Annotated in this window: 101 protein-coding genes, 5 tRNA genes and 2 pseudogenes (1 of these 108 only partly in view); 71 read left to right on the plus strand and 37 right to left on the minus strand. The window is 60.3% G+C overall.

The annotated features are described in order from the left end of the window. The first annotated feature begins 24 nt into the window (after positions 1-24). The 8 genes from NA647_RS06085 (at position 25) to NA647_RS06120 (ending at position 6,895) form a co-directional block, all read left to right on the plus strand. Complete coding sequence (locus NA647_RS06085; protein WP_256056876.1) at positions 25-1,317, plus strand: cobyrinate a,c-diamide synthase; 1,293 nt, start codon at positions 25-27, stop codon at positions 1,315-1,317. Beyond that, positions 1,314-1,964, plus strand: coding sequence for a 5,6-dimethylbenzimidazole synthase (gene bluB, locus NA647_RS06090; protein ID WP_256056877.1), 651 nt, complete (start codon positions 1,314-1,316; stop codon positions 1,962-1,964). The genes NA647_RS06085 and bluB overlap by 4 nt, the downstream gene beginning before the upstream one ends. Then, on the plus strand, positions 1,961-2,872 hold the full coding sequence (gene cbiB, locus NA647_RS06095) for an adenosylcobinamide-phosphate synthase CbiB (protein WP_256056878.1): 912 nt from the start codon (positions 1,961-1,963) through the stop codon (positions 2,870-2,872). The genes bluB and cbiB overlap by 4 nt, the downstream gene beginning before the upstream one ends. Further along, entirely contained in the window at positions 2,865-3,857 is a 993-nt protein-coding gene (gene cobD / locus NA647_RS06100) for a threonine-phosphate decarboxylase CobD (protein ID WP_256056879.1), read from the plus strand. The genes cbiB and cobD overlap by 8 nt, the downstream gene beginning before the upstream one ends. Further along, on the plus strand, positions 3,854-5,305 hold the full coding sequence (locus NA647_RS06105) for a cobyric acid synthase (protein ID WP_256056880.1): 1,452 nt from the start codon (positions 3,854-3,856) through the stop codon (positions 5,303-5,305). Before cobD ends, NA647_RS06105 begins: the two co-directional genes overlap by 4 nt. A 68-nt stretch (positions 5,306-5,373) precedes the next feature. Further along, the gene (cobU, locus tag NA647_RS06110) at positions 5,374-5,895 is read left to right on the plus strand and encodes a bifunctional adenosylcobinamide kinase/adenosylcobinamide-phosphate guanylyltransferase (protein ID WP_256056881.1); all 522 of its coding nucleotides are present in this window, start codon (positions 5,374-5,376) and stop codon (positions 5,893-5,895) included. Between the two features lie 100 nt (positions 5,896-5,995). Further along, complete coding sequence (gene cobC / locus NA647_RS06115; RefSeq protein WP_256056882.1) at positions 5,996-6,589, plus strand: alpha-ribazole phosphatase family protein; 594 nt, start codon at positions 5,996-5,998, stop codon at positions 6,587-6,589. 63 nt (positions 6,590-6,652) lie between these two features. After that, positions 6,653-6,895, plus strand: coding sequence for an adenosylcobinamide-GDP ribazoletransferase (locus NA647_RS06120; RefSeq protein WP_423836462.1), 243 nt, complete (start codon positions 6,653-6,655; stop codon positions 6,893-6,895). Between the two features lie 3 nt (positions 6,896-6,898). Here the strand turns inward: NA647_RS06120 and modC are convergent, their stop codons facing one another. The 4 genes from modC to NA647_RS06140 are packed head-to-tail and all read right to left on the minus strand — an operon-like array spanning position 6,899 to position 10,253. Then, complete coding sequence (modC, locus tag NA647_RS06125) at positions 6,899-7,990, minus strand: molybdenum ABC transporter ATP-binding protein (RefSeq protein ID WP_256056883.1); 1,092 nt, start codon at positions 7,988-7,990, stop codon at positions 6,899-6,901. Continuing rightward, the gene (gene modB / locus NA647_RS06130; protein ID WP_256057071.1) at positions 7,987-8,667 is read right to left on the minus strand and encodes a molybdate ABC transporter permease subunit; all 681 of its coding nucleotides are present in this window, start codon (positions 8,665-8,667) and stop codon (positions 7,987-7,989) included. The genes modC and modB overlap by 4 nt, the downstream gene beginning before the upstream one ends. 10 nt (positions 8,668-8,677) lie before the next feature. Further along, a complete protein-coding gene (gene modA / locus NA647_RS06135; protein ID WP_256056884.1) occupies positions 8,678-9,430 on the minus strand; it encodes a molybdate ABC transporter substrate-binding protein in 753 nt (250 codons plus the stop codon). Between the two features lie 10 nt (positions 9,431-9,440). After that, complete coding sequence (locus NA647_RS06140) at positions 9,441-10,253, minus strand: TOBE domain-containing protein (RefSeq protein WP_256056885.1); 813 nt, start codon at positions 10,251-10,253, stop codon at positions 9,441-9,443. Between the two features lie 163 nt (positions 10,254-10,416). Here NA647_RS06140 and NA647_RS06145 point away from each other — a divergent pair, with 163 nt between their 5' ends. Then, on the plus strand, positions 10,417-10,965 hold the full coding sequence (locus NA647_RS06145) for a glutathione peroxidase (RefSeq protein ID WP_256056886.1): 549 nt from the start codon (positions 10,417-10,419) through the stop codon (positions 10,963-10,965). A 42-nt stretch (positions 10,966-11,007) separates the two neighbouring features. On the opposite strand, the gene NA647_RS06150 is transcribed toward NA647_RS06145, so the two are convergent. Together NA647_RS06150 and NA647_RS06155 are read right to left on the minus strand one after the other, a co-directional pair. Continuing rightward, the gene (locus NA647_RS06150; protein WP_256056887.1) at positions 11,008-12,324 is read right to left on the minus strand and encodes an OmpP1/FadL family transporter; all 1,317 of its coding nucleotides are present in this window, start codon (positions 12,322-12,324) and stop codon (positions 11,008-11,010) included. Positions 12,325-12,493: 169 nt separating this feature from the next. Continuing rightward, positions 12,494-13,339, minus strand: coding sequence for a sulfurtransferase (locus tag NA647_RS06155; RefSeq protein ID WP_256056888.1), 846 nt, complete (start codon positions 13,337-13,339; stop codon positions 12,494-12,496). A 135-nt stretch (positions 13,340-13,474) separates the two neighbouring features. Here NA647_RS06155 and rnd point away from each other — a divergent pair, with 135 nt between their 5' ends. From rnd to NA647_RS06210, 11 genes are all read left to right on the plus strand, one after another. Further along, on the plus strand, positions 13,475-14,599 hold the full coding sequence (rnd, locus tag NA647_RS06160; RefSeq protein ID WP_256056889.1) for a ribonuclease D: 1,125 nt from the start codon (positions 13,475-13,477) through the stop codon (positions 14,597-14,599). Further along, a complete protein-coding gene (locus NA647_RS06165) occupies positions 14,596-14,889 on the plus strand; it encodes a YcgL domain-containing protein (RefSeq protein WP_256048125.1) in 294 nt (97 codons plus the stop codon). Before rnd ends, NA647_RS06165 begins: the two co-directional genes overlap by 4 nt. Positions 14,890-14,966: 77 nt before the next feature. Continuing rightward, a complete protein-coding gene (locus tag NA647_RS06170) occupies positions 14,967-15,416 on the plus strand; it encodes a YcgN family cysteine cluster protein (RefSeq protein ID WP_256056890.1) in 450 nt (149 codons plus the stop codon). Between the two features lie 52 nt (positions 15,417-15,468). Further along, positions 15,469-16,695 (plus strand): hypothetical protein, encoded by a 1,227-nt coding sequence (locus NA647_RS06175; RefSeq protein ID WP_256056891.1) that lies wholly within the window; start codon positions 15,469-15,471, stop codon positions 16,693-16,695. 54 nt (positions 16,696-16,749) lie between these two features. Then, positions 16,750-17,754, plus strand: coding sequence for a low-specificity L-threonine aldolase (gene ltaE / locus NA647_RS06180; protein ID WP_256056892.1), 1,005 nt, complete (start codon positions 16,750-16,752; stop codon positions 17,752-17,754). 179 nt (positions 17,755-17,933) lie between these two features. Further along, a complete protein-coding gene (alaS, locus tag NA647_RS06185; protein ID WP_256056893.1) occupies positions 17,934-20,558 on the plus strand; it encodes an alanine--tRNA ligase in 2,625 nt (874 codons plus the stop codon). A gap of 157 nt (positions 20,559-20,715) precedes the next feature. Further along, positions 20,716-21,951: an aspartate kinase gene (locus tag NA647_RS06190; protein WP_181102357.1), complete on the plus strand. Its 1,236-nt coding sequence runs from the start codon at positions 20,716-20,718 to the stop codon at positions 21,949-21,951. Positions 21,952-22,134: 183 nt separating this feature from the next. Further along, on the plus strand, positions 22,135-22,320 hold the full coding sequence (csrA, locus tag NA647_RS06195; RefSeq protein ID WP_003283978.1) for a carbon storage regulator CsrA: 186 nt from the start codon (positions 22,135-22,137) through the stop codon (positions 22,318-22,320). A 62-nt stretch (positions 22,321-22,382) separates the two neighbouring features. Then, positions 22,383-22,473, plus strand: a tRNA-Ser gene (locus NA647_RS06200). Between the two features lie 108 nt (positions 22,474-22,581). Beyond that, positions 22,582-22,658, plus strand: a tRNA-Arg gene (locus tag NA647_RS06205). Positions 22,659-22,726: 68 nt separating this feature from the next. Next, positions 22,727-22,803 (plus strand) — tRNA-Arg (locus NA647_RS06210). A gap of 44 nt (positions 22,804-22,847) precedes the next feature. On the opposite strand, the gene NA647_RS06215 is transcribed toward NA647_RS06210, so the two are convergent. Continuing rightward, on the minus strand, positions 22,848-23,336 hold the full coding sequence (locus NA647_RS06215) for a DUF4124 domain-containing protein (RefSeq protein WP_256056894.1): 489 nt from the start codon (positions 23,334-23,336) through the stop codon (positions 22,848-22,850). 297 nt (positions 23,337-23,633) lie between these two features. Here NA647_RS06215 and mgtE point away from each other — a divergent pair, with 297 nt between their 5' ends. From mgtE to NA647_RS06235, 4 genes are all read left to right on the plus strand, one after another. Next, a complete protein-coding gene (mgtE, locus tag NA647_RS06220; protein ID WP_256056895.1) occupies positions 23,634-25,076 on the plus strand; it encodes a magnesium transporter in 1,443 nt (480 codons plus the stop codon). Positions 25,077-25,215: 139 nt separating this feature from the next. After that, complete coding sequence (locus NA647_RS06225; protein WP_256056896.1) at positions 25,216-25,470, plus strand: OadG family protein; 255 nt, start codon at positions 25,216-25,218, stop codon at positions 25,468-25,470. A gap of 21 nt (positions 25,471-25,491) precedes the next feature. Continuing rightward, positions 25,492-27,273 carry a sodium-extruding oxaloacetate decarboxylase subunit alpha gene (oadA, locus tag NA647_RS06230; protein ID WP_256056897.1) on the plus strand — a complete coding sequence of 594 codons (1,782 nt, stop codon included), beginning with the start codon at positions 25,492-25,494 and terminating at the stop codon, positions 27,271-27,273. A 10-nt stretch (positions 27,274-27,283) separates the two neighbouring features. After that, positions 27,284-28,420 (plus strand): sodium ion-translocating decarboxylase subunit beta, encoded by a 1,137-nt coding sequence (locus tag NA647_RS06235; RefSeq protein ID WP_256056898.1) that lies wholly within the window; start codon positions 27,284-27,286, stop codon positions 28,418-28,420. Between the two features lie 323 nt (positions 28,421-28,743). On the opposite strand, the gene NA647_RS06240 is transcribed toward NA647_RS06235, so the two are convergent. Next, a complete protein-coding gene (locus NA647_RS06240) occupies positions 28,744-29,067 on the minus strand; it encodes an Arc family DNA-binding protein (RefSeq protein ID WP_256057072.1) in 324 nt (107 codons plus the stop codon). A 213-nt stretch (positions 29,068-29,280) separates the two neighbouring features. Next, positions 29,281-29,463: a PA3371 family protein gene (locus NA647_RS06245; protein ID WP_256056899.1), complete on the minus strand. Its 183-nt coding sequence runs from the start codon at positions 29,461-29,463 to the stop codon at positions 29,281-29,283. Between the two features lie 516 nt (positions 29,464-29,979). Here NA647_RS06245 and NA647_RS06250 point away from each other — a divergent pair. Continuing rightward, a tRNA-Arg gene (locus tag NA647_RS06250) sits at positions 29,980-30,056 on the plus strand. 153 nt (positions 30,057-30,209) lie between these two features. On the opposite strand, the gene NA647_RS06255 is transcribed toward NA647_RS06250, so the two are convergent. From NA647_RS06255 to flgA, 4 genes are all read right to left on the minus strand, one after another. Continuing rightward, entirely contained in the window at positions 30,210-30,956 is a 747-nt protein-coding gene (locus tag NA647_RS06255; RefSeq protein WP_256056900.1) for a flagellar brake protein, read from the minus strand. Positions 30,957-31,024: 68 nt separating this feature from the next. Beyond that, positions 31,025-31,495, minus strand: coding sequence for a flagella synthesis protein FlgN (locus tag NA647_RS06260; protein WP_256056901.1), 471 nt, complete (start codon positions 31,493-31,495; stop codon positions 31,025-31,027). 43 nt (positions 31,496-31,538) lie between these two features. Next, a complete protein-coding gene (gene flgM, locus NA647_RS06265; RefSeq protein ID WP_256056903.1) occupies positions 31,539-31,868 on the minus strand; it encodes a flagellar biosynthesis anti-sigma factor FlgM in 330 nt (109 codons plus the stop codon). 104 nt (positions 31,869-31,972) lie between these two features. Then, positions 31,973-32,719, minus strand: a complete 747-nt coding sequence (flgA, locus tag NA647_RS06270) for a flagellar basal body P-ring formation chaperone FlgA (protein ID WP_256056904.1) — start codon at positions 32,717-32,719, stop codon at positions 31,973-31,975. Between the two features lie 79 nt (positions 32,720-32,798). Between flgA and NA647_RS06275 the strand changes: the two genes are divergently transcribed. From NA647_RS06275 to NA647_RS06340, 14 genes are all read left to right on the plus strand, one after another. Continuing rightward, a complete protein-coding gene (locus tag NA647_RS06275) occupies positions 32,799-33,731 on the plus strand; it encodes a chemotaxis protein CheV (protein ID WP_256056905.1) in 933 nt (310 codons plus the stop codon). 36 nt (positions 33,732-33,767) lie between these two features. After that, a complete protein-coding gene (gene cheR, locus NA647_RS06280) occupies positions 33,768-34,592 on the plus strand; it encodes a protein-glutamate O-methyltransferase CheR (RefSeq protein WP_256056906.1) in 825 nt (274 codons plus the stop codon). Between the two features lie 214 nt (positions 34,593-34,806). Further along, positions 34,807-35,211: a flagellar basal body rod protein FlgB gene (gene flgB, locus NA647_RS06285; protein WP_256057073.1), complete on the plus strand. Its 405-nt coding sequence runs from the start codon at positions 34,807-34,809 to the stop codon at positions 35,209-35,211. A 14-nt stretch (positions 35,212-35,225) separates the two neighbouring features. Beyond that, positions 35,226-35,669: a flagellar basal body rod protein FlgC gene (gene flgC / locus NA647_RS06290; RefSeq protein WP_256056907.1), complete on the plus strand. Its 444-nt coding sequence runs from the start codon at positions 35,226-35,228 to the stop codon at positions 35,667-35,669. Between the two features lie 18 nt (positions 35,670-35,687). Then, positions 35,688-36,368, plus strand: a complete 681-nt coding sequence (flgD, locus tag NA647_RS06295) for a flagellar hook assembly protein FlgD (protein WP_256056908.1) — start codon at positions 35,688-35,690, stop codon at positions 36,366-36,368. Positions 36,369-36,399: 31 nt separating this feature from the next. Then, positions 36,400-37,698, plus strand: a complete 1,299-nt coding sequence (gene flgE / locus NA647_RS06300; protein WP_256056909.1) for a flagellar hook protein FlgE — start codon at positions 36,400-36,402, stop codon at positions 37,696-37,698. A gap of 192 nt (positions 37,699-37,890) precedes the next feature. Further along, positions 37,891-38,631: a flagellar basal-body rod protein FlgF gene (gene flgF, locus NA647_RS06305; RefSeq protein ID WP_168424658.1), complete on the plus strand. Its 741-nt coding sequence runs from the start codon at positions 37,891-37,893 to the stop codon at positions 38,629-38,631. Between the two features lie 45 nt (positions 38,632-38,676). Further along, positions 38,677-39,462 (plus strand): flagellar basal-body rod protein FlgG, encoded by a 786-nt coding sequence (gene flgG, locus NA647_RS06310; RefSeq protein WP_025241209.1) that lies wholly within the window; start codon positions 38,677-38,679, stop codon positions 39,460-39,462. Between the two features lie 29 nt (positions 39,463-39,491). Further along, a complete protein-coding gene (gene flgH, locus NA647_RS06315; RefSeq protein WP_256056910.1) occupies positions 39,492-40,187 on the plus strand; it encodes a flagellar basal body L-ring protein FlgH in 696 nt (231 codons plus the stop codon). 13 nt (positions 40,188-40,200) lie between these two features. Next, complete coding sequence (locus tag NA647_RS06320) at positions 40,201-41,304, plus strand: flagellar basal body P-ring protein FlgI (protein ID WP_256056911.1); 1,104 nt, start codon at positions 40,201-40,203, stop codon at positions 41,302-41,304. A gap of 10 nt (positions 41,305-41,314) precedes the next feature. Further along, positions 41,315-42,514: a flagellar assembly peptidoglycan hydrolase FlgJ gene (gene flgJ, locus NA647_RS06325; RefSeq protein ID WP_256056912.1), complete on the plus strand. Its 1,200-nt coding sequence runs from the start codon at positions 41,315-41,317 to the stop codon at positions 42,512-42,514. A 2-nt stretch (positions 42,515-42,516) separates the two neighbouring features. Next, positions 42,517-44,508, plus strand: coding sequence for a flagellar hook-associated protein FlgK (gene flgK, locus NA647_RS06330; RefSeq protein WP_256056913.1), 1,992 nt, complete (start codon positions 42,517-42,519; stop codon positions 44,506-44,508). Positions 44,509-44,519: 11 nt separating this feature from the next. Then, positions 44,520-45,749 (plus strand): flagellar hook-associated protein FlgL, encoded by a 1,230-nt coding sequence (flgL, locus tag NA647_RS06335; protein ID WP_256056914.1) that lies wholly within the window; start codon positions 44,520-44,522, stop codon positions 45,747-45,749. 131 nt (positions 45,750-45,880) lie between these two features. After that, positions 45,881-46,195, plus strand: coding sequence for a ComEA family DNA-binding protein (locus tag NA647_RS06340; protein ID WP_256048145.1), 315 nt, complete (start codon positions 45,881-45,883; stop codon positions 46,193-46,195). Between the two features lie 265 nt (positions 46,196-46,460). Here NA647_RS06340 and NA647_RS06345 read toward each other — a convergent pair whose 3' ends face one another. Both NA647_RS06345 and NA647_RS06350 read right to left on the minus strand, forming a co-directional pair. Continuing rightward, the gene (locus NA647_RS06345) at positions 46,461-49,370 is read right to left on the minus strand and encodes an EAL domain-containing protein (protein WP_256056915.1); all 2,910 of its coding nucleotides are present in this window, start codon (positions 49,368-49,370) and stop codon (positions 46,461-46,463) included. Positions 49,371-49,495: 125 nt separating this feature from the next. After that, on the minus strand, positions 49,496-50,362 hold the full coding sequence (locus tag NA647_RS06350) for a LysR family transcriptional regulator (protein WP_256048147.1): 867 nt from the start codon (positions 50,360-50,362) through the stop codon (positions 49,496-49,498). A 274-nt stretch (positions 50,363-50,636) separates the two neighbouring features. Here NA647_RS06350 and leuC point away from each other — a divergent pair, with 274 nt between their 5' ends. The 14 genes and pseudogenes from leuC (at position 50,637) to NA647_RS06420 (ending at position 66,569) form a co-directional block, all read left to right on the plus strand. Then, positions 50,637-52,064, plus strand: coding sequence for a 3-isopropylmalate dehydratase large subunit (gene leuC, locus NA647_RS06355; RefSeq protein ID WP_256056916.1), 1,428 nt, complete (start codon positions 50,637-50,639; stop codon positions 52,062-52,064). Positions 52,065-52,075: 11 nt separating this feature from the next. Next, the gene (gene leuD / locus NA647_RS06360) at positions 52,076-52,723 is read left to right on the plus strand and encodes a 3-isopropylmalate dehydratase small subunit (RefSeq protein ID WP_256048149.1); all 648 of its coding nucleotides are present in this window, start codon (positions 52,076-52,078) and stop codon (positions 52,721-52,723) included. A 120-nt stretch (positions 52,724-52,843) separates the two neighbouring features. Next, positions 52,844-53,926, plus strand: a complete 1,083-nt coding sequence (gene leuB, locus NA647_RS06365) for a 3-isopropylmalate dehydrogenase (RefSeq protein ID WP_256056917.1) — start codon at positions 52,844-52,846, stop codon at positions 53,924-53,926. Positions 53,927-53,979: 53 nt separating this feature from the next. Beyond that, positions 53,980-55,092 carry an aspartate-semialdehyde dehydrogenase gene (asd, locus tag NA647_RS06370; protein WP_256056918.1) on the plus strand — a complete coding sequence of 371 codons (1,113 nt, stop codon included), beginning with the start codon at positions 53,980-53,982 and terminating at the stop codon, positions 55,090-55,092. Positions 55,093-55,468: 376 nt separating this feature from the next. Next, a pseudogene (locus tag NA647_RS06375) lies at positions 55,469-55,555 on the plus strand (aspartate-semialdehyde dehydrogenase); the annotation flags it as partial. Positions 55,556-55,707: 152 nt separating this feature from the next. Next, on the plus strand, positions 55,708-58,443 hold the full coding sequence (locus tag NA647_RS06380) for a FimV/HubP family polar landmark protein (protein WP_256056919.1): 2,736 nt from the start codon (positions 55,708-55,710) through the stop codon (positions 58,441-58,443). A 2-nt stretch (positions 58,444-58,445) separates the two neighbouring features. Beyond that, a complete protein-coding gene (gene truA / locus NA647_RS06385) occupies positions 58,446-59,315 on the plus strand; it encodes a tRNA pseudouridine(38-40) synthase TruA (RefSeq protein ID WP_256056920.1) in 870 nt (289 codons plus the stop codon). Positions 59,316-59,432: 117 nt separating this feature from the next. Further along, complete coding sequence (locus NA647_RS06390) at positions 59,433-60,056, plus strand: phosphoribosylanthranilate isomerase (RefSeq protein ID WP_256056921.1); 624 nt, start codon at positions 59,433-59,435, stop codon at positions 60,054-60,056. Positions 60,057-60,280: 224 nt separating this feature from the next. After that, positions 60,281-61,174: an acetyl-CoA carboxylase, carboxyltransferase subunit beta gene (gene accD, locus NA647_RS06395; protein WP_256056922.1), complete on the plus strand. Its 894-nt coding sequence runs from the start codon at positions 60,281-60,283 to the stop codon at positions 61,172-61,174. Beyond that, positions 61,171-62,475, plus strand: coding sequence for a bifunctional tetrahydrofolate synthase/dihydrofolate synthase (gene folC, locus NA647_RS06400; RefSeq protein ID WP_256056923.1), 1,305 nt, complete (start codon positions 61,171-61,173; stop codon positions 62,473-62,475). Before accD ends, folC begins: the two co-directional genes overlap by 4 nt. Next, complete coding sequence (locus tag NA647_RS06405) at positions 62,459-63,085, plus strand: SPOR domain-containing protein (RefSeq protein ID WP_256056924.1); 627 nt, start codon at positions 62,459-62,461, stop codon at positions 63,083-63,085. The genes folC and NA647_RS06405 overlap by 17 nt, the downstream gene beginning before the upstream one ends. Positions 63,086-63,207: 122 nt before the next feature. Next, on the plus strand, positions 63,208-63,720 hold the full coding sequence (locus NA647_RS06410) for a CvpA family protein (protein ID WP_181102296.1): 513 nt from the start codon (positions 63,208-63,210) through the stop codon (positions 63,718-63,720). An 86-nt stretch (positions 63,721-63,806) separates the two neighbouring features. After that, positions 63,807-65,312, plus strand: a complete 1,506-nt coding sequence (gene purF, locus NA647_RS06415; protein ID WP_131648440.1) for an amidophosphoribosyltransferase — start codon at positions 63,807-63,809, stop codon at positions 65,310-65,312. A 45-nt stretch (positions 65,313-65,357) separates the two neighbouring features. Next, positions 65,358-66,569, plus strand: a complete 1,212-nt coding sequence (locus NA647_RS06420) for an O-succinylhomoserine sulfhydrylase (protein WP_256056925.1) — start codon at positions 65,358-65,360, stop codon at positions 66,567-66,569. 50 nt (positions 66,570-66,619) lie between these two features. On the opposite strand, the gene gspD is transcribed toward NA647_RS06420, so the two are convergent. Both gspD and NA647_RS06430 read right to left on the minus strand, forming a co-directional pair. Further along, positions 66,620-68,887: a type II secretion system secretin GspD gene (gspD, locus tag NA647_RS06425; protein ID WP_256056926.1), complete on the minus strand. Its 2,268-nt coding sequence runs from the start codon at positions 68,885-68,887 to the stop codon at positions 66,620-66,622. Positions 68,888-68,890: 3 nt separating this feature from the next. Continuing rightward, a complete protein-coding gene (locus NA647_RS06430) occupies positions 68,891-69,526 on the minus strand; it encodes a type II secretion system protein N (RefSeq protein WP_256056927.1) in 636 nt (211 codons plus the stop codon). A 348-nt stretch (positions 69,527-69,874) separates the two neighbouring features. Here NA647_RS06430 and NA647_RS06435 point away from each other — a divergent pair. From NA647_RS06435 to NA647_RS06450, 4 genes are all read left to right on the plus strand, one after another. Then, positions 69,875-69,951, plus strand: a tRNA-Asp gene (locus tag NA647_RS06435). Positions 69,952-70,361: 410 nt separating this feature from the next. Beyond that, entirely contained in the window at positions 70,362-71,801 is a 1,440-nt protein-coding gene (locus NA647_RS06440; RefSeq protein ID WP_256056928.1) for a cytochrome ubiquinol oxidase subunit I, read from the plus strand. Between the two features lie 2 nt (positions 71,802-71,803). Further along, a complete protein-coding gene (cydB, locus tag NA647_RS06445; protein WP_256056929.1) occupies positions 71,804-72,811 on the plus strand; it encodes a cytochrome d ubiquinol oxidase subunit II in 1,008 nt (335 codons plus the stop codon). A 24-nt stretch (positions 72,812-72,835) separates the two neighbouring features. Beyond that, a complete protein-coding gene (locus tag NA647_RS06450; RefSeq protein WP_256057074.1) occupies positions 72,836-72,994 on the plus strand; it encodes a DUF2474 domain-containing protein in 159 nt (52 codons plus the stop codon). Positions 72,995-73,258: 264 nt separating this feature from the next. Here the strand turns inward: NA647_RS06450 and NA647_RS06455 are convergent, their stop codons facing one another. Together NA647_RS06455 and NA647_RS06460 are read right to left on the minus strand one after the other, a co-directional pair. Then, positions 73,259-74,296: an AraC family transcriptional regulator gene (locus NA647_RS06455; RefSeq protein WP_256056930.1), complete on the minus strand. Its 1,038-nt coding sequence runs from the start codon at positions 74,294-74,296 to the stop codon at positions 73,259-73,261. Beyond that, positions 74,293-75,300, minus strand: coding sequence for a carbon-nitrogen hydrolase (locus tag NA647_RS06460; RefSeq protein WP_256056931.1), 1,008 nt, complete (start codon positions 75,298-75,300; stop codon positions 74,293-74,295). The genes NA647_RS06455 and NA647_RS06460 overlap by 4 nt, the downstream gene beginning before the upstream one ends. Positions 75,301-75,520: 220 nt before the next feature. Between NA647_RS06460 and NA647_RS06465 the strand changes: the two genes are divergently transcribed. From NA647_RS06465 to NA647_RS06485, 5 genes are all read left to right on the plus strand, one after another. Beyond that, positions 75,521-77,551 (plus strand): NADPH-dependent 2,4-dienoyl-CoA reductase, encoded by a 2,031-nt coding sequence (locus tag NA647_RS06465; RefSeq protein ID WP_256056932.1) that lies wholly within the window; start codon positions 75,521-75,523, stop codon positions 77,549-77,551. Positions 77,552-77,600: 49 nt separating this feature from the next. Continuing rightward, positions 77,601-78,032 (plus strand): nuclear transport factor 2 family protein, encoded by a 432-nt coding sequence (locus NA647_RS06470; RefSeq protein WP_256056933.1) that lies wholly within the window; start codon positions 77,601-77,603, stop codon positions 78,030-78,032. Positions 78,033-78,224: 192 nt separating this feature from the next. Then, positions 78,225-79,586: a chromosome partitioning protein ParA gene (locus NA647_RS06475; RefSeq protein ID WP_256056934.1), complete on the plus strand. Its 1,362-nt coding sequence runs from the start codon at positions 78,225-78,227 to the stop codon at positions 79,584-79,586. Between the two features lie 4 nt (positions 79,587-79,590). Beyond that, positions 79,591-80,544 carry a 1-aminocyclopropane-1-carboxylate deaminase/D-cysteine desulfhydrase gene (locus NA647_RS06480; RefSeq protein ID WP_423836460.1) on the plus strand — a complete coding sequence of 318 codons (954 nt, stop codon included), beginning with the start codon at positions 79,591-79,593 and terminating at the stop codon, positions 80,542-80,544. 24 nt (positions 80,545-80,568) lie between these two features. After that, entirely contained in the window at positions 80,569-81,675 is a 1,107-nt protein-coding gene (locus NA647_RS06485) for a cyclic nucleotide-binding domain-containing protein (RefSeq protein WP_256056936.1), read from the plus strand. Between the two features lie 21 nt (positions 81,676-81,696). Here NA647_RS06485 and chrA read toward each other — a convergent pair whose 3' ends face one another. Both chrA and NA647_RS06495 read right to left on the minus strand, forming a co-directional pair. Beyond that, positions 81,697-82,917 (minus strand): chromate efflux transporter, encoded by a 1,221-nt coding sequence (gene chrA / locus NA647_RS06490; protein ID WP_256056937.1) that lies wholly within the window; start codon positions 82,915-82,917, stop codon positions 81,697-81,699. A 90-nt stretch (positions 82,918-83,007) separates the two neighbouring features. Then, complete coding sequence (locus NA647_RS06495) at positions 83,008-83,937, minus strand: DUF1853 family protein (protein ID WP_256056938.1); 930 nt, start codon at positions 83,935-83,937, stop codon at positions 83,008-83,010. Positions 83,938-84,141: 204 nt separating this feature from the next. On the opposite strand from NA647_RS06495, the gene NA647_RS06500 reads away from it, so the two are divergent. From NA647_RS06500 to NA647_RS06535, 8 genes are all read left to right on the plus strand, one after another. Next, complete coding sequence (locus tag NA647_RS06500; RefSeq protein WP_122164119.1) at positions 84,142-85,029, plus strand: NAD(+) kinase; 888 nt, start codon at positions 84,142-84,144, stop codon at positions 85,027-85,029. Beyond that, positions 85,029-85,988, plus strand: coding sequence for a metallophosphoesterase (locus NA647_RS06505; RefSeq protein WP_256056939.1), 960 nt, complete (start codon positions 85,029-85,031; stop codon positions 85,986-85,988). Before NA647_RS06500 ends, NA647_RS06505 begins: the two co-directional genes overlap by 1 nt. Further along, a complete protein-coding gene (locus NA647_RS06510; protein ID WP_256056940.1) occupies positions 85,989-86,864 on the plus strand; it encodes a rhomboid family intramembrane serine protease in 876 nt (291 codons plus the stop codon). A gap of 69 nt (positions 86,865-86,933) precedes the next feature. Beyond that, positions 86,934-87,209: a YeaC family protein gene (locus NA647_RS06515; RefSeq protein ID WP_256048176.1), complete on the plus strand. Its 276-nt coding sequence runs from the start codon at positions 86,934-86,936 to the stop codon at positions 87,207-87,209. Next, positions 87,209-88,042 carry a DUF2797 domain-containing protein gene (locus NA647_RS06520; protein WP_256056941.1) on the plus strand — a complete coding sequence of 278 codons (834 nt, stop codon included), beginning with the start codon at positions 87,209-87,211 and terminating at the stop codon, positions 88,040-88,042. Before NA647_RS06515 ends, NA647_RS06520 begins: the two co-directional genes overlap by 1 nt. Before the next feature lie 112 nt (positions 88,043-88,154). Continuing rightward, positions 88,155-90,812, plus strand: a complete 2,658-nt coding sequence (pepN, locus tag NA647_RS06525; protein ID WP_256056942.1) for an aminopeptidase N — start codon at positions 88,155-88,157, stop codon at positions 90,810-90,812. Positions 90,813-91,103: 291 nt separating this feature from the next. Continuing rightward, positions 91,104-92,192, plus strand: coding sequence for a WD40/YVTN/BNR-like repeat-containing protein (locus tag NA647_RS06530; protein WP_256056943.1), 1,089 nt, complete (start codon positions 91,104-91,106; stop codon positions 92,190-92,192). Positions 92,193-92,204: 12 nt separating this feature from the next. Beyond that, a complete protein-coding gene (locus NA647_RS06535; protein ID WP_256056944.1) occupies positions 92,205-94,559 on the plus strand; it encodes an efflux RND transporter permease subunit in 2,355 nt (784 codons plus the stop codon). A gap of 254 nt (positions 94,560-94,813) precedes the next feature. Here NA647_RS06535 and nuoN read toward each other — a convergent pair whose 3' ends face one another. The 16 genes and pseudogenes from nuoN to NA647_RS06615 form a co-directional block, all read right to left on the minus strand. Further along, complete coding sequence (nuoN, locus tag NA647_RS06540) at positions 94,814-96,283, minus strand: NADH-quinone oxidoreductase subunit NuoN (RefSeq protein WP_256056945.1); 1,470 nt, start codon at positions 96,281-96,283, stop codon at positions 94,814-94,816. Positions 96,284-96,290: 7 nt separating this feature from the next. Then, complete coding sequence (gene nuoM / locus NA647_RS06545; RefSeq protein ID WP_256056946.1) at positions 96,291-97,820, minus strand: NADH-quinone oxidoreductase subunit M; 1,530 nt, start codon at positions 97,818-97,820, stop codon at positions 96,291-96,293. Positions 97,821-97,842: 22 nt separating this feature from the next. Next, positions 97,843-99,687 carry an NADH-quinone oxidoreductase subunit L gene (nuoL, locus tag NA647_RS06550; RefSeq protein WP_256056947.1) on the minus strand — a complete coding sequence of 615 codons (1,845 nt, stop codon included), beginning with the start codon at positions 99,685-99,687 and terminating at the stop codon, positions 97,843-97,845. Continuing rightward, entirely contained in the window at positions 99,684-99,992 is a 309-nt protein-coding gene (gene nuoK, locus NA647_RS06555) for an NADH-quinone oxidoreductase subunit NuoK (RefSeq protein ID WP_058076041.1), read from the minus strand. The genes nuoL and nuoK overlap by 4 nt, the downstream gene beginning before the upstream one ends. Before the next feature lie 3 nt (positions 99,993-99,995). Beyond that, on the minus strand, positions 99,996-100,496 hold the full coding sequence (nuoJ, locus tag NA647_RS06560) for an NADH-quinone oxidoreductase subunit J (RefSeq protein ID WP_058078281.1): 501 nt from the start codon (positions 100,494-100,496) through the stop codon (positions 99,996-99,998). Between the two features lie 70 nt (positions 100,497-100,566). Next, entirely contained in the window at positions 100,567-101,115 is a 549-nt protein-coding gene (nuoI, locus tag NA647_RS06565; protein ID WP_131648466.1) for an NADH-quinone oxidoreductase subunit NuoI, read from the minus strand. Between the two features lie 12 nt (positions 101,116-101,127). Next, positions 101,128-102,123 carry an NADH-quinone oxidoreductase subunit NuoH gene (gene nuoH / locus NA647_RS06570; RefSeq protein WP_256056948.1) on the minus strand — a complete coding sequence of 332 codons (996 nt, stop codon included), beginning with the start codon at positions 102,121-102,123 and terminating at the stop codon, positions 101,128-101,130. Continuing rightward, a complete protein-coding gene (nuoG, locus tag NA647_RS06575) occupies positions 102,120-104,825 on the minus strand; it encodes an NADH-quinone oxidoreductase subunit NuoG (protein ID WP_256056949.1) in 2,706 nt (901 codons plus the stop codon). Before nuoG ends, nuoH begins: the two co-directional genes overlap by 4 nt. 133 nt (positions 104,826-104,958) lie before the next feature. Further along, positions 104,959-106,296, minus strand: a complete 1,338-nt coding sequence (gene nuoF / locus NA647_RS06580; protein WP_256057075.1) for an NADH-quinone oxidoreductase subunit NuoF — start codon at positions 106,294-106,296, stop codon at positions 104,959-104,961. 5 nt (positions 106,297-106,301) lie between these two features. Beyond that, on the minus strand, positions 106,302-106,796 hold the full coding sequence (gene nuoE, locus NA647_RS06585; protein WP_256056950.1) for an NADH-quinone oxidoreductase subunit NuoE: 495 nt from the start codon (positions 106,794-106,796) through the stop codon (positions 106,302-106,304). A 1-nt stretch (position 106,797) separates the two neighbouring features. Further along, complete coding sequence (gene nuoC, locus NA647_RS06590; RefSeq protein ID WP_256056951.1) at positions 106,798-108,579, minus strand: NADH-quinone oxidoreductase subunit C/D; 1,782 nt, start codon at positions 108,577-108,579, stop codon at positions 106,798-106,800. Between the two features lie 62 nt (positions 108,580-108,641). Then, positions 108,642-109,316, minus strand: coding sequence for a NuoB/complex I 20 kDa subunit family protein (locus NA647_RS06595; RefSeq protein WP_014852512.1), 675 nt, complete (start codon positions 109,314-109,316; stop codon positions 108,642-108,644). Between the two features lie 10 nt (positions 109,317-109,326). Further along, positions 109,327-109,734, minus strand: coding sequence for an NADH-quinone oxidoreductase subunit A (locus NA647_RS06600; RefSeq protein WP_131648471.1), 408 nt, complete (start codon positions 109,732-109,734; stop codon positions 109,327-109,329). A gap of 260 nt (positions 109,735-109,994) precedes the next feature. Beyond that, positions 109,995-110,732: a uroporphyrinogen-III C-methyltransferase gene (gene cobA / locus NA647_RS06605; RefSeq protein ID WP_256056952.1), complete on the minus strand. Its 738-nt coding sequence runs from the start codon at positions 110,730-110,732 to the stop codon at positions 109,995-109,997. 73 nt (positions 110,733-110,805) lie between these two features. Then, entirely contained in the window at positions 110,806-113,502 is a 2,697-nt protein-coding gene (locus NA647_RS06610; protein ID WP_256056953.1) for a nitrate reductase, read from the minus strand. 128 nt (positions 113,503-113,630) lie between these two features. After that, positions 113,631-114,842 (minus strand): annotated as a pseudogene (locus tag NA647_RS06615) (NAD(P)/FAD-dependent oxidoreductase); the annotation flags it as partial. Between the two features lie 449 nt (positions 114,843-115,291). Here NA647_RS06615 and NA647_RS06620 point away from each other — a divergent pair. After that, on the plus strand, positions 115,292-115,343 hold the 5' portion of the coding sequence (locus NA647_RS06620) for a class I SAM-dependent methyltransferase (protein ID WP_256056954.1). The gene runs 260 nt beyond the window's last position; the window shows 52 of its 312 coding nt (coding positions 1-52); the start codon lies at positions 115,292-115,294; its stop codon lies beyond the right edge, outside the window.

Below are 115,343 nucleotides of genomic sequence, written 5' to 3' on the forward strand. Positions count from 1 at the left end.
ACCCTACGATGACGAGAGGTCGCGATGAATATCAGAAGCTGTCCCGCACTGCTGATCGCCGCGCCAGCGTCCGGACAAGGCAAAACAACCGTCACCGCTGGCCTGGCACGCTTGCATACGCGACTGGGCAAACGCGTCCGGGTGTTCAAATGCGGTCCGGACTTTCTCGATCCGATGGTGCTGGCGCGTGCTAGTGGTCATCCGGTCTACCAGCTCGATCTGTGGATGGTGGGCGAAGCCGAAAGCCGCCGGCTGTTGTGGGAAGCGGCCGGCGAGGCCGATCTGATATTGATCGAAGGCGTCATGGGGCTGTTCGACGGCACACCATCGGCGGCTGACCTGGCGCGGCATTTCGATATTCCGGTGCTGGCGGTAATCGACGGTTCGGCCATGGCGCAAACCTTCGGCGCGCTGGCACACGGCTTGGCCAGCTATCAGCCGGACCTGCCATTTGCGGGTGTGCTGGCCAATCGAGTAGGCAGCAGCCGGCATGGCGAGATTTTGCGGGACTGTTTGCCGGAGCATATCGACTGGTTCGGCGCCTTGCCGCGCAGCGAGTCGGTGAGTTTGCCGAGCCGGCATCTGGGGCTGGTGCAAGCGCAGGAACTGGCGGATCTGGATGCTCGGCTCGATGCGGCTGCCGATGCGCTGGCGGCGAGTGCCGACAACGCACTGCCGGCGAAGGTGAGCTTTCCACCACCGGAGCCCTTGACCATCCCTCCGTTGCTGCAAGGCGTGCGCATCGGTGTCGCTCGGGATCCCGCCTTCGCTTTTGCCTACCAAGCCAATCTCGATCTGCTGCAGGCGCTTGGCGCCGAGTTGCTGTTTTTCTCCCCTCTGCACTTTTCCAAGCTGCCCGCGGTGGACAGCCTATATCTGCCGGGTGGCTATCCCGAGTTGCACCTGGGGACCTTGGCTCGCAATCGCCCCATGGGCGAGGCGATCCGGGCGCATCACGCGGCGGGCAAACCGATCCTCGCCGAATGTGGCGGGATGCTTTACCTGCTCGACGGGCTGACCGATCAGGCCGGTGCGCGCGAGGACATGCTCGGCCTATTGCCTGGCGAAGCGAGGATGCAGAAGCGCTTGACCGCGCTGGCGCTGCAAGAGGTCGAACTGCCGGAAGGGCACCTGCGCGGCCACACCTTTCATCATTCTTCACTCGACTCGACTATGCAGCCGCTGGCTCGCGGTGAATGTCCGAATTACAAGCGCACTGCCGAGGCAGTGTTCCGGCAGGGCCGGCTGACGGCCTCCTACATTCATTTCTACCTGCCATCCGATCCGCACGCCGCTGCGGCGTTGTTCAAGCCATGAGTGAGCACGCCTTCACCGAGGCAGAGCGCGCCGGTGTCTATCGCGCCATTGCCGAGCGGCGCGACATGCGGCATTTCTGCGGCGGCGAGATAGCGCCCGAGTTGCTTGCCCGACTGCTTGAAGCCGCGCATCAGGCGCCCAGCGTTGGATTGATGCAACCCTGGCGGTTCATCCGCGTTCGGCGCGCGGAGTTGCGTTCGGCCATCGCCGAACTGGTCGAGCGGGAACGTGTACTGACCGCCGAGGCGCTGGGCGAGCGTGGCCGTGAATTCATGCAGTTGAAAGTCGAGGGCATCAAGGATTGCGCCGAGGTGCTGGTCGTCGCGTTGATGGATGAGCGCGAACCGCATGTGTTTGGCCGGCGCACCATGCCGCAGATGGACCTGGCCTCGGCGGCCTGCGCCATTCAGAATCTCTGGCTCGCCGCGCGAGCAGAGGGGTTGGGTATGGGCTGGGTGTCATTGTTCGATCCGCAGGCGCTGGCCGAACTGCTGCAGATGCCGACCGGAGCCGAGCCGGTGGCGGTGATCTGTCTCGGACCGGTCGATGAATTTTATCCGGCGCCGATGCTTGCACTGCAGGGCTGGACGCAACCTCGGCCGCTGCAGGAACTGCTATTCGAGGACGGCTGGGAGAAACAGTCTTGAGCGTGGTGCTGAGCTGCCTCGTCGGGGTCGGCTTGGACGCGCTGCTGGGCGAACCTCGGCGCAGTCATCCGTTGGTGATCTTCGGACGGCTGGCTGACCGACTTGAGCAGCATTTCAACGGTCCGGGCGGTCGCGGCTGGCGTAGCCATGGCGTTACGGCCTGGTGCCTCGCGGTGTTGCCGCTAACCGCCATCGCCTGCTTGTTGAGCCTGCTGCCGGCGATTGGTTGGCTGATCGATATCCTACTGTTGTACCTCGCGCTCGGCCTGCGCAGCCTGGGCGAACATCTGATGCCGGTCGCGCTCGCGCTGCGTAATGGCGACCTGACCGAGGCGCGGCGGCGTGTCGGCTTCATCGTCAGTCGCGATACCGGTGAACTGGATGAGCAGGGCGTGGCCCGTGCGGCGACCGAATCGGCGCTGGAGAACGGCAGCGATGCAGTGTTTGCAGCGCTGTTCTGGTTCGCGATTGCCGGTGCGCCTGGTGTGGTGTTGTACCGCTTGAGCAATACGCTGGATGCCATGTGGGGCTATCGCACCGAGCGCTTCGAGCGTTTCGGCTGGGCCGCCGCTCGCATCGATGATGCACTCAACTTCATTCCCGCCAGATTGGTTGCGCTGACCTACGCCGTGCTGGGCCAAACGCGCCAAGCTTGGCGCTGCTGGCGGCGGCAGGCGCCCTTGTGGGACAGCCCCAACGCCGGGCCGGTGATGGCCGCGGGTGCCGGTGCGCTGGGCGTCTCGCTGGGCGGGCCGGCGATCTATCAGGATGTACTGCATCAACGTCCGGTCCTGGGTGAGGGTGAGGCGCCCGGTGCGCGCGATATCGAGCGCGCCTTGGACATTGTCTGGGCTGGTGTCGGTCTCTGGTTGTTGGCATTGCTGCTGGGAGGCTGGCTGCATGCTTGAACATGGCGGGCGGCTGCGGGCAGCGGCGCGCGATTTCGATATCCCGCTGACGGATTGGCTCGACCTGTCCACTGGCATCGCACCTTATGGATTCAATCTGCCGGTTGTGCCCGCTGACGCCTGGATGCGACTACCGGAAACCGAGGACGAGCTGGCCGCTACGGCCCGCGATTATTACGGCGCCGAGTCGCTGCTGCCGGTTTCAGGTTCGCAAGCCGCAATCCAGGTGCTGCCGCGCCTGCGTCGGCATTCGCAGGTCGGCATCGTTTCGCCTTGTTATGGCGAGCACGCCGAGGCGTGGCGCCGCGAAGGGCATCGCATCAGTGAGTTCAGCGAAGGGGCCATACCGCGGACGCTCGATCAGCTCGACGTTCTGGTGGTGGTTAATCCGAACAATCCCACCGGGCGCCTGTTACCGCCTGAACAACTACTTGACTGGCATGCGCGGTTGGCGGCGCGCGGCGGCTGGCTGGTGGTCGACGAGGCCTTCATGGACCCGACGCCCGAGCACAGCCTGGCGTCCTACGGCCATCTTCCGGGGCTGATTGTGTTGCGCTCGTTCGGCAAATTCTTCTCCATGGCCGGCGCGCGGCTCGGCTTCGTGCTGGCTGAAGCGGAGCTGTTGCGCGCATTGGGCGATGCATTGGGCCCCTGGCCGATCGCCGGCCCGTCGCGGTTCATCGGCACGGCATTGCTCGTCGATCACCAAGGACAACGCCGTCAACGTGAGCGGCTCCTGGCGGACAGCGAACGGCTGGCGCAACTGCTGACAATCAGCGGCCTGCCGCCTACAGGCGGTTGCGGCCTGTTTCAGTGGGTCGTAACCGAAGAGGCGGACCTGCTGTACGAATTCCTTGCCTGTCAGGGCATTCTCGTTCGCCGCTTTCACTATCCGCCGAGCCTGCGTTTCGGTTTGCCGTCAGACGAGGTGGGTTGGTCTCGCCTGGGCTGCACACTGGCTTGCTATCAGGAGATTCGCGCATGAGCACGCTGATGGTTCAGGGCACCACGTCCGATGCCGGCAAGAGCACATTGGTGACCGCGCTGTGCCGTTGGCTCCGCCGACAAGGCGTGTCGGTCGCACCGTTCAAGCCGCAGAACATGGCGCTCAATAGCGCTGTCACTGCCGAAGGCGGGGAAATCGGACGCGCCCAAGCGGTGCAGGCGCAGGCTGCTGGATTGGCGCCGCACACCGATATGAACCCAGTGTTGCTCAAGCCCAACAGCGACATTGGCGCGCAGGTGATCGTTCACGGCCGCGCCATCACCAACATGGACGCCGTGGCGTACCACGACTACAAGCGTGTCGCGATGGATGCGGTGCTTGCATCGCATCGTCGCCTCGGTGCTGCGTATCAGGTGGTGATGGTCGAAGGTGCCGGCTCGCCTGCGGAGATCAATCTGCGCGCCAACGATGTCGCCAACATGGGCTTCGCCGAGGCGGTGGATTGCCCGGTCATTCTGATCGCCGATGTCGACAAGGGCGGGGTCTTTGCGCATCTGGTCGGCACGCTGGAGTTGCTCAGCCCGAGTGAGCAGGCGCGGATAAAGGGATTTGTGATCAACCGCTTTCGCGGCGATATCGCGCTGCTGCAGCCGGGGTTGGACTGGCTCGAACAGCGCACCGGCAAGCCGGTTCTTGGGGTGTTGCCCTATTTGATGGATTTCCATCTGGAAGCCGAAGACGCGATCGACGTGCGCCAGTCCGCCAAAGCGGAGCAGACCCTGAGGGTGGTGGTGCCGGTACTGCCGCGCATCAGCAATCACACCGACTTCGACCCGCTGCGCCTACATCCTCAAGTTGATCTGCGTTTCGTCGGCCCCGGCCAGACAATCCCGGGCGCGGATCTGATCATCCTGCCGGGCTCCAAGAGCGTCCGCGCCGATCTTGCCTGGTTGCGCGAGAACGGCTGGGAAGCGGCGATCGGGCGCCATCTGCGCTACGGCGGCAAGATGCTCGGTATTTGCGGTGGGCTGCAGATGCTCGGTGAATGCATCGCCGATCCCCTTGGGATCGAGGGCGCGGCGGGGCAGAGCAATGGGTTCGGTCTGCTGGCTTTGTCGACTGAGTTGGCCGCTGAGAAACAATTGCGCAACGTACGTGGACGATTCTGTCTGGACGACGCCGACGTCTGTGGCTACGAGATTCACGCCGGGGTCAGCACCGGTCCGGCGCTCGAACGAGCCGCTGTGCACCTCGACGACGGCCGAATGGATGGTGCCATCAGTCACGACGGTCAGATACTCGGTACCTACCTTCATGGCCTGTTCGAATCGTCCGCTGCCTGCGAAGCGCTATTGCGCTGGGCCGGGTTGGCGAACGTACAGCGGGTGGATTATCACGCGCTGCGCGAACGGGACATCGAGCGCTTGGCCGACTTGGTCGAGCTGCATCTGGATGGCCAGTTTTTGCGTGAGCTTTGCGGTGTTTGATGGCCACCGGCGCGTCGGCTGGGTCGCACCTGCCTTACGCTCGATCCGAACTTTGAAAGGAAACCGGAATGCCTGAACTGATTCTCGGCGGTGCCCGCTCCGGCAAGAGCAGGTTGGCCGAGCGCCTGGCTACCGAGTCTGGCTTGGCAGTCACTTACATCGCCACCAGCCAGCCGCTTGATGCCGAGATGAGCGAGCGTATCGCCCGCCACCGCGCGCGACGGCCAACGGACTGGGCACTGGTGGAGGAGCCGCTGGAGCTGGCCTCGGTGCTGCGTGAGCACGCCAGCGCTGATCAATGCCTGTTAGTGGATTGCCTGACGCTATGGCTGACCAACCTGCTGATGCTGGACGATCCAGCGCGGCTGGCCGAAGAGCGCGATGCGCTGCTCGAATGTCTTGCGGCGTTGCCAGGACGCGTACTGCTGGTCAGTAACGAAACCGGATTGGGGGTGGTGCCGCTGGGTGAGCTGAGTCGGCGTTACGTCGATGAAGCAGGCTGGCTGCATCAGGCGCTGGCCGCGCGCTGCGAGCGTGTGGTGTTCACCGTCGCAGGCTTGCCAATGATTTTGAAAGGAGAACCGTTGTGACCGAGCACTGGTGGCAGGCGCCTTGTCGTGTCCTGGATGAGCTCGCACGCCAGGCGGCGCTGGCGACCTTCGCCGAAGCAGCCGTTGCCGGGCAGGACGCATGAACCTGCATCTGGACATGTTGCGTCACGGCGAGACGGTATCCGGTGGTGGCTTTCGCGGGCGATTGGACGACGCGCTTACCGAAGCTGGCTGGCAACAGATGCGCCACGCGGTCACCAAGGCTGGGCCTTGGGACCGGATCATCACATCTCCCTTGCGCCGCTGCGCAGCTTTCGCCGTGGAATGGTCCGAGCAGTGCAATCTGCCGCTGGAATTCGAGCCTGACCTGCGCGAACTCGACTTCGGCGATTGGGAAGGTCGTACGGCGGCTGGGCTGATGGTCGATCAAAGCGATGCCTTGGGTCGCTTCTGGAACGATCCCTACGGCTACACGCCGCCCGGCGGTGAGCGGTTGATCGAATTCGAGACGCGTGTCCTGACGGTGATCGAGCGACTCACCGACCGCTTCGCCGGCGAGCGCATCCTCCTGATCACCCATGCCGGCGTGATGCGCCTGCTGTTGGCTGAGGCGCGTGGTCTGCCGCGTGGGCAGCTGCTGCAGATCGAGGTGAGCCATGGCGGAATGTGCGGGCTGAAAACCGGTTTCGCCGACGCCACGCTCTGGCTGGAAGAAGCATGCAGCCCTTTCTGATCGCGCTGCAGTTTCTCACTAGCCTGCCGGTGCGGCTTAGCGGCATGCCCGCGCCGCAGGCGGCTGGCCGATCAATGTTTCATTACCCTTGGTGGGATTGCTGTGGGGGCGATTCTCTGGCTTGGCAGTCTCACAATCGAAAGCGCCGCGGTGCCGCTGCAGGCATTGGCGGTGAGCGTCGGTATCGGTTGGCTGGCACGCCGGGCCATATGCCGGCGCATCGGCGGCACCACGGGTGACACGGCCGGTGCGCTGCTGGAGTTGGTGGAGTGCGGCGTGTTGGTCGCGTTGGCGCTACGGGTCTGAACCTCAGCCGAGCAGGGCGACGGCTTTGATCTGCGCCCATAACGCTTTGCCTTCCACGACACCAAGCTGATCCGCCGAGCGGCGGGTGATGCGCGCCAGCAGCGGCGTGCCTTGGGCATCCAGACGAACCAGAACGTGCGCGGGCGTATCGGCGGTAGCGATCTGCTCGACGCGGGTCGGCAGCAGGTTGCTGATGCTGGTGCCTTCGGCGCGTTCCAGCGTCAGGCTGATGTCCCGCGCATGGACACGAAAGCGCAGGCGCTGGCCGATCGCTTCATCACGCTGCCCCACCAGCACTTCGCCGCCGGTAAATACCAGGCGTGTGAGGTGATAGGTCGGGTCATGTTCTGCAACCTGCGCCTCGATGACCACGCCCGCGTCTTCGCTGAAGGCGGTCGGCAAGTCGAGGCGGGCAAGGGTTTCCTGCAGTCCGCCCTGAGCCATTGCCCGACCATTCTCTAGCAGCACCACATGATCGGCGAGTCGCGCCACTTCGTCCGGCGAGTGGCTGACATAAAGGACGGGAATTTCCAACTCGTCATGCAGCCGTTCCAGATACGGCAGGATTTCCTGCTTGCGTTTGAAGTCCAGCGCCGCCAGCGGCTCGTCCATCAGCAGAAGACGCGGGCTGGTCAGCAGAGCGCGGGCGATGCCGACACGCTGTCGCTCGCCGCCCGACAGGCGTTCGGGCATGCGGTCGAGTAGGTGACCAATGCCGAGCAGTTCGACCGCCTGTTCCCAGATCACGCGGCGCTCGTTCCGCGCGACACGCTTCATGCCGAACTCCAGATTGCGCTGCACCGAAAGATGGGTGAACAGGTTGGCTTCTTGAAACACATAGCCGATTGCGCGACGGTGCGGCGGCACGAGACAACCGCTGGCCGAGTCTTGCCAGCGCTCGCCGTTGATGTCGATCCGCCCGGTTGCGTTGCGTTCGAGGCCGGCGATGCAACGCAGGCAACTGGTCTTGCCGGAGCCCGAAGGGCCGAACAGGGCGGTCACGCCGCGTCCGGGCAGGTTCAGATCCACGTCCAGCCGAAAGCCGGGATGGTCCATCCGCAGTTGTGCCTGAATGCCGCTTGATCCTCCGTTCATCCACGCCATCCCTGTTTGAGGCGGCTGCTGTAAAGCACTAGCAGAACCAGAAAGGAAAACACCAGCATGCCGCCTGCAAGCCAGTGCGCTTGCGCATATTCCATTGCCTCGACGTGATCGTAGATCTGCACGGACAGCACGCGGGTTTTCTCGGGGATGTTGCCGCCAATCATCAACACCACGCCAAATTCCCCGACGGTATGGGCGAAGCCAAGAATACTGGCGGTGATGAATCCAGGGCGAGCGAGCGGAAGAACAACGGTGAAGAAGGTATCCAGCGGCCCGGCACGCAAGGTTGCAGCGGCCTCCAGGGGGCGCTCGCCGATGGCCTCGAAGGCGTTCTGCAGCGGCTGCACGACGAAGGGCATCGAATAGAACACCGAGCCCACCACCAGACCCGCGAAGGTAAACGGCAGGGTGCCGAGCCCGAGGCTTTGTGTCAGCTGTCCGACCGGGCCATTAGGGCCCATGGCGACCAGCAGGTAGAAGCCCAGCACGCTAGGCGGCAGTACCAACGGTAGCGCCACCACGGCGCCAATCGGCCCCTTGAGGCGCGAGTGGGTACGCGCCAGCCACCAAGCGATCGGCGTGCCGATCACCAGCAGTAGCAGCGTGGTGATGCCGGCAAGCTTGAGTGTCAGCAGGACGGCTGCCAAGCCTGCATCGTCCAGCGGCATCATGGCGCCGTCATTCCAGGCCGTAGCCGTATGCCTCGATTACCTCGGCGGCTTTTGCGCTTTTGAGGTAATCGAGCAGTGCTTGTGCCGCGGGGTTGACGCGGCCCTTGTTCAGCAAGAGGGCATCCTGGCGAATGGGTGGATGAAAAGACGCCGGTACGATCCAGCCGGAGCCTTCACCGATCGCACCCTCGTTCACGACCTGAGAAAGGGCGACGAAGCCGAGTTCGGCATTGCCGCTGGCCACGAACTGATGCGCCTGGGCGATGTTCTCGCCTTGCACCAGCCGGCCACGCGCTGATTCGGTCAGGCCGAGTTTTTCTAGCGTGGCCATGGCCGCGGCTCCGTAAGGGGCGGTTTTCGGATTGGCGATGGAGAGATGGCGATAGGGTTGCCGGGTCAGCGTGGTCTGGTCATCGACGTAATCGCTGCGTGCCGACCACAGCACCAGCGTGCCGATCGCATAAGGGAAGCGGCTTCCGGCAACGCCCAGGCCCTCGCTTTCAAGCTTGGCTGGGACTGCTTCGTCAGCGGCCAACAGCACGTCGAACGGCGCGCCGTTGTGAATCTGCGCATAGAACTTTCCGGTCGCGCCAAAGGCGAGCACGGCTTTGTGCCCTGTGTCCTGTTCGAATTGTTCGGCGATGACCTGCATCGGTTTGGTGAAGTTCGACGCCACCGCGACTTGCACTTCGGCGGCTTGGCCGGCCAAGGGCAGCAGCGCAATCGTAAACAGGGCGGCAATTGTGCAAAGACGCTTCATCCGTTTCTCCTTAGTCCACGGCGATGATGACGTGCGACGCCTTGATCAGCGCCGTGCAGGCTTGTCCGAGTGCCAGGCCTAACTCTTCGGCGCTCTCGTTGGTAACGACCGCGCCCAATGTGCGATTGCCGGGCAGCAGCAGCTTGACTTCGCAGTTCACCGCTCCGGGCGTCAGTCCGCTGATGGTGCCGGTCAGGCGATTGCGGGCGCTGATCTTTACCGTCGGATCGGGTGAAAGCAGCACGAAGCTGGCCTTGATCAGCGCCATCGCGGTCTTGCCGGGCTCCAGGTGAAGTTCGTCGATGCTGTCGTTGGTCAGGGTTGCGGTAATCGTCTGACCTTCCCCGATATCGAGGCTCAGGCTGCCGTTCACTGCGCCTTTTTCGACACGGGTGATGCGTCCGCGAAACTGGTTGCGCGCACTGGTTTTCATGGCGATTGCCCGGAGTAGTTTGTCGATGTCTTCGAAGCCTTCGATGCCGTGCGCCACCTGGGCGAGAAAGCGTTCATATTCCTGCTGCATGCGCTGCCAGACGTGCAGCATCTCGCGACCGAAGTCGGTCAGCTGGGTACCGCCGCCCTTTGCGCCGCCCGCTGCCCGAACCACCAGGGGGCGTTCCGACAGGTTGTTCATCGCATCCACCGCATCCCAGGCGGCCTTGTAGCTGAGGTTGATGGCTTTAGCCGCACGAGTGATCGAGCCTGTCGCCTCGATCTGTTCCAGCAGTTCGATGCGTTTGCCGCCGAGGTAGTCCTTCTCGCCGCGGTTGAACCAGAGTTGCCCATCGATGCGCAGTGGTCCGAGATGCTGTGGATCGTTCATGTTTGGCCCTCGTGAGTGCGCGCATTCTGCCAAGCGCTATATAGATCTGTATATAGCGTAATCGGAGCTGCTCGTAATATTTACTGCGCCGATGAAAAGAGCAGACGTTGCCGGTTGGGTAGCTCAGGCGTAGCGTGTGGCGCATCCCGCTCGGAGATTTGCCATGAGAACCCAACTGATCGTTGCCTCACTCGCTCTGACGCTGCTGGCCGGCAATTCAGTGGCGGATCAATGCCCGGCCCTGCTGCAGCATGAACTGCCGAAACTGCGTTCGAAGGAAACCATCGACCTGTGCCAAGAGTTCCAGGGCAAGGCGCTGGTAGTCGTCAACACCGCCAGCTTCTGTGGCTTCGCGCCGCAATTCGAAGGCCTCGAAGCGCTCTACCAGCGATACAAGGACGACGGATTGGCGGTACTTGGCGTGCCGTCCGATGACTTTTTTCAAGAGTCGGACGATGCCGCCGAGACGGCGGAGGTCTGCTACGTCAATTACGGCGTGACCTTCGCCATGGCGCAGACGCAACCCGTGCGGGGTAGCGATGCGATACCGCTGTTCAAGGAATTGGCCGAGCAGGCCGGAGGTGCGCCACGCTGGAATTTCTACAAGTACGTGGTGGATCGCAACGGCAAGGTGGTCGACTATTTTTCCAGCAAGGTCGAGCCGGACGATCCGAAGCTGATCGCTGCGGTGGAGAAGGCGTTGGGCGAGTAGCGAGGGGAAAGAAGCCCCGGCCGAGCGGCCGGGGCAGGTGCGTCAGAAGCGGTAGCTTAGAGCAGCGCCGAAGCCGTGGGCGCTGTTTTTGTAGTCAGCGTTGTAGATGCCCTTGGACGGAACGTCGCGGCGGACTTTCGTTTCCTCTTCCCACAAGTAGGAGTAGGCGAGATCGACGGTAATGTCATCGGTTGGATTCCAGCCCAGACCGAAACTTACTGCCGTACGATCACCAGTTGGAATGCGAGGCGAGCGATGAGTATTGTTGGTCGGGCTCTGGTCAAGTGCCAGACCCGTACGCAGCGTCCACTCTTTATTTAGCTTGTAAGCAGCACCAAGAGCATAGGACCAAGTGTCATGCCAATCCTGCTCTTCGACGATCGGAGCTAGGTTGCCTTGCAAAGCTACTGGAATTCCGTCGTTTTCAATGATGATGGATTCGAAGCGGCTCCAGCGCGTCCACATGGCGCCTGCGTAAAGAGTCCACTGGTCATCGATATCGTGAGTAATCGACATGTCGACGGACTCGGGCGTGTCGAGATCCAGCGAAGCATCATATTTTCCCGACGCCTGTATACCTACCGCTTGAAGCTGATCAAACCCGGCGCCGGACAGGCGAGTATCGCCTTCGAGTTTGTACTTAACTTTGGAGTGGTAGGTGATGCCGGCGCGAGTCTGCGGTGTAAATTCATAGAGCAAACCGGCATTGAAGCCCAATGCAGTGTCGTCACCCTTGACCTTTACGCGACCGTCGCTGGTCCCAGGAGTGACGCGGCTAAACGAAGCGCTTTCGAGCTGACCATCAATGCGGTTGATAGTCGGGCCGAAACCGACCGACAGCTTTTCATTAAAGCGATAGCTGACGGTTGGCTGAATGGTGATGACGCGCACTTCGCTGTAGTCACCGTGGTAGCGTCCCTGGAAGCCGCTTTCATAGTCGGCGACCACCCCGAACGGCACGTAAATGCCGACGCCCACTGCCCACTTGTCGTCGATTGGCTTGACGTAATAACCCATCGGTACAGCGGTAAACGGCACCATATCGCCATCGTTGCTGCCGCTAACCGGAGCACGGGCTCCGCCTTGGCCCTGTGGGGTGAACGCTGAAGTGTCATCGATATCCGTCTTGGCATGAATCGCCGCCAAACCAAAGCTCACTTCCTCGCGCTTGAGGCGCGACATGCCGGCAGGGTTGCCGAAAAGGGTCGTGGCGTCATCGGCAGAAGAGGAGCGACCGGCAAACGAGGTGCCCATGCCGCTGACGCTCTGCTCGTTAAGGGCGAAACCGGCAGCCATGGCCTGAGTGGAAAGGGCGCCCACGGCTACTGCGATCGCGGTCTTCAACCAAGTTGTTTTCATTGTTGTACTCCAGAGAAAAAAGCGGCTCGGACCCTATCAAGCTTCTCTGATTCGTCGCAAACGAAAGAGTGCAATTTTTCGTAAAGGGCGACGATCGGCGGCGATAAAGAGTGAATATTCAATAAAAACCCGCCGGGCAGGTTCTGACTGGTCGGCCGCTCAAGTTGCGTCAGGCGATTGGCCGCTGCGGATCGGTGATCCACTCGCTCCAAGAGCCTGGATAAAGTTTGGCCAGCGGATAGCCGGCGAGGCACAGGGCGAACAGGTTATGGCAGGCTGTCACGCCAGAGCCGCAATAGGCCACCAGGGCATCTGCTGATTGATTGGCGAGCTGCTGGCTGAAACGCGCGCGCAGCTGGTCGGGAGAAAGAAAGTGCCCGTCAGCGTCGAGATTCTCGGTGAATGGCACACAGGTGGCGCCCGGGATGTGTCCGGCAACCGGGTCGATCGGTTCGACTTCACCGAGGAAACGGGGCAGAGCGCGGGCATCAATCAGCGTCAGGTTTTGCGTTCCAAGTTCGCCGGAAAGCGCCGCTGCGTCGATGGTCAGGTTGTCATCGGGTCGTCCGTGGAATTTGCCTGTCGTCGGCGACGGCGCATTTTGCTCCACTGGCAGACCGGCGTCGCACCAGGCTCGGTAGCCGCCGTCGAGCAGGTATACGCCCTCACGCTTGCCCAGCCATGCCAGCAGCCACCAGGCCCGAGCGGCGAAGGCGCCGGGGCCGTCGTCATAGAGCACGATTTCGCTGTCGTTGTTCAAACCCAGCGCCTGGAACGTTGCGATCATATCCTCAGGGTGCGGTAGCGGGTGCCGGCCGGTTACGCCCGGTACGATTTTTCCGGACAGATCGCGTTCGAGATCGGCATGGCGGGCGCCGGGAATATGCGCATCGGCGTAGCTGCGTCCGCCGTAATCTGGATCATCCAATGCGTAGCGGCAATCGAGGATACACAGTGCAGGTGTATGCAGGCGCGCGGCCAGTTGGTCGGCACTGATCAGTTGGGCAAGCGGCATGGCGGGGCTCCGTTCTGAGATTCGCGAAACGTTAGCACGCGATGGATGAGCCGGGCGCGGCGTGACCTCAGCGATATATACTGCGCGCCTTTCGACCAGGCGTCCGGTCGCGAGCCGAATAACAAGGAGGGCCTAGTGGCCATCGAAACTCAATGGGTGCTGGATGACGCGCATCTGGCCCGTCTGTGTGGCGAGTGGCGCCAGCTGCCTTACGTAGCGGTAGATACCGAGTTCATGCGGGTCGACACGTTCTATCCTATTGCTGCCCTGTTGCAGGTTGGCGACGGGCGTTGCGCCTATCTGATCGATCCACTGCGGATCAGCGATTGGAGTGCATTTGCCGGTCTGCTGGAAGACCCAGTCGTAGTGAAGGTCCTGCATGCCTGCAGCGAAGATCTGGAAGTGCTCTGGCGCCTGACCGGCAGCTTGCCGACGCCGTTGTTCGATACGCAATTGGCCGCCGGCTACTTGAATATCGGCTTCTCCATGGGCTATTCGCGCCTGGTGCAGAGCGTGCTGAACATCGAGCTGCCCAAGGGCGAAACGCGCTCCGATTGGCTCCAGCGGCCGCTGAGCGAGATGCAGATTCGCTATGCCGCCGAAGATGCGCAGCATCTGGCCGAGCTGTACGAGGCGCTGCAGCCGAGACTGGCAGATGACAAGCGTGCCTGGGTGATTGAAGACGGTGCCGAGCTGGTCGCGAGTCTGCAGCGCGAAACGGATCCTGATGAAGCCTATCGCGACGTCAAGCAGGCCTGGCGTCTCAAGCCGCGACAGCTCGCGGTGTTGCGTGTACTGACTGCTTGGCGAGAGCGTGAGGCGCGAGCGCGCAATCAGCCGCGCAATCGGGTGTTGCGTGAGCACAGCCTGTGGCCGCTGGCGCGTACCCAGCCGACCGATCTGGTAAGCCTCGCGCGTATCGACGATATGCATCCGCGTACCGTGCGTCAGGATGGCGAAACCCTGCTGGAGCTGATCCGCGCCGGCGCCGCCACGCCTGAGCAGGATTGGCCTGAGCCACTGCCGGAGCCGCTGCCGCTGGAAGTGTCGGGGCTGTTGAAAAAACTGCGTGCGGTCGGTCAGCGCGAAGCCGAGACGCTCGATATCGCGCCTGAATTGATGCTACGCAAGAAGGTGCTCGAAGCCTTGCTGAAGACCGGCTATCCGGATGGGCCTTATGAGTTGCCTGATTCGCTACGCGGTTGGCGTCGCGAGCGTATGGGCCAAGCCCTTCTCGATGTAGTGGAAGTGAAGTCATGAAACGCATCTGCTCTATATATAGAAGCCCCCGCAAGAACGGAATGTACCTGTACGTCGAGCGTAGCGAGGCGTTGGCACGGGTGCCTGAAGCCTTGCTTGCCGCCTTCGGCCCGCCGCAGCTCGCCTTCGATATTGTCCTGACGCCAGAGCGCAAACTGGCCCAGGAGGACATCGCGACGGTGCTCGATAATCTGGAAAAACAGGGTTATCACCTGCAGATGCCGCCGCCTGAGGAAGAGTACATCGAGCATCTGCCCGAAGAGTTGCTGCGCCGCAACGATCCCGTTTAAGCCGGCGCGCGTGCCCGAGCTTGGCCAGTTGCATCGCAATGGCTAGACTCGCGCCTTTATTCGAGATGGCAAATTCCATGGCGGCAAAAGTCGAACCCTTCTGGAAGCGCAAAACCCTCGCCGAGCTGGATTCGGTCGAGTGGGAGTCGCTGTGCGACGGCTGCGGCTTGTGCTGCCTGCAGAAGCTCGAAGATGAAGAGGACGGCAGCGTCTACTACACCCGCATCGCCTGCAAATTGCTCGATCTGAACAGCTGCCGTTGCACGGACTATCCCAACCGACGGGCCAGTGTGCCCGATTGCATACAGCTGACCGCAGCGGATGCCGCGCAATTCAAGTGGCTGCCACCGACCTGCGGTTATCGACTGGTAGCCGAGGGTAAGGATCTCCCGCTCTGGCATCATCTGATTTGCGGCGACCCGGATGCAGTGCATGCCGAGCGGATTTCTCAGTCCGGGCGGATGATCGCCGAGGGCTCCGTCGCCGAGGACGACTGGGAAGATCATTTGATTTTCCGAGCTGGTTGAATCTCCGTCTGGACGCGTCGTCATAGCACTGAACTCAACCTGGAGTCGCTCGATGTCCCTTCGTCTGTTACCGCTGCTTGCCGTTCTGTTGTTGTCTTTCATCACGACGGCGCACGCCGCCAAGAGCGTGGATGTCGACTTCAACGTCAAGTTCGTCCCAGAGCAGGATATTGCTGAAGTCGAACTGCTCGTAGAAGACGGCAGTGTTATCCAATACATCGATTTCAATCTGGGTGACGAAGGGCTGTACAGCGGCTTCGTGACCGATCCGGAGGGCAGCTGGCAGGAAGAAAACGGCCGCGGCGTCTGGCGGCCGGTCGATGGCAAGGCGCGGCTGAGCTATCGGGTCAAGGTCAGTCACCAGCGCAAGAATGGTCGCTTCGATGCGCGAATGACGGACGACTGGGCGTTGCTGCGCGGTGACGATCTGGTTCCCGCTGGCCGTATGGATCATCAGGACGGCGTCAAATTGATCTCCCGACTGCGGGTCGAGCTTCCGAAAGAGTGGAAAAGCGTCGAGACGGGTTGGCCCCGTATCGGTAAGAACCGCTTTCGCATCGACAATCGGGAACGCATGTTTGATCGCCCGACCGGCTGGATTCTTGCTGGCAAGCTGGGCAGTCGTCGGGCCAGGCTCGGTGAAACCGACGTAACGGTAGCCGGCCCGGTGGGCGAGGGGCTGCGGCGGATGGATATTCTCACGCTGCTCACGTTCGTCTGGCCTGAAGTACAGAACGTATTCCCGCGTGATCCGAAGAAACTGCTGATCGTGGGCGCCGGGGATCCTATGTGGCGGGGCGGTCTCTCGGGCCCGAACTCGCTGTTCATGCATTCTGACCGGCCGCTGGTCAGCGAAAACGGCACCAGCTCACTGGTCCACGAACTGGTCCATGTGTTCAGCCGTATCACCGATGCCGACCGCAGTGACTGGATTAGCGAAGGGCTGGCCGAGTACTACGCCATCGAGCTGATGCGCAGGGCCGGTGGCATAAGCGAGGATCGCTACCAACGGGTGCGTGAACACCTGACTAAGTGGAGCCGCAAAGTCACTAGTCTGCGGACCGAGCATTCCAGCGGTCCCGTCACGGCCAGGGCGGTGCTGCTACTGCAGGAGCTCGACCGCGAGATCCGGCAGCGCACCAAGAACCGGCACTCGCTGGACGATGTCGCGCGCGGCTTGATGCGCCTCGACAAGGCCACCACCAAAGACTTCATCGACATCACCGAAACCATGCTGGGCGGCGCCTCGGCCGTGTTGGACACCCGTCTGTTGCGTTGAGATGCGTGCGGTTGGGGCGAGTCTAGGCAGATGACCCAAATCCAAGGAATTGCCATGAGCCTGATCGATTTACGAAGCGATACGGTCACACAACCTACGATCGGTATGCGCGAGTCCATGCTGAGTGCGCCCACCGGCGATGACGTTTACGGTGAAGATCCTACCGTTCGACTGCTGGAGCGAACGCTGGCGACGCAACTGGGCATGCAAGCGGGTTTGTACGTACCCAGCGGCACCATGAGCAATCTGCTGGCGCTGATGTCGCACTGCGAGCGCGGTGATGAATACGTTGCCGGCCAGTTGGCGCACACCTATAAATACGAGGCCGGTGGCGCCGCGGTGCTCGGTTCCATCCAGCCCCAACCGATCGAAATAGAACTTGACGGCTCGCTGGATCTGGAGCGAGTCGCTGCGGTGATCAAGCCGGACGATTTCCATTTCGCCCGGACTCGCCTGCTGGTGCTGGAAAACACCATGCAAGGCAAGGTGCTGCCGCTCGAATACCTGGCTAAGGCCAGAGCATTCACCCACGAGCGAGGACTGGCATTGCACCTCGACGGTGCCCGGCTATTCAACGCTGTGGTGAAGTTGGGGTGCACGGCGCACGACATCAGCCGTCACTTCGACTCGGTATCGGTGTGCCTGTCGAAAGGGTTGGGTGCTCCGGTCGGCTCGGTGCTTTGCGGTGACGAGGCATTCATTGCCAAGGCGCGGCGGCTGCGGAAGATGGTTGGCGGCGGTATGCGTCAGGCTGGGGTGCTGGCGGCCGCCGGACTCTATGCCCTGGAGCATCAGGTGCAGCGTCTGGAGCAGGACCACCGGCACGCGCTTGCTATTGCCGAAGGGCTGCAAGCGTTGGGTTACGCGGTCGAGCCGGTACAGACGAACATGGTTTATGTACAGATGGGAGGTCGCGCGGCGGCGCTGAAGGCGTTTTGTGCGGAGCGTGGCGTCATCCTCACCGCTGCGCCACGGCTGCGGATGGTGACGCATCTGGATGTGCGGACCGAGCATATCGATCTGATCGTCGAGAGCTTTGCCGCTTTCGTCAGAGCATAGGCCCGAATTGCTGTCGAATAGCTTGATTCAATCTCACTTATCCTCTATGCGCGCGGCGTTGGCCCGATATAATGCGGCCCTTTGCCGGCTATCCGTTTGGATAGTTGCGAACCGGCCCCCGGTGCCGACTCGCCGTGTCGTTTTGCAGCCGTTCGGCCGCTGTCTTCTGGAAGAAATCTATGAAAAGCGCAGAAATCCGTGAAGCCTTCCTCCGCTTCTTCGAAGAGAAGGGTCACACTCGTGTGGCCTCCAGTTCGCTGATCCCGGCGAATGATCCGACCCTGTTGTTCACCAACGCCGGCATGAACCAGTTCAAGGACTGCTTCCTCGGTCTGGAGAAGCGCGCCTACACCCGCGCCACAACCAGTCAGAAATGCGTCCGTGCCGGCGGCAAGCACAACGACCTGGAAAACGTCGGCTATACCGCGCGGCACCACACCTTCTTCGAGATGCTCGGCAACTTCAGCTTCGGCGACTATTTCAAGCGCGATGCCATCAACTACGCCTGGGAATTCCTGACCTCTGAAAAGTGGCTGAATCTGCCCAAGGAAAAACTGTGGGTCACCGTCTACGCCACTGACGACGAGGCCTACGATATCTGGACCAAGGACGTCGGCGTACCGGCAGAGCGCATGGTGCGCATCGGCGACAACAAGGGCGCGCCCTACGCCTCGGACAATTTCTGGGCCATGGGCGACACCGGCCCCTGCGGACCTTGCACCGAAATATTCTTCGACCACGGCGAACACATCTGGGGTGGCCCGCCTGGTTCACCGGAAGAAGACGGTGATCGCTACATCGAGATCTGGAACAACGTCTTCATGCAGTTTAACCGCTCTGCCGACGGCGTCATGCATCCGCTGCCGGCACCGAGCGTGGATACCGGCATGGGGCTGGAGCGCATCAGCGCGGTACTGCAACACGTCAACTCCAATTACGAAATTGACCTGTTCCAGAGCTTACTGAACGCGGCTGCCGAGGCCATTGGTTGCAGCAATGACGGCCAGGCCTCGCTGAAGGTCGTCGCTGACCACATCCGTTCCTGCGGTTTCCTGATCGCCGATGGCGTGACGCCGTCCAATGAAGGTCGTGGCTACGTGCTGCGCCGTATCGTTCGCCGCGCCTGCCGCCATGGTAACAAGCTCGGTGCGAAGGGGAGCTTCTTCTACAAGATCGTCGCGGCGCTGGTTGCCGAGATGGGCGAGGCCTTCCCTGAGCTGAAACTGCAGCAGGCGCACATCGAGCGCGTGCTAAAAACCGAGGAAGAGCAGTTCGCCAAGACCCTGGAGCAGGGCCTGAAGATTCTCGAACAGGACCTGGCCGAACTGAAGGGCAGCGTTATTCCCGGCGAGGTGATTTTCAAGCTTTACGACACTTATGGCTTCCCAGTGGACCTCACTGGCGACATCGCCCGCGAACGCGAGCTAACGCTGGACGAGGAAGGCTTCGAACGCGAGATGGAAGCTCAGCGCGAGCGCGCGCGATCGGCTAGCGCCTTTGGCATGGACTACAACAGCCTGGTCAAGGTCGAGGGCGAAACACGTTTTACCGGCTATCTCGGTACCTCTGGCAGCGGCAAGGTGTTGGCGTTGTTCAAGGAGGGAATGGCAGTTCAGAGCTTGTCGGCAGGTGAAGAGGGCGTGGTCGTCCTCGATGAGACCCCGTTCTATGCCGAATCCGGTGGTCAGATAGGTGACTGCGGTTATCTGGCTGCTGACGGGTTGCGCTTCGATGTACGCGATACCAGCAAGGCTGGGGGAGCGTTTCTGCATCACGGTATTCTCGATAGCGGCAATCTGCACGTAGGCGCGACTGTCGATGCTACTGTCGACGCGTCGATTCGTCAGGCCACAGCGCTGAACCATTCCGCGACGCACCTGTTACATGCAGCGCTGCGGCAGATTCTGGGCGAGCACGTCAGTCAGAAAGGCTCGTTGGTCGACAGTCAGCGCCTACGCTTCGACTTCAGCCATTTCGAGGCGATCAAGCCAGAGCAGCTCAAGGCGCTGGAAGACAAGGTGAACGCTGAAATTCGCGGCAACTCGGTCGTTGAAATCGAGGAAACCGACATCGAGACGGCCAAGAGCAAAGGGGCCATGGCCCTGTTCGGCGAGAAGTATGGCGATCAGGTGCGGGTACTAACCATGGGTGGGGACTTCTCCGTAGAGCTTTGTGGTGGTACTCACGTCAACCGCACCGGCGACATAGGCTTGTTCAAAATTACCAGCGAAGGTGGTGTGGCTGCGGGTGTGCGGCGTATCGAGGCGGTCACTGGCGCGCAGGCACTGGCTTATCTGAACGGCGCCGAAGAGCAGCTGAAAGAGGCTGCCGCGCTGGTTAAAGGCAGTCGCGAAAATCTGCTGGATAAGCTGGGTGCAATGCTGGAGCGCAACCGTCAACTTGAGAAAGAGCTTGAACAGCTCAAAGCCAAGGCGGCCAGCGCCACCGGCAACGATCTTGCCGGATCCGCTGTCGATGTGAAGGGCGTGAAGACTTTGGCAGCCCGTGTCGATGGCCTGGATGGCAAGGCGTTGCTGGCATTGGTCGATCAGTTGAAGAACAAGCTCGGCAGCGGCGTGATTTTGCTCGGCGGCGTGCAGGACGAAAAGGTCGTGCTGGTGGCTGGCGTGACCCCGGATCTCACCGGCCGTTTGAGGGCAGGTGATCTGATGAAGCAGGCGGCTGCGGCTGTCGGTGGCAAGGGTGGCGGACGCCCGGACATGGCGCAAGGTGGCGGCAGCGATGCGGGGCGACTCGACGAGGCGCTGGCACTTGCGCTCTCGTTTGTAGAGCAAGGCTTGTAAACAGAGCGGCCACTGCGCCGCTCTGTTCGTTATCAGGGCACAGAGATTATTGGACAACGCATCGCAGCCGGGCAGGCCGCTGCCCGCTTGCAATGAGCGATGCTTGGGTAGGCAGGTTATTTATTGAGCGCCCGTGATGGGCTTAGGCGGCTATGAGATGGCTTTGATCGTACAGAAGTTTGGAGGTACCTCGGTGGGCTCCGTCGAGCGCATCGAACAGGTGGCGGCGAAGGTCAAGAAATTCCGCGACAACGGCGACGACATCGTCGTGGTGGTTTCGGCCATGAGCGGTGAAACTAATCGCCTGATCGATCTGGCCAAACAGATCAGCGAGCAGCCCGTGGCCCGCGAGCTGGATGTAATGGTATCGACCGGCGAACAGGTCACCATTGCCCTGCTGGCGATGGCATTGATCAAGATTGGCGTACCGGCTGTGTCCTACACCGGCAGCCAGGTTCGTATTCTCACCGACAGCGCGCATAGCAAGGCGCGTATTCTCCAGATCGACTCGCAAAACATCCAAAAGGAACTCAAGGCTGGCCGCGTGGTGGTCGTTGCGGGCTTCCAGGGTGTAGATGAGAGCGGCAACATCACTACGCTCGGCCGCGGCGGTTCGGATACCACAGGTGTCGCGCTCGCAGCTGCGCTGAAGGCGGATGAGTGTCAGATCTACACCGACGTCGATGGTGTTTACACGACCGACCCGCGCGTAGTCGCCAAGGCTCAGCGCCTGAACAAGATCACCTTTGAAGAAATGCTCGAGATGGCGAGTCTCGGCTCCAAGGTGCTGCAGATTCGTGCCGTGGAGTTTGCCGGAAAATACAGTGTGCCGTTGCGCGTGCTGCACAGCTTTCAGGAGGGTCCGGGAACCCTCATTACACTTGATGAAGAGGAATCCATGGAACAGCCCATCATCTCCGGCATCGCTTTCAATCGTGACGAGGCCAAGCTGACTATTCGTGGTGTGCCGGATACTCCCGGGATAGCCTTCAAAATTCTCGGCCCGATCAGCTCGGCAAATGTCGAGGTCGATATGATCGTGCAGAACGTCGCGCACGATAACACCACGGACTTTACCTTCACTGTTCACCGGAACGACTACCATAACGCGCAGCAGGTGCTCGAGGGCATTGCACGGGATATGGGTGCACGGGAAGTTATCGGCGATGTTGATATCGCTAAGGTGTCCATAGTCGGCGTCGGTATGCGCTCGCATGCGGGCGTCGCCAGCCGGATGTTCGAGGCGCTGGCGAAGGAAAACATCAACATCCAGATGATCTCTACATCGGAAATCAAGGTTTCGGTTGTGATTGAGGAGAAGTACCTGGAGCTGGCGGTGCGGGCGTTGCATACCGCATTCGAGCTGGACGCTCCGACCGCAAAAGGTGATTGATTCGACGGAGTTGCGTTTAATTCGCACCTTCTGTCGATTTGAATAGGCCGAAAGGAACTTTAGAGTCGTTTTTGCTGGTCAATAGCTGGTGAAAGGCTCTAGGGTCGATGTCTCACGGAACATTATCCGTTTTTATCTTTGCAGACTGTTTACTGAATTGAATCCGTTTTTAAGGAGAAAGGAATGCTGATTCTGACTCGCCGGGTCGGAGAGACCCTGATGGTGGGTGACGATGTGACTGTCACTGTGCTGGGTGTCAAGGGAAATCAAGTGCGCATTGGAGTGAATGCACCCAAAGAGGTAGCGGTGCATCGCGAGGAGATTTACCAACGGATCCAGAAAGAGAAAGATCAAGAACCAAGCCATTAATATTTATGTGATTTTTGGCTTTGCAAGCGGGGTAAAGATGGGTATCATGCGCCCCGTGTTGCGGAGAGGTGGCCGAGTGGCCGAAGGCGCTCCCCTGCTAAGGGAGTACATCTCAAAAGGGTGTCGGGGGTTCGAATCCCCCCCTCTCCGCCATTTTGCATAGTTAGATAGTGAGTCGATTTGGCTGTTTGGTTTGATGGAAATCATTGAATTAAAGAGCTTGACCAACAAATTCACGAATCTATAATGCGCACCCTTAGTGCACTCATAGCTCAGCTGGATAGAGTACTCGGCTACGAACCGAGCGGTCGGAGGTTCGAATCCTCCTGAGTGCACCATATTAAACGAACACAGAAATGTGATTCGTTGTTGTAGCCAGCGGTGATCTGGTTTATCAAGCGCTTATGCACTCATAGCTCAGCTGGATAGAGTACTCGGCTACGAACCGAGCGGTCGGAGGTTCGAATCCTCCTGAGTGCACCAACCCAAAAAGGGCCTGCAGCGATGCAGGCCCTTTTTTATTGGCTTCAGGGTTTGCTTCGAACGCAGCCGTATTCGTCAAAGCTAACGGTCCGCGTCCGGCCCTTGTCATTGCTGTAGCGATACTGCATCTGCCCGTTGCGGCTGGTTACGGTGTCAGGCTTGCCGAAGGTGCTTTCGATGTCGGCGCGGGTCATTCCTGAAAGGATGTGTCGGCCGATCAATGCATTGCGTCTCGTGCTGCCTGTTACGCGGTTTCCGCATCCGTCGTCCTGTTTGCCCACCACGGTGAGCTGTCTGGTTTCTTCCCGGGCGGCCTTTTGTGATTTCCTGGGTTTGGCCAGGGGAACGGCCTTGCCGGAGCTTGGTGTGGGATTTCGCGCTTCTTGAATTTCAGCGGTCTGATTCGTAGGGCAGCCCTGTCGGGTAAAAGTGAAGTTGCCTGCCTCATCGATGCAGCGATAGATGCGTGCTCCGAGCGCAGGGGGCGTGATGAGAAGTAGGGCGCAGCAGCTCGCAGTGAGAATTTTGTTCATGTTCGTCCTCCTTGACGATCGGTTGGGCAGCCTAACCAATAATTTGTTGTGCCGCAGTCGTGTCTTCTCGCAACGTGAATGCGTCGACACTGGAAAGCCGGCGCAACCGGTTGTATTACCTGCACTTATGAGGCTGATGCTGTGGTTGCGGTGGTATCATTGCGCGGTCCGCCCCTCTTGGGGTTTCTGGATCCTTCTCATGGATTTGCCCAGTAGTCGTATAAAACCTTTTCTTGCCAATCACGTTCCGAATGATTGATCCCCTGGTGCGCTCCGACCGCTGGGGTGGAGTGCGCCATGATTGAAGTAGAAGCAAAAAAGCCGCAGGAAAGTCTCCAGGATCGTCTGGCGCAAGTCGTCGAGTTGCTTCATCGACACAAGATTGTCGAAGACCTGGCGCACCGCCAGGAAGGGCAGCACCAGGACATCATCGAGAGCCTGGTGCATCGTCAGAATCTCGTCGAGCTGCAGCGCAAACTAGAGGCGCTACACCCAGCAGACATTGCGTACATTCTTGAAGCATTGCCGCTCGATGAGCGCTTGACGGTCTGGCAGCTGGTCAAGTCGGACCGCGATGGCGACATTCTTCTCGAAGTTTCCGACGCCGTTCGCGAGACGCTGATCGCTGACATGGATGATCACGAACTGCTGGCGGCCGCCAAGGAAATGGACGCCGACGAGCTGGCAGATCTGGCTGCCGAGCTGCCCCGTGACGTCGTCCATGAGCTGATGGAAACACTGGACGCGCAGCAGCGTGAGCGTGTCCGGTCGGCCTTGTCTTATGAAGAAGATCAAGTTGGCGCGCTGATGGACTTCGAGATGGTCACGATTCGTGAGGATGTGAGTCTCGAAGTCGTTCTTCGCTATCTGCGGCGCCTGAAGGAGCTGCCAGGGCATACCGATAAACTGTTCGTAGTCGATTACGACGGGGTGCTCAAAGGGGTCCTGCCCATCAAGCGCTTGCTGGTCAACGATCCGGAGCGGGACGTTTCCGAGGTGATGGCCAGCGATCCGGTGACCTTTCACCCAGACGAGGATGCCTACGAGGCAGCTCAGGCATTCGAGCGTTACGACTTGGTTTCCACGCCTGTGGTGGATAAGAGTGGCAAGCTGATCGGGCGTCTGACTATTGATGAGATGGTTGACCTGATTCGTGAAGAGAGCGAAAGCGAAGTTCTGAACATGGCGGGTCTGCGCGAAGAGGAGGATATTTTCGCGTCGGTGTGGAAGTCGTTGCGCAACCGTTGGGCTTGGTTGGCGGTAAATTTGATCACGGCCTTTATCGCCTCACGCGTGATCGGTCTGTTTGATGGCTCGATCGAAAAGTTGGTCGCATTGGCTGCGTTGATGCCCATTGTCGCCGGTATCGGTGGTAACTCCGGCAATCAAACCATCACCATGATCGTTCGAGCGATGGCACTGGATCAGATGGGTACGGGCAATAGTGCTCGCTTGCTGCGTAAGGAAGCAGGTGTCGGCATGCTGAATGGTCTGATATGGGGTGGAGTCATAGGCATGGTGGTCTATTGGCTCTATGGCAGCTGGTCGCTGGGGGTAGTGATGACCGCAGCGATGACCCTCAACCTCCTGTTGGCAGCCTTGATGGGGGTGCTGATTCCAGTAACGCTAGCCCGCATGGGGCGGGATCCTGCGCTTGGCGCCAGCGTGATGATCACTGCCGTGACCGATAGCGGTGGGTTTTTTATCTTTCTCGGCCTGGCGACTGTTTTCCTGCTCTGATTCCTCCTAGCTACAGCGGCTTGGCGTTTGCTTTGCTGTCGTTTTTCGGGCTACTGTTCGTAGGTTTCGCCTTGGCGAAGTCTCTCGACACGATGCGAATAACAGGCGGCTCGAGCCGCTGATTGGACAGGAAATACTAATGACTCCTAGCGAACTCCTGCTTGAAGGCGTCGAACTTATGCTATTCGGCCTAGGTTCTGTCTTCATCTTCCTTGTCTTATTGATTGCATGCATCCGACTGATGGCGTTTGTAATCGCTCGCTTCGATAGCATGCCGCCAGCACAGGCAGTTTCCGTCAAGCCTGCCACTTCGGGCGCAGCAGCTGAGCCGGACGCGGACGTTCTTGCTGCCATCCAGGCCGCTATTCATCAGCACCGCGCCCGTCGCGGTTGATCAGAACAGGGAGTTCCCTTCATGAATTCTGCAAAACGACCGCTCGGTATTACCGATGTGGTACTACGTGATGCCCATCAATCGATTCTCGCCACTCGTGTGCGTCTCGAGGACATGCTGCCGATTGCTGCCAAGCTCGATCAGGTCGGGTTCTGGTCGGTCGAATCCTGGGGCGGTGCGACCTTCGATGCCTGCATTCGCTATCTCGGTGAAGACCCTTGGGAACGCATCCGTGAACTGAAAAGCGCGATGCCCAAGACCCGTCAGCAAATGCTGCTGCGCGGTCAGAACCTGCTGGGCTATCGGCACTACGCCGATGACGTGGTGGAGAAATTCGTCGAGCGGGCTGCGGTCAACGGTGTTGATGTATTCCGCGTATTCGACGCAATGAACGATCCACGCAATCTGGAAACCGCGCTGCGGGCCGTCAAGCAGCAGGGCAAACATGCCCAGGGCACCATCTCCTACACCACCAGCCCGGTGCATACCCTGGAGATGTGGGTCGATCTGGCCAAGCAGATCGAAGATATGGGAGCCGATTCGGTAGCGATCAAGGATATGGCCGGCATCCTTGCGCCTTACACCGCCTATGAGCTTGTGTCGCGGTTGAAGGCGAGCCTGTCTATCCCGATTCATATGCAGTGCCACGCCACGGCCGGTCTTTCTACTGCAGCGATCCTCAAAGCCGTCGAGGCTGGCATCGACAACGTCGATACTGCTATTTCTTCACTGTCGATGACCTACGGCCATTCACCGACCGAGTCGGTGGTAGCGATTTTCCAGGGCACCGAGCGAGACACGGGCCTTGATCTGGAGCTGCTGGAGGAAGTCGCTGCGTATTTTCGCGAGGTGCGTAAGAAGTACGCGAAATTCGAAGGCACGCTCAAGGGCGTCGATTCGCGCATCCTCGTGGCGCAGGTGCCGGGCGGCATGCTGACCAACATGGAGGGCCAGCTGAAGGAGCAAGGTGCTCTCGACAAGTTCGATCAAGTGCTGGCCGAGATCCCTCGGGTTCGTGAGGACCTCGGTTTCATTCCGTTGGTGACGCCGACTTCGCAGATCGTCGGTACGCAAGCGGTGATCAACGTACTCACCGGCGAGCGCTACAAGTCCATCACCAAGGAAACTGCCGGGATCCTCAAGGGAGAATACGGCTCCGCGCCAGCCCCGTTCAATACCGAACTGCAACAGCGTGTGCTCGACGGTGTGGACGTCATTACCTGCCGTCCCGCCGATTTGCTGCAACCGGAAATGGACAAGTTGACTGCCGAGCTGAAAGCGCTGGCGCAAGAGAAAAGCATCAGGCTGGCCAAGGACCAAATCGATGACGTCCTGACTTACGCACTGTTTCCACAAATCGGCCTCAAGTTTCTCGAGAATCGCGGCAACGCCGCCGCCTTCGAGCCGGTGCCGACCGGTAACGACAAGGCTCCGCGTGAGCCGGGCGTAGCCGAGGTCTACACCGTCGAGGTCAACGGCAAGTCGTTCGTGGTGCAGGTCAACGAAGGTGGCGACATAGAAGGTCTCAAGCCGATCGGTGAGGCGACGGGTGCAGCGCCTGGAGTTGCGCCCGCTCCGGCTGCTGGTGCGGGTGAGCCGCAGCCGGCTCCGCTGGCGGGCAATATCTTCAAAGTGCTTGTACAGCCCGGTCAGTCAGTTCAGGAGGGTGATCTGGTCATCATTCTCGAAGCCATGAAGATGGAAACTGAAATCCGTGCATTCAAGGCCGGCACCGTTTCAGGTGTGAACGTCAAGGTCGGCGATGCGGTGTCGGTGGGCGACAGTCTGCTGACCATCGCTTAAGGAGTGCTGCATGGATAAGTTGCTCAAGCTGTGGCAGAGCACCGGCTTGTATCATCTGGAGCCCGGTCAGTTGCTGATGATCGTGGTGTGCTTGGCATTGATCTATCTGGCGATTCGCAAGGGCTTTGAGCCTTTGTTGCTGATCCCGATCGGATTTGGTGGTCTGCTTGCCAATATTCCGGTCGCCAACATGGCTGAGGGAACCGGTATTCTTCACCTGTTTTACGAAGTCGGTTTGCCGACCAGCGTATTCCCACTACTGATTTTCATGGGTGTGGGGGCGATGACGGACTTTGGTCCAATGCTGGCAAACCCCAAAACCTTGTTGCTCGGTGCGGCAGCGCAGTTCGGTATCTTTGCCACCTTGCTTGGCGCGTTGGCGGTGACGGCGTTGGGTATTCCAGGCATGGAGTTTACCTTGCGCGAGGCGGCTTCGATCGCAATCATCGGGGGGGCTGATGGCCCCACGTCGATATTCGTCACAGCGAAGCTTGCGCCGGATCTGTTAGGGCCAATTGCTGTGGCGGCCTACTCGTACATGGCACTGGTCCCTTTGATTCAGCCGCCCATCATGCGAGCCCTGACTACCAAGGAGGAGCGCGCCATTGTCATGACGCAGCTGCGCCATGTTGGGCAGGGGGAAAAGATAGTCTTCCCGCTCATGCTGGCCTTGCTGGTCGGTTTGCTATTGCCTGATGCGGCGCCGCTCGTTGGCATGTTCGCTTTCGGCAACCTGTTGCGTGAATGCGGCGTGGTTGATCGCCTGGCTGACACCTCGCGAAATGCGTTGATCAACATCGTCACGATTGCGTTAGGGCTGACGGTCGGCTCAAAGCTTTCCGCCGAAGCCTTCTTGCAGATGAAAACGCTTGGAATTCTCTCCCTGGGGATGGTCGCTTTCTGCGGTGGTACAGCAGCAGGTGTGCTGATGGCCAAGGTGATGAACATGTTCAGTACGAACAAGATCAATCCGTTGATTGGATCTGCAGGCGTGTCGGCGGTACCAATGGCTGCCCGGGTGTCTAACAAGGTTGGGCTCGAGGCGAATCCGCAAAACTTCCTGCTCATGCACGCCATGGGCCCGAATGTGGCAGGGGTAATCGGCTCCGCTGTTGCTGCCGGTGTGCTGCTTAGTTTTGTGGGTTAGCTAGTTATTTTTCAAGCTTCTCGCAGGACGTCTGCCGCCGGTAACAATGGATGCCTGTACCAAGAAGGTGCAGGCATTTTTGTTTCCAAGTTAACGCGTTGCCATTCACGTACTTAGCGAACCGATGCATGAGGCGGTGCTTGGTCGTTAACCAGCCAAGCTTGTCCCTGTTTTGCTCAGGCGTTGTATTAGTGCGTGTGCTCTGCGGCCGTCTCTTTAATTCAGGCCTTGGATCAAGCGGATAACGCTCAGATGGCGCGCCGCAAACGACAACGCCCCGACTGTGTCGAGGCGTTTGTAAATCCGCAGGCTATCGGCGATGGTTAGTCTTCTTTTGCAGCTTCGGCGTCTTGTGCGATCAGGGCAATCAGGGCGTTCTGCTGGCGGTGGGCGAGCTGACGAAAACGCTGAAGCAATTCACGCTCATGAAGCGTCAGTTCGGGGCTGTCCAGCCGCATACTCAAATCGTCGTCGAGTGCGCCTTCCTGAAGAAGGCTCTGCTCCAAGCGAGCAATGATCTCCGAGTTCATGCTGCGATGATGGTTGCGCGCAACCTCAGCGATACGCTCCCGCATGCCATCTGGTAGCCGAACCACGAATTTGTCAGCCGTGCGGCTGGAGTAAACTGCCTGCTTCATAGGGCGCATATTAAACCGGTTAGTCAGGTGGAGATGGTGGCTTATTGCCGTTCTAGTCCCGGTCTGACAACCAAACAGCACTGGCTGTTCCGCGACCTGAAAAAAAGATACTAGGCGGCTTTATGGCGCCAATTATACGACGACACGGATCAGAGTAAAGGCATGATGATGGCGAAAAGCCGTTACTGTGATCAGCTACTGATCTTTACCGTTAATCACGTCCTAGCGTAGTACTGGATCGAATTTAATCCGCCGACCGATCAGAAGAGAGATCACGAAAAGAACGCAGAAAAACACCGTGCCTCCTTTTGCGACCGGCTCCCACATGTCGGGAAGGGCAGTACCAATGCTCAGTGCGCCGCAGATGATGCTGAGCAGAAGGAAAAGGCAGCCATAAATAGACATCCGTTATCTCCTTGGTGAAACAAAACGCAGGGTCTTAGAAGACCCACCGTTGCGGTTGCGTGGGTGTGCTCATTGCTTGGCTGCTAATGGTTTGCGCTGGCGCTGTCAGCCTATGAACCGACGGGGTAGCGGCTTGCTCCAATATGGCAGTTGGAGCGTGATCTGGCTCCTGCGCTGTTGCCTGCAGTTGCATCGCAGCTACTACGGCTAGGATGGCTGAACTGAATAAATAAGCTGGGCGTAGCATTGGCGGCTCCTTCGCAAATGGTTCGCATGGCTTAAGCATTCGGTGTGCCATCTTTGCTAAGAAGAAAAATCCTTTATTTTCATGGGCTTACGTTAGGCTGCTTTTGGCTCACGATGCGTTTTGCATGATGCTAATAAAAGCACAATGCAAAATGCAATATAAGGTTAGGTCGTGGTCCAGCGTGTCGATATACGCTTATTGACGGGCGGGCTCTGTTGCCAATCGCATGACAAACGAGCCCAGGCCCGCTAACATGCTGCGCCTATCGCGTCCCAGTAGCTCAATTGGATAGAGCATCCCCCTCCTAAGGGGAAGGTTGTGAGTTCGAACCTCGCCTGGGACGCCAGCTTTGCCTCCAGTAAAATCACGGCATCCTGCCGCCGTCTGGCCTATCGATAAGCCGCGCCGGGATAGTTCATGAGCAATCAGAGTGACGTTGGTTGAACGGCTTGTCGGGCCGCTCTGGCCATTTGACCGCTTTCGCAACGGATCATCTATTTCAGCTAAAGCGGCCGCTTGCCTGGTCGCGTCGTGCTTCACGTTGTAGCTGATAGACGAATCGTTCGATATGACGTTGCGTCAGACCGCTGATGCGATAGAAGCGCATTCCACAAAAGGTCACATCTAGCTTTTCATCGAAAACGACATGCCGTAGTTCGGCCGCTGTTGTAACAGTGCCGAAGGGAAGCTTTGCGGAGAGTTGTTCGTACACTCGTCCCGTCTGTAGGCCATTCTGAAGGTTGCCTTGGAAGCTCAGCTTGCAGCCAGTCGCCGACATGTCCAGCACTTTACCTTCAACAGGCTTGATAGTTTTGTCGCTGAGTTCGGCAGCGATAGGTTGGCCAGTCAAAGAGGCCCGGTAAGCGTTGCGTCTTTGATGGTACAGAACTTGACCCGGTAGGGGTGCCCAGTAGCACCGGGCATCTTCCAGTTCGCCTGGATGCACCGGATGATCATTGCTCCAGGCGATGCGCACGCCTTCGTAATAGCCTTCAACCTGAAAGGCTTCTCCGGACGCCATCAAGCGTTCGCCGTCGTTAGGTATCAACTCGTCGAACGCAATCCAGCCCTTCTCGCGGTTTATTTCCACCACATAGGTTTGATAGCGCTGGCTACGGTCAACGAATCGGACCAGTAGCGGGATGTGGTTATCCAGCAGTTGCTTCAGGGCCGCGTGGATCTCGGTTGTTGTCTTGAGGATCTGAGGAGGCTGCGGGCCTCCGTCCTCCGCAAACGGATTGGACACTTAGCATTGCTCTCCGGCATGTAACGACGTCCGCCGCATAATAGCATTTTGACTCTATTTGGCGGCGGTCAGGCCTGGCTGAGCGGACGATGATTTGCCGTTCTGGATGTGGCGCCTCGGCGATCGTAGAGGTCGGGTGTTTGGTTGCTGCCTTTCAGTACATGCAGCATGGCACCTACTGCACTCTGATTGGCGCGGATAAGTTTGCCGTTGCGTTCGTTGGCGTTTCGGCAGGCTTCTAAAATGCTCTCGAGCTGTTCCGCATGGGCAAGGACTTTATCGCCTATCGGCGAGCTCGCGACAAAAGCCACCAAGCCATTCCTGTCGGCGCTAAGCTGCGCCTTGGCAAGTGTCTGGCTGCGGAGGGCGCCGTGCTGACCCAGCAGCGCCAGGAGTGTCTGCTTATGCGTAAGCAACTGCTCCAAGCCCGCTAGGTTGCGCTCGGCAAGTGCCTGATACTCGGCATCGATGAGCTCAAGAAGTTTTCGGGCGGTGCCGATATCGTCAACCAGCTGCTGAAGCAATTCGGTATCTTGCATAGTGGTCTCTAATACGCTGACGCTTGGCTACCTTTTACTGGGTTCAACGTTGGCTTTCGAAGGCTAGCAGCTTCGATGCCACGCGCTGGGGATCTACCTGATAGCTGCCATCGGCTATTGCCTGCTTGATCTGGGCGACACGCTCCTGATCGACAGAGGGCTGCTGGCTCAACTTTTCAGCAGTCTGCTGCAGGCGTTGTGCTTCCGGGCTCAGTTGGACGCTCTCGCCGGATACCGCCGCGTTATTGGTGTTCTTCACCACATCAGCAGCGGATTGTTGAACCGATGGCCGCTCAGTGTTCTGCACATTGCTGCTTCGCCCACTGCTCGGTGGGGTCACGGCCCCGTTGGGCCGGTTGAAATCGATAGCCATGATCGAAACCTCGAATAAGTCAGGACGCTTGCCTGCTTTTCGGCAAAGCCATGGGAAACTTTAGCTTTATTTTCCCGGAGTGGCTGCGGCAGCGTCAGTCCTTCTCACATCGCGACTTCCACCTGACCGGGACCGACGACGCGGGCCTTGATAACGCGACCAGATCGCTGATTTTTGACCCTGATCTGACTGCCAAGTGCGCCATCGGATAAAGCTTCGCCTGGCATTCTCACATTTATTGACGAATTTTTCGCGCTGATTACGACCTGATCGCCTTTGCGCACGATTTCCGCGAGCGAAACAGCGTTAGGCGTAAGCACCTGATCGGGAAGGGCGCTGCGGGTGATTTTGTTACCGAGAACCTGGTCGTAAGCCGTCAGGTAACCCTGGGTGAGTAGGCTGACGTCCCGTTCGGCAAGAGTCACGTCGGCTTGCTCCAAGATGCTTTCGCGCGCTAGCGGCCGCCGGGCGACTATTACTTCGCGGAACAAATGGACCTGCGCGGGGACGAAAACGGACCAGGGCGCCGAGCCTTCGCAGCTGACCCGCACGGTTGTGCGGCCAACCGGTTGCGCAGGGCTTTCCAGTTTCGTAGTCAAAGGGCGATCGCAATGTGCCAGGCGCAGACGGGGGTCGAGTCTGTTGACCTCGATCTGATGGCGGGCCTGGATTTGGCTACGCTGTAAATAGTCGGTCACCTCACGCTCAAGAAATCCGCGTGCTGCGTCGATAAGCTGTTCAGGCCTTGTTGCTGAGTCAGCAAACTGGCTCAGCCCGCATAACGCCGAAAACAGGATCGCTCGACAAAGCGCGATGCAAGGACGCCGGAAAAAAGTCATCTGTTCGTTCATGTCATGGCAGAAGCAAAGGGCGTGCCGGTAAATCTGCCAGATACTCTGAACACCATTTCGTAAAGCAAGAGGAACTGGCATGGCCGGTGTATTGGATTCGGTTAACCAGCGTACCCAGCTGGTCGGGCAGAATCGTCTAGAGCTGCTGCTGTTCAGGCTCGATGACAAGCAGCTCTATGGCATCAACGTGTTCAAGGTCAAAGAGGTGTTGCAATGCCCGCGCCTCGCCATCATGCCCCGGTCCAGTCCGGTCGTGCGCGGCGTGGCGAACATACGCGGCAGCACGCTTTCGATTCTCGATCTTTCCTTGGCTACCGGAAAACCTGCATTGCAGGATCTCTCCAATAGCTTCGCCATCATTGTCGAATACAACAACAAGGTGCTCGGATTTCTGGTTCGCTCGGTGGAGCGGATCGTCAATATGAACTGGGAGGCCATACTGCCGCCGCCCAAAGGCGTTGGACCTGACCATTATTTGACAGCCGTTACCCATGTAGACGGCCAGATGGTCGAGATCATTGACGTAGAGAAAGTACTGGCTGAAGTGGCTCCCGTTTCAGAGGTGCTCTCGGTCGCCATTGCGGACGAGGAAACCACCAGCAAGGCGTCAGCCAGTCGGGTTCTGGTCGTCGACGACTCCTCGGTTGCGCGAAAGCAGATAATTCGTTGTCTACAGAATCTGGGAATCGAGGCGGTAGCGCATAACGATGGCCGTCAGGCGTTGACCTACCTGCAAAAGTTGGTGGCAGACGGCAAGAAGCCATCCGACGAATTCGTCATGGTGATTTCCGACATCGAAATGCCGGAGATGGATGGCTATACGCTGACGACCGAGGTTCGCCGGGATCCGGCCATGCGGGACTTGCACATCCTGCTGCATACTTCGCTCTCCGGTGTGTTCAACCAGAGCATGGTCAAGCGGGTCGGTGCGGACGATTTTCTCGCCAAATTTCAGGCGGACGATCTGGCCAACCGGGTGATAGAGCGGATCCGAACGACGGGTAAGAATTAAGCATGTCCTCTTCAATACGACTGGTGGGCCATATCAGTGTCAGGTGATCCGGATTTCGATCAGTTTCGAGTGTTCCTAGAGAAGACGTGCGGCATTCTGCTGGGCAGCAACAAGCAGTACCTCGTAACCAGCAGGCTGAACAAGCTGATGGAGCAGCAGGGACTCAAAAGCCTTGGTGAACTGGTCAGGAAGATCCAGACCCAGCCACGCAGCGGCCTGCGCGAGCAGGTCGTGGATGCGATGACGACCAACGAAACGCTCTGGTTTCGCGACACCTACCCATTCGAGGTGCTCAAGAACCGGCTCCTGCCTGAGTTGCTGAAGGGCGCTCCAGGGCAGCGCCTGCGCATATGGTCCGCTGCCTGCTCGTCGGGGCAGGAGCCTTATTCGCTATCGATGACGATCGATGAATATGAACGTAGTAACCCGAGTCAGCCCAAGTTGGCGGTTCAACTTGTTGCCACCGAGCTGTCTGGCACCATGCTTGCTGCAAGCAAGGCTGCCGAATACGACAGCCTGGCTATCGCGCGAGGATTGTCGAGCGAGCGGTTACAGCGGTATTTCGATGTGAAGGCGCCGGGTCGCTGGGTCGTCAAACCAGCGATTCGGAACCGGGTCGAGTTCCGTGTGCAGAACCTGCTGGATAGCTATGCGGTATTGGGAAAGTTCGACGTGGTGTTCTGCCGGAACGTGCTCATCTACTTTTCTGCGGATGTGAAGAAAGACATTCTTCGGCGTATTCACGCCACGCTGAAGCCGGGCGGCTACTTGTTTCTGGGAGCATCCGAGGCGCTGAACGGGCTTCCCGAGCTGTATCAGATGATCCAATGCAGTCCAGGCATCATCTATAAGGCCAAGTAGGGCGATCGATACCGGCAGCGTCGCAGCGAGGCGGCGGCAGAAATCTGTCGGTCATGAGTGAAGAGGCGGCAAAAACATGGAAAAGCTTTGCCGCTTTTGACGCATCGCTCCTGATGCATTGCTATAAATCCCTTCTAAATCAGTTGTTTATCGAAGTGGCATGGCCTTTGCTGGTGGTTTGCTAAGCAGACTGTATCCGGCAGAGGGCCAGATCATGAGCATCAGTTTCGATAAAGCTCTGGGTATTCACGAAAAAGCACTAGGCTTTCGCGCTCAGCGTGCCGAGGTGCTTGCCAACAATATTGCCAACGCCGACACGCCTAATTACAAGGCCCGTGATTTGGAGTTCGGCAGCGTTCTCGCTGCCCAGCAGGGCAAGAACCAGGGTGAGTTCGGCGTCGCTGTCACCAGCAGCAAACACATCGCGGCGCAAGGGTTTGAGATTGCCGATCCAGGCCTTCGATTCCGCACGCCGACGCATGCTTCGCTGGATCAGAACACTGTCGATGCACAGGTCGAGCAGGCCGCCTACGCCGAAAACGCCATCGATTTCCAGGCAAGCTTTACCCTTCTCAACAGTAAATTCAGGGGGCTCATGAGCGCCCTGCGCGGCGAATAACAGGAGCGAAGCCCATGTCCCTTAGCAGCGTATTCAATATCGCCGGCAGCGGCATGAGTGCTCAGAGCACTCGCCTCAACACCATTTCCAGCAACATCGCCAACGCCGAGACCGTTTCGTCCAGCGTTGACCAAACCTACCGCGCCCGCCATCCGGTCTTCGCGACCATGTTGCAACAGGCAAACGGCTCGCCAAGTGGATCCTTGTTCGCCGAGCAGGATCAAGCGGGTGCCGGTGTGCAGGTGCTTGGCGTGGTGGAGGACCAGAGCGAGCTGCAAGCCCGTTACGAGCCCAACCATCCGGCCGCGAACGAAGAAGGTTACGTGTACTACCCGAACGTGAACGTGGTGGAGGAGATGGCAGACATGATTTCAGCGAGCCGGTCGTTCCAGACCAACGCCGAGCTGATGAACACGGCCAAGACCATGCTGCAGAAAGTTCTGACCCTGGGCCAGTAACCCTTACGAGAGATAGCCATGAGCACGACAGGCGGCGTTAGCGGTACCGGTTCGGTACTCGACCAATACCAGATCAAAGATCGCGAAGTAAAAAGCAACGATCTCGGCAAGAACGAATTTCTCGAGCTGCTGGTAACTCAGCTGAACAACCAGAACCCTCTGGAACCTCAGGAAAACGGCGAGTTCATTGCGCAGTTGGCTCAGTTCAGCACGGTCGAAGGCGTGGAGAAGCTGAACTCGAGCATGGAAACCATGCTCTCGGGGTATCAGTCGTCCCAGGCGCTGCAGGCGTCGTCGCTGGTCGGCCGCAAGGTGATCGTGCCCACCGACAAGGCGGTCGTCGATACCAGCGAGACCTTCAAAGCGAGCATCGTGCTTCCAACGACCAGCAGCAACGTAGCCGTTAACGTTTATGACAGCGCCGGCACGGTGGTCAACCGGATCAACATGGGCCCGCAGGAGGCCGGCAACGTTTCGTTCATGTGGGACGGTAAGGATTCGAGCGGCAATACCTTGCCGCCGGGAACCTACCGATTCGAAGCACAAGCTAGCTACCAAGGCGAGACCAAGGGCCTGTACACCCTTCTGCCCGCCAACGTAGACAGCGTCACTCTCGGACAGAACGGCGGTGAGCTGATGCTCAATCTGGCCGGCGTCGGCAGCATTGGGCTGTCACAAGTCCAAGTCATTGGTCAGTAACTGCCGGCACACCCGGTAACAGGAGCAATTCATGTCGTTCAATATCGGCCTTAGCGGCATGCGTGCCGCCAGCAAAGACCTCAACGTTACAGGTAATAACATCGCTAACGCCGGAACTGCTGGCTTCAAGCAGTCACGTGCAGAGTTTGCGGATGTGTATGCCTCGTCCGTACTCGGAACTGGTAAGAATCCCCAGGGCAGCGGCGTGTTGCTTGCGAACGTGTCGCAGCAATTCAACCAGGGCAACATCAACTACACGCAGAATGCTCTGGACCTGGCGATCAATGGCAACGGGTTCTTTCAGGTCAGCAATAACGGCGCGCTGAGCTATACCCGCGCCGGTTATTTCGGAACGGATAAAGAAGGCAATCTGGTCGATAATTTCGGCTACAACCTTCAGGGTTACTCGGTCGACGGCAATGGCAATATCCAGACCGGGCAAGTAAGCGATCTGAAAATCCAGACCGCCAGTCAGGAGCCTAAGGCGACGACGAAAGTAACCCAAGGTTTCAACTTGAATTCCACCAATACCCAGCCGGGCAACACGCCGTTTAGTCCCGCAGATCCGCTGAGCTATAACTCTTCCACTTCGACAAACATCTATGACGAGCAGGGCAACGCTCACGTCATGACGCAGTATTTTGTCAAACAACCCACTGACCCGGATAATCCCGCTACTGCTAATACTTGGGATATGTATGTTTTGGTTGATGGACGCAATCCTCAGGACCCTGCGGAGACTGACGTCGCGGCCACCACACTAAGTTTTGACGCTACTGGAAAGCTTACAACCTCGATGGCTGCAATTTCGCCGATGCAGGGCTGGAAGCCAGCTAAACAAGATATCAACGGTGAATGGGTGCCCAACGGGGCGGCTACCGGTGACTCTTTGGACATAGAATTTGATTTCAGAGGTTCTACCCAGTACGCCAGCGCATTCGCAGTCAACAGTGTCAGCCAAGACGGCTACACCACTGGCGAGCTGGCCGGTCTTGAAATCAGCGAATCCGGCGATATTTTTGCGCGTTACACCAACGGTCAGTCCAAGGTCCAAGGCCAGATCATTCTGGCCAACTTCGCCAACGTTCAGGGTTTAACCCCGGTAGGCAAAACCCAGTGGGTGCAATCCTTTGAATCCGGTGAGCCAGTGCGCAACCCGCCGGGTAGCGGCACGCTCGGCTCGTTGCAGGCCGGCGCCTTGGAAGACTCCAACGTTGAGCTGTCGGACCAGCTGGTCAACCTGATCGTGGCGCAGCGCAATTACCAAGCGAACGCCAAGACGATCGAAACCGAAAGCGCGATCACCCAGACGATCATCAATCTGCGTTAACGGGTCGCGGCGGCAGCCCGTTACATGGCGGAATTCTGCCGCTCCGTCTATCCAAAGGCCCTTCGGGGCCTTTTCTTTTTCTAATAATTCTTTCAAATCAGCATCTTAATTATCGCTTTGCTGTTGGCATGCGCATTGCTTTCGAGAAGGTAAGGAACGCCTAAGCGTCAATTCACGCATCTCGGAGGTTCGATGGACAAGATGCTCTATGTGGCAATGACGGGTGCGAGCCAAAACGCTCGCGCCCAGCAGGCCCATGCCAACAACCTGGCGAATATCTCGACCACCGGCTTTCGTCGTGATTTTGAGCAAGCGCGTTCGATGCAGGTGTTCGGCGACAGTTTTCCGGCACGCGTTTATGCCATGACTGAGCGGCCTGGCACGGATTTCAGTGCCGGCACGCTGCAGGAAACGGGGCGGGATCTGGACGTTGCGGTCGAGGGCGAAGGCTGGATCGCGGTGCAAGCGCCCGATGGCAGTGAGGCTTATGCCCGTACCGGCAGCCTCAATATCGACACGCTCGGCATGCTGCGGACCGGCGACGGTTTGCCGGTGCTCGGCAATGCCGGGCCGATTGCCGTGCCGCCGGAAGAGAAGGTGGAGATCGGCGCCGACGGGTCCATCAGCATTCGTGCGCTCGGAGAAGACCCGAACGTGGTGGTTACGGTCGACCGTCTCAAGCTCGTCAATCCCGATCCAAAGCAGTTGGAGAAGGGCACCGATGGTTTGATTCGGATGAAGGACGGCCAGCCCGTCGAGGCTGACGCCGCGGTCCGTGTGACGTCCGGTTTTCTCGAAGCGAGCAACGTCAACGCGGTGGCCGAGATGACGTCGATGCTGGCGCTGTCCCGACAGTTCGAGCTTCACGTGAAAATGATGCGCACCGCCGAAGAAGATAGTGCCGCTGCGGCCCGAGTCTTGCAGATCAGCTAGTAAACAACGCGTTGCGCCCGATTTCCGGCGTACGAGGAGAAGAACATGCTTCCAGCACTGTGGGTGAGTAAGACCGGTTTGTCCGCCCAGGACATGAACCTGACGACCATTTCCAACAACCTGGCCAACGTTTCCACCACGGGCTTCAAGAAAGACCGCGCCGAATTCCAAGATCTGTTGTATCAGATCCGTCGGCAGCCCGGTGGCCAGTCGACCCAGGACAGCGAGCTTCCGTCCGGCCTGCAGCTGGGTACCGGTGTTCGCATTGTCGGCACGCAGAAGCAGTTCACCGCCGGCAGCCTGCAGACCACCGAGCAGCCGCTCGACATGGCGATCAATGGCCGCGGCTTCTTCCAAGTGCTGCTGCCCGACGGCACCGTGTCCTACTCGCGTGACGGTAGCTTCCACCTGAACGCCGACGGCCAGATCGTGACCTCCAACGGCTATGCGCTGGAGCCGGCGATCGTCGTGCCGCCGGAAACCCAGACCTTCACCGTCGGCGAAGACGGCACCGTCTCGGTTACCACGCTGGGCAACCCGGCGCCGCAAATCATAGGCAACCTGCAGACCGCTGACTTCGTCAACCCGGCGGGCCTGCAGGCCATGGGCAGCAACCTGTTCCTAGAAACCGCAGCAAGCGGTGCGCCGCAGGTCAGCACACCTGGCCTGAACGGATTGGGCACGGTGCTGCAGAACACTCTGGAAAACTCCAACGTCAGCGTCGTCGAGGAGCTGGTGAACATGATCACCACTCAGCGTGCCTACGAGATGAACTCGAAAGTCATCTCCACGGCCGATCAGATGCTCTCCTTTGTCACCCAGCAGCTGTAACAGCTGTCAGCCGCTGGATTGAGGTGAATATGCGCCGCTTCTTGATCGTTCTTCCGCTGATGTCCGCTGTGGTCCTGTCCGGTTGCGTGGCGCCAGCCCCGAAGCCCAATGACCCGTACTACGCGCCGGTCCTGCCGCGTACGCCGCTGCCGGCTGCGCAAAACAACGGGGCCATTTATCAGGCGGGCTTCGAGACCAATCTGTACGACGACCGCAAGGCCCACCGGGTCGGTGACATCATCACCATCACGCTCAACGAGCGGACCCAAGCGAGCAAGAATTCGAACTCGAAGATATCCAAGGACAGCAGCGCCAACATCGGGCTCGGCTCGCTGTTCGGCGGCGCCGTATCGATGGCCAACCCGTTGACCGGCAACGCCATGAATCTGGGCGCCGAATACGACGCTTCGCGTGATACCTCCGGCTCCGGCCAGGCAGGGCAGAGCAACAGTCTGTCCGGCTCGATCACCGTTACCGTGTCCGACGTGCTGCCAAACGGCATTCTGGCGATTCGCGGTGAGAAGTGGATGACACTCAATACAGGCGACGAGTTGGTGCGCATTGCCGGTCTGGTGCGCGCGGACGACATCGCGACCGATAACACCGTGCCGTCGACCCGTATCGCCGATGCCCGCATCACTTATTCCGGTACCGGCGCCTTCGCCGATGCCAGCCAGCCCGGTTGGCTGGATCGTTTCTTCATCAGCCCGTTGTGGCCGTTCTAAGCAGGTGCAGGCAATGAAATTTTTCAGCTCGATCGTAGTTGCCCTGTTGTGCCTGGTCGCTGTCCCGGCGCAAGCCGAGCGGCTCAAGGACATCGCCACTATTCAGGGTGTTCGTAGCAACCAGTTGATCGGCTACGGCCTGGTGGTCGGCCTCAATGGCAGTGGCGACCAGACCACCCAGACGCCGTTCACGGTGCAGACCTTCAACAACATGATGGCGCAGTTCGGCATCAAGGTGCCGGCCGGTGGCAACGTCCAGCTGAAGAACGTCGCGGCCGTGTCGATTCATGCTGATCTGCCGCCCTTCGCCAAGCCGGGTCAGACGATCGATATCACCGTTTCGTCGATCGGTAACGCCAAGAGCCTGCGCGGCGGCAGCCTGTTGATGGCGCCGCTCAAGGGTATCGACGGCAACGTTTACGCGATTGCCCAAGGCAACCTGGTGGTAGGTGGTTTCGATGCCGGTGGCGCGGACGGTTCGCGCATCACCGTAAACATTCCATCCGCGGGCCGCATTCCGAACGGCGCGACCGTCGAGCGGCCAGTCCCGAGTGCGTTCAATCAGGGCACCACCCTGACGATGAACCTCAACCGTCCTGATTTCACCACCGCCAAGAACATCGTTGACCATATCAACGAGCTGCTCGGCCCGGGTGTGGCCCAGGCGCTCGACGGTGGCTCGATCAGCATCACCGCCCCTCTGGATCCGAGCCAGCGCGTCGACTATCTGTCGATCCTGGAAAACCTGGAAGTTGACGTCGGTCAGGCGGTTGCCAAGGTGATCATCAATTCGCGTACCGGCACCATCGTGATCGGCCAGAACGTTCGCGTGCAGCCGGCCGCCGTTACCCACGGCAGCCTGACGGTGACCATTTCTGAAGACCCGCAAGTCAGCCAGCCGAACCCGCTGTCGGACGGCCAGACGGTGGTCGTGCCCAACTCCAACGTTAGAGCGGAGCAGGAAGCCAAGCCGATGTTCAAGTTTGGCCCGGGCACCACGCTTGATGAGATTGTGCGGGCGGTGAATCAGGTGGGCGCAGCGCCTAGCGACCTGATGGCGATTCTCGAGGCGCTCAAGCAAGCCGGTGCGCTGCAAGCCGACCTGATCGTGATCTGAGGACAGGGACATGGAAAATCGACTGGGACTTGGCCGGCGTACACCTGACAGCGGAAGCTATTCCGACCTGAATCGGCTGAATCAGCTCAAGGTTGGCAAAGACCGTGACGGCGCGGAGAACGTGCGCAAGGTTGCGCAGGAGTTCGAGTCCCTGTTCATGAACGAGATGCTCAAGTCGATGCGTTCGGCCACTGAGGTCATGTCCCAGGACAATCCACTCAACAGCCAGGCCAGCAAGCAGTATCAGGACATGCACGACCAGCAATTGTCGGTCACGCTTTCCAAAGAAGGCGGGGGTATCGGCCTAGCCGACGTTCTGATCCGTCAGCTGAACAAACAGCAGGAACCCAGCGAGAAGCCGAATCCCTTTGCTCAGGTCGCGCAGACCGAAGGCGCGAAAGCGTCGAGCAGCCCAAGCGCCGCCATTGCGCCAGCGGCATCGGCTCGAAATGACTCGCAGCTGCTGAATCAACGCCGTCTGGCGCTGCCGGGCAAGCTTGCCGAGCGTCCGTCGGCAGAGACCGCACCCGCCGAGGTTGCCAAGAACGGAGCCGACGCCCAACAGGCCGGCAAGCCTCAGCCGTTGGTGAATCTCGACTGGCAGCCCGCGACGGCCTTCGCGGCGCCCAAGGATGCGCCGTTGATCGTCAACGGCGTTGAGGCGACGGCACCGAGCGCGCCGAGCAAGACGCGCTTCAACTCACCGGCCGAATTCATCGCGACCATGCTGCCCATGGCGGAAAAAGCAGCCAAGCGACTCGGCGTAGAGCCGCGCTTCCTGGTGGCGCAGGCTGCGCTGGAAACCGGCTGGGGCAAGTCGATGATTCGTCAGAAGGACGGCAGCAACAGCCACAACCTGTTCGGTATCAAAGCCACTGGTTGGCAAGGTGAATCGGCGAAGGTCACCACAACCGAGTACGTCAACGGTAAGGCGACGAAGCAGGTCGCTGGGTTCCGGGCTTACGACTCGTTCGAACAGAGCTTCAACGATTACGTTCGGCTGCTCGAGAACAACGACCGCTACCAGCCGGCGATTCAGGTTGCGAGCACTACCGGTAACTCGGAGCGCTTCGTCAACGAATTACAGCGGGCCGGTTACGCGACCGACCCGCAATATGCGAACAAGATCAATCAGATCGCTCGCAAAGTGCAGACCTACCAGACGATCGCTGACGCGAGTTCAGCGCCCGCCGTGCGGACTAGAGGCTAATCATGGCTGACCTACTGAATATTGGCCTGTCGGGCTTGAGTGCGAGCAAGAGCCAGCTGTCGATCACCGGCCACAACATCAGCAACGTCAATACTCCCGGCTATAGCCGTCAGGATGCATCCCAGGCAACCCGGACTCCTCAATTCAGCGGGGCGGGTTATGTCGGCTCGGGCACTACGCTGGTGGAAATCCGCAGGACGTACAGCGAGTTCCTGACCAGTCAGTTGCGCAGCAGTACTTCGCTGAGCAGCGACGTCGAAGCCTACAAGAGCCAGATCGACCAGCTCGATTCTCTGCTGGCAGGCAGTACGACCGGCATCACGCCGTCGCTGCAGAAGTTCTTCTCGGCACTGCAAACGGCAGCGGAAGACCCCGCCAACATTCCGGCACGTCAGTTGGTACTGGCGGAGGCTGAGGGGCTGGCGCGTCGATTCAATACCGTTTCCGACCGGCTGAACGAACAGAACAACTTCACCAACAAGCAGATGGCTGCGGTCACCGATCAGGTCAACCGTCTGGCCGGCAGTATCGGTAGCTTGAACCAAGCCATCGCCACTGCTTCGGCCAATGGCAAACAACCTAATGACCTGCTCGACGCGCGTGACGAGGCGGTGCGTCAGTTGTCGACCTACATCGGCGTCACCGTAACGCCGCAAGACGACAATAGCTTCAATATCTCGATTGGTACCGGTCAGCCCTTGGTCGTCGGAAGCGCCGTGAGCCGGCTGGAAGTCGTGCCAGGGCAGGGTGATCCCAACCGTCATGAAATTCAGTTTGTCAGCGGCGGCTCACGCCAGGGGATTACGTCGCAGATTACCGGCGGCGAGCTGGGCGGGCTGATTCGCTATCGCCAGGAAGTACTGAACCCCACGCTCAATTCACTGGGGCGGTTGGCGTTAGCTGTGAGTGAACAGGTCAATACCCAGCTGGGGCAGGGTCTGGATCTGAAGGGCAATGTTGGCGTCGACCTGTTCAAAGATATCAATGCGGCCGATCTGGTCGATAAGCGCAGTTATCCCGCCGGCGTCAATGTTGCGATAACCGACACCAGCTTGCTCGGCACCAAGGACTATGAAATCGAGATCACCAGCCTGGATGAGGATGGTGGTGGCGCATATCGGATCCGAGAAGCCGGCGGGGGCTGGACGACTGGTGTGTTCGGCGATGATGGTCATGGCTTTTCGCTCAGCCTCGCTGAAACCCACACTCTCGCTGTGGGTGATCGAGTCCTCGTCATGCCGACCAGGCGTGGGGCAACTGATATCGCCGCTGACCTGGACCAAGCGGATCAGCTGGCTTTCGCATCGCCTGCACGATCTACAGCCAATCTCCAAAATGGTGGTACAGCTGTTATTGGGCAGCCTGAGCTGATCAGTAGCGGAACCAGCGCGACCGTCAAGTCAGCGCTAGAACAGCTGCCAACGCAATTGCAGTACAACGGAGTGACGGGCCTTATTGAGAGCACTGCAGGCAGCGTCGTCAGAGTCGACCCCGCGGATAATCATAAGCCTGCAGATCCCGCAGGCTACCAAAGCGGTGAGGTCAATACTTACGAGCTGACACTCGATAACGGCGCGAAGCTTCGCTTTACGCTCAGTGGCCGGCCTGCGGCAAATGACCGCTTTGATCTCCTGTCTAACGAGAGTGGCGTGTCGGATAACCGCAACGCCCTGAAGCTTGTTGATTTGCAAACTAAGCAGACCATTGGCGTATCCGAAGGGGCTGGCGGCGTTACATCCGGAGCAAGCTTCACCGACGGTTACGGTGAGCTAGTTGAGCGCGTCGGCACGCTAACCGCCCAGGCCCGCATGGACAGCGAAGCGACCGGTGCGATCCTCAAGCAGGCGACCGACAACCGGGACTCACTCTCGGCCGTGAACCTCGACGAGGAAGCCGCCAACTTGATCAAGTTCGAGCAGTACTACAATGCCTCGGCTCAGATCATTCAAGTTGCGCGCTCTTTGTTCGATACATTGATCAGCACCTTCAGGTAACAGGCCCGCCCATGCGCATCTCGACCTTGCAAGCATTCAATAACGGCGTGACCGGCATCCAGCGAAACTATGCCAACGCCACGCGCACCCAAGAGCAGATCAGCACTGGCAACCGCATCCTTACGCCAGCTGATGATCCGGTTGCGTCGGTGCGCCTGCTGCAGCTGGAGCAACAGCAGAACGTGCTCGGCCAGTACAACTCCAACCTGACGGCTGCGAAGAACAGCCTGACCCAGGAAGAAGTGACACTGAACTCGGTCAATACCGTGCTGCAGCGTGTCCGCGAGCTGGCGGTGCAGGCCGGCAACGGTTCGCTAGACCCGCAGGACCGCAAAGCGATCGCCGCGGAGCTGGGTGAGCGCGAGGATGAGCTCCTGTCGCTGATGAATACTCGCAATGCGCGCGGCGAGTATTTGTTTTCCGGGTTTCAGGGCAAGACGCAGCCATTCGTGAACGGCCCTGATGGAAGCTACAGCTACAAGGGCGACGAAGGGCAGCGCAAATTGCAGATCGCCAGTTCGCTGAGTATCGCCATCAGCGATAGCGGAAAAAGTGTTTTTGAAAACGTAGTCAATGCCGGGCGTCTTGCGGTAGATGACGCAGAGAACCTCGGCTTCCCAGTTTCGGCTCCGTTGGTGAGCGACGAAGTCGCTTTCGCCAAATATAGTGGCATCCGGGTAAAGTTCGACCCATCGGTTGAGGGCAGCTACGAGGTCTTCGGTATACCGAAGGATGGAAGTACGGAGGTTTCGCTTGGGAGAAGCAATCTCGACAACGACGCTGAGACTGACGATAAGCTGGTGTTCGGTGGGGTGACGCTGTTCGTTGGCGGACAGCCGCCGGTGGACTCTGAAATCGTCGTGCAGGCGAAAGTGCCCGCAGAAGAGAAGCAAGGTATTCTCGGAACGATCGCCAACCTGCGCATGACGCTTGAAGACCCGTCCTCCAGCAACGCCGATATTCGCGATGCCGTGGCCGTAGGCTTGACTAATCTCGATCACGGCATGATCAGCGTGGACGCTGCACGTGGCAACATTGGTGCACGGCTCAACGTGATCGAAACCACCCTGACCGATAACGAAGACGTCGCGCTGGTCAACAAGGGCGTCCAGGCAGAACTGCGCGAACTGGACTACGCCGAGGCCTTGTCGCGGTTGTCCATGCAAACGGTCGTTCTCGAAGCGGCACAGCAGAGCTATGTGAAAATTTCCGGGCTGAGCCTGTTCAATGTGATGCGTTAAGCAGCGCCTGGCGGGCGTGGTTCACAGAACCAGCGCGTTGATTTGACTTGGAATTGTTGCGCTTTAAAGTGTCCCGGCGGCGCATGGAGTACCGCGCCGGATAAAATCCAACACTCAAAGGGACGTGAATCATGACCAAGTCTTTTCTCTCCGCAGCACTCTTCGCACTGCTCGCCAGCGTTTCCATTGGCGGCCATGCAGCCCAGACTGAACCTGTTGCAGCAGCAGAGGTTGCAGTAGCCCAAGCGGCAACGATCAACCTCAATTCGGCTGATGCCGAGACCCTGACCCGCGAACTCAAAGGCATCGGTGCGACAAAGGCCAAGGCCATCGTTGCGTATCGTGAAGCTCATGGCCCGTTCGGTTCGGTTGACGAGTTGCTGGAAGTCAAAGGGATTGGTGCCGCTACCCTGGAAAAGAACCGCGCCAAGTTGAGCCTGAACTGATCAGGTGATCCCATTTCAAAGCCGGTGTGTTCCACCGGCTTCAGTATGCTGACAAATGCCCCGGCTCGTGCCGGGGCATTTGTTTTATGGCTATCGTTCTTTGTGCTCGATTTCCACCTGAACCAAAGCCGCAGATTGCAAAGGCCGAACAAGTTCGGCCCTACGGGGTTTCGGGCCAGACCATTGTGCGTAATCCGTAGGGCCGAGTTCATTCGGCCGGGGGGAGTCGCTGCGCTCTCTCAATATGGCAGGGGACTCATGCTATTTATCGGCTGCCGCCCTCGTTGGTGCTGGAACCTGCCAGAAGCTTTCTGAACTCGTCCACGGGCAGCGGACGGCTGAACAGATACCCCTGATACAGGTGACAGCCCTGCAGTTGTAGCAAGTCCAGCTGCGCCTGCTGCTCGACCCCTTCGGCGATCACCTCCAGCCCGAGACTTCTAGCCATCGCGACGATAGCGCGGATGATCTCGGCGTCGTTGGGCGCATCCAGCGCGTCTCGCACGAACGATTGATCGATCCTGAGCAGATCCACCGGCAAGCGTTTCAGATAGGTGAGCGATGAGTAGCCAGTGCCGAAATCGTCCATGGCGAAGCTGATGCCGTGTCGGCAAAGGCGGCGCATCTTGGCAATGGTGTCGTCCAGATTCTGGATCACGATGCCCTCGGTGATCTCCAGCTTGATCATCTTGTGCGGCACCCCGGTGGCCTTCAGCGCATTGAGGGTGCGTTCGACGAACTCGTGCTGACGGAACTGACGCGGGCTGATATTGACGCAAAGGCTGAAGGTGTCGGGGGGCACCAACCCCGCGGCCAATAGCGAAGCGCCGATGCGGCTGGCTTGTGTGATGATCCAGTCGCCGACTTCGACGATCAGACCGTTTTCTTCCAGCACATCGATGAACTGAGCCGGCGAGCGTGGGCCATGCTCCGGGTGATTCCAGCGCAACAGGACTTCGGCGCCGATCACCGAACCCGAGCGTGCATCCACCTGGGGTTGCAGCTGTAGTTCGAATTCGTTGCGCTGCAGCGCCAACCGTAGCTCACTCTCCAGCTGCAGACGTGCGCTTGCGGCTTGCTGCATTGTCGTGCGAAACAATTGGATGGCGTTGCGCCCGGCTGCTTTGGCCCCGTAAAGCGCAATGTCGGCTCGCTTCAGGAGATCGGCGGGCGTATCGCCATGGTCCGGCAGAAGGGCAATACCGATGCTTGGGGTGACGTGCAGCCGGTTGCCTTCGAATGTCATGGGCTCGGCGAGCAGGGTCCGCAGTTTTTCGGCAATCTGACGAACATGGCGCGTCACCTCCGAGCGCCTGCCGCTCAGTCCTGTCAGCAGGACGACGAACTCGTCGCCACCGAGGCGCGCGACGGTGTCTTCCTGGCGGGTGCTGGCTTCGAGGCGAGCCGTAATCATCTTCAGGACGGCATCGCCGACCGGATGCCCAAGCGAATCGTTGATGTGCTTGAAATGATCCAGGTCTAAAAACAGCAGGGCGCCTCGCAGGTCATGGCGCTTGTGTAACGCGATTTGCTGTACCAGACGATCCATCAGCAGCGCCCGGTTGGGAAGGTTGGTCAGTGGGTCGTGATACGCCAGGTGATGGATCTGTGCGTGTGCCGCCTTCAGTTGGCTGATGTCTCGCGCCGATATCAACAGGCAATCGGTGTCGTTGAGTTCGATCGGTTCGACTGACACCTCGATATGTTTAGGGTTGCTGTGACGATCCTGGCCGACCATTTCCCAGTTGGCGACGCGGCCGTCACGCTCCAGCCGTTCGAGGATGTCCTTGCGCTGCGAGTCAGACCAGATGCCCAGTTCGGTGGATGTACGGCCAATGGCTTCTTCTGGACGGTAGCCGGAGAGACGGTGAAAACCCTCGTTAACCTCTATGAAGCGTCCGGTGGCGCGTTCGCTGATGATGATGGCGTCGGGGCTTGAATGGAATGCCCTGGCGAACTTGGCCTCGCTGGCTTTCAAGGCTGCTTCGGCCTGCTGGCGCTCGGTGATGTCGCGGAAAGTCGTTACGATGCACAGTCGTCGGTCGATTCGAATGAAACGGCTGGAAACCACGCATGTGATGTACTGACCAGCCCTGGTGCGAAATTGCGCTTCGGCGTCGTCCAGGCGTTGGTCACGAGTCAACCGTTGGTAGAGCGACTCCCGCTGTTTCTCGTCGCGCCAGAAATGTATGTCCGGAGCCGAACGCCCAACGATATCGCTGCCTTCCCAGCCGAATACGGCGCTGAAGCTGGGATTGACATCAATGAAGGTGCCGTCGCGGATACGGGAAAGGGAAATCGGGTCGGGGCTGCCTTGGAACAAGGCGGAAAATCTGGCTTCGGACGCGGCCAGATGCTGTTCGCGCAGGACCCGCTCCGTGGCGTCGATAATGATTCCGGCCATCCGCAACGGCACGCCGTGCTCATCACGATACAGCTTGGCAGTTGTTTCCAAGTGCCGGACGGTACCGTTCGGATGCAGCGCCTGATAGGTCGTCTGATAGCTCTGGCGTCGCCCGGCCAGCAGATCGCTGTATGCCTCGCGCATGGTTTGTCGGTCATTTGCCGCGACGCTGCGAAAAAACTCCCGGAACGAACCATCGAACGGACCGTCGATGATGCCCTGTAATTCAGAAGCGCGGCTCGACGCATAGAGCCGGTCGCTTGGGATGTGCCATTCCCAGTTGCCCAGTTCTGCCGAGGCCAGTGCCAGCTCCAGACGCTCTTGGCTGTCTTCGAAGGCCAGGGCCTGAGTGTGCTGGGCGGTGATGTCGCGGACGATGCCCACCAGCGTCGAGCAACCGGCGCCGCTTTCTTGCAGCTGCCCATCGATCTCCAGCCAGTGCACGCTCGAGTCTGGCCAGCGCACCCGGTGACGCACGCTGAAACGCGACCTGTCGCCCGTCAGTACGGAGCGGGCGACGGTTGTGAGATGAAGCCGATCTTCGGCAGCGATCAGATTCAGATACTCATCCTGAGTAATCTGAGTGAGCGGTTCAGTGAGACCAAACAGCCGCTCTGTGCCGAGCGACCAGTAGACGATGCCGTGCTGCAAGTCCCACGACCAAACGCCGAGCCCTGCCGCATCGAGTACCGACAATAGGCGGGTCGCATCCCGCCAGGGGCTTGCCGCTTCGCTGGCGCTGACACCGGTCAGGGATTCAGGAGGTCGCATGAATGGTTTCCGCCGGGCTGGTGTGGAGGTGACGGATCGGCCGATAACCGGTACTGCTCATGATTCTGGTGCTCTTGTTGTTATGTCCCGAACTTATCCGTAGCAGATGGCAGGGTGCAAGTGCGTCAGCCGGCATCCAGCAAAGACATGAAGGCCTTGGCTGCGTTCGACAGGGTGCGCTCGGTATGGGTTATGTATCCGAGCTCTCTCGTTAGTTGAACTCCAGGCAGCGGAAGGCGCACCACCTGCTCATCGAGCATGGTGCGGGGCAGCACACTCCAGGCGATGCCAATGGAGACCATCATTTTGATCGTCTCCATGTAATTGGTGCTCATCGTAATGTTCGGTCTGAGATTCTCGCGCTCGAACAGCCGTTGAGCGATATGGTGGGTGAAGGTGTTGCCACCTGGAAACACGGCGGGGTAACCGGCCACGTCGGCCAAGGTTATCTGCTGTTTTTGTGCCAGCGGATGCTCCGGGGCGACGACGAAGTCCAGCGGATCGTCCCAGACCTTGCTGGCGCGAATCGGCGCAGCCGTATGTGGCGCCAGCGTAATCACGGCCAGTTCGGCACGACCATGAAGAACCTCTTCGTAGGCAACTTCCGAATCCAGGAAGCGGATATCCAGATTCACGTCGGGATAGGCACGAGTGAAGCTCCTCAGCAACGGCGGCAGGCGATGCAGGCCGATGTGGTGACTGGTCGCCAGACACAGGCGACCGCTGACTTCACCGTTGAGATTAGTCAATGCGCGGCGGGTGTCGTCCAGTACATTGAGGATTCGGTAGGCGCGAGGCAGCAGGGCCCGGCCGGCTTCGGTGAGGCCGATCTCCCGTCCCAGACGATCGAACAGGCGCACGTCGAGCTGCAACTCCAGTGCGGCAAGACGCTTGCTCACCGCAGGCTGAGTCAAGTGCAGGCGTTCTGCGGCCAAAGAGAAGCTGCCGGTTTCGGCGATGGCGATAAAGGCGTTGAGGCCTGCCAGATCCATAATTTTCCTCTTGAAGCCGATAGAAAGCGCTGGAGGCTGAGTGCCGCTCGGCCTGCGCTCCGTAGGTGGGCCGGGCGGCGCTCCGCTGCAGCCTACCGCGCTGATTCTGGTGGGCTAAAGCCCACTCTGCCTTTCGTCCAGCTTAGCTATAGAGATTCCATATAGGAATGCATCGAATGAAAAATATGAATTTGAGTAATTCGATGTAACCCCATAGCATTCACCCCATAAGCGAAAGGGCTATTGCCCGCAGAAACTGATGAGGAAAGTCCCGATGGCCGGCAAAACGCTGTACGACAAACTCTGGGAAATGCACGAGGTCAAGCGTCGCGACGATGGCTCGTCGCTGATCTACATCGACCGTCATATTCTCCATGAAGTGACCTCGCCGCAGGCGTTCGAAGGGCTGCGTCTGGCCGGGCGCAAGCCGTGGCGTATCGACGCCAACATCGCCACCCCGGACCACAACGTGCCGACCACCAAGGGCGAGCGCCAGGGCGGCTTGGAAGCCATCGCCGACGAAGTCTCGCGCATTCAGGTGCAGACTCTCGACGAGAACTGCGATGACTTCGGCATTCTCGAATTCAAGATGAACGATATCCGCCAGGGCATCGTGCACGTGATCGGCCCGGAACAAGGCGCGACCCTGCCGGGCATGACCGTGGTCTGCGGCGATTCGCATACGTCCACCCATGGCGCCTTCGGTGCGCTGGCCCACGGCATCGGCACTTCTGAGGTCGAGCATGTGCTCGCCACCCAGTGCCTGGTGGCCAAGAAGATGAAGAACATGCAGGTTCGCGTTGAAGGCAAGCTGCCGTTCGGCGTAACTGCCAAAGACATCGTGCTTGCCGTGATCGGCAAGATCGGCACCGCTGGCGGGAATGGCCACGCGCTGGAGTTCGCCGGCAGCGCCATCCGCGACCTGTCCATGGAAGGCCGCATGACTCTCTGCAACATGTCCATCGAGGCCGGCGCCCGCGTGGGCCTGGTGGCCTGTGACGAGAAGACCATCGCTTATGTCGAGGGTCGCCCTTATGCGCCGAAAGGCGCGGACTGGGACAAGGCAGTCGAGGCCTGGAAAGATCTGATATCTGACGAGGATGCGGTGTTCGACACTGTGGTCGAGCTGAAGGCTGAGGATATCAAGCCGCAGGTGAGCTGGGGCACATCGCCGGAAATGGTCCTGGCTGTCGATCAGCAGGTGCCGGACCCGGCGGTAGAATCCGATCCGGTCAAGCGCGACTCCATCGAGCGCGCGCTGAAATACATGGGCCTGCGCGCCAACCAGCCGATTACCGATATCCAGCTGGATCGCGTGTTCATCGGCTCCTGCACCAACTCGCGCATCGAGGATCTGCGTGCCGCTGCTGAAGTGGCCAAGGGGCGCAAGGTCGCTGCGACCGTCAAGCAAGCAATGGTGGTGCCGGGTTCGGGCCTGGTCAAGCAACAGGCGGAATCGGAAGGGCTGGATAAGATATTCATCGAAGCCGGTTTCGAGTGGCGCGAGCCGGGCTGCTCAATGTGTCTGGCGATGAACCCGGACAAGCTGGGCAGCGGCGAGCATTGCGCGTCCACTTCCAACCGCAACTTCGAAGGGCGCCAGGGCGCTGGTGGCCGCACTCATCTGGTCAGTCCGGCCATGGCTGCGGCAGCCGCTGTGACCGGCCGCTTCATCGACGTGCGCGAACTGCTCCAGGCCTGAGGAGGCGAAACATGAAAGCATTCACCCAACACACCGGCCTGGTCTGTCCGCTCGATCGTGCCAATGTCGATACCGATCAGATCATTCCCAAGCAGTTCCTGAAGTCGATTAAGCGCACCGGTTTCGGTCCGAACCTGTTCGATGAGTGGCGCTATCTGGATGTTGGTCAGCCGAACCAGGATTCTTCGCAGCGTCCAGTCAATCAGGATTTCGTGCTGAACTTCCCGCGCTATCGGGGCGCCAGTGTGCTGCTGGCGCGTGAGAACTTCGGCTGCGGTTCATCCCGTGAGCACGCACCATGGGCGCTGGAGGAGTACGGGTTTCGTACCATCATCGCGCCGAGTTATGCCGACATCTTCTATAACAACAGTTTTAAGAACGGCCTGTTACCGATCGTGCTTAAAGACGAAGAGGTGGACGAGCTGTTCGAGCAGGCAGAGGCCACCGAGGGATATCAATTGACCGTCGACTTGGCCGCGCAAACCGTGACGCGCCCGGATGGCAAGCAGTACGGCTTCGAGGTCGACGCGTTCCGCAAGCACTGCCTGCTCAACGGCCTGGACGATATCGGCCTGACCTTGCAGGACGCCGAGGCCATCAAGGCCTTCGAAGCTCGTCATCAGCAGAGCCAGCCGTGGCTGTTCGGCGCGATCAAGTAGGTGAAAATTACGAGGTAGGGTGGGCTTCAGCCCACCAACACGGCTCGGAGCTACTGGTGGGCTGAAGCCCACCCTATGGAGCACCCCGGCCCCGAAGTGACTCCTTATAAGGAATAGGAAATGTCCAAACAGATTCTGGTTCTCCCTGGCGATGGCATCGGCCCGGAAATCATGGCCGAAGCGGTCAAGGTGCTGCAGCTGGCCAATGACAAGTTCCAGCTGAACTTCGAACTGATCTATGACGAGCTGGGCGGCGCGGCCATCGACAAATACGGCGTGCCGCTGGCTGACGAAACCCTCGAGCGTGCCCGTGCCGCCGATGCCATTCTGCTGGGCGCCGTCGGTGGTCCCAAGTGGGATGCCATCGATCCGGCCATCCGTCCTGAGCGCGGCCTGTTGAAGATCCGCTCGCAACTGGGGCTGTTCGGCAACCTGCGTCCGGCGCTGCTGTATCCGCAGCTGGCCGAAGCGTCGAGTTTGAAGCCGGAGATCGTTGCCGGCCTGGATATCCTCATCGTGCGTGAGTTGACCGGCGGTATCTATTTTGGCCAGCCGCGTGAAAGCAAAGTGTTGGAGAACGGCGAGCGTATGGCCTACGACACTCTGCCTTACAGCGAGAGCGAAATCCGCCGTATCGCCAAGGTCGGTTTCGACATGGCCATGGTGCGCAACAAGAAGCTCTGCTCGGTGGACAAGGCCAACGTGCTGGCCTCCAGCCAGTTGTGGCGTGCGGTAGTGGAAGAGGTCGGCAAAGATTATCCGGACGTCAAGCTCAGCCATATGTATGTCGATAATGCCGCCATGCAGCTGGTCCGCGCGCCCAAGCAGTTCGACGTGATCGTTACCGATAACATGTTCGGCGACATCCTGTCCGACGAGGCTTCCATGCTCACCGGTTCCATCGGCATGCTGCCGTCGGCGTCGCTGGATGCTAACAACAAGGGCATGTACGAGCCTTGCCATGGCTCGGCGCCAGATATCGCTGGCAAGGGCATCGCCAATCCGCTGGCGACCATCCTTTCGGTATCGATGATGCTGCGCTACAGCTTTAATCAGGTGGCGGCGGCCGATGCCATTGAGCGAGCGGTCAGCGACGTGCTCGACCAAGGCCTGCGCACCGGCGACATCTGGTCCGATGGCTGTAACAAGGTCGGCACTCAGGCAATGGGCGATGCGGTAGTCGCGGCGCTCGCGAAGTTGTAATCTCTTGGCCCGCTCTCAAAGCGGGTGGGTCACTTTATATAGGTGTAGTTGCGATGAAACGTGTAGGTCTGATCGGTTGGCGCGGCATGGTCGGTTCCGTGCTCATGCAGCGGATGCTGGAAGAGCGGGACTTCGACCTGATCGAGCCGGTGTTCTTTACCACTTCCAACGTAGGCGGTCAGGGGCCTTCGATCGGCAAGGACATCGCGCCGCTCAAGGATGCCTACAGCGTCGATGAGCTGAAAAGCCTCGACGTGATCCTGACCTGTCAGGGTGGCGACTACACCAACGAAGTATTCCCCAAGCTGCGCGAAGCCGGCTGGAATGGGTACTGGATCGACGCTGCCTCCGCCCTGCGCATGCAGGACGATGCGGTCATTGTGCTGGACCCGGTCAACCGCAAGGTGATCGACCAGCAGCTCGATGCCGGCACTCGCAACTATATTGGTGGCAACTGCACCGTCAGCCTGATGCTGATGGGGCTCGGCGGCCTGTTCGAGAACGGTCTGGTCGAGTGGATGAGCGCTATGACCTACCAGGCGGCGTCCGGCGCCGGTGCGCAGAACATGCGCGAGCTGATCAAGCAGATGGGCACCATCAACGCTGCGGTTGCCGATGAACTGGCCGACCCGGCCAGTGCGATTCTGGAGATCGACCGCAAGGTCGCAGAGAGCCAGCGTTCCGAGTCCTTCCCGGTAGATAACTTCGGCGTGCCGCTGGCCGGTAGCCTGATTCCCTATATCGATAAGGAACTGCCCAACGGGCAGAGCCGCGAGGAGTGGAAGGCACAGGCCGAAACCAACAAGATCCTCGGGCGCTTCAAGAATCCGATTCCGGTCGACGGCATCTGCGTGCGCATCGGCGCCATGCGTTGCCATAGCCAGGCGCTGACTATCAAGCTGAACAAGGATGTGCCGATCTCGGATATAGAGGGCATGATCAGCCAGCACAACCCTTGGGTTAAGCTGATTCCGAATCATCGGGACGCCAGCATGCAGGAGCTCAGTCCGACCTCGGTGACCGGCACGCTGAACGTACCTGTCGGTCGTTTGCGCAAGCTGAACATGGGTTCTCATTACCTGGGCGCCTTCACCGTGGGCGACCAGCTGCTCTGGGGCGCCGCGGAACCCTTGCGGCGGATGTTGCGCATCCTTCTGGAACGCTAAACCGCAAGGAAGGAAACACCGAAGCGCCTCGGCACAGCCGCGGCGCTTTTTTTATCTGGTCGAAGCTGCCTAGCTGAGCGTTCCGCAGCGAGGGCTCTGCATGGCGCGTTCGTCGGATTTAGGCTTAACCTCGCTGCGGGACGATCTGCTTCGGCTACAGTGACGCCCTTCGGAACGGCTCACCATGTGTCGGTATCGACGCGGTTAAGGGCTGTTTTTCGTTTCCATATTTAGGTGGCGGGCCGATAGATATTGCTTCAATAACTACACCGCCAGGGTTTCGCATTGTTTCGTTGAGCGTCTTGTTCGGAATTGAAGTACAAGGGCTACCGGTTCGCGAGCAGGCTGCAGCTTCGTTGAAACAGGCGAACGCGAATTGTGGATTGTGTCTGATAACGTGGCAAAAGGCGTGGCGGGCCATGCAGTGCGGTCTGGTGAGTTATTGATAAAACACTATCTGTAAAAGATACTTACCGGCGATTCGAATAACTATTCTAGCTAGCTGCGCTGTTTAGGCTTATCGCTGACGGGGGGCCGCCATCTGGCGGGCACGGGCAGCGTCTATAAGACCCTTCTCGAAGATCCGAGAAAAGTTAAAAAACAAGGGATTACATAATGGTTCGGGTTCGCAATCTGGTGCTGGCAATCGCGGCTGCTACCGCGCTGACTTCCGAAATGGCGTACGCGCTGGGGCTGGGAGAGGTCACGCTGAAGTCGGCACTGAATCAACCGCTGGTGGCTGAAATCGAATTGCTGGATGCGAAAACTCTGGCGCCGGGTGAAGTGGTCCCGGTTCTGGCATCTGCGGAAGATTTCAATCGGGCGGGTGTTGACCGGCAGTATTTCCTGACGGACCTGACCTTTACCCCTGTTTTGCGCCCTGATGGCAAGAGCGTTATCCGGGTCTCATCGACCAAGCCGGTTCGCGAACCCTACCTGAACTTCCTCATCGAGGTGCTCTGGCCCAACGGTCGGCTACTGCGCGAATACACGCTCCTGCTGGACCCGCCGCTTTATTCGCCGGAAATCGCTGCTTCCGTTGCCCCTCAGTTGCCTATTGCAGCGCCAATCGTTCGGTCCGAGACGGCGCCGCGAGTCGCAACGCGGCCTGCTTCAGCGCCTACCGGCGCTTCCGCGCTGCAAGGTGAGCAATATAAAGTCACGCCTAATGACACGCTGTGGGAAATTGCCGAGCGCGCCCGCCAAGGTGGCACCGTTCATCAGACCATGCTGGCCATTCAAGACCTGAACCCTGACGCCTTCATCGCTGGCAACATCAACCGAATGAAGAACGGTCAGGTGCTTCGCCTGCCGAATGCCGAGCAAATCGGTAGCCGGTCACAAGCTGAGGCGATTCAGCAAGTCGCGCAACAGAACGCAAGTTGGCGTCAGGCTGCCGCCTCCGGCGCAACAGGCACGCGCCAGCTGGATGCGACCCAGCGTGATTCGGTGGGAGCGGCACCATCGCGTAGCGAGCAGGGCGATAATCTCCGCTTGGTCGCACCGGAAGCCGACGAAGCCACAGCGGGTAGTGATAGTGGAAACGGAGCCGACGCTCAGGCGTTGCGTGACAAGCTCGCGGTTACCGAGGAAAGCCTTGATTCCAGTCGTCGCGAAAATCTGGATCTCAAGGACCGTCTCAACGATCTCCAGGGGCAACTCGACAAGCTGCAGCGCCTGATGCAGCTCAAGGACGACCAGTTGGCCAAGCTACAAGCTCAACTGGCAACGGGGGCCGAGCCGGGAGTCGATGCGACATCCGCACTGCCTTCGTCCAGTGAAACTGATTCAAACTCTAACGTTGCGCCGGAATCGCCCGAAGTAGTAACCGAAACCACTGCCGAGCCCGAAGTTGCTGGTGCTGAGGTGGTGGCCCCGGCAGCGACCCAAGGAGAGGCAGCGGCAGGTACGGAGCCGGCGGCACAGGCGCCAGTCACACCGGCTCCCGCAGTATCGGCTCCAGCGGTACAAGAGCCTGAAGCCGATAGCTACGTCGACGAGCTGTTGGCCAATCCCATTCTCCTCGGCGCCTTGGGTGGCGGAGCCCTTTTGCTATTGCTGGTCGGGCTGATGGCGTTGTCCCGCCGCAACGCTTTGAAGGAAGCTGAGCTGCAGGAAAGCCTGCTTGCCGATAGTTCACCTGACACGTTCTACATGGCGCAGCAGGATCTCGACTCGTCCGCTGTGGAGTCGACCGAGAAAGACAGCGGTGAACATTCGGCTGACTCGCTCGCTGCCGCCACCAACGACCCGTTGGCTGAGGCCGATATCTACATCGCTTATGGACGTTTCAATCAGGCTGCCGACCTGCTGCAGAATGCATTGAATGATGAGCCGCAGCGCAGTGACCTGCGATTGAAGCTGATGGAAGTCTATGCCGAACTTGGTGATCGGGATGGTTTCGCTCGGCAAGAGGCGGAGCTCCGCGAAATCGGGGGCTCGTTGGACGCAATTGAACAGACGAAGCTCCGTTATCCGGCAATGGCTGCAGCAACTGGCTTCGCTGCGGCAACCGCCGCGACAAGCGCCAATGATTTTGAGAGCTTCAGCCTGGATGATCTCCAGCTTAACGAACCGGCTTCGGCGCCGGCTGCTGATCAAGTGTCGGATGATGCCTTTGACCTGAGTCTGGACGATCTTGAACTCGATGATGAGCTGACTCGAACAGCCGTAGCCCCGGCTGGCGAGACATCAGAGGAGCTTGACGAGCTCAATTTCGACGACCTCAATCTTGAAGCCGCTGCGCAGGAGCAGGCCGCCGACGAGTTCGCATTTGACCTAGACAAATCGTCCGAAGCGGATATGCAATCCCTTGAAGCCGAACTTGCCGGTTTCTCGCTCGATCTTGAAGATCAGCCGAAAGCGCCTACTGCCGATGACGATGTGCTGTTAGACCTCGACGAAGAACTGTCGAAGCCAGTAGCGGGCGAGCCTGCTGCCGAGGACTTTGATTTTCAGCTCTCCGATCCTATCCAGTCTGCGGACATGCCGGATGAGTTCGATCTGTCAGTTCCTGACGAGACCAGCGGCGGAGCGGTATCTGAAACGTTTATCTCCGAGTTCGATGAGGTCGAAACTGAGCCTGAAGTCTTGGCGCGAGACATGGATGAGCCGCTCGACCGACCAGAGCCGGAGGCAGCGATTGAGGTCGAGTCAACCTCGGAAGCGCTTGACGATGATTTCGATTTCTTCGCCGACACCGATGAAACCACCACCAAGCTGGACCTTGCCCGCGCCTATATCGATATGGGTGATGCCGAAGGCGCTCGCGACATCCTCGATGAGGTCATGAACGAGGGCAGCGATACCCAGCAGCAAGAGGCGCGAGAGATGCTCGCCAAACTAGCCTGACCATGATCGAAGCAGTACCTGAAGCGGCAGCCCTATCGGCTGCCGCTGACGTTTTCAGAATTGCCCTTGGCGTGGAATATAAGGGTTCCCGTTATCGTGGGTTTCAACGGCAACGCGATGGCGTGCCGTCGATTCAGCTCTCACTGGAAAATGCCTTGAGCAAGGTAGCCGGCGGGCACCCGGTGACGCTAAGTTGTGCCGGGCGTACCGATGCGCTCGTTCATGCCTGCGCCCAGGTGGTGCATTTCGATACGCCAGTGACGCGGTCCATGCACGCCTGGGTAATGGGCGCGAACATGAACCTGCCGGGTGATATCAGCGTGACCTGGGCCAAGGAAATGCCCAAGAGCTTCGATGCGCGTTTCAGCGCCATGGCGCGCCGTTATCGTTACGTCATCTACAACGACCAGATTCGCCCGGCTCATCTCGCCGAAGAAGTAACTTGGAACCACCGGCCACTGGATATCACGCATATGCGTGAAGCGGCGAAAGCATTCGTCGGGACTCACGACTTCAGTGCTTTCAGAGCGCGCCAGTGCCAGGCGAAATCACCGATCAAAACCATCCACCATCTGGAGCTGCTCGAGTATGGCAGGCTGATCGTGATCGACGTTCGTGCCAATGCCTTTCTGCACCACATGGTGCGTAACTTCGCCGGTGTGTTGATGACTATCGGGGCAGGCGAACGCCCGGTGGAATGGGCAAGGGAAGTGTTGGAGTCGCGCGTAAGGCGGACAGGGGGTGTTACCGCGCATCCCTATGGCTTGTACCTCGTTCAAGTGGATTATCCGGAGCAGTTCGAATTGCCTGAGCGTTATCTTGGACCGCATTTCCTGTCTGGCCTGCCGGATGTGCGAAATCATTCGACCTGATGCCAGCGGCGGGACAAGCGGCGGGTCATCCTTCGGAAACGGACGATAAAGTGATGCGGGTTGCAGCCTGTGGCGCTTTTGTTACCATCCGGGGTCTTCTATCGCAGGTGCCTGCCGTTGCCTATTGTTCGTAGCAAGATATGTGGAATCACCCGGGTTGAGGACGCGCTCGTAGCCGCCGAAGCCGGTGCGGATGCGATTGGCCTGGTGTTCTATGCGAAGAGCCCGCGCGCGGTAAATATCCAGCAGGCTCGGGCCATCATTGCCGCTCTGCCGCCTTTCGTCACCACTGTAGGCTTGTTCGTCAACGCATCGCGTTGCGAAATCAATGAAACACTGGATGCCGTGTCGCTGGATGTACTGCAATTTCATGGTGACGAAACGCCGGCAGACTGCGAAGGCTTTCATCGGCCGTGGTACAAGGCGCTCAGAGTCAAGGCGGGTGAGGATGTCCGGGCGCAGGTCGCACGCTACGTTGGGGCTAGCGCAATTCTGCTCGATACCTTTGTTGCCGGAGTTCCTGGCGGGACGGGCGAGGTGTTCGATTGGTCCCTGATCCCTGCAGATCTGCCCAAACCGCTGATATTGGCTGGCGGGCTGACTTCGCAAAATGTTCGTCAGGCGCTGGCCGAGGTACGTCCGTTCGCCGTCGACGTGAGTGGGGGAGTAGAGCTGAGCAAGGGCGTCAAAGATGCGCAGAAAGTGCAGGACTTCGTTCGGTCGGTAAGAGCTTCGATGTGACGAGCACCGGATCATTGCCGTCCAGTTACCATTCGCTGGTTTGGCGAAACTCGCCACTGTTACCGATCTGGTGCCAGACGGCGATCAGACTTCAGCGATAGCGCTTCCTCGGCTATCGCCTACGCGACGCAGTGAGCTCCGACTGGAGACCGGTCGCAACGATGAATTTTGCCGGTGCGTGCAGTCGTTACGCGCGGGACTGACAAGCTGTGGAGAATAAAAGCATGAGCAACTGGCTAGTAGACAAGCTGATCCCTTCGATCATGCGCTCGGAAACGCAGAAGAGTTCAGTGCCCGAGGGCTTGTGGCACAAATGTCCGTCCTGCGAGGCGGTGCTGTATCGCCCGGAGCTGGAAAAAACGCTGGATGTCTGCCCGAAATGCCAGCATCACATGCGCATCGACGCACGTACGCGTCTGGATATTTTTCTCGACAAGGAGGAGCGCGAAGAGATCGGCGCCGACCTCGAGCCTGTCGACCGACTGAAGTTTCGCGATAGCAAGAAATATAAGGATCGCCTGTCCGCCGCGCAGAAACAGACCGGCGAAAAGGATGCGCTGGTCGCCATGCGGGGTACGTTGATGAACATGCCGGTCGTGGCCTGCGCGTTCGAGTTCTCCTTCATGGGTGGTTCCATGGGTGCGATCGTCGGGGAGCGCTTCGTTCAGGCCGCCAATGCCGCGCTTGAGCAGCGTTGTCCGCTGATTTGCTTCGCTGCTTCCGGTGGTGCCCGCATGCAGGAAGCATTGATCTCCCTTATGCAGATGGCCAAGACCTCCGCAGTGCTGGCCCGCATGCGCGAAGAAGGATTGCCGTTCATTTCCGTACTTACCGACCCGGTTTACGGCGGCGTATCGGCAAGTTTGGCCATGCTAGGCGATGTCATCGTCGCCGAGCCCAAGGCCCTGATCGGCTTTGCCGGGCCGCGCGTGATCGAGCAGACGGTGCGTGAAAAGCTACCGGAAGGTTTTCAGCGCAGTGAGTTCCTGCTTGACCACGGTGCTATCGACCTGATCGTCCCGCGCTCCGAGTTGCGTCCCCGCTTGTCGCGTCTTCTCGCTCAGTTGCAACATCTGCCGACCCCGGCGGAGCCTGCCTTGGTAACGGCCAGCGCATGAGCCGGCGGAGTTTGCAGAACTGGCTCGATTATCTTGAGCAGCTGCATCCCACTACTATCGATATGGGCCTTGATCGCTGCCGTGAGGTGGCGACAAAGCTTGGTCTCAAGCGCCCGGCTCCCCAGGTGGTCACTGTCACCGGCACCAATGGCAAGGGGTCGACCTGCGCTTTCATCGCCCAGATGCTCGCTGGGCAGGGCAAGAAGGTGGGTGTCTACAGCTCGCCTCATCTGCTGCGTTACAACGAGCGCGTTCGTCTCAACGGGACGGATGCCAGTGACGAGGCGTTATGTGAAGCATTCGAGGCGGTCGAGCAAGCACGAGGTTCAGTGTCACTGACCTATTTCGAAATGGGCACGCTCGCCGCTTTCTGGCTTTTCGAACGTGAGGCGCTGGACGCCGTGGTGCTGGAAGTCGGGCTGGGTGGCCGTCTCGATGCGGTGAATCTGGTCGATGCCGACGTGGCGGTCGTCACCAATATCGGACTGGACCATGCCGAATGGCTTGGCAATACACGCGAAAGCGTGGCGTTTGAAAAAGCTGGAATATTCCGCCCTGCAACGCCTGCCGTATGTGGTGATCCGGCTCCGCCAGACTCTATGCTGAAGAACGCGACTGAGGCGGCTGTGCCGTTGCTGGTCCGTGGACGTGATTTCGATCTGGCGGTGGAGACGACCCGTTGGCACTGGCGTGGCCGAGACGGGGCGGGTAACCCGTTGGAGCTGCGGAATTTGCCGATGCTGGCATTGCCTCTGGAAAATGCAGCCGTGGCGTTACAAGCGTTTGCATTGCTCCAGTCGTCCTGGCAACCGGAGCGGGTGGTCGAGGCTCTGCTGAGTACGCGTGTCACCGGGCGTCTGGATCGTCGTACGATCCGTTGGCAGGGGCGTGAGTTGTCGATATTGCTTGATGTCGGGCACAACCCGCACGCGGCAGAATATCTAGCCAGACACCTGCAGCGACAACCGAAGCCTGGTCGTCGGCTGGCGGTATTCGGTCTGCTGGCCGACAAGGATTTGGCTGGCGTAATCGATGCGTTGTTACCCGTGGTCGACGTCTGGGCGGTTGCGCCACTGGTTACGCCGCGCTCACGCTCGGCAGTCGAGTTGAGTAAGGCATTGATGGAGCGCAACGCAAGCGTCACTATCTATCCGGGGATATTCCAAGCGCTCGAAGGGCAGTGCGATCTGGCTGTCGATGGCGATGAGATATTGCTGTTCGGGTCTTTTTACTGTGTGGCCGATGCGCTGAGCTGGATTGATCGGCACGCAACCAGTGGAGAACATGGTCTTGGTAGATAGGGGATTGTTGCAGCGTATCGTTGGCGCCTTGGTGCTTCTGGCACTGGCGGTAATATTCGTTCCGATGCTGTTCAACCGCGAAGATGCCGGCCGGCAAATAGTCGTGGATGCGCCGAGTATGCCCGAAGCGCCTGCTGCGCCTGTTATCGAGGCGCAACCTGTGGAAGTGCCTGAGCCGGAGGTCGAGCCTTTCCCGGAAGAGTTCGAAATCATTGAGGAGAATGCAGCTTCCCAGCCCGAAGCGCCTGCGACTCCTATCAAGCCGGCTCCAGCCCCTGCCGAGCCGGCGCCCGCGCCAGCAACACCTGAGCCGGTAACCGTCGAGGCGCCGTCGGCCGCTCCAGAAGAGAAACGACTGGACACGGCCAATTTGCCGATCAGCTGGTCGGTGCAGTTGGCCAGCCTGTCGAGTCGCGAGAATGCCGACAAGCTGCAGAAGACGCTGCGTTCCCAGGGGTATAACGCTTATATACGTACCGCAGACGGGATGAACCGGGTCTTCGTCGGGCCGCTTGTCGAGCGAGCGGAAGCCAACCGCCTTCGTGATCAACTACAACGCCAGCAGAAGCTGAACGGGTTCGTCGTTCGTTTCAAGCCTGAACAGGGTTAAGCAAGGGGACCTCAGCTTGTCGCTGGTCGTCCCGCAGCTCCGCGGGTAAGCATGATTGTCTGCTTACCCCTTTGCGGGCGCTCTGCTAAAATGCGCCGCCTTTCTCCTTAGCAGGAAACCCTGTGACGCTCACCTGGGTCGATTGGGCGTTTATCGCCGTTGTGGTCATCTCCAGCCTGATCAGCTTGAAACGCGGCTTCGTCAAGGAAGCGCTTTCGCTGCTCACCTGGATCATTGCTGGCGTGGTTGCCTGGATGTTCGGTGGTGCGCTGTCCCATCATCTTGCCGAGTTCATCAGTACCCCTTCTTTTCAGGTCATCGCGGCATGCGCGATTCTGTTCATCGTGACGCTACTGGTCGGCGCGCTGGTTAATTTCCTCATCGGGGAGCTGGTCCGGGTAACCGGCTTGTCAGGCACGGATCGCTTTCTTGGAATGGTATTCGGTGCGGCTCGTGGCGGGCTTTTGATCGTTGTGCTCGTTGGTTTGCTCAGCCTCGCGCCTGTACAACAGGATCCGTGGTGGCGTGAATCGACACTGCTGCCCCATTTTCTATTGGTTGCCGACTGGTCGAAAAACCTGATTCTCGGGTTTGGAAGCCAGTGGGTAGCCGGCTCGCTCGATGCTTCCGGCTGAGACGAGCATTTTTCAACGGGTGTGCCGAGGGCCTTCAGGTCTGTGTCATGTCCGGGTCAGCCTGTATTAACTGAGAGGTTCCTTGCATGTGTGGCATTGTCGGCATCGTCGGTAAGTCGAACGTCAATCAGGCGTTATATGACGCACTTACCGTACTGCAACATCGTGGGCAGGATGCGGCCGGAATCGTAACCAGTGACGGCGGCAAGCTGTTTCTGCGCAAGGACAACGGGTTGGTCCGCGACGTCTTTCAACAGCGTCACATGCAGCGCCTAGTCGGTAACATGGGAATCGGTCACGTACGTTATCCCACTGCGGGCAGCTCCAGTTCAGCGGAGGCGCAGCCGTTCTATGTGAACTCCCCGTATGGCATTACGCTGGCGCACAACGGCAACCTGACCAACGTCGATCAGCTGACCAAGGAAATCTACGAATCCGACCTGCGCCATGTGAACACCAACTCCGATTCGGAAGTGCTGCTCAACGTGTTCGCTCATGAGTTGGCGGTGCGCGGCAAGCTGCAGCCCACCGAAGAGGACGTTTTCGCGGCCGTGGCCAAGGTCCATGAGCGTTGTGTCGGCGGCTACGCGGTGGTGGCCATGGTGACGGGCTACGGCATCGTCGGTTTCCGCGACCCGAATGCCATTCGCCCAATCGTGTTCGGGCAGCGGCATACCGAGCACGGCGTCGAATACATGATCGCCTCCGAAAGCGTCGCGCTGGATGTGCTGGGCTTCTCGTTGATCCGGGATCTCGCGCCCGGCGAAGCGGTTTACATCACATCGGACGGCAAGCTGCATACCCGTCAGTGCGCGCCGAACCCCCATTACGCGCCTTGCATCTTCGAGCACGTCTACCTTGCGCGTTCGGATTCCCTGATGGATGGCGTGTCGGTATACAAGGCCCGTCTGCGGATGGGCGAAAAGCTGGCCGACAAGATTCTTCGCGAACGTCCAGATCACGATATTGACGTGGTCATTCCGATTCCTGACACCAGCCGTACTGCGGCGCTGGAGCTGGCTAACCGGCTGGGAGTGAAGTTTCGAGAAGGCTTCGTCAAGAACCGCTACATCGGCCGGACCTTCATCATGCCGGGTCAGGCGGCGCGCAAGAAATCGGTGCGACAGAAGCTCAATGCCATCGATCTCGAGTTCCGTGGCAAGAACGTCATGCTGGTGGATGACTCCATCGTCCGCGGCACCACCTGCAAGCAGATCATCCAGATGGCCCGCGAAGCAGGGGCGAAGAATGTCTATTTCTGCTCCGCCGCACCGGCCGTTCGCTACCCGAACGTGTACGGCATCGACATGCCCAGCGCCCACGAGCTCATCGCACATAATCGCAGCACTGAGGAAGTCGCAGAACTGATCGGCGCCGACTGGCTGGTTTATCAGGATCTGGATGATCTGATCGATGCGGTCGGTGGCGGCAAGGTGAAGATCGAGAATTTCGATTGCGCGGTGTTCGATGGCAAGTACGTGACCGGCGATATCGACGAGGTCTACTTGCACAAAATCGAGCAGGCACGTAACGACTTGAGCAAAAGCAAGAGCATCACGGGCAGCGCTATCATCGATCTACATAACAACTGATCGACAACCCGGCGGCTTGCCGCCTCCGTTCAGGGTGGACAATTTATGACAACTGACTGGGACGCAGGCCGGCTGGACAGTGATCTGTCCGGAGTGGGCATGGATACACTGGCTGTTCGTGCAGGGCAGCACCGCTCGCCAGAAGGTGAGCATGGCGAGCCGCTGTTCTTCACATCCAGCTATGTGTTCCGGAGTGCCGCCGACGCCGCCGCACGTTTTGCCGGCGAAGTGCCGGGAAATGTCTATTCGCGCTACACCAACCCCACTGTGCGTGCGTTCGAAGAGCGTATCGCCGCGATGGAAGGTGCCGAGCAGGCCGTAGCGACCGCATCTGGGATGGCTGCGATCCTGGCAACGGTGATGAGCCTGTGCTCCGCCGGCGATCATGTGCTCGTTTCGCGCAGCGTCTTCGGTGCGACGGTTTCGTTGTTCGAGAAGTATCTGAAACGCTTCGGGCTAGAAGTCGACTACGTCCCGCTCACGCAAGTTGACGTTTGGGAGCCCGCATTCAAATCCAATACCCGCCTGGTATTCGTCGAGTCACCTTCGAACCCGCTTGCCGAGTTGGTCGATATCGAGGCGTTGGCCGAACTCTGCCATGCCAAGGGCGCGATGCTGGCGGTGGATAACTGTTTTTGCACACCGGTCCTGCAGCAACCGTTGGCGCTCGGTGCTGACATCGTTATTCATTCCGCCACTAAGTACATCGACGGCCAGGGGCGCTGTTTGGGCGGCGTAGTGGCCGGTCGAGCCGAGCAGATGAAAGAAGTGGTGGGCTTTCTGCGCACCGCGGGTCCAACGCTGAGCCCGTTCAATGCGTGGGTATTTCTCAAGGGGCTGGAAACCTTGCGGCTGCGTATGCAGGCGCATTGTGCGAGCGCGCAGACGCTCGCTGAGTGGCTCGAGCAGCAACCGAATGTTGAAAAGGTCTACTACGCCGGCCTGCCAAGTCATCCTCAGCACGAGCTGGCCAAACGCCAACAGAAAGGCTTTGGGGCGGTGCTAAGCTTCGAGGTGGCGGGAGGCAAGGAGGGTGCGTGGCGTTTCATCGACGCGACCCGGTTGATCTCTATCACCGCGAATCTGGGCGACAGCAAGACCACCATCACTCATCCGGGATCAACCACGCACGGTCGGCTTTCGCCAGAAGATCGCGCAACGGCCGGAATCCGTGACAGTCTGATTCGTGTGGCCGTGGGTTTGGAAGATGTGGCTGATTTGAAGGCTGACCTCGCCCGAGGGTTGGCTGCACTGTGATACTGAATTGAGGACGAAGGTTCGTCCTCAATACGGATTGCAGGGATATCTCAGTTGTCTCCAGCTTCAAAATTCACTACGAAGCCATCCAGGCGCTGTTCCTCGGAGAGCTGGTCGCGGACCCGGCTGGCTTCCTGGCGCTGTTCCATTGGCCCGACGAATATGCGATGTGTTCGGCCTGTCGTTCTGATATAGGCATCGAACCCTTCATTGACCAGCTTGCTCCGTAGCGCTTCGGCGCTGTCGCGGTTCTGCAGGCTGGCTACCTGAACGGCCCAGCCCGAACGAATCGTTGTCTGTTCCGGTTGCGACAGGGGAGCGGAGACCGCCGGGGCCCGTTGCGTTGCGGGCGCTTTGGGAATCGCACGGCGCTGCTCCGGTTCGTTGGAGCGGAGGTCGATCGCCGGTGCTGGCTGACCTTGACCGTCGAACAGCCGCTCGGGTGTGGCTGGAAGGATGGTCGGGCTTTCCGATCCAGTCTCGATGACCCGGATATCGCTATATTTCTTGCCGGACAGGGCCGCCAGCCCAGCACGATCTCGGATAACGGTCGGCCGCAGAAACACCATCAGATTGCGCTTGACGTGGCTTTCCTGCGTGGAGCGGAACAGCGCGCCGAGCAGCGGAATGTCACCAAGCAGCGGAACCTTGGAGTTGGTCTGGGTCACGTCATCCTGGATGAGTCCACCCAGCACGATCACCTGACCATCTTCGGCGAGAATGGTGCTCTTGATAGAACGCTTGTTGGTTACCAAATCGACCGCCTGCGCTGAAAGGCTTGCCGATGGTGCGATCGAGGAGATTTCCTGTTCGATTTCCAGACGTAGCGTGGCGCCGTCGTTGATGTGCGGTATCACCTTCAGCGTCACGCCAATATCCTGCCGCTCGATCGTGGTGAAGGGGTTGTTTGCACCGGAAGAGTCCGTCGTGTAACTGCCGGTCTGAAAGGGCACGTTCTGCCCGACAAGAATTTCGGCTTCCTGGTTGTCGAGCGTCAGCAGACTGGGCGTCGACAACAAGTTGCTCTTGCTGTTGGCCGACAGCGCAGTGATCAAGGCACCGAAGCTGCGTGTGCCGACGCCGATGATGGCCCCATCGGGAAGGTTGCTTGGAATCTCGTTCTCGTTGATCGCATTGAGCACGCTGCCAATGGATATGCCGGTATTGCCGAAGCTGACGCCACCGGCTCCGCCTGTGCCGCCACGCGCATCGACCGCCCATTGAACGCCGAGTGCGTCGGTGATATCTCCGGATACTTCAACGATGGCAGCCTCGACCATAACCTGCGCACGCGGAATATCGAGCTGACGCACGATCGATTCCAGGGTGCCGATCAGCTCGGGTTCGGCGAGCATGACAAGGGCGTTGAGGCTTTCATCGGCGCGAATCAGGATGTTCTGCGAACGGCCGCCCTGAACCTCGCCATCCACTGGTGTCGCCAGACCTTCGGAAATATCGCCGAGGGTCTCGGCCAAGGACTTGGCATCGTTATGGCGCAGGCGGATGACGCGCGTATTGGCCGATCGGGTGCTTGGCGTATCGAGCGTCTTCGCCAGATTGGCGAGTTTCTGTCGCGCCTGCTCCGGCCCGGTAAAGATCAGTCGATTGGTGCGCGAATCAGCAATGATCTGCGCGCCCGCGGTATCCCGGGCTTCGCCTCGTGACAGAGTGTTGCGCAGCACCTCGGCAATGTCTACGGCCCAGCCGTATTGCAAATTGACCACGCTGTGGTCATCGGTTTGGGCGCGGTCGAGCTGACGGACCAGATCTTCGATGCGTGCGATGTTTGCACTGCGATCACTGATGATCAGTGCGTTGGCCGAACCAACCGCGGCGAGGTGACCATATTGCGGGACCAGCGGGCGAATAAGTGGAATCAATTCTGTGGCGGAGGTGTGCTGGACCTGAATGACGCGGGTTTCAAGCAGATCGCCGCCGGCCGGGCCTCCGCCTGCCTCCGATTTCGCTTCGGCATTCGGCACGATTCGCGTGACTTCGCCCTGGGTGAGTACGCTGAAACCGTGAGTCGCCATGACCGACAGGAACAGCTGGTAGACCTCTGCTAGCGAGAGCGTCGTCGATGACACGACACTGACCTGTCCCTTGACCCGTGGGTCCACGATGAAGGTCTGCCCCGTCAGTTGACTGATCTGATCGACGAAGGCGCGAATGTCGGCGTCCTTGAGGTTGATCGTCCAGCCGTCCTGTTGGGTTTCGCTCGGCTCGATTCCGGGATCGACCGCCAGTAAGGGCAGGGGAGCGGCGAGTACGCCAACGGCGATCAGTGCAATCAACGGGCGAGAGGAAAAAGGCAGCATCAGTCAGTCGTCTTCCGTGGGCTGTTCATCGGTGGGCATGGCTTCTGGGGGGCTGGTGGCCCCTTCCATCTGTTGGCGGAGTGCTTCCATCTGCTGTTGCAGCATTTCCGCTTGCGGATCGACGTAATCCGTCTCCGCAGGGTCGCTGTAGTCCGGCAGGTTGTCAGGTACCGCCGTAGCGGAGCGAACGCTCGGGAAATACAGGCTTTCGACGCGGCCGCCTCTCAGTATTTCGACTCTGTCAGGGTGAACGCTGTACAGGCTGACATCCGGTTCCAGTTCCTCTTCGACCCGATATAGCTGTGGTGGGAAGCCGCTCAGCTGGATTATTGCCGTGGAACGGGCTGGATCGGCATGTACGAAGCTGCCTAGCAAGATCAGATCGGAATTCGATGTCCCGGCTGTGTAGCTCTGGCTGGTGGACACAGGGGTGCCGAATAGGCTTTCCATGCGTTGCAGATCCGGCGCGACACCCGCTGGCTGACTGCTCTGCGCGGCAGCCGCCGAAGGTGCCTGGGTTAGTTGCAGCCATTCCCTGATCTGACCAGCCAGATAGAGACCGAAGAGCACGATCATAGCCGCGCTGACGATCAGCGGCGCGTATTGGCGAACGTTCTGCAGGGCGGCGGTGGAAGCCAAGCCAGGCACTCCGTGATACTGAATAAGGGTGAACGTTATTGGATAGCGGTTGGTGGGTACCGTCGATGTCCAGCATGCCTGGAGTCTAGACCAGACCATAACAACTGAAGCACCTAAAATAGCCAGTGCAAATGACTGTTTTTGGGGCAAAAGGTGCCCGGCGGCATGCGATTACTGGCTGTGATTGCAAATGGCCGGATTTTTTCTGAAAAAAACGCTGCGCACAGTTGACTTGGCTGTGGTGGGTGCGTAAATTGCGCGCCTCGCAAGGCGATCAACCGGTTGCTTACTCAGTTGGTCAGTGCTTAACAGCAAGCCTTGCGATTCGGACGAAAGTCCGGCCGACGCGCAGCGGTAGTTCAGTCGGTTAGAATACCGGCCTGTCACGCCGGGGGTCGCGGGTTCGAGTCCCGTCCGCTGCGCCATATTTACTTCCTGGCCATGTCTGTCGGGAAGTCTCGCAAAAAGCGACCTTAGGGTCGCTTTTTGCGTTTCTGATTTCTGATTCGCCACGATTAGCGTATCCATTCGAGAGCGTTCTGGCTGGCTTTGGCTCCTTTGGTCGCGCCGCTCTGCCGTGCGGATAAGTAATTGATTACCGCCCAGCTTTCTTAGTTACGCATCCGCTCTCTGCATATAGGGGCGTCGCCTGATCGCACCGTGCAGCGATGTTTACGCACTCCTGTTCTCTTGGTCTGCACTGTTATGACGCGTTCTGGGGTCCAGTGACGCGGTTGACGAGCGATAGAGCGCACCCTTGCGGTTTCTTGCTGTCAGTAATGCGTGACGACATCCATATGCCAGGGGCACGCGGCTAACTGACGAGGGGCCTTGAATGTTCGGTTTGGAAGCTCTCGAGCTTGCGCGGATCCAATTCGCTTTCACCATTTCCTTTCACATTATCTTCCCGGCGATAACCATCGGGCTGGCCAGTTTTCTCGCTGTGCTGGAAGGTCTGTGGCTCAAGACCAAACGTGGTGTGTATCGCGACCTCTACCACTTCTGGCTGAAGATCTTCGCCGTCAACTTCGGCATGGGCGTAGTCTCCGGCATCGTTATGGCTTATCAGTTCGGCACCAACTGGAGCGCGTTCTCAGAGTTCGCCGGCAGCGTGACCGGGCCATTGCTGGCCTATGAGGTTTTGACCGCGTTCTTCCTTGAGGCCGGGTTCCTCGGCGTCATGCTTTTTGGCTGGAACCGTGTTGGGCCGGGTCTGCACTTCTTTTCCACGATCATGGTGGCGGTCGGCACTTTGATTTCAACCTTCTGGATTCTCGCTTCCAACAGCTGGATGCACACCCCTCAGGGCCACGAGATTATCAATGGCATCGTGGTACCGGTGGACTGGTTCGCCATCGTCTTCAATCCATCGTTTCCATACCGGCTGACGCACATGGCAATCGCGGCGTTCCTCGCCACGGCTTTCATGGTGGGCGCTTCGGCGGCTTGGCACCTGCTGCGTGGACGAGATAATCCGGCGGTTCGCAAGATGCTGTCCATGGCCATGTGGATGGCGCTGATCGTCGCCCCGATTCAGGCCGTGGTCGGCGATTTTCATGGGCTGAATACGCTCGAACACCAACCCGCAAAGATCGCTGCGATGGAAGGGCACTGGGATAACTCGTCTGGCGAGCCAACCCCTCTGCTGCTGTTTGGCTGGCCTGACATGGAGCGTGAAGAGACGCGCTTCAAGGTGGAAATTCCGTACCTCGGCAGCCTGATCCTCAAACACAGCCTGACCGAGCCCATTCCGGCCCTCAAAGATTTCCCCCCAGAAGACCGGCCCAACTCGACCATCGTGTTTTGGACGTTCCGGATAATGGTCGCGCTGGGTTTTCTGATGATCCTCACTGGCGTGTGGAGTCTTTTGCTGCGGCGCAGCGGCAAGTTGTATGAGTCACGTGCGTTTCTGCGGCTGGCATTGTGCATGGGGCCTTCGGGGATCATCGCAATTCTCGCCGGTTGGTTCACGACGGAAATCGGGCGGCAGCCATGGGTGATTTACGGCGTGATGCGCACCGCCGACGCAGTCTCGAATCATGGTGCCGAACAGCTGGGCCTGACGTTGGCGTTGTTCGTGCTCATCTACTTCGCAGTGTTCGGCATCGGTTTCGTCTACGTGCTGCGGCTGATTGCGAAGGGGCCGGTCACCCACGAAGGCAAAGAGAAGGGTGCAGGTGGGCCCGGTGAAAATAGAACGCCGATGCGGCCGATTTCCGCCGCCGACGAGGCGATTCCCCACGAGCACGGCGATCAACTGGGCGAGAGGAACTGAATATGGGCGTCGATCTTTCGCTGATCTGGGCCGTGATCATTATTTTCGGGATCATGATGTACGTCGTGATGGACGGCTTCGACCTGGGGATCGGAATTCTCTTTCCGTTCCTTGCTGACAGTTCCGAGCGTGACGTCGCGATGAACACCGTGGCGCCGATCTGGGATGGCAACGAGACCTGGCTGGTGCTGGGTGGCGCCGGGCTATTCGCGGCCTTCCCGCTCGCTTATTCAGTCGTGCTGTCCGCTCTGTATCTGCCGATCATTTTCATGCTGATGGGGCTGATTTTTCGTGGTGTCGCCTTCGAGTTTCGTTTCAAGGCGAGCGCTGCGCGCCAACATATCTGGGACAAGGCCTTCATTGGTGGCTCGCTCGCCGCAACCTTTTTCCAAGGCGTCGCGCTGGGCGCCTTCATTCACGGCTTTCCGGTGGCCGATCGGGCCTATGCCGGTGGCCCGCTGGATTGGTTGACGCCGTTCTCGGTGTTCTGCGGGCTGGCCTTGATCGTCGCTTATGCCTTGTTGGGTTGCACCTGGCTGATCATGAAAACCGGCGGTGATCTGCAGCGGCGCATGCACGATATCGGTGTGCCGCTAGTTTGGGCCTTATTGGCAGTGACCGGTGTCGTGAGTATCTGGACTCCTCTAACGCATCCAGATATCGCCGAGCGTTGGTTCAGCATGCCGAACCTGTTTCTCTTCATGCCGGTGCCAATCCTGGTACTGCTGTGCACATACGGGTTGCTGCGGTCGATCGCGCGCTACGCCCATTATTCGCCGTTCCTGTTTACCCTGGCGCTGATCTTTCTTGGTTACAGCGGGCTGGGCATCAGCCTCTGGCCGAACATCATTCCGCCGTCGGTTAGCATTTGGGACGCTGCTGCGCCGCCGCAGAGTCAGGGTTTCACGCTGGTCGGGGCGCTGCTGATCATTCCACTGATCCTGATGTACACGGCTTGGAGCTACTACGTATTCAGGGGAAAGGTCAGTGCCGAAGATGGCTATCACTGAGTTGGTTTCGTCATGAAGCAACCGATGCAGAAAAAGCACGAAAGCAGTGCATCAGAGCCCAAACCGTTATGGAAGCGCATGACTTGGCTCGTGCTGATCTGGTCAACAAGCGTGTTGGCGCTTGGCGTAGTCGCCTGGTTGCTGCGTCAGTTCATGACGGCCGCTGGGCTGACAACTCCATGAGCGTCGCGCCAAGTGCGTGCTGTGCGGCGTTTAGGCGCGTTGTGGTGGCGGTGAGCTTGAGCTATTCAGATATTCCAATATCGGTGCGCAACGGTTCATGTTTCGGTCATGTACTCGCGTTAGCGTGCTGGTACGGATTTGTCGAATAGAGACCCAATACGAGGAGCGCTCCTATGGATGACTACCAAGACGAAATACTCGAATGGCACGCCGCCGAGCAGGATGGTCCCGAGCCGGCCGAAGACGCCTTCGAACTTTAGCTAATCAGCCGGCACGCCGTTGCTGGCGCCGGTATTCGCCGGGCGTTTGCCCGCTCCAGCGCTTGAATGCGCGCTGAAAAGCTTCCGCCGAGGAAAAGCCCAGAAGCCAGGCGATTTCGCCGAACGCCAATTCGGTGTCGCGAATATAGGTCATCGCCAGGTCGCGGCGTGTGTCGTTGAGGATCGCCCGGTAACTAGTGCCTTCCTCTTCCAGCTTGCGCCGCAACGTCCAGGATGGCAGCCGCAGCCGGCTGGCGATCTGCTGCAGGTCCGGCTCCCCGCCTTTGAGCATCGGCCCCAGAAGTTGCGTGACCCGCTCGCGCAGGCTGCGTGTCCGGGTCCGCTGTTCCAGTTCCGCCTCGCAAAACTCCAATAGCTGGCGCCAGGTGCCGGGACAATGTTCCGGATTGCGCAGCGCCAGTGTGGCTTTGTCCAGTCGCAGTTGATTGTGCTCGGCCGCGAACTCGATGGGTTTCGTGAAGACTGGCTCGTATCGCGCGGCATAGTCGGGACGTTCGAACTCGATATGAATCGCCACTGGCGTTATCGGACACGCAGCAACAGTGGCCAATTGCGTGACCCAGCTAGCCAGTACCGTATCCACGACGAACTGGTTGTAGCTGTTGTAGGGACTGATCGAATAGAAGCGCAGCCAAGCCCCTCCGGCGTCCTCATGAAACGCCGAAGCGCCCCGGTAGTTGGATGCGTACAGCGGCTCGTAGCGAATCAGGGTGCGTGCCGCTTCGCGAACGGTTGGCGCCTGGGCGGAGGTTATTCCGACCAGACCCAGATGACCGGCCTTGCGCAGTCGCCCCATTTCTAGGCCCAGGCTCGGGTCTCCAGTCAGCTGGATAGCCGCGTGGCCGAGGCGCATATAACGCGGAATGGACAGCCGCGCGCGTGGCTCGGACAGGCGCGCCAGGTCCAGACCGTAAGCGTCCAGCAGCGGCTGCGGATCGATTTGTTTTTCCTGTAGGGCACTGCTCAGGCTGTGCACGAAGCCAACCGAGAGGTCACCGAGGCGCACCCGTTGGCGATTCACGAGCGCTCCGGCAGCCACAGATTGTTCAGTTGCACTGGCGTGTTGTAATGCTGCGGTGCGGGTCGACGGGGCGAGCCGACCAGATTCCAGGGCAGCCCGAACGTGCGTACTTCCATGCGGGGCAGCGACGTGTGCGGCATGGGTGCGGTTGCGCAACTGGCGTGCGGGTCATGGCGCGCACCGGGGAGGGCGAGCAGCTCCGCGTCGGCAGGTGGCTGGCGGATATAGCCGTCGCAGCCGATCAGCACAGCCAGGCGCCCGGCCGGCGTGAACAGCGTAGACGATGGTACGTCAGGTGCCTGGCTGTAGCGACGCTCATAGCGGCTTAAGGCAATCTTGTATTGCAACGGACCAATGGGCTGGCCGTCTGCGGAGAAACTGAGACTGACCTGCCGCAACGGACCATCGCCAATCCGTAGACGGCCATCCTCGAGGCGCGGCTCGGGCAGCACGATAGAGCCGGCGACCAGCGTGACGCCGTAGTCGCGCGCGAGATTGCCGAAGATAAGTTGATAGTCGGCGGCCATTTGCCGCCCCTTGATTTTCAGCACGGCCTCGGTGCGGTGGTCGCCGCCCTCGTTGGCAAACAGTGCGCGCAGATAGTCCCAGGGGTTGCTCAATGCCATCCACTGCATGGCATCGCGCAGCGTACGTGCCTGCTGTACTTCGGGCTTTTCACCCAAGGCAAACAGACCGGTACCGACATGCTCCGGTAGCACGACGACCGTTCGCGGGTTCAACAGACCGGCATCGCGCGCCTGATCGAGGTAGGTGGTGAACTTCAGCTGCAGCCGCTCCCTGCTCTGATAATCGGCCGGCAACAGCCGCGTTTCTATCCCCAGCAGATTACCTGCAGTCCCCGGCTGGCCCTGGCTATTAATCGGCAGCGTGCGCAGATCGGACAGCAATGGGCCGCTGCGTCGGTCACCCGTCCAGTCTAGATAGATGACGAGCGCGGCAAGGGCGAGGGCGGTCAAACCGAGCAGTTTGCTGTAGGTACGCATGGAAAAACGCTACTGAGGGCATGTGCGGAAGACTAGGTATATCGTTCACGATTGCCAAGTGTTTTGCACGCTAGGGTCAGGCAGTTGTGAGTTTCGATCATTGAGCGCATCGCGGCGCCTGTTTATCTTCGCCGCATAGCGACCACGATCCCATGAGACGTGGCGACTTTACCGATGATTACAGCGCACCACTCTCGCGCCGCCTGACCGAGGATTGACCATGACCGCTTTTCCGCACCTGCTTGCCCCGTTGGATCTGGGTTTCACCACGTTGCGCAACCGTACGCTGATGGGGTCGATGCATACCGGTCTCGAGGAAATGCCCAACGGTTTCGAGCGCATGGCGGCGTTTTTTGCCGAACGGGCACGTGGTGGTGTCGGCCTGATCGTCACCGGCGGTGTAGGCCCAAACGAAGAGGGCTCGGTGCGTGCGGGGGCGGCCAAGCTGTCGACCACCGCGGAAGCCGAAGAGCACAAGATAGTCACCCAAGCCGTCCATGAGGCGGGCGGCAAGATCTGCATGCAGATCCTCCATGCCGGCCGTTATGCGTATAGCCCGCAACTGGTAGCGCCCAGCGCCATCCAGGCGCCGATCAACCCCTTCACGCCGCGCGAGCTGGACGAAGAGGGGATCGAAAAGCAGATCCGTGACTTCGTCAATTGCGCGAGCCTGGCCCAGCAGGCCGGCTATGATGGCGTGGAGATCATGGGTTCGGAAGGCTACTTCATCAACCAGTTCCTGGTCGCCCATACCAACCACCGCACGGACGGCTGGGGTGGCAGTTACGAAAACCGCATGCGCCTGCCCGTGGAAATCGTGCGCCGGGTGAGGGAAGCGGTGGGGCCTGAGTTCATCATCATCTACCGCCTGTCCATGCTCGATCTGATGGAAGGCGGCAGCGCCTGGGAAGAAGTCGTGACGTTGGCCAAAGCCATCGAGCGGGCCGGCGCGACACTGATTAACACCGGCATCGGTTGGCACGAGGCGCGTATTCCCACCATCGCCACCAAAGTGCCGCGCGCGGCGTTCACCAAAGTAACGGCGAAGCTGCGCGGCGAGGTGAGCATTCCGCTGGTGACCACCAACCGCATCAATACGCCGGAAGTTGCCGAGCAGGTGCTGGCCGAAGGCGACGCCGACATGGTATCGATGGCGCGCCCGTTCCTGGCCGATCCGGATTTCGTCAACAAAGCGGCTGCCGATCGCAGCGATACCATCAACACCTGCATCGGTTGCAACCAGGCCTGTCTCGACCATACATTCAGCGGCAAGCTCACAACCTGTCTGGTCAATCCGCGGGCCTGCTACGAGACCGAGCTGAACTACATTCCCACCGCAGCGGTGAAAAAGATTGCCGTGGTCGGCGCAGGCCCGGCCGGTCTGGCGGCGGCTACCGTCGCCGCCGAGCGTGGCCATCAGGTAACCCTGTTCGATTCGGGTAGCGAAATCGGCGGCCAGTTCAACGTGGCCAAGCGCGTCCCGGGCAAGGAAGAGTTCTACGAAACCCTGCGTTATTTCGACAGCAAACTGAAAAGCACCGGTGTCGATGTTCGCCTGAATACCCGTGTCGGTGCGGCGGATCTGCTGGCCGGCGGTTACGACGAGATCATCCTCGCCACCGGCATCGCGCCGCGCACGCCAGCGATTCCGGGCATGGAGCATCCGATGGTGATCGGTTACCTCGATGCGATCCTGCAACGTAAACCGGTGGGGCAACGCGTTGCCGTCATCGGAGCTGGCGGTATCGGCTTCGACGTTTCGGAATTCATCACCCATCAAGGCCAGTCGACCAGTCTGGACCGTGAGGCGTTCTGGAAAGAGTGGGGGATCGACCCTGGGCTCGAAGCGCGTGGCGGGGTGGCCGGCATTCAACCGGTACCGCACGCGCCGGCACGCCAGGTCTTTCTGCTGCAGCGCAAGAAATCCAAGGTCGGAAATGGGCTGGGCAAGACCACCGGTTGGATTCATCGCACCGGCTTGAAGAACAAGCAGGTGCAGATGATCAGCTCCGTGGAATACCTCAAGGTGGACGACCAGGGCCTGCATATCCGCGTCGCCGGAGGCGAACCGCAAGTCCTGCCGGTGGATACCGTGATCGTCTGTGCAGGGCAGGATCCGTTGCGTGAGCTTCAGGCCGAACTCGAGGCGGCGGGCGCCAAGGTGCATCTGATCGGTGGAGCGGATGTCGCCGCAGAGCTGGATGCCAAACGCGCCATCAATCAGGGCTCGCGCCTCGCTGCTGAGATCTGAGTTACCCGACCCCCGCTTCGAGCGGGGCCGCTTTTCACAGGAGCCTCGTATGCACATCGCACTTTCGTTGCAACCGCCCGCTGCATCTACGCTCCAGCGCTGGCATCAGATGATCGAAGCCGCCGATCTCAGCCGTCTGCCAGAGTTGCTACATCCGCACGCCGTGTTTCGCTCGCCGATGGCCTTCAATCCCTATGAGAGCGCGGCCACGGTCAGTCTGATTCTCAATACGGTGGTGAAGGTCTTCGAGGATTTTGCTTATCACCGCGAGCTGGCCAGTGCGGACGGCTTGAGCGTCGTGCTGGAATTCAGCGCGCGTGTCGGCGACCGAGAGCTCAAGGGCATCGACATGATTCGCTTCGACGAGTCCGGCCTGATCACCGATTTCGAAGTTATGGTGCGCCCAATGAGCGGGTTACAGGCGCTCGGCGAAGAAATGGGCAGGCGTTTGGCGCCTCAGCTTGCGGCGATGAAAACCTGACGGGCTTCCAACTCAGTCACAGTTTTCCTCCTGCGCAACTCAGGGGTTGCGGGCACCGGACTCGCTGCCAACCCAATCACATCGTCCGTTTCGATTTTTCTCCTACACTTGCGCCCGACAATAGAGAAGCGGCGTGATGCGACCGCCTCATGGAAACATTCGCTAGCTGATCAGGCCTTTGAGGGTGCGAGCATGCAGATCAAACCGCAGACGGTCGAAGCCGTACTGTTCTTCAATGATGGCGGCGTCTGTAAGGAAATGCTCTATCCGGAATTCGAGGCCATGCTCGATGGCGTGGTGAGCATGTCGGAGTTCGCCGATCAGCAGATGCGTGTCGCCTACGTCTTGATCAATACCCGGTTGCAGATTCGTGCGGCGGTGTTCTTTTATCTGGATTTCAACGAAGACGGCTCGGCTGACAGCGGCTGGAACATTCCGCTGCGCAATCTGGCCGAACGCACCGGACGTGGGCCTGACCTGGGCGCCGGCCCCATTCGCCTGGCATGCCGCAGTCAGTGTCCGGTGTCCTGGTATCAGATGCATCTCTGGGACCCGGAGCTGACCCAGGGCCGGAATCACCTCGTCATGTTGCGTGACCGAATCAGGCGCAACCAGCTCGGCCTGCTGGTCGAGGAGGAAGTGCCTCAGATAGTACCGGCCGAGCGCTTGCAGATGGTCGCCGAGGACGCCTGGTATGCGGCCGATTCGGCCAAACAAGGGACCACCGAACGAGCCGAAAAGCGCGAGCAGGAGCAGCGCCTCAAGGCCGCACAGCTGATCAAGCAGCAGCGCCTGCGCATCGCCAATCTCGAGCAGCAGCGCGAGGCCGATATCACCCGACTACGGGATTTGGCTGCACAGCAGCAGGCCAGGCTGTTGGAAGAGGTTGCCCAGTTACGCCAGGAGCTCCTGCACAAGGAGCAGCTCGCCGAACAACTTCGCTCGCAGCTCGCCGAGCAGGCGGAGGGGTTCCAAAAAAACCGTGAAGAAATGAGCCGGCAGCTGCGGGCGCTGGAGCACAACAGCCGCGCCGAAGCGCAAGCCACGCAGGCGCAGTTCGATGAAGAGCTGAAGCGGCAGATCGCAGCAGCGGTCGCCGAATACAAAGAGCAAGTGTCCATCCGTGATGTGGAACTGGCCTACCGCAACGAACTGGACTCCCAACTCCAGGAAGAGATCGAGCAACTCCAAAAGCAGCGTGATGCACTCGTCGAGCAAAGCGGTGAGCAAGTACTCAAGCGTCTATCAGGACTTGGCGTGACGTTCATGGCTTATCACCCCGGTGCGGGCCACCTGACCATTCCGCTGCATGACATGGCGCGCTATCAGCAAAACCCTCTCGCCTATGCCGCAGCCAAATGTGCTGTTTCCGAAGAGCAGTACGGCCAGTGGGTGCAGCATTATCAGCAGCCGACCTGCGTCGCTACCTTGTCCAGTGGAGAGCGCTGCAATATGCCGCTGGACAAAGTGGAAGCCCCCAGCCGTTTTTTCATTGGTGAGTCCAACTGCTGTGCCAGACATAGAGCGCAGGACCGGCTGCGCACGGGTAGCTGACGATTTGCCGGCATTGTCATCATCATTTCCAGAGTTACGGCCCGCACCATTGCAGCTCATCGACTTGTCTTGGCTGCGACAAGCCCAGGTGCAGGTCGCTGTATTGCGCCTGGATCTAGTCGATCCCGAGCTGTCCGGAAACAAATGGTTCAAGCTCACCCACCATCTGCAGGCCGCACGGGCGGCCGATGCACCTGGGCTTATCAGCCTTGGTGGCCCCCATTCGAATCATCTACACGCGCTGGCGGCGGCTGCCAAACGCAGCGGGTTGGCCAGTGTCGGTCTGCTGCGCGGGCAACCACAGCGCACGGCGACCGTCGATGATTTACAGGGCTTCGGAATGCAGCTCCATTGGCTGGGCTACGGTGGTTATCGTGAGCGGCACCAACCGGGGTTCTTCGATTCCTGGTGCGAGCGCTATCCCGGTTATTACTGCGTACCGGAAGGCGGTGGCGGCCTTGCTGGCGCTCTGGGTTGCGCGCCGCTGGTGACACGCGTGCGGGAGCAACTGGCCGCGATTGGCTGGGACGATCACGACGGCTGGTGGCTGGCCGCTGGAACCGGTACGACCCTCGCAGGACTGGTGATCGGCGAGGCCGAGCAGGGCGAGCGCCGCGTCTACGGCGCGCTGGCAGGGCCGCCGTCTCATGGTGTTGCGCAGGAAGTCGCCAGGCTGCTCGGCGAGGCTGAAGTCTCCAGCACAAACTATCAGCTGATCGATGCGAGTCGCGGCGGTTTCGGTCGGTTCGACGAGGCGCTTGCGCGCTTCATGGTGGAAACCGAGCGTGCCACCGGGTTGCCGTTGGAGCCGGTGTATACGACTAAGGCGATGATGGCATTGCGCCTTTATATCGAGCGCGGCTATTTTACGCCCGGCACGCGGCTCATCTTCGTGCATACCGGTGGCTTGCAGGGCCGGCGAGCTGCGCAGGCGCAGCTGGACGAGCTGCTGCGCTGACTTTCCCGTCTTCTGGAACTATGGATGAACAAGCCGCTGCGTCCCGATCAGTTAGGTAGTCTGATTCCGCTCAACGCGCTCTCGCCTCGTCGACTGCAGACGCTTCGCGCGCAATTGATTCCGCGACTGCTGCTCGCCGATGAGCTGTTGTTCGATGACGAGACAGACACTGGATCCTGCTACTTCCTACTCACCGGCGCCTTGTCTATGTATGGGCAAGACGGCAAGCAATGGCGGATGGCCGCTGGCGCGGCGGAAAGCTGCCATGCATTCGGCCCCGGTCCCCGCCTGAGCCAGGTGCGGGCGCTGGAAGTCTGCAGTGTATTGATGGTCGATAGCGCCCAGCTGGATCGTTTACTGTCCTGGCATCAGACCCATGCCGATCTACTGCTGGAGCTGTCCACGGCTGGCGAACTGACTGACTGGCTCGAAGCGCTGCTGGACAATCCGCTGTTCGCCAAGGTGCCGCCGGAAAACGTGCGAAAGATGCTTGACCGGCTCGAGTCGATCGAGCTACCTGCCGGTTACGTACTGCTGCATGAAGGTGATGCCGGCGACTGCTGTTACTTCCTCAAGAGCGGTCGAGCCGAGGTCATGTCTGGCCTTGGCGGTGTAGAGCAGGTCGTGGCGGAACTGGACGTCGGCGCCTGCTTCGGCGAAGAAGCTTTGCTCACCGAATGCCCTCGCAACGCCACCGTGACGCTGCTCGAGGATGCTCAGGTGCTGCGCCTGGCGCGGCGGGATTTCATCGCCCTGCTGAAGGCGCCGGTAGTGGCCGAGCTTGACCTTGCCGAGGCGAACGAACTGATCGCGAAGGGCGCCCAATGGCTGGATGTTCGGCTGCTGGAGGAATACCAGCGCGGCCATGCGCTGCAGGCACTGCATATGCCGCTGCATCTGTTGCGTCTTAAGACACGCCTGTTGGCTCAGGATCGGATCTATCTCTGCTACTGCGACAGCGGCAAGCGCAGCGCCAGCGCGGTCTTTATGCTGACCCAACTGGGTTTCACCGCGTATCCGCTGCGTGACGGTCTCGATGGGCTGTCTGCTGAGCAATACACGACCTTGATCTGTGAGCAGGGCAGCGGCTATTTGGCGCGTTCCGGCGGTCGCACTGAACGCAGCGGCTGAGCCGAAACCTCTGGCGAACGATCAAGACACCGCGGCGATAGCCCAGCCTGCAAGACCGCCCACCAGCACGACCAGCCAGGGCGGTAGCTTCCCGGCCATCAAGGCGACCAGCGCGACCAGCGCCAGAGCGAAGTCGCTGGGGCTAAATATGGCGCTGGTCCAGACTGGATCATAAAGCGCCGCCAGTAGCAGGCCGACCACCGCGGCGTTCACTCCACCCAGCGCTGCCTGGACACGGCGGTTGGCGCGTAGTCGATCCCAGAACGGTATGACGCCGAACACCAGAAGAAACGAAGGGATGAATATCGCCACGAGGCATACGGCTGCGTTTATCAGACCGGCGCTGCCAGTACCGATGGACCCGCCGAGAAATGCCGAAAAAGTGAACAGAGGCCCCGGCACCGCCTGTGCGGCGCCATAGCCGGCGAGGAATATGTCGTTGCTGACCCAGCCATTAGGTACGACTTCGGCCTGCAGCAGCGGAAGCACCACGTGCCCCCCACCGAAGACCAGCGCGCCGGCGCGGTAGAAGGTGTCGAGCAATTCCAACAACTGATTGCTGGAAGCGGCGGCCAGCGCGGGTAACGTCATCAGCAGCGCGAAGAACAAGAACAAAAAGACGCCGGCAACCGAGCGATCCCGACGGCCCTGATGAGGCGCGGGAGACCCCTTCGATGTAGGGCGAAACAACATCACCCCGATCAGGCCTGCCAGCGCGATAACGCCGAGTTGTGCCCAGGCGTTGTGCAGAATCAATACCGCGCATGCGGCGAACAGCGCGATGGTGATGCGCGCACGGTCGGTGCACAGGTTTCGAGCCATGCCCCATACCGCCTGGACCACCACCGCAACCGCAACGATCTTCAGGCCATGCAGAAGCCCTTCCGGAACGGCTTCGGCCCAACTGCTGATGCCGAACGCGAAGAGCATCAGAGCTATCGCCGACGGCAAGGTGAACCCGGCCCAAGCGGCTAGCGAGCCGCGATAACCACCGCGTAGCAAACCGATGGCAATGCCGACCTGGCTGCTCGCCGGCCCCGGCAGGAACTGGCAGAGCGCGACCAGATCGGCATACCCCGCTTCATCCAGCCAGCGGCGGCGGTTGACGAACTCTTCGCGGAAATAGCCGAGATGAGCCACCGGACCACCAAAGGAGGTCAACCCCAGACGCAGAAACACTAGAAAGATGGTCCAGGCGCTTGAGTGCTGGAGCAGGGCAGAGTTGGCTTGTGCTGACGACATTGATGGACCGCTTCTGTTGCAGGAGATCAGTCTGGTGGGCGCAGCAGTGTGCACCACACAAATGACAATTTGATGAGAAGGATGTGTCGATCACCCGGGCCAGTTATCGGGCACCACGAACAGTCGTTCGCGCTCGACCCAGCGCCCATCCGCATCGGGTTCCATGCGGGCAAGCAGCCGTGCCTGGGTGCGATCGGCATTGGCAATCCACTGCTGGACGCCCTCGGGTTGCCAGAGCTGGCTGTCGTCCAGTTGTGCCGGTGCCAGCCAGGCCTGACGGGGCAGCGGCTGCCAACGGGCGTCGCCCTCGGTGACAGCCGAATGCAGCCAATCGCACAGCCGCAGCCAATGCCCGCCGAGATGCGTTGGATTGGCGCCAGCGGGGAGTTCACATCCGTCCTGCCAGGGTTGGAACAGGTAGCCGCCGAGCCACAACGCGCTTTTGATCTGGCGGCAGGTTAGCTCGGTCAGCAGTGCCTGTGCCTGGTGGCTGGACGAGAGTCGTAGCTGGTGCTCGCAAAGGCGTTGCAACTTGATATCCAGCCGATCATGACTGCCGGGGCCCAGCCAGTGGTCGTGTTGGCGGCGATCGCCGGTCTGCAGGCCCAGGTAGAATTTCACCGCGAGTTCAAGGTGATGCACGCCTTCGGCATCGCGCAGGATCAGATCCAGTTCGCCCAGCGTCTGGCCACCTTGTCGGATCGGCAGATTGGCCACCACCAGCTCAACGTCCGGCGCCTGGGCCAAGGCGAACTGCCAGAGACGTTCGTAATACAGGCCCAGCCGGCGAATGCTGTGTTGTGCCAGCCACGCCTGGAGTATCGCCGGCTGTCTGTCATGCAGCAGCAACCAGTTGCTCAGCGCTGCGGAATCATCGGCCCAGCGACTGGCCGCAAGTGGATGGCGCTGGGGTGACGGGGCATCGATTAAGAGCGGCGGCGAAAGGATCGCCCAGGCGAGATCTCGCACCTGTGGGTGCCGTAAGCTGGGCAACAAATCGGCAAGATGGGGAAGACTCATGCAGCAAGCATAGCCGGGATGGTTTGCTGCGCCTCTGACCTTTCGCCCATAATCCTCGCGCCGCACCGCAACGGGGTCGGCCAACGCGGTGTTGAACTCAAACGCGCCCGCGCGACACCAATCTAGAGCCTGTTAGGCTCTGCCCGGCCCGCTGCCGCTCGACGCGTGCCGGCCTGTCACCCGCCACGCTATCAGGGAGCTTCAATGGACCAGTTCCGCAACATCGGCATCATCGGCCGCCTGGGCAGTTCCCAGGTGCTGGACACCATTCGCCGACTGAAGAAATTCCTCGTGGAGCGCCACCTGCACGTCATCCTCGAAGAAAACATCGCCGAGGTGCTGCCGGGGCATGGCATGCAGACCTCGTCGCGGCAACGGCTGGGCGACTCCTGTGATCTGGTGATTGTCGTCGGCGGTGACGGCAGTTTGCTTGGCGCGGCGCGAGCGCTGGCTAAGCATCGCGTTCCGGTGCTTGGAATCAACCGGGGCAGCCTGGGCTTTCTCACCGATATTCGCCCCGACGAATTGGAAGAGAAGGTCGCTGAAGTGCTGAGTGGGCAATACACCCTGGAAAATCGCTTCCTGCTCGAAGCTCAGGTCAGGCGCTTCGAGGAGTCCATCGGAGAAGGCGACGCGCTCAACGATGTGGTGCTGCATCCCGGCAAATCGACTCGGATGATCGAGTTCGAGCTGTACATCGACGGCCAGTTCGTCTGCAGCCAGAAGGCCGATGGCCTGATCATCGCCACGCCCACCGGCTCGACGGCCTATTCGCTGTCCGCTGGCGGGCCGATCATGCACCCACGGCTGGATGCAATTGTCGTCGTGCCGATGTATCCACATACCCTGTCCAGCCGGCCGATCGTGGTGGATGGCAACAGCGAGCTGAAGATCGTGGTCTCGCCGAACATGCAGATCTATCCGCAGGTCTCCTGTGACGGCCAGAATCATTTCACCTGTGCGCCGGGCGATACCGTCACGGTGCGCAAGAAGCCGCAGAAGCTGCACCTGATCCATCCGCTGGATCACAATTATTACGAGGTCTGCCGCACCAAGCTTGGCTGGGGCAGTCGCCTCGGTGGAGGGGAATAGTGATCGTCGATCCGGAGCGCAGCTACGACCTCATCGGGGACGTGCACGGTTGCGCTCGTACCCTGGAGCGGCTGCTCGATCAGCTCGGCTATCGCCGGCATGGCGATGTATGGCGGCATCCGCGCCGGCAGGTGATATTCCTCGGCGACATTATTGACCGCGGCCCACGCATTCGTGAGGCGTTGCATCTGGTGCATGCGATGGTCGAGGCGGAGCAGGCCTACTGCATCATGGGAAACCATGAGTTCAACGCACTGGGCTGGTACACCCCGGCACCACCGGGAAGCGGCAAGACCTTCGTCCGCGAGCATACCCCGCGCTACGAGACGCTGCTGCAGGAAACCTTCCAACAGTTCGAGCACTATCCGGATGAATGGCGAGCGTTCCGCGAGTGGTTCATGGAGCTGCCGCTGTTTCTTCAAAGCGAGCGTTTCCGGGTGGTTCACGCCTGCTGGGATAACACCGTCATCGATCAGCTTCGCCAGCGTTTGAGCCACGGCTGTGTCGATCCAGAATTCTTGCGCGATGCCGCGTTCAGCGACGGATTCGCGGCCAAGGCACTCGACCGTCTACTGCGTGGCACCGACATGCCGCTGCCCCAGGGCCTGACGTTGACCAGTGCCGAGGGATTCACTCGCAGCTTCTTCCGCACCAAGTTCTGGGAAGAGAACCCCAGAACTTATGGCGACATCGTGTTCCAGCCCGACGGCCTGCCGGAAAAGGCGGCGCGCCTGCCGCTCAGCGAAAGCCAGAAGAGCCGCTTGTTCCTGTACGGGCCCGACGATCCGCTGCTGTTCGTCGGCCATTACTGGCGTAGCGGCGAGCCCGCGCCCATACGCCATAACCTGGCTTGCCTGGATTACAGCGCGGTGAAATACGGCAAGCTGGTCGCCTACCGGCTCGACCAGGAAACCCGACTCGACCCGGCGAAATTCGTCTGGGTGAATGTGGAGCGCTAGATGGTGGTTGTCGAGGCGTTGCGCCTGCCGTTATCCGAAGACCTGAGTGGTTTCGTCGCGCTGCTGCGGCGCCTGCAGGTGCCTTGCCGCGTTTCCGAAGAGTCGGGCGAGCAGGTACTGCGCGTGCCGGCTGAAACCGCCGAACAGGTCCGTGAACTCTATCAGCGTTACCCGCAAGGTGATGGCGCGGTCGTCGCCGAGCAACCGCCACGCCGCGGTGGGGGATTCGTCGCCAGTATGCGCCGCAGCCCGTTGACCGCCGCGGTGTTGCTGCTGACGCTGATCGCGGCGGCGATTACCATGCTCGGCGAAAATTTCGAGACCATTCGCTGGTTCAGTTTCAGCGATTTTCGCATCGACGGCGAATACGCCTATTTCGCGACGCTCGAACAGACTCTCGCAGAAGGGCAGTGGTGGCGGCTGGTGACGCCGATCTTCGTGCATTTCGGCTTCCTGCACTTGGCGATGAATTCCATGTGGTACTGGGAACTGGGGCGGCGCATCGAATATCGCCAGGGCGCGCTGATGCTGCTCGGGTTCACGCTGCTGTTCGGCATCGTGTCCAACCTGGCGCAGTACCTGTTCGGCGGGCCGAGCATCTTTGGCGGGTTGTCCGGCGTCTTGTACGGGCTGCTCGGCCACTGTTGGCTGTTCCAGAAGCTGTCGCCGGACGAAGCCTACCGACTGCCGCCCGGTGTGGTGGTGCTGATGCTGATCTGGCTGGTGGTATGCCTGACCGGTGTGATCGAAGTGGTGAGCTTCGGTGCATTGGCGATCGCCAATGCGGCCCACGTCGGCGGGCTGGTCGCTGGCTGCCTGACCGGTATCCTAGGTGGGCTGCTGGCGCGCCGCAGGGCCGCGGGCCAAGGCAACTGAAAGGCTGATCGTTTTCCCTAAAGCAGCGCCGCTCGGTAGAATGCGCGCTTGTTTCCCCGGGAGCCGGCCATGTCGTCCTTTATCGAAGCCATCGAAAACATCACCCCCGAAATCTACGAAAATCTGAAAACCGCCGTCGAGCTGGGCAAGTGGAGCGACGGTCGCAAGCTGACGCCCGAGCAGAAGGAAACCTGCCTCGGCGCGATGATTGCCTGGGAAATCCAGAACCTGCCTGAAGAAGAACGCACCGGCTACATGGGTGGCCAGGAGTGCGCGTCCAAGAGCAAGAACAAGGCGCCGATTGACACCAGTCTATTCGCACCTGCTTCCGGAACCCGTCACTGATGCTGGAATTGGGACGCGGCGCGCTGAGCAAGATGTCGATTCAGCTGGGTGCCCAGGCGCAATACTCCTTCCGCCTGAACGACGAACTGGTGCCGGTCAATCCACTGATCGGCAAGACCCTGCGGCTGGAATACCTCGGCGCCATCAATTGCACGCATTGCGGACGCAAGACCAACAAGAGTTTTAGCCAGGGCTATTGCTATCCCTGCTTCAAGAAACTGCCGCAGTGCGACATCTGCATCATGAGCCCGGAAAAATGCCACCACGATTTCGGCACTTGCCGCGATCCGCAGTGGGGCATGGATTTCTGCATGACCGATCACGTGGTCTACCTGGCTAACTCGTCAGGCATCAAGGTGGGCATCACCCGCGCCACGCAATTGCCGACCCGTTGGCTCGACCAGGGCGCGAGCCAGGCGCTGCCGATCATGCGTGTCGCTACCCGCCAGCAGTCGGGCATGGTCGAGGATCTGTTGCGTAGCCAGGTCGCTGACCGCACGAACTGGCGCGCGCTGCTCAAGGGCGATGCCGAGCCTATCGACCTGATCAAGATTCGCGAGCAGATATTCGATGCCTGTGCCGAAGGCCTGCGGGGCCTGCAGCAGCGCTACGGGCTACAGGCGATTCAACCGGTTGCAGATGCCGAGGTGCTTGAAATTCGCTACCCGGTCGATGCCTACCCGACCAAGATCGTCAGTCTAGACTTGGAAAAGACGCCCGTAGTGGAAGGCACCCTGCGCGGTATCAAGGGTCAATACCTGATCCTGGACACCGGCGTGATCAACATCCGCAAGTTCACCGCTTATCAAATAGCCGCAAGCTGCACGCCGTAAATTTCAGGCTTGACCCGCGAAGGCTTGATTCCGGGTGTCGGCGGCAGCCACGGCACATTTACTTGCAGCTTCAAGCTTGCGGCTTGTAGCTGCCTCGAAGAGGCTTTTACCGATGCGCACCGAACAACCGAAAGTCATTCATCTCAAGGATTATCAGGCCCCCGAGTACCTGATCGATGAAACACACCTGACCTTCGAACTGTACGAAGACCGCACCCTGGTGCATGCGCAACTGGTGATGCGCCGCAACCCCGAAGCGGGCACTGACCTGCCGCCGCTGCAGTTGCATGGCCAGGATCTCGAGTTAATGTCCCTGTCGCTGAACGATCGTCAGCTGGGCCTGGGCGATTACGAGGTCGCCGGGGAAAGTCTGACCCTGCAGCCCGATAGCGCCGCGTTCACGCTCGACAGCACTGTGGTAATCCATCCGGAAAGCAACACGGCGCTGGAAGGCCTCTACAAGTCCGGCAGCATGTTCTGCACCCAATGTGAGGCTGAGGGCTTTCGCAAGATCACCTACTACCTCGACCGCCCGGATGTGATGAGCAAATTCACCACCACGGTCAGCGCCGAAAAGCATGCTTATCCGATCCTCCTGTCCAACGGCAACCCGATCGCCAGCGGCGAAGAGGACGACGGCCGCCACTGGGCGACGTGGGAAGATCCGTTCAAGAAGCCGGCTTATTTGTTCGCACTGGTGGCCGGTGATCTGTGGTGTGTCGAGGACAGCTTCACCACCATGAGCGGCCGCGATGTAGCGCTGCGTATCTACGTCGAGCCCGAGAACATCGACAAATGCCAGCACGCTATGGACAGCTTGAAGAAGTCCATGAAGTGGGACGAGGAGGCCTATGGTCGCGAGTACGACCTGGACATCTTCATGATCGTCGCAGTCAACGACTTCAATATGGGCGCGATGGAGAACAAAGGCCTCAACATCTTCAATTCGAGCGCCGTGCTGGCGCGCGCCGAGACCGCTACCGACGCTGCTCACCAGCGTGTCGAGGCCATCGTTGCCCACGAATATTTTCATAACTGGACCGGCAACCGCGTGACGTGCCGCGACTGGTTCCAGCTGTCGCTCAAGGAAGGTTTCACTGTCTTTCGCGATGCGCAGTTCTCCTCCGACATGAATTCGGAGACGGTCAAGCGCGTCGAGGATGTGTCCTACCTGCGTACCCATCAGTTCGCTGAAGATGCCGGGCCGATGGCCCACTCGGTTCGCCCCGAGTCATTCATCGAGATCTCCAACTTCTACACCCTGACCGTTTACGAGAAGGGTGCCGAAGTGGTGCGCATGATCCAGACGTTGCTGGGCGAAGAGGGCTTCCGCAAGGGCAGCGATCTGTACTTCGAGCGGCATGACGGCCAGGCGGTAACCGTCGATGATTTCGTCAAAGCCATGGAAGACGCCAACGGCGCCGACCTGACTCAGTTCAAGCGCTGGTACAGCCAGGCCGGCACGCCGCGCCTCGCCGTTAGTGAGCAATACGATGCAGCGACCAAGACCTACAGCCTGACGTTCCGCCAGAGTTGCCCGCCGACGCCGGGTCAGAGTGAAAAATTGCCGTTCGTGATCCCGGTTTCGCTGGGTCTGCTGGATGGCCAGGGCAATGAGATTGCACTACGCCTGCAAGGCGAGGATGCCGCCGTCGGCACCACTCGCGTGCTAGCGGTCGATCAGGCCGAACAGACGTTCACCTTTATCGACGTTCCCGAGCAGCCGTTGCCCTCGTTGCTGCGCGGTTTCTCCGCGCCGGTGAAGCTTGAATTTCCGTATAGCCGTGATCAGCTGATGTTCCTGATGCAGCATGATTCCGACGGTTTCAACCGCTGGGAAGCCGGGCAGCAGTTGTCGGTGCAGGTGCTGCAGGAAATGATCGGGCAGCATCAGCGCGGCGAAGCGCTGCAACTGGACCAGCGTCTGGTCGCAGCGCTGCGCAGCTTGCTGGAGGACGAACGCCTCGACCCGGCGATGGTCGCCGAAATGCTGTCGCTGCCGAGCGAGGCCTACCTCACCGAGATCAGCGAAGTGGCGGATGTCGATGCCATTCATGCGGCGCGCGATTTCGCCCGCCAGGGCATCGCCACGGCGCTGTTCGATTTGCTCTGGAAGCGCTACCAGGCCAACCGCGAACTGTCTCGGCAGACGCCTTACGTTGCCGAAGCCACTCACTTCGCCCGTCGTGCGCTGCAAAACATCGCCCTGTCGTACCTGATGCTGAGCGGACAATCGGAAGTGGTTGCCGCCTGCGTCGAGCAATACGAGCAGGCCGACAACATGACCGAGCGCCTGACGGCACTGGCCGTGCTGGTCAATTCGAACTTCGAGGCCGAGCGCGACAAAGCACTCGAAGCTTTTGCCGAGCACTTCAAGGACAACCCGCTGGTGATGGATCAGTGGTTCAGCGTGCAGGCCGGCAACACTCAACCGGGCGGGTTGGAGCGTGTCCAGCAGCTGATGCAGCATCCGGCGTTCACGCTGAAGAACCCGAACAAGGTCCGCGCCTTGATCGGCGCCTTCGCCAATCAGAACCTGGTCAACTTCCATCGCGCCGATGGTGCCGGTTATCGGTTCCTGGCCGATCAGATCATCGTATTGAACGGGCTCAATCCGCAGATCGCCTCGCGCCTTCTGGCGCCGCTGACCCGCTGGCGCAAATACGACGCCGGTCGGCAGGGCCTGATGAAGGGCGAGCTGGAACGGATTCTGGCCTCGGGCGAGCTATCCAGCGATGTCTACGAGGTGGTCAGCAAGAGTCTCGCCTGACTCGGTGTAGCCGTCTGCAAGGCGATATGAACCACCCCGAATCCCGTGCAATGTCACGGGATTCGTTCTTTCCGGGGGTTCTCATCGAAGATCGGATCGTTTCCGTGAAACGGAATGCGAGGCGGCAGCGAGATGCTTTGCCATAAAGCCTACTAATCAAGCAACATCAATCAGCCTGGCTTAACAAAACATAACGTCCAGACAATTGCCGCCGCTTTCGAAAGCCCTATAGCATGGCTCCGCCTGGTACTTAACGCAGGTCTTACCTTAATAAGAATAAAGGGGGTATGTATGAGTGAGCCCGTCATGTGGCGCACCCGGTTCGGCCGTGCGGAAAAAACACCCCGCAAGTCGAATTTCAATTATTCGCCGCTTGCAAGAACGCTCTCGCTCTGCAGTGTTCTATCCATCCTGTTTCTCGCCACTGCTACCGCTCATGCGCAAAGCGCTGAGCCAGCGACCCGCTATGCGATCGAATCGGAGAAGGCCGCATCGGCTCTTCTGCTCGATATCACTTATGCGGGTAAGCGCTTGGTCGCAGCTGGTGATCGCGGGCATATCCTCTTTTCCGATGACGCCGGCGCTACGTGGTCCCAGGCCAAGGTTCCGACCCGTCAGATGCTCACGGCTGTTTATTTCGTCGATGACAAACATGGCTGGGCGGTCGGCCACGACGCGCTGATCCTGGCGACCAGCGATGGCGGTGAAACCTGGACACAGCAATACGAAAATCGCGAAGGCGAAGTGCCTTTACTTGACGTCTGGTTCGAGAATTCGGAGCACGGCTTCGCCACGGGTGCTTATGGCGTGCTGCTGGAAACCGCTGACGGCGGCCAGAATTGGGAAGATATCGCTGATCGCCTCGACAACGAGGACGGCGCTCACCTGAACGCCATCACCCATATTCAGGGCTCGGGTCTGTTCGTCGTTGGCGAAATGGGCGGAATGTTCCGTTCCAGCGACATGGGTGAGACCTGGGAGCGCGTCGAGTCGCCCTATCAGGGATCCTTGTTCGGCGTCGTGAGTGGCGGCGAACCCGGAGTGGTTGTGGCGTTCGGCCTGCGTGGTCATCTGTTCCGTTCCGCCGACTTCGGCGATAGCTGGCAAGCAATCGATCTGCTCGACGGAAGCGATGCCCTCGAGTCGGGGCTGGCGGACGGCAATCTGCTGCCGGATGGTCGTATCGTCGTGGTCGGCCACGGCGGCACCGTGCTTAGTAGCGAGGACCAAGGACAGAGCTTCAAGCTGTTCAGTCGCCCGGATCGACGCTCGCTGTCAGGCGTCGTCTCCAACCCGGACGGCAATCTGGTCCTCGTCGGGCAGAGCGGCGTCAGGGTCGTTTCCCCGACCGGCGCCAACTTGCCCGCACAACAACAATAAGCCGGAGCCAACATGACCAAGCATCAGCAGAAGCCGGCGTCCTTTCTAGAACGCCTGATTTTCAACAATCGACCGGCAGTGATCCTTGTCTGCCTGTTGATCAGCGTATTCCTGTTCTACCAGGCTGCTCAGGTCCGTCCTTCGACCAGCTTCGAAAAGATGATCCCGCTGGGGCACCCTTACATTCAGAACATGCTCCAGCATCGTGATGATCTGGCCAACCTGGGCAACACGGTGCGGATATCCGTCGCGGCCAAGGATGGTGACATCTTCTCCAAGGAGTACATGGAAACGCTGCGTCAGATCCATGACGAAGTGTTCTACATCCAGGGTGTCGACCGCTCGAACATGAAGTCGCTGTGGAGCCCCAGTGTTCGCTGGACCGAGGTGACAGAGCAGGGCTTCGCCGGTGGCGAGGTCATCCCGCAGACCTATGACGGCTCGCCTGAAAGCCTCGACGATTTGCGTAACAACATTCTCAAGTCCGGTCAGATCGGCCGTCTGGTGGCCAACGACTTCAAGTCCAGCATCATCGACGTGCCGCTGATGGAGTCCTATTCGGACCCGGACGACCGTAGCAAGCAGATCACTCTCGACTACCAGACGTTTTCCCACGAGCTCGAAGAGAAGATTCGTGACAAGTACGAGGCGCAGAATCCGAACGTGGAGATCCACATCATCGGTTTCGCCAAGAAGGTAGGCGATCTGATCGATGGGCTGGTCGGTGTCGCGTTGTTCTTCTTCGTTGCTATCGGCATCACCCTAGCGCTGCTGCTGTGGTTCACCCGCTGCTTCAAGAGCACCATCGCGGTGGTGGTGACTACGCTGATCGCCGTGGCCTGGCAGCTCGGCTTGCTGCACACGCTGGGCTTCGGGCTCGATCCCTATTCGATGCTGGTGCCGTTCCTGGTGTTCGCCATCGGTATTTCCCACGGCGTTCAGAAGATCAACGGCATCGCCATGGCGTCGGGCGAAACCGATGATCCGCTGGCGGCTGCACGCATGGCGTTCCGTCAGTTGTTCATCCCCGGCATGGTGGCGCTGGCGTCTGATGCCGTTGGTTTCGTGACGCTGCTGCTGATCGATATTGGTGTGATTCGCGAGTTGGCGATTGGCGCTTCGCTGGGCGTGGCGGTGATCATCCTGACCAACCTGATTCTGCTGCCGGTGGCGATTTCCTACATGGGTATCAGCCAGCGCGCGGTCAAACAGGCTCGCGAGGAAGCGGCGCGCAACCACCCGTTCTGGCGGTTGCTGTCGAATTTCGCCAACCCGGTGGTCGCGCCGATCTCCATCGTCATTGCCTTGCTCGCCGTGGGCGGCGGGCTTTGGTACGGGCAGAACCTGAAGATTGGCGATCTCGACCAGGGCGCACCGGAACTGCACCCGGATTCGCGCTACAACCTGGACAATGATTTCGTCATCCGCAACTACTCGACCAGCTCCGACGTGCTGGTGGTAATGGTCAAGACGGCGCCTGAAGGCTGCGCCCATTACGACACGCTCGCCGCCATGGACGAGTTGATGTGGAAGATGGAGAACACAGAGGGCGTGCAGTCGGCGGTGTCGATGGTCACCGTCGCGCGGCAGAGCATCAAGGGTATGAACGAGGGCAGCCTGAAATGGGAAACCCTGTCGCGTAACCAGTTCGTCCTGAACAGCTCCATCGCTCGTGCTGAGGGCATGTACAACGGCGATTGCTCGTTGGCGCCGGTGCTGGTGTTCCTCAACGATCACAAGGCTGAAACGCTGGAGCACGTCGTAGCCGCGGCGCGTGAGTTCGCCGAGGAGAACAACCGTGAAGGGTTGGAGTTTGTCCTTGCTGCCGGTAACGCCGGTATCGAAGCGGCTACTAACGAAGTCATCGCAGCCTCCGAAACCACGATGCTGATTGCGGTTTATGCGGCGGTGAGCTTCATGTGCCTGCTGACTTTCCGCTCCGTTGCCGCGACGCTCTGCGTGATTCTGCCGCTGGTGCTGACCTCGATCCTCGGCAATGCGCTGATGGCTTTCATGGGCATTGGTGTAAAGGTGGCGACATTGCCAGTAATCGCCTTGGGCGTGGGTATCGGTGTGGATTACGGCATCTACATCTATAGCCGGCTGGAGACGTATCTGCGCCAAGGCATGACGTTGCAGGAAGCCTACTATCAGACCTTGAAATCCACTGGCAAGGCGGTGATCTTCACCGGCGTCTGCCTGGCGATCGGCGTATTCACCTGGGTGTTCTCAGCGATCAAGTTCCAGGCGGACATGGGCCTGATGCTCACCTTCATGTTCCTCTGGAACATGGTCGGCGCGATCTGGCTGCTGCCAGCCCTGGCGCGCTTCCTTATCAAGCCGGAGAAGCTGCAGCAGAAGGCGTGATGCTTCGGCAATAAGCAAAACCGCGGCCCATGGGTCGCGGTTTTTTTTGGGGCGGAAGTGTTCGGTTCCGTGATGCGAAGCGTCTGGGTGCGCCCACTAGAAGCGTAGAAACGGTCACGAAAAACCAGCGCTGTACGCAACGCGAGCGTCTGTCGGACTGATCGACATCGCAAAGGAATTGAAAGAGATAGCTTACGGATTGGCAGAAAGCAGAACGCCCCGAGCCGGGGCGTTCTGCTTCTAGATCGAGCGTGTCAGAGCGCGGCAAACCCCGCCTGCTGTACCAGCTCCAGCAACGGCTGCGGATAAACCCCGAGGAAGAACGCAAGCAGGGCAATCGCCAGCAACATGATGCCGCCCGCACGCTGTCCCCAATTGATCGGGGCGTCGTGGCGGCGAATGCCCGGCTCGACCAGGTACAGCGTCACCATCACCCGCAGGTAATAGAACAGGCCCACGGCGCTGCCGATGATCAGCGCGCCCAGCAACCACCACAGCTGGGATTCGACACCGGAGGCGATCACGTAGAACTTGCCGATGAAGCCTGCCGTCAGAGGAATGCCGGCCAGCGACAGCATCATCACAGTGAGCACTGCGGTGAGGTAGGGACGGCGCCAGAACAGACCACGGTATTCGTAGAGCGCATCGGCATCGCGGCCCTGGAACGGGCTCGACATCAGGGTGATCACACCGAAGGCGCCGAGGGTGGTCAGCACGTAGGTCACCAGGTAGACGCCGATGGCTTCTACCGCCAGGCCCTTGCTGGCGATCAGCGCCACCAGCAGGTAGCCGAAGTGGGCGATGGAGGAGTAACCCAGCAGGCGCTTGAGATTGCTCTGGTTCAGCGCCAGCAGGTTGCCGATCAGGATCGAAGCAATGGCGATCAGGCTCAGCGCATCGTTCAGCCAGCCACCGCTGGTGGCCGGCGACAGCTGATACAGGCGCAGCAAAACCGCGAACACCGCCACCTTGCTGACGGTAGCCAGGAAGGTCGCCACCGGAGCCGGAGCGCCTTCGTAGACATCCGGCGTCCACAAGTGGAAGGGAGCCAACGAGAGTTTGAAGCCGAGGCCGATCAGCATCATGCCGATGCCCGCTTGCACCAGTGCTGACGAGCCCTGCGCGGCCAGGCTGGCGCCAATACCGGCGAAGCTGAGGCTGCCCGATTCGGCGTAAAGCAGCGCCATGCCGAACAGCAGGAACGCGCTAGCGGCGGCGGAAAGCACCATGTACTTGATACCGGCTTCCAGCGAGCGTTTGTTGAAGAAGGCGTAGGCGACCAGCCCGTAAACCGGCACCGAGAGCAACTCCAGGCCGATGAAGAACCCGGCCAGGTGTTGCGCGCTGACCAGCACCAGCCCGCCTGCTGCCGACAGTGCCATCAGCAGGTAAAGCTCCTCGCGATTACCGGGAAAGCCTTCGGAGCCGGCTTTCTCGCCCAGGTAGGCATGGGCCAGGGTCACGCAGGCCAGGGTCGCGACCAGCACCACGGAGCTATAGAAATAGGCGAAGGAGTCCAACCGCAGCAGCGGCGTCACATCCAGTGCGCCGACCCGCAGCGCCGGTACTATGGACAACAAGGCTAGCGTGAGGCCCACCGAAGTGACGATGAAACTGAGCCCGTGATTGCGCCGCCAGGCAATGGCCAGCATCACCGCGATGGCGGTGGCGCCGGTGATCAGCAAAGGCAGCAGGGCGATGAAGTGTTGCTGTGAGAATTCCATAGCGAGACTACCGGGCCAAAACTGTTGGGGAGAAAGCGGTATCGATCCATTGCTGCACACCATTCATGGTGGCGAGCGAGGTGTCGAATACCGGCTGCGGATAAACGCCGAGCAGCACCAGCAGTACGGCCAGCAACAGCACCATGCCGATCTCGCGTGCGTCCAGACCCTGCAACAGCCCTTCGGCCTTGGTTGGGCCGAAGTAGGCGCGATGAATCATTGCCAGCGAATAGATGGACGACAGCACCAGGCCGAAGGTGGCGATCACCACCACCCATGGCGAATTGGCGAAGGCGCCGAACAGCACCACGAATTCACCGATGAAGTTGCCTGTGCCGGGCAGACCCAGCGAGGCGGCGGCGAAGAACAGGCTCAACGGCGGCAGCCAGGGCAGACGTGACCACAGGCCGCCCATCTCACGCATGTCCCGCGTGTGCAGGCGCTCGTAGAGCTGGCCGCTGAGGATGAACAGCGCCGCGGCCGAGAGGCCGTGAGCGATCATCAGTACCACCGCGCCCTGCAGGGCAAGCTCACTGCCCGAGTAGATGCCGATCAGCACGAAGCCCATGTGCGAGACGCTGGAATAGGCGATCAGGCGCTTGATATCGGTCTGCGCGAACGAAAGCACCGCACCGTAGAAGATGCCGAGCAGGCCGAGGCCCATGGCGATGGGCGCGAAGTCCATCGAGGCGTCGGGGAACAGCGGCAGAGCGAAGCGGATCATGCCGTAGGCAGCGGTCTTCAGCAGGATACCGGCCAGGTCGACGGAGCCGGCGGTAGGCGCCTGAGCGTGGGCGTCGGGCAGCCAGGAGTGCAGCGGCACGATGGGAAACTTCACCGCGAAGGCGATGAAGAAGCCCAGCATCAGCAGGTACTCGACGCCCGGTGCGAGGTCGGCCTGGAGCAGCAGCTCGTAGTCGAAAGTCAGCACCCCGGTGTTGTGGAAGTTGGCCAGTACCAGGCCGAGAATGGCCACCAGCATGATCAGGCCGCTGGCTTGGGTGTAGATGAAGAACTTGGTCGCCGCGTTGATCCGCGAGCGCTTGCCTTCCGAGCTGTGCCCCCAGAGCGCGATGAGGAAGTACATCGGCACCAGCATCATTTCCCAGAAGAAGAAGAACAGGAACAGGTCCAGGGCGAGGAACACCCCGACCACGCCGCCGAGAATCCACATCAGGTTGAGGTGGAAGAAGCCGACGTGGCGCTGGATTTCCTTCCAGGAGCAGAGTACCGAGAGCACGCCGAGCAGGCCGGTGAGCATGATCATCAGCAGCGACAGGCCATCGAGCGCCAGGTGCAGGTTGATGCCGAAGCGCTCGATCCAGACGTGCTTGAATTCCACAGCCCAGTTGGCCTCGGCGCCGGGCGCGGGGGCGAGCTGGTAATTGCCGCCCGCCCACAGCCAGAGGCCGAGCACCAGCAGCAGCGACATGGTGAGCAGGGCGATCCAGCGCGGCATGCTTTTGTCGAAACGTTCGACGAACCAGCAGAGCAGGCCGCCGATGAAGGGAATCAGGATTAGCCAGGGCAGAATCACGATTTCGAGTCCTTGCGCAAATTCAGAGCAGAACGATGCCGAGCAACAGCACGGCTCCGCCAACGATGGACAGGGCGTACCAGCGCAACTGGCCGGTTTCGCTGCGGCTTAGCAGCACATGGCTACCCCGTGCCGTACGCGGTACCAATCCGATGGTGGCGTCGATGGGGTCGCGTCCCAGCAGGCGGGTAAGCCACAGGTAGGGCCGCACGAAAAGCTTGTCGTAAAGCCAGTCGAAGCCCCAGGCGGCGTACCACCAGGCCGAGAGGAAACGCCCCGGCGCGCTTTGTGCGATGGCGCTGACCAGGCCGCGCTTGCCGAGGAACAGCAGCGCCGCGAGTAGAATGCCGGCCAGGGCGATGGCGCCGGAGGCGATCTCCAGGCTGTGTTTGGCTTCGCCACCGGCATGGCCGACGCTCTGCGGCAGCACGCCGGCCAGCGGCGGCACGATCAGCGCGCCGACGAAGGTCGAGAGCACGATCAGCACCACCAGCGGCAGGTTGTGAGCCAGGCCGCGCCCGGCATGCGCCTCGGTCTTCGCCTCGCCGTGGAAGGCGATGAATATCAGGCGGAAGGTGTACAGCGAGGTCAGGAAGGCACCGGCCAACCCCGCGTAAAGCAGGCCGCTGTGACCGCTGGCGAAGGCTTCCCAGAGAATTTCGTCCTTGGAATAGAAGCCTGCGGTAATTAGCGGCAGTGCCGCCAGCGCCGCGCCTCCGACGATGAAGCTGGCGTAGGCCAGCGGCAGCTTCTTCCACAGCCCGCCCATCCTGAAGATGTTCTGCTCGTGGTGGCAGGAGCTGATCACCGAACCGGAGGCGAGGAACAGCAGCGCCTTGAAGAAGGCATGGGTCATCAAGTGGAAGATCGCCGCGTCCCAGGCGCCTACGCCCAGCGCCAGGAACATGTAGCCGATCTGGCTCATGGTCGAGTAGGCGAGGATGCGCTTGATGTCGGTCTGCACCAGCGCGGCGAAGCCGGCCAGTACCAGGGTCACGCCACCGACGATGCCCACCAGTTCCAGCACGTCCGGCGCCAGCAGGAACAAGCCGTGGGTGCGGGCGATCAGGTAGACGCCGGCAGTAACCATGGTCGCCGCATGGATCAGTGCGGAAACCGGCGTCGGGCCAGCCATGGCGTCGGCCAGCCAGGTCTGCAACGGCAGTTGAGCGGACTTGCCCACGGCGCCGCCCAGCAGCGCCAGGGTCGCAAGGGTGATCCACAGATCGCCTTCGGCGAACTTCTGGGGTGCCAGCGCTAGCAATTCCGGGATATTCAGCGTGCCGAGCTGGACGAACAGGATGAACAAACCGAAGGCCATCAGCACATCGCCGACACGGGTAACGATGAAGGCCTTGAGCGCGGCGTTGCCGTTCTTGCGTTCCTTGAAGTAGAAGCCGATCAGCAGGTAGGAGCACAGCCCCACACCTTCCCAGCCGAAGTACAGCAGCAGCAGGTTGTCGCCCAGCACCAGCAACAACATGCTGAAGATGAACAGGTTGGTGTAGGCGAAGAAGCGCGAGTAACCCTCTTCACCGCGCATGTACCAGCTGGCGAACAGGTGGATCAGGAAACCCACGCCGGTGACCACGCCGAGCATAGTCAGCGACAGGCCGTCCAGGTGCAGGCCGAAGGCGACGCTGAAGCCGGCCACATCCAGCCATTGCCATAAATGCTGGTTGAACACGCCGCCCGCGGGGGGCGAGCTGTTGAACTGCCAGATGCACAGCGCGCTGATCACCGCCGACAGGCCGACCGAGCCGACGCCGATCACAGCTGCCAGGTTTTCGGAGATACGCCCGCGCGAGAACGCCAGCAGGAAGTAGCCGAGCAGCGGGAAAACGAAGGTCAGGAATAGTAGGTTCATCCGCGCATCTCGCTTGCAGCATCGACATCGAGGGTGTTGAAGCGGCGATACAGCTGCAGCAGGATCGCCAAGCCGATAGCGGCCTCGGCGGCGGCCAGGGTGATCACCAGGATGAACATGATTTGCCCATCCGGCTGCGCCCAGCGGCTACCGGCCACGACGAAGGCCAGGCCCGCGGCGTTCATCATCACTTCCAGGCTCATCAGCATGAACAGGATGTTGCGCCGCACCATCAGTCCGACCAGGCCCAGACAGAACAGCACGGCGGCGATGGCCAGGCCGTGCTCCATTGGAATCGAATGCATGGCTTACTCCTTCGCCTCGTGGCGGCCCAGATGGAAGGCGGCGACCAGTGCTGCCAGCAGCAGCATTGAAGCCAACTCGACAGCCAGCAGGTAAGGCCCGAACAGGGCGATGCCGACTTCCTTGGGGCCGACGGTGGTCAGGCCTGCCGGTGCGTATTCCGGCGCCGAGAACAAGGCCCAGAGCAACTGCGCCAGTAGGATCGCCGCCAGCAGCGACGGGCCTATCCAGACGCGCGGCGCCATCCAGGCGCGCTCCTGGCCGGCGGTGTTGCGCCCCAGGTTGAGCATCATCACCACGAACACGAAGAGCACCATGATGGCGCCGGCATAGACGATGATTTCCAGCGCACCGGCAAAAGGCGCGCCGAGGGCGAAGAAGCACATCGACACGGCCAGCAGCGAGGTGATCAGGTAGAGCAGGGCGTGCACCGGATTGCTGCCGGTGATCACCCGTAGCGTGGCGACCACTGCCACGCCGGCAGAAAAGTAGAAAGCGAATTCCATCAACGCATCCTCGACCGATGAGCGTCCGGCGCGAAGCCGGCATGCGGGAAACCTGCGAATCGACACGGCGTCATGGCAACAACCCCTTGACGTTGATTGGCTCCGCCTCGTTCTGCGCGGCGCCCTTCGGTTTGCCGGCAATGGCCAGGCCCGAGACGCGGTAGAAGTTGTAGTCGTGATACTTGCCCGTGCCGGAAATCAGCAGGTCTTCCTTCTCGTACACCAGATCCTGGCGCTTGTATTCGCCCATCTCGAAATCCGGGGTGAGCTGGATCGCGTTGGTCGGGCAGGCTTCCTCGCAGAGGCCGCAGAAGATGCAGCGCGAGAAGTTGATGCGAAAGAACTCGGGATACCAACGACCTTCGTCGGTTTCGGCCTTCTGCAACGAGATGCAGCCCACCGGGCAAGCTACTGCGCAGAGGTTGCAGGCCACGCAGCGTTCTTCGCCGTCGGGATCACGGGTCAGGACGATGCGACCGCGATAGCGCGGCGGCAGATAAACCTGCTCTTCCGGGTATTGCAGGGTGTCGCGCTTGCGAAAGCCGTGGCTGAAGACCATCACCAGGCTGCGCAGTTGGGTGTAGGTGCCGTGGAGCACCGCGCCAATGTACTTGAACATCGAATTTTCTCCTTACTGGGCCGCGGCCAGCACGAGCGCGCCGGTTACCAGCAGGTTGATCAGGGTCAGCGGCAGGCAGAACTTCCAGCCGAAGGCCATCACCTGGTCGTAGCGTGGGCGCGGCAGCGAGGCGCGCAACAGCACGAACAGCATGATGAAGAAGCCGGTCTTGATCGCGAAATAGAAGAACGACAGCCAGGGCAGGCTATCCAGGAAGGGGCCGTGCCAGCCGCCGAAGAACAGCGTAGTCAGCAGCGCCGAGATGGTCACGATGCCGATGTATTCGCCGACGAAGAACATGCCCCATTTCATCCCGGCGTACTCGACGTGGTAGCCGTCGGCCAGTTCCTGTTCGGCTTCCGGCTGGTCGAACGGGTGACGGTGGGTGACCGCGACGCCAGCAATGAAGAAGGTACAGAAGCCGAGGAACTGCGGAATGATGAACCACAGGTTCTGCTGCTGGTACTCGACGATGTCGCGCATGTTGAACGAGCCGACCTGGGCGACGATGCCCATCAGCGAAAGCCCGAGGAACACCTCGTAGGACACCGTCTGCGCCGAGGCGCGCAGGGCGCCGAGCAGGGCGAACTTGTTGTTGCTCGCCCAGCCGGCGAACAGCACCGCGTACACCGTGAGGCCGGCCATGGCGAAGAAGAACAGCAGGCCGATGTTCAGGTCCGCCACGCCCCAGGTCGGGGTGATCGGTACGATGACGAAGGCCAGCAACAGCGAACTCATCGCCACAACTGGCGCCAGCGTGAAGATCAGGCGGTCCGAGAACGGCGGGTTCCAGTCCTCCTTGAAGAACATCTTCAGCATGTCGGCAGCGATCTGGAACATGCCGAACGGCCCGACCCGGTTGGGGCCGTAGCGGTCTTGCCACCAGCCCAGCAGGCGACGTTCGACGAAGCTCAGCAAGGCGCCGCACACCACCACCGCCAGCATGATCACCAGCGCTTTGACGACGGCGATGATCACGTCGATCACTTCGGGAGTCAGCCAGTTCATCGCGACGCCTCCAGTTCAGTGGCCAGGCAGGCGCTGTTCAGTACCGGAATGCCTTCGAGGCCGACCGGCAGCCCGACCAGGCCGAGGCCGAGCGATTCATCGATACGCACCGGCAGCTGCAGGTGCCGATCAGCGATCCGCAGGCTGATCGGCTCGCCTTCAACCACGCCAAGGCGCTGGGCTTCGGCTTCGGCCAGGGCGACATAGGGCTGCGGGATGCGGCTCTGGATAGGTGCGGCGAGCGCCGTGGTCTCTTCGCTGCCGAACAGATGATGCAGCGGCACCACCTGCCAGCTGCCGAGTGCGGGGGCGAAGGCGGCGGGCGCGGTTTTCCAGGCCAGGTCCTGACGAACGTCGTCGAGCAGGCGTACACCCGGGTCACCGGCACGCAGGTGGCCGCCGACTTCGTCCTGGAACTTGTTCCAGGCCTGCGGCGAGTTCCAGCCCGGCGACCAGGCGAAGGGGATCTGCTGACGATCCTCGGCGCTGCCGGAATAGCCTTCCATGGAATAGGCGAACGGCGAGTCCTGGTCCTGCGGCTGACGCGGTTCGTGCACGCTGATGTTGGCGCGCATGGCGGTACGGCCGCTGTAGCGCAGCGGCTCGCGGGCCATTTTCAGGCCCTTGATGCGGAACGAGGAAAGCGGCGCAGCGGCCAGAATACCCTGCAGTTGCGGGTTGGCCGCGGCGCAATCGGCGGTGGCCTGATCCAGGTTGGTCCAGTCCACGGCCTTGCCCTGCAGCGTGCATTGCAGCGCGTGCATCCAGCGCCAGCCTTCGCGTACCAGTATCTTGCCGTCGTAATAGCTGGGCTCGAAGACCTGGAAGAAACGCTGCGCGCGCCCTTCCTGGCTGACCAGGGTGCCGTCGGCTTCGGCGAAGCTGGCGGCCGAGAGCACCAGATGGGCCTTGGCGGTGGTGGCGGTCTGCTGGTGATCGGCGACGATTACGGCCTGGGCGGCGGCCAGGGCCTTGTCCACCTTGGCCTGATCGGCGCGGCGGTAGAGGTCGTTTTCCAGCACGATCACGGCCTCAGCCTCTCCGGTGATCAGCGCATCCAGCGCGGCATCCACGGATTCGCCACCGAGCAGCGCCACGCCGAGGCTGTTGGCTTCCGGCACGACGAGGCTGAGGGAGGCGCTCTTCTCGCGGTTCTTCAGCGCCTGGGCAATGTTGCCGGCGGCTTCGATCAGGCTTTTCTCGCCCAGCGAAGCGCCGCTGATCAGCAAAGGACGCTTGGCGGCGAGCAGGGCGTCGGCGACCTGCTGCACCAGCTCGCGGGCTTCGGCTTCCAGGCCATCCACCGCCGGCGCGCTGGGGTCGATGGCGTGGGCCACGGCGAAACCAAGACGGGCCAGATCGACCGGTGCGGCATGTACGCTCTGCTCGGCGATGTCGTCGAGACGGGTTTCGCTGACGCTGGCGATGAATACTGGATGAAGGGCGCCTTGTGCGACGTTCTGCACCGCGGCGATGTGCCAGTCCTGAATCTTCATCGAGGCGGCGATCTCGGTGGCCTTGCCCTTGGCGGCCTGGCGCACAGACAGCGCCATGCGCGCGGCCGTCTGGGTCAGGTCCTCGCCGAGGATGAACACCGCATCGTGGTTTTCGATATCGCGCATCGTCGGCACCGGCAGCGGCCCGTTCTGCAGCAGTTGGCGGATCAGCCGGATAATCTCCAGCTCGGCGGCAGCGATGCCGCTGAAAGAATTGTCCGCGCCGACCAGCGCACGCAGGGCATGGTTGCTTTCCAGACTGGCGCGTGGCGAGCCGATGCCGATCACACGCTTGCCGCGAAGCAGTTCGGCGGCGTTATCCAGGGCAGCGTCGATGCCTAGCTTATCCGCACCCAGTGACGGCTGGCGTGGGCGATCGCTGCGGTTGACGTAGCCATAGCCGAAGCGCCCGCGGTCGCAGAGGAAGTAGTGGTTCACGTCGCCGTTGAAACGGTTCTCGATGCGGCGGATTTCGCCGTAGCGCTCGCCGGGGCTGATGTTGCAGCCGGACGCGCAGCCATGACAGATGCTCGGCGCGAACTGCATGTCCCACTTGCGGTTGTAGCGCTCCGAATGAGTCTTGTCGGTGAACACGCCGGTGGGGCAGACCTCGGTGAGGTTGCCGGAGAATTCGCTTTCCAGCACGCCGTCTTCGACACGGCCGAAATAGACGTTGTCATGGGCGCCGAATACGCCGAGGTCGGTGCCGCCAGCGTAATCCTTGTAGTAGCGCGTGCAGCGGTAGCAGGCGATGCAGCGGTTCATCTCGTGGGCGATGAAAGGGCCGAGTTCCTGGTTCTGGTGGGTGCGCTTGGAGAAACGGTAACGGCGCTGGTTGTGGCCGGTCATCACCGTCATGTCCTGCAGGTGGCAGTGACCGCCTTCCTCGCACACCGGGCAGTCGTGCGGGTGGTTGATCATCAGCCATTCCACCACGCTGGCGCGGAAGGCCTTGGCTTCCTCGTCTTCGATGGAGATCCAGCTGTTGTCGGTGGTGGGTGTCATGCACGACATGACCAGGCGACCGCGGGTGTCGTTCTCGTCGCTGTACTGCTTGACCGCGCACTGGCGGCAGGCACCGACGCTGCCCAGCGCCGGGTGCCAGCAGAAATAGGGGACATCGAGGCCGAGGGACAGACAGGCCTGCAGCAGGTTGTCCGCCCCATCGACTTCGTAGTCTTTGCCGTCTACGTGGATAGTGGCCATTTCTAGGTCTTCTCATCCCGCTTGCGCGGGTCTGGCTAATAGGAAACTTTTTCCGCTGAAGGTCGAGATCAGGGCTGGACGAGGCCGTACGGCTCGTTCGTCCAGCGTTCAGCCTTCAGCGTCTTTCAATTCTTCATGCCGGCTGCGGAGGCGCGGTTGCCGCCTGGGCGACACCCGCCTCGAATTCGTCCCGGAAGTACTTGATCGCGGCGCCCAGCGGCTCTACCGCGCCGGGTGCGTGGGCGCAGAAGGTCTTGCCCGGGCCGAGGAAGTCCACCAGCCGCAGCAGGATGTCCAGGTCCTGGCGCGTGCCCTGGCCGCGCTCCAGTGCGCGCAGGGTCTTCACGCTCCAGGGCAGGCCGTCACGGCACGGCGTGCACCAGCCGCAGGATTCGCGGGCGAAGAACTCTTCCATGTTGCGCAGCAGCGAGACCATGCTGACGGTGTGGTCGACGGCCAGCGCCAGGCCGGTGCCCATGCGCGTGCCGACCTTGGCGATGCCGCCGGCGTACATCTGCGCCTCGAGGTGCTCGGGCAACAGGAAACCGGTGCCAGCGCCGCCGGGCTGCCAGCATTTGAGGGTGTAGCCATCCTTCATGCCGCCGGCGTAGTCCTCGAAGAGCTCGCGCGCGGTGATGCCGAAGGGCAGTTCCCAGATGCCGGGGTTCTTCACCTTGCCGGAGAAGCCCATCAGCTTGCTGCCGTGGTCTTCGCTGCCGGGGCGCGCCAGCGACTTGTACCACTCCACGCCGTTGCCGATGATTGCCGGCACGTTGCACAGGGTCTCGACGTTGTTGACGCAGGTTGGCTTGCCCCAGACGCCGACGGCGGCGGGGAAGGGCGGCTTGGCGCGGGGGTTGGCTCGACGGCCTTCCAGCGAGTTGATCAGCGCGGTTTCTTCGCCGCAGATGTAGCGGCCGGCGCCGGTATGCACGAACAGCTCGAAATCGAAGCCCGAGCCCAGAATGTTCTTGCCCAGCAGGCCGGCGGCCTTGGCCTCAAGGATGGCGCGGTTGAGGTTGCGCGCCGCGTCGACGTATTCGCCGCGCAGGAAAATGTAGCCTCGGTAGGCCTTGAGCGCGCGGGCGCTGATGATCATGCCTTCCACCAGCAGGTGCGGCAGTTGCTCCATCAGCAGCCGATCCTTCCAGGTGTTGGGCTCCATCTCGTCCGCGTTGCACAGCAGGTAGCGGATATTTAGCGATTCGTCGGTGGGCATCAGGCCCCACTTCACGCCCGTGGGAAAGCCGGCGCCGCCACGGCCCTTGAGGCCGGATTCCTTCACCGTTTGCACGATATCGGCCTGGGCCATGTCGGCCAACGCCTTGCGCAGCGCGTTGTAGCCGTTCTTCTGGCGATACTCGTCGAGCCATACCGGCTGGCCGTCGTCACGCAGGCGCCAGGTCAGCGGATGGGTTTCTTCGCTACGGGCAATGCGGTTGGCCGGGCCGAAAGATGCCAATTGCTTCATGACGCTCATTGATAGGCCTCCAGCAACTGGGCGACGCCGCCGGGCTGAACGTCACCGAAGGTGTCGTCGTCGACCATCAGCGCGGGGGCCTTGTCGCAGTTGCCCAGGCAGCACACCGGAATCAGGGTGAAGCGGCCATCGGCGGAAGTCTGGCCGGGCTCGATGCCGATTTCATTCCTGATGCTGTCGAGCACGTTTTCATGGCCGCCGATGTAGCAGGTCATGCTGTCGCAGACGCGGATGATGTGGCGGCCCACCGGCACGCGGAAGATCTGACTATAGAAGGTGGCCACGCCTTCGACGTCGCTGGCCGGGATGCCGAGCACCTCGCCGATGGCATCGCAGGCGCCGTCCGGTACCCAGCCGCGCTGCTGCTGGACGATCTTCAGCGCTTCGATGCTGGCCGCGCGCGAATCTTCGTAATGGTGCATCTCGTGCTCGATGGCCGAGCGTTCGGTTTCGCTGAGGACGAAACGGTCAGTCTTGATAACAGTGCTCATATCAGCGGTCCACGTCGGCCATAACGAAATCGATGCTGCCCAGATAGGCGATCAGGTCCGGGATCATGCTGCCGCGGATCACCGAGGGGATCTGCTGCAGATGCGGGAAGCTGGGCGTCCGAATGCGCGTGCGGTAGCTCATGGTGCTGCCGTCGCTGGTCAGGTAGTAGCTGTTGATGCCCTTGGTCGCTTCGATCATCTGGAAGCTCTCGTTGGCCGGCATCACCGGACCCCAGGAGACCTGCAGGAAGTGCGTGATCAGGGTCTCGATGTGCTCCAGCGTGCGCTCTTTCGGCGGCGGCGTGGTCAGCGGGTGGTCGGCCTTGTAGGGGCCTTCGGGCATGTGCTTGAGGCACTGCTCGATGATCTTCAGGCTCTCGCGCATCTCGCCCATCTTCACCATGCAACGGTCGTAGGCGTCGCCGTTGACCGCCAGCGGCACTTCAAAGTCGAAATGCTGGTAGCCGGAGTAGGGGCGTGCCTTGCGAATGTCGAAGTCGCAGCCGGTGGCGCGCAGGCCGGCACCGGTGGTGCCCCATTCGAGGGCTTCCTTGGTGTTGTAGGCGGCTACGCCCTTGGTACGACCGATGAGGATGCTGTTCTTCAGCGCGGCCTTTTCGTACTCGGCGAGGCGCTTGGGCATCCAGTCGAGGAATTCGCGCACCAGCTTGTCCCAGCCGCGCGGCAGGTCGTGGGCGACGCCGCCGATGCGGTACCAGGCCGGGTGCATGCGGAAACCGGTGATGGCCTCGATCACCTGGTAGGCGCGCTGGCGGTCGGTGAAGGTGAAGAACACCGGTGTCATGGCGCCGACGTCCTGGATGTAGGTGCCGAGGTAGAGCAGGTGGTTCTGGATGCGGAAGAACTCGGCCATCATCACGCGGATGAAGTCGACGCGGTCCGGCACCTTGATGCCGGCGAGTTTCTCCACCGCCAGCACGTAGGGCAGGTTGTTCATCACCCCGCCGAGGTAGTCGATGCGGTCGGTGTAGGGGATGAAGCTGTGCCAGCTCTGGCGCTCGGCCATCTTTTCGGCGCCGCGATGGTGGTAGCCGATCTCCGGTACGCAATCGAGGATTTCCTCGCCATCGAGCTGCAGGATGATGCGGAAAGCGCCATGGGCCGAAGGGTGGTTCGGGCCGAGGTTGAGGAACATGTAGTCCTCGTGCTCGCTGTGGCGCTGCATGCCCCAGTCCTCGGGTTTGAAGCGCAGGGCTTCCTGCTCCAGGTCCTGCTTGGCGGCATTCAGGCTGTAGGGATCGAACTCGGTGGCGCGCGCCGGGTAGTCCTTGCGCAGCGGATGGCCTTCCCAGGTCGGCGGCATCAGCATGCGAGTGAGGAACGGGTGGCCATCGAAGGTGATGCCGAACATGTCCCAGATTTCGCGCTCGTACCAGTTGGCGTTGGGCCAGACGGAGACGGCGGTGGGCAGGTTCATGTCGCCTTCGCGGAGCGCGACCTTGATCATCACATCGCTGTTTCGCTCCAGCGACATCAGGTGATAGAAGACGCTGAAGTCGGCGGCAGGCAGGCCGCGGCGCTGAGTGCGCAGGCGCTCGTCGGTGGCGCTCAGGTCGTAGAGCATCACGTAGGGCTTGCTCACCTGGCGCAGGAAGCTCAGCACCTCGATGAGCTTTTCGCGGGGTACCCAGAGCACCGGCATGCCGGTCAGGCTGGGTTGCAGCGTGAAGGTCTCGGCGCCGAAGCGCGCGTTCAGTTCGACGACGATATCCTGGTCGTCAGCCTTGTAGGGCGGGATGTACAGAGCATTGCCTGCAGTCATGATCTCGGTCGCTTTCGGTCAACGTTTGGGTGTGCGGGTGCCTTCCGTGGGGAAGGCCGGAATCACACGTCGTCGGGGCTGCGCAGGTTGGTGACCTGGATACGCTGTTCGCGTCGCTGTTCCTTCTGCGACGGCATCTCGGCGCGATAAACGCCTTGATCACCGACGACCCAGGAAAGCGGGCGGCGCTCCTTGCCGATGGACTCCTGCAGCAGTTGTAAGCCTTGCAGGAACGCCTCGGGGCGGGGCGGGCAGCCGGGTATGTACACGTCCACGGGGAGGAACTTGTCGACCCCCTGAACGACCGAGTAGATGTCGTACATACCACCGGAATTGGCGCACGAACCCATGGAGATGACCCACTTGGGTTCGAGCATCTGTTCGTAGAGGCGCTGGATGATGGGCGCCATTTTGATGAAGCAGGTGCCGGCAATGACCATAAAGTCGGCCTGGCGCGGCGAAGCGCGGATCACCTCGGCACCGAAGCGGGCGATGTCATGAGGCGCGGTGAAGGCCGTGGTCATCTCCACATAGCAGCACGACAGGCCGAAGTTGTACGGCCAGAGGGAATTCTTGCGCCCCCAGTTGACCGCGCCACTCAGCACGTCTTCCAGCTTGCCCATGTAGATGTTGCGATGAACCTGGTCTTCTAGTGGATCGGCAACAGTCTCCTGCTGGCCGATCGGATAACGGTCATTGACCGCATCCGGATCGATCCGGGTAAGTTTGTATTGCATGTGAAGAGCCTCATTGTTTTAGCTTCGCCTGTCGCTCGCGACGGCTGGATGGCGCCCAATCGAGCGCACCCACCCGCCAAAGGTAGACAAGACCCGCCAACAGAATTGCTATGAATACGGTAGCTTCAATGAGGCCCGCCCAGCCGCTTTCGCGCACCGAGACAGCCCAGGCAAAGAGATATAGGGCTTCAACGTCGAAGATCACGAAGAGCATCGCGACCAGATAGAATTTTGCGGAGAAACGCAGCCGGGCGTTGCCCGTGGGGAGAATGCCTGACTCGAAGGGCTCGTTCTTGGCGCGGCCCCAGGCTTTGCTGCCGAGCAGGCTGGATACGCCAAGCATGAATGCGCATAGCGCGATAACGCCGAGAACAAATACAGCGAAGCCCCAATTATGGGACAGGGATACATCAGGCATGCCGGGCCCCTTAGCGGAACGGCTTTATTATGTCCAGCTTGCGACAGCGACCAAGCGTCGCAACCCCTAATGGCCGGGCATTCTATGCCTACCTAAAGTTAAAGTACATGTTTCTACATGAAACATATTGAAGTATTTCTGACGTTTATTTGATGTCACTCAATAGTTGCAGGCCGCGAAACGGCGCCGGGCCGGCCTTCTGCAGAGGCAGTGACCGGCTGTCGCAATCTTCGCGTGGTTGGGCCTGTGCATCTGTTTACTTATGCTACGCAGTCATCGAGCATGGCCTTCGTGTACGCAGCAACCTCACCGATTACGAGAATTGCCGGACTTTTTAGCTGAAAGGCCAGGGCATCGCGGCACATGTCCGCCAGGCTGGAGCGGCATTCGCGTTGCTGCGTAAGGGAGGCGTTTTCGATCATCGCGACGGCGGTCCACGCCGGCAGACCGCCTTCGATCAGGCCAGCCTGTACCTGATGCAGGCTGCTGACGCCCATGTAGACGACCAGTGTCGTGCCGGTTTTCGCCAGCGCGTGCCACTCGGGACTGCTGTTATCCAGCGTATGTGCTGTAACCAAGGTAACGCCACGGGCGACGCCGCGATGGGTCAGCGAAATACCGCATTGAGTCGCGCCGGCAAGGCCTGCGGTTATGCCATTGACGATCTCCACTTCGACGCCACGCTCCGCCAGCCATTCCGCTTCTTCACCGCCGCGTCCGAAAATGCACGGATCGCCGCCTTTCAGGCGCACCACACACTTGCCCTGGCGTGCGTAGCGCAACATCAATCTATGGATGAAGGCCTGCGGCGTCGAGCGGCAGCCACCGCGCTTGCCCACCGGGATCACCCGCGCGTTCGGGCAGTGTTGGAGTACGGCGGGATTGACCAGATCGTCGATCAGCACCACCTGCGCCTCGCCCAAGGCCCGCACGGCCTTTAGTGTCAGTAGTTCCGGGTCACCGGGACCTGCGCCCACCAGCCATACTTTTGCGCTCATGTATCTACCTCTCATGCTGCTGCGATCATGTTGGCCATGCGCTATGCATCGCCTGTTCCGCCATGGATTTTGTTCAGGCCATCGTTGGCTGTTTCATCAGCAGTCGCCTGATTTCCGGTACGCAGGAACCACAGCTGGTTCCACAGCCCAGTTCACGCTTCAAACCATCCAAATCGAGGCCCCGCTCCATTCCCGCACAGACCGCGTCCTGGCTGACGTTCATGCAGTTGCATAGAATCTTGCTGGCGCGAATATCACCGCCAGGCGGCTTGCTTAGCGGGGCGAGTAACCAGCGGCGCAGCGCCGGATCGGCCTTTCCGTCGAGCCAGAGCTGCTTCAGCCAGTGGCGTGCGGCGGTTTCGCCGGAAAGGCTGATGGCGACGATGCGGTCCTCTTCGATGCGCACCCGCTTGCCAACGCTGCGTCGCGGGTCGTCGTAGATCAGCACCGGACCTTCATCCAGTCGCAGCAATTGATTGAGCTGCGCCAGTAACGCTGTGCTCGGCGCCTCGCTACCAGCGGCGCGGATCACCAACGCTGCCCGGTCGCGCCCGGCAAGGCTGAAACTGGCGTAGGCGAACCCCTCGAACAATGGGCGCAGCGCCTCGAAACGTTGCTGCACCGAGCCTTCGACGAGGGCGAAGAACTGCCAGGGCAGCTCGATCTTTTCCACCTCGACACCGGCGTGCTTGAGTTCGGGTTGCTTCGAAATCGGGTCGAATGCCGGCAACGTGAGCCGGTTGACGCCCAGCCCCTTGAGGAAGCGATCACCCCAATGCATCGGCAGGAAGACCTGGCCAGTACGCAGGCCGTCATCCTCGCGTACCGGCAACAGCAATTCGCCACGGCGGCTGCGAACCTTGACCAGTTGGCCATCGAGCAGCCGACGGCTACGCATGTCCTCGACGCTCATGCTCAGCAGCGCTTCTTCGACATGGCCGAACAGGCGCGCTGCGGTGCCGGTGCGGCTCATGCCATGCCAGTGATCGCGCAGGCGACCCGTGTTCAGCGTAAGCGGGAACTGGGTTTCGCGTTTCTCCTTCGGCGCCTGATAGTGCTCGGCGATAAAGCGTGCGCGGCCGTCATCGGTCGGGAACACGCCGTCGCCGTAGAGCCGCGGCGTGCCTCGCTGGCTGCCGGCAGGGAAGGGCCATTGTTGCGGGCCGAGCTGATCAATCACCGCATGACTGAGACCGGACAGGTCCAGGTCACGGCCCTGGGTGAGCAGTTTGTATTCCTCGAACAGCGCGGCGGCGGTGTCGAACGCGAACAGGCTCGCCTGATCGGGGCGCATCAGGCTTTCCAGACGGCGAGCAAAATCACAGGTGATCGACCAATCGGCGCGCGCCTCGCCCGGTGCGGGAATGGCGCGTCGCACATGGCTGACACGGCGCTCGGAGTTGGTCACGGTGCCGTCCTTCTCGCCCCAACTGGCCGCGGGCAGCAGCAAATCAGCGTAGCGGCAGGTCTCGGTGGTAAAGAAAGCTTCCTGGACGACCACGAAAGGGCACGCCGCCAGCGCTTGATGAATGCTCTGCTGGTCCGGCATCGACTGCGCGGGATTGGTGCAGGCGATCCACAGCGCCTTGACCTTGCCGCTGCGTACGGCATCGAACAGCTCTATCGCGGACAGGCCCGACGTATCAGGCAGCGCCGGGACGTTCCAATAATTAGCGACTTCGGCACGATGCCCCGCGTTGCCAGATTCGCGATGGCCTGGCAACAGGTTGGACAGGCTGCCGGTTTCGCGTCCGCCCATGGCGTTGGGCTGGCCCGTCAGCGAGAAGGGGCCGGCGCCGGGTTTGCCGATCTGGCCCATGGCGAGGTGCAGATTGATCAGCGCGCTGTTCTTGGCGCTGCCGGAGGTCGACTGGTTTACGCCCATGCACCACAGCGAAAGAAAGCTAGGCGCGCTACCAATCAGGCGAGCACAGGTCTGCAACTCTTCGACGCTGATGCCGCACAGGTCCGCTACCTTGGCCGAACTGTACTCATCCACCATATGCCTGAGTTCTTCGAAGCCGTCGGTGTGGGTCTCGATGAAGTCCCGATCGATCCGGCCTTCGTCCAAGAGTATGTGCAGAATGCCGTGGAACAGCGCGACATCGCTGCCCGGCAGGATCGCCAGGTGCAGGTCGGCCAGGCCACAGGTGTCGGTGCGTCGCGGGTCGACCACGATGACTTTCATTTGCGGCCTCTTCGCCTTGGCTTCCTCCAGGCGACGAAACAGCACCGGGTGGGCATAGGCCATGTTGCTGCCGACGATCAGCAGGCAGTCGCTCTGTTCGATGTCTTCGTAGCTGCACGGCGGCGCGTCAGCGCCGAGGCTGCGCTTGTAACCGGCCACGGCGGACGACATGCACAGGCGCGAGTTGGAGTCGATGTTGTTGGTGCCAACCAGCGCGCGGGCGAGCTTGTTGAACGCGTAGTAATCCTCGGTCAGCAACTGGCCGGAGATGTAGAAGGCGACGCTGTCCGGGCCGTGTTTGGTGATCGTCTCGGCGAATACATGGGCGGCATGGTCGAGCGCGCTATCCCAGTCGGTGCGGGTACGGGCCAGGTCTTTGCCCAGGCGCAACTCGGGGTAGAGCGCGCGAGCGTCCAAATCACCGGTCAGGTGCAAGGTCGACCCCTTGCTGCACAGCTTGCCGAAGTTGGCTGGATGATTCGGGTCGCCGGCGACATTAAGGATGCGCTCGCCGTCGTGCTCGATCAGCACGCCGCAGCCGACGCCGCAGTAGCAGCAGGTGGAGGCAGTGGTCTGGCGCATAGCGTTTTCTCTCCTGACCTGGTGGGCTTGGTGCGCTGTCACGCACATTCGGTTGTGCTATCGGGTGACAACCGAACGGATTCACTATTGCTGCGTAGCGCCTCGCTCTCCACGCCCGAAGCGGGCTGGCCTAAGCCGGTCGCACCAAACATCAGGCAATCGCGAATATCACTGACGTTCTGACCTTCGCGCACCTGGCGAAAATACCAGCCGGCATCGGAGGTATCGCCGTACAGGCAGGCGCCGACGAGGACGTCGTCCTTGATCACCAGTTTTTTGTACACGCCGCCGATGGGGTCGGAGAGGGTGATGGTTTCGGTGCCTTCACCGCCGATGAAATCACCGGCGGAGAACAGGTCGATTCCGGTGACCTTCAGCTTGGTCGACGTCACCGAACCCGGGTAACGGGAGAATCCCAGCATCGCCAGGTGATTGGCGCAGACCCTTGCCTGTTCGAACAAGGGCGCGACCAGCCCGTAGGCGGTGCCCCGATGGCTGGCGCATTCACCAACGGCATAGATGCGGGGGTCAAAGGTTTGCAGGGTGTCGTTGACCAGAATGCCGCGGTCGCAGGGGATTCCGGCTTGCTCCGCCAGCGCACTATTGGGACGAATACCAGCAGCCATGACCACCAGATCGGCGTCGATCACCTCACCATCGGCGAAGCGTACGGCCTGGACCCGCCCCTGATCGTTACCGATCAGTTCGGCGGTCTGCTTGTTCATCTTGAAGGTCAGCCCGCGGCTTTCCAATGCCTTCTGCAGCAGGGTGCCGGCGCTTTGGTCGAGCTGGCGCTCCATCGGCCATTCGCCGAGGTGCACTACGGTCACCTGCATACCGCGCGCCGTCAGGCCGTTGGCCGCTTCCAGCCCGAGTAATCCGCCGCCGATTACCACAGCGTGCCTGTGGTTCCTGGCGGCGCCCAGCATCGCCTGGGTGTCGGCGATATCGCGATAGCCGATCACCCCGTCGAGCTGATTGCCGGGTATCGGCAGGATGAAGGGTGTCGAACCGGTGGCGATGAGCAGGCGGTCATACTCGGCTTCGCTGCCGTCTTCGGCGATCACCCGACGCCTGATCCGGTCGATCTGAATCACCTTGCGGTTGAGTAGCAGGCGGATGCCGTTCTTCGCATACCAGTCGAGGTCGTTGAGCACGATCTCCTCGAAGGTTTGCTCGCCGGCCAATACCGGCGAAAGCAGGATACGGTTGTAGTTGGGATGGGGCTCGGCGCCGAATACCGTGATGTCGTAGAGATCAGGGGCGAGCTTGAGCAGTTCCTCCAGGGTACGAACCCCGGCCATGCCATTGCCGATCATCACGAGTCTGAGTTTTTTCATACCGTTCTCCGCGCGAGCTGGGCGTCAACGAAAAAGGCGCCCCCACCAGTTAACCGGTGAGGACGCCTTTGTCCTTGTTCCGTATTCGGAGCCCGGCCCTCCACATTGAAGGCCCGGCTTGATGTTGCTCTTGACAATGCAGGGGCTGTGCCAACCCTGTGTAGGCTTGCTTTCCGCCGCTTAGCGCCAGCGACGGGGCGTGGTGAGACTGTGTTTTTGCACCGCTATGATGCGCGCCGTGCAGCACTGGTGCAGCCAAACTATCTAGCACGCGGAAAATTCGCCGTTGACAGCACCCGTGTCGCTTTTTATTGTTTCGCCTCATGCGCCGATTTAGTCAGCTACTTGCGGGGCGCCTGGAGCCGAAGGCTTCGAAATACCGCTAAAGCGCTGGTTCGGTGTCGCCTCCCACCGCTGCCCAGCGGAATCCTCGAGGCGGGATATCTTTCATGAATGCATCGCAACGCACCTCTCTACGTTTGGCCCCCATCACCAGCGGGC

Origin of the sequence: Stutzerimonas stutzeri, assembly GCF_024448985.1 — a bacterium.
Classification (GTDB): Bacteria; Pseudomonadota; Gammaproteobacteria; order Pseudomonadales; family Pseudomonadaceae; genus Stutzerimonas; species Stutzerimonas stutzeri_AP.

Coding starts and splice junctions, on each gene's coding strand:
- NA647_RS06085 (WP_256056876.1), top strand. CDS start 25: ATGAATATCAGAAGCTGTCCCGCACTGCTGATCGCCGCGCCAGCGTCC.
- bluB (WP_256056877.1), top strand. CDS start 1,314: ATGAGTGAGCACGCCTTCACCGAGGCAGAGCGCGCCGGTGTCTATCGC.
- cobD (WP_256056879.1), top strand. CDS start 2,865: ATGCTTGAACATGGCGGGCGGCTGCGGGCAGCGGCGCGCGATTTCGAT.
- NA647_RS06105 (WP_256056880.1), top strand. CDS start 3,854: ATGAGCACGCTGATGGTTCAGGGCACCACGTCCGATGCCGGCAAGAGC.
- cobU (WP_256056881.1), top strand. CDS start 5,374: ATGCCTGAACTGATTCTCGGCGGTGCCCGCTCCGGCAAGAGCAGGTTG.
- cobC (WP_256056882.1), top strand. CDS start 5,996: ATGAACCTGCATCTGGACATGTTGCGTCACGGCGAGACGGTATCCGGT.
- modC (WP_256056883.1), bottom strand. CDS start 7,990: ATGAACGGAGGATCAAGCGGCATTCAGGCACAACTGCGGATGGACCAT.
- modB (WP_256057071.1), bottom strand. CDS start 8,667: ATGCCGCTGGACGATGCAGGCTTGGCAGCCGTCCTGCTGACACTCAAG.
- modA (WP_256056884.1), bottom strand. CDS start 9,430: ATGAAGCGTCTTTGCACAATTGCCGCCCTGTTTACGATTGCGCTGCTG.
- NA647_RS06140 (WP_256056885.1), bottom strand. CDS start 10,253: ATGAACGATCCACAGCATCTCGGACCACTGCGCATCGATGGGCAACTC.
- NA647_RS06145 (WP_256056886.1), top strand. CDS start 10,417: ATGAGAACCCAACTGATCGTTGCCTCACTCGCTCTGACGCTGCTGGCC.
- NA647_RS06150 (WP_256056887.1), bottom strand. CDS start 12,324: ATGAAAACAACTTGGTTGAAGACCGCGATCGCAGTAGCCGTGGGCGCC.
- NA647_RS06155 (WP_256056888.1), bottom strand. CDS start 13,339: ATGCCGCTTGCCCAACTGATCAGTGCCGACCAACTGGCCGCGCGCCTG.
- NA647_RS06165 (WP_256048125.1), top strand. CDS start 14,596: ATGAAACGCATCTGCTCTATATATAGAAGCCCCCGCAAGAACGGAATG.
- NA647_RS06170 (WP_256056890.1), top strand. CDS start 14,967: ATGGCGGCAAAAGTCGAACCCTTCTGGAAGCGCAAAACCCTCGCCGAG.
- NA647_RS06175 (WP_256056891.1), top strand. CDS start 15,469: ATGTCCCTTCGTCTGTTACCGCTGCTTGCCGTTCTGTTGTTGTCTTTC.
- ltaE (WP_256056892.1), top strand. CDS start 16,750: ATGAGCCTGATCGATTTACGAAGCGATACGGTCACACAACCTACGATC.
- alaS (WP_256056893.1), top strand. CDS start 17,934: ATGAAAAGCGCAGAAATCCGTGAAGCCTTCCTCCGCTTCTTCGAAGAG.
- NA647_RS06190 (WP_181102357.1), top strand. CDS start 20,716: ATGGCTTTGATCGTACAGAAGTTTGGAGGTACCTCGGTGGGCTCCGTC.
- csrA (WP_003283978.1), top strand. CDS start 22,135: ATGCTGATTCTGACTCGCCGGGTCGGAGAGACCCTGATGGTGGGTGAC.
- NA647_RS06215 (WP_256056894.1), bottom strand. CDS start 23,336: ATGAACAAAATTCTCACTGCGAGCTGCTGCGCCCTACTTCTCATCACG.
- mgtE (WP_256056895.1), top strand. CDS start 23,634: ATGATTGAAGTAGAAGCAAAAAAGCCGCAGGAAAGTCTCCAGGATCGT.
- NA647_RS06225 (WP_256056896.1), top strand. CDS start 25,216: ATGACTCCTAGCGAACTCCTGCTTGAAGGCGTCGAACTTATGCTATTC.
- oadA (WP_256056897.1), top strand. CDS start 25,492: ATGAATTCTGCAAAACGACCGCTCGGTATTACCGATGTGGTACTACGT.
- NA647_RS06235 (WP_256056898.1), top strand. CDS start 27,284: ATGGATAAGTTGCTCAAGCTGTGGCAGAGCACCGGCTTGTATCATCTG.
- NA647_RS06240 (WP_256057072.1), bottom strand. CDS start 29,067: ATGCGCCCTATGAAGCAGGCAGTTTACTCCAGCCGCACGGCTGACAAA.
- NA647_RS06245 (WP_256056899.1), bottom strand. CDS start 29,463: ATGTCTATTTATGGCTGCCTTTTCCTTCTGCTCAGCATCATCTGCGGC.
- NA647_RS06260 (WP_256056901.1), bottom strand. CDS start 31,495: ATGCAAGATACCGAATTGCTTCAGCAGCTGGTTGACGATATCGGCACC.
- flgM (WP_256056903.1), bottom strand. CDS start 31,868: ATGGCTATCGATTTCAACCGGCCCAACGGGGCCGTGACCCCACCGAGC.
- flgA (WP_256056904.1), bottom strand. CDS start 32,719: ATGAACGAACAGATGACTTTTTTCCGGCGTCCTTGCATCGCGCTTTGT.
- NA647_RS06275 (WP_256056905.1), top strand. CDS start 32,799: ATGGCCGGTGTATTGGATTCGGTTAACCAGCGTACCCAGCTGGTCGGG.
- flgB (WP_256057073.1), top strand. CDS start 34,807: ATGAGCATCAGTTTCGATAAAGCTCTGGGTATTCACGAAAAAGCACTA.
- flgC (WP_256056907.1), top strand. CDS start 35,226: ATGTCCCTTAGCAGCGTATTCAATATCGCCGGCAGCGGCATGAGTGCT.
- flgD (WP_256056908.1), top strand. CDS start 35,688: ATGAGCACGACAGGCGGCGTTAGCGGTACCGGTTCGGTACTCGACCAA.
- flgE (WP_256056909.1), top strand. CDS start 36,400: ATGTCGTTCAATATCGGCCTTAGCGGCATGCGTGCCGCCAGCAAAGAC.
- flgF (WP_168424658.1), top strand. CDS start 37,891: ATGGACAAGATGCTCTATGTGGCAATGACGGGTGCGAGCCAAAACGCT.
- flgG (WP_025241209.1), top strand. CDS start 38,677: ATGCTTCCAGCACTGTGGGTGAGTAAGACCGGTTTGTCCGCCCAGGAC.
- flgH (WP_256056910.1), top strand. CDS start 39,492: ATGCGCCGCTTCTTGATCGTTCTTCCGCTGATGTCCGCTGTGGTCCTG.
- NA647_RS06320 (WP_256056911.1), top strand. CDS start 40,201: ATGAAATTTTTCAGCTCGATCGTAGTTGCCCTGTTGTGCCTGGTCGCT.
- flgJ (WP_256056912.1), top strand. CDS start 41,315: ATGGAAAATCGACTGGGACTTGGCCGGCGTACACCTGACAGCGGAAGC.
- flgK (WP_256056913.1), top strand. CDS start 42,517: ATGGCTGACCTACTGAATATTGGCCTGTCGGGCTTGAGTGCGAGCAAG.
- flgL (WP_256056914.1), top strand. CDS start 44,520: ATGCGCATCTCGACCTTGCAAGCATTCAATAACGGCGTGACCGGCATC.
- NA647_RS06340 (WP_256048145.1), top strand. CDS start 45,881: ATGACCAAGTCTTTTCTCTCCGCAGCACTCTTCGCACTGCTCGCCAGC.
- NA647_RS06345 (WP_256056915.1), bottom strand. CDS start 49,370: ATGCGACCTCCTGAATCCCTGACCGGTGTCAGCGCCAGCGAAGCGGCA.
- NA647_RS06350 (WP_256048147.1), bottom strand. CDS start 50,362: ATGGATCTGGCAGGCCTCAACGCCTTTATCGCCATCGCCGAAACCGGC.
- leuC (WP_256056916.1), top strand. CDS start 50,637: ATGGCCGGCAAAACGCTGTACGACAAACTCTGGGAAATGCACGAGGTC.
- leuD (WP_256048149.1), top strand. CDS start 52,076: ATGAAAGCATTCACCCAACACACCGGCCTGGTCTGTCCGCTCGATCGT.
- leuB (WP_256056917.1), top strand. CDS start 52,844: ATGTCCAAACAGATTCTGGTTCTCCCTGGCGATGGCATCGGCCCGGAA.
- asd (WP_256056918.1), top strand. CDS start 53,980: ATGAAACGTGTAGGTCTGATCGGTTGGCGCGGCATGGTCGGTTCCGTG.
- NA647_RS06380 (WP_256056919.1), top strand. CDS start 55,708: ATGGTTCGGGTTCGCAATCTGGTGCTGGCAATCGCGGCTGCTACCGCG.
- truA (WP_256056920.1), top strand. CDS start 58,446: ATGATCGAAGCAGTACCTGAAGCGGCAGCCCTATCGGCTGCCGCTGAC.
- accD (WP_256056922.1), top strand. CDS start 60,281: ATGAGCAACTGGCTAGTAGACAAGCTGATCCCTTCGATCATGCGCTCG.
- folC (WP_256056923.1), top strand. CDS start 61,171: ATGAGCCGGCGGAGTTTGCAGAACTGGCTCGATTATCTTGAGCAGCTG.
- NA647_RS06405 (WP_256056924.1), top strand. CDS start 62,459: ATGGTCTTGGTAGATAGGGGATTGTTGCAGCGTATCGTTGGCGCCTTG.
- purF (WP_131648440.1), top strand. CDS start 63,807: ATGTGTGGCATTGTCGGCATCGTCGGTAAGTCGAACGTCAATCAGGCG.
- NA647_RS06420 (WP_256056925.1), top strand. CDS start 65,358: ATGACAACTGACTGGGACGCAGGCCGGCTGGACAGTGATCTGTCCGGA.
- gspD (WP_256056926.1), bottom strand. CDS start 68,887: ATGCTGCCTTTTTCCTCTCGCCCGTTGATTGCACTGATCGCCGTTGGC.
- NA647_RS06440 (WP_256056928.1), top strand. CDS start 70,362: ATGTTCGGTTTGGAAGCTCTCGAGCTTGCGCGGATCCAATTCGCTTTC.
- cydB (WP_256056929.1), top strand. CDS start 71,804: ATGGGCGTCGATCTTTCGCTGATCTGGGCCGTGATCATTATTTTCGGG.
- NA647_RS06450 (WP_256057074.1), top strand. CDS start 72,836: ATGCAGAAAAAGCACGAAAGCAGTGCATCAGAGCCCAAACCGTTATGG.
- NA647_RS06460 (WP_256056931.1), bottom strand. CDS start 75,300: ATGCGTACCTACAGCAAACTGCTCGGTTTGACCGCCCTCGCCCTTGCC.
- NA647_RS06465 (WP_256056932.1), top strand. CDS start 75,521: ATGACCGCTTTTCCGCACCTGCTTGCCCCGTTGGATCTGGGTTTCACC.
- NA647_RS06470 (WP_256056933.1), top strand. CDS start 77,601: ATGCACATCGCACTTTCGTTGCAACCGCCCGCTGCATCTACGCTCCAG.
- NA647_RS06475 (WP_256056934.1), top strand. CDS start 78,225: ATGCAGATCAAACCGCAGACGGTCGAAGCCGTACTGTTCTTCAATGAT.
- NA647_RS06485 (WP_256056936.1), top strand. CDS start 80,569: ATGAACAAGCCGCTGCGTCCCGATCAGTTAGGTAGTCTGATTCCGCTC.
- chrA (WP_256056937.1), bottom strand. CDS start 82,917: ATGTCGTCAGCACAAGCCAACTCTGCCCTGCTCCAGCACTCAAGCGCC.
- NA647_RS06495 (WP_256056938.1), bottom strand. CDS start 83,937: ATGAGTCTTCCCCATCTTGCCGATTTGTTGCCCAGCTTACGGCACCCA.
- NA647_RS06500 (WP_122164119.1), top strand. CDS start 84,142: ATGGACCAGTTCCGCAACATCGGCATCATCGGCCGCCTGGGCAGTTCC.
- NA647_RS06510 (WP_256056940.1), top strand. CDS start 85,989: ATGGTGGTTGTCGAGGCGTTGCGCCTGCCGTTATCCGAAGACCTGAGT.
- NA647_RS06515 (WP_256048176.1), top strand. CDS start 86,934: ATGTCGTCCTTTATCGAAGCCATCGAAAACATCACCCCCGAAATCTAC.
- NA647_RS06520 (WP_256056941.1), top strand. CDS start 87,209: ATGCTGGAATTGGGACGCGGCGCGCTGAGCAAGATGTCGATTCAGCTG.
- pepN (WP_256056942.1), top strand. CDS start 88,155: ATGCGCACCGAACAACCGAAAGTCATTCATCTCAAGGATTATCAGGCC.
- NA647_RS06530 (WP_256056943.1), top strand. CDS start 91,104: ATGAGTGAGCCCGTCATGTGGCGCACCCGGTTCGGCCGTGCGGAAAAA.
- NA647_RS06535 (WP_256056944.1), top strand. CDS start 92,205: ATGACCAAGCATCAGCAGAAGCCGGCGTCCTTTCTAGAACGCCTGATT.
- nuoN (WP_256056945.1), bottom strand. CDS start 96,283: ATGGAATTCTCACAGCAACACTTCATCGCCCTGCTGCCTTTGCTGATC.
- nuoL (WP_256056947.1), bottom strand. CDS start 99,687: ATGAACCTACTATTCCTGACCTTCGTTTTCCCGCTGCTCGGCTACTTC.
- nuoK (WP_058076041.1), bottom strand. CDS start 99,992: ATGCATTCGATTCCAATGGAGCACGGCCTGGCCATCGCCGCCGTGCTG.
- nuoJ (WP_058078281.1), bottom strand. CDS start 100,496: ATGGAATTCGCTTTCTACTTTTCTGCCGGCGTGGCAGTGGTCGCCACG.
- nuoI (WP_131648466.1), bottom strand. CDS start 101,115: ATGTTCAAGTACATTGGCGCGGTGCTCCACGGCACCTACACCCAACTG.
- nuoH (WP_256056948.1), bottom strand. CDS start 102,123: ATGAACTGGCTGACTCCCGAAGTGATCGACGTGATCATCGCCGTCGTC.
- nuoG (WP_256056949.1), bottom strand. CDS start 104,825: ATGGCCACTATCCACGTAGACGGCAAAGACTACGAAGTCGATGGGGCG.
- nuoF (WP_256057075.1), bottom strand. CDS start 106,296: ATGAAGCAATTGGCATCTTTCGGCCCGGCCAACCGCATTGCCCGTAGC.
- nuoE (WP_256056950.1), bottom strand. CDS start 106,796: ATGAGCACTGTTATCAAGACTGACCGTTTCGTCCTCAGCGAAACCGAA.
- nuoC (WP_256056951.1), bottom strand. CDS start 108,579: ATGACTGCAGGCAATGCTCTGTACATCCCGCCCTACAAGGCTGACGAC.
- NA647_RS06595 (WP_014852512.1), bottom strand. CDS start 109,316: ATGCAATACAAACTTACCCGGATCGATCCGGATGCGGTCAATGACCGT.
- NA647_RS06600 (WP_131648471.1), bottom strand. CDS start 109,734: ATGCCTGATGTATCCCTGTCCCATAATTGGGGCTTCGCTGTATTTGTT.
- cobA (WP_256056952.1), bottom strand. CDS start 110,732: ATGAGCGCAAAAGTATGGCTGGTGGGCGCAGGTCCCGGTGACCCGGAA.
- NA647_RS06610 (WP_256056953.1), bottom strand. CDS start 113,502: ATGCGCCAGACCACTGCCTCCACCTGCTGCTACTGCGGCGTCGGCTGC.